90 protein-coding genes and 2 pseudogenes (2 of these 92 cut by a window edge) are annotated in these 115,343 nt (G+C 55.9%); 54 read left to right on the top strand and 38 right to left on the bottom strand.

Going from position 1 to position 115,343, the window contains the following annotated elements:
- The 4 genes from xylA to WFN87_RS14065 form a co-directional block, all read left to right on the top strand.
- On the top strand, positions 1 to 1,278 hold the 3' portion of the coding sequence (gene xylA / locus WFN87_RS14080; RefSeq protein WP_166994889.1) for a xylose isomerase. It extends 45 nt beyond the left edge of the window; 1,278 of the gene's 1,323 nt are visible here — the last part of the coding sequence; its start codon lies off the left edge, out of view; it ends in the stop codon at positions 1,276 to 1,278.
- Positions 1,279 to 1,323: 45 nt separating this feature from the next.
- Positions 1,324 to 2,778 (top strand): xylulokinase, encoded by a 1,455-nt coding sequence (gene xylB / locus WFN87_RS14075; protein ID WP_312745230.1) that lies wholly within the window; start codon positions 1,324 to 1,326, stop codon positions 2,776 to 2,778.
- 250 nt (positions 2,779 to 3,028) lie between these two features.
- Positions 3,029 to 3,571, top strand: coding sequence for an isochorismatase family protein (locus WFN87_RS14070; RefSeq protein ID WP_336983244.1), 543 nt, complete (start codon positions 3,029 to 3,031; stop codon positions 3,569 to 3,571).
- On the top strand, positions 3,568 to 4,491 hold the full coding sequence (locus WFN87_RS14065) for a GlxA family transcriptional regulator (RefSeq protein WP_336983243.1): 924 nt from the start codon (positions 3,568 to 3,570) through the stop codon (positions 4,489 to 4,491). Before WFN87_RS14070 ends, WFN87_RS14065 begins: the two co-directional genes overlap by 4 nt.
- On the opposite strand, the gene WFN87_RS14060 is transcribed toward WFN87_RS14065, so the two are convergent.
- Positions 4,488 to 5,483, bottom strand: a complete 996-nt coding sequence (locus tag WFN87_RS14060; protein ID WP_336983242.1) for an acyltransferase — start codon at positions 5,481 to 5,483, stop codon at positions 4,488 to 4,490. The two genes, WFN87_RS14065 and WFN87_RS14060, sit on opposite strands and share 4 nt — an antisense overlap.
- A 199-nt stretch (positions 5,484 to 5,682) precedes the next feature.
- On the opposite strand from WFN87_RS14060, the gene WFN87_RS14055 reads away from it, so the two are divergent.
- The 4 genes from WFN87_RS14055 (at position 5,683) to tcp (ending at position 10,903) form a co-directional block, all read left to right on the top strand.
- Complete coding sequence (locus tag WFN87_RS14055; protein WP_336983241.1) at positions 5,683 to 5,970, top strand: YsaB family lipoprotein; 288 nt, start codon at positions 5,683 to 5,685, stop codon at positions 5,968 to 5,970.
- A 108-nt stretch (positions 5,971 to 6,078) separates the two neighbouring features.
- Entirely contained in the window at positions 6,079 to 6,990 is a 912-nt protein-coding gene (gene glyQ / locus WFN87_RS14050; RefSeq protein ID WP_039298895.1) for a glycine--tRNA ligase subunit alpha, read from the top strand.
- A gap of 9 nt (positions 6,991 to 6,999) precedes the next feature.
- Positions 7,000 to 9,069 (top strand): glycine--tRNA ligase subunit beta, encoded by a 2,070-nt coding sequence (gene glyS, locus WFN87_RS14045; RefSeq protein WP_008457646.1) that lies wholly within the window; start codon positions 7,000 to 7,002, stop codon positions 9,067 to 9,069.
- Positions 9,070 to 9,241: 172 nt separating this feature from the next.
- Positions 9,242 to 10,903 carry a methyl-accepting chemotaxis citrate transducer gene (gene tcp / locus WFN87_RS14040; RefSeq protein WP_336983240.1) on the top strand — a complete coding sequence of 554 codons (1,662 nt, stop codon included), beginning with the start codon at positions 9,242 to 9,244 and terminating at the stop codon, positions 10,901 to 10,903.
- Between the two features lie 91 nt (positions 10,904 to 10,994).
- Here the strand turns inward: tcp and WFN87_RS14035 are convergent, their stop codons facing one another.
- Positions 10,995 to 11,741: an AraC family transcriptional regulator gene (locus WFN87_RS14035; RefSeq protein ID WP_336983239.1), complete on the bottom strand. Its 747-nt coding sequence runs from the start codon at positions 11,739 to 11,741 to the stop codon at positions 10,995 to 10,997.
- 92 nt (positions 11,742 to 11,833) lie between these two features.
- Here WFN87_RS14035 and WFN87_RS14030 point away from each other — a divergent pair, with 92 nt between their 5' ends.
- Positions 11,834 to 12,226 carry a nuclear transport factor 2 family protein gene (locus WFN87_RS14030; protein WP_336983238.1) on the top strand — a complete coding sequence of 131 codons (393 nt, stop codon included), beginning with the start codon at positions 11,834 to 11,836 and terminating at the stop codon, positions 12,224 to 12,226.
- 111 nt (positions 12,227 to 12,337) lie between these two features.
- On the opposite strand, the gene WFN87_RS14025 is transcribed toward WFN87_RS14030, so the two are convergent.
- Positions 12,338 to 12,625 carry an HTH-type transcriptional regulator gene (locus WFN87_RS14025; protein ID WP_008457638.1) on the bottom strand — a complete coding sequence of 96 codons (288 nt, stop codon included), beginning with the start codon at positions 12,623 to 12,625 and terminating at the stop codon, positions 12,338 to 12,340.
- Positions 12,626 to 13,172: 547 nt separating this feature from the next.
- Here WFN87_RS14025 and WFN87_RS14020 point away from each other — a divergent pair.
- The 3 genes from WFN87_RS14020 to WFN87_RS14010 all read left to right on the top strand — a co-directional run bounded on the left by WFN87_RS14020 (position 13,173) and on the right by WFN87_RS14010 (position 15,832).
- Positions 13,173 to 13,979 (top strand): MipA/OmpV family protein, encoded by an 807-nt coding sequence (locus WFN87_RS14020; protein WP_336983237.1) that lies wholly within the window; start codon positions 13,173 to 13,175, stop codon positions 13,977 to 13,979.
- A 271-nt stretch (positions 13,980 to 14,250) separates the two neighbouring features.
- On the top strand, positions 14,251 to 14,961 hold the full coding sequence (locus WFN87_RS14015; protein ID WP_336983255.1) for a DUF3053 domain-containing protein: 711 nt from the start codon (positions 14,251 to 14,253) through the stop codon (positions 14,959 to 14,961).
- 178 nt (positions 14,962 to 15,139) lie between these two features.
- Positions 15,140 to 15,832, top strand: coding sequence for a hypothetical protein (locus WFN87_RS14010; protein WP_008457632.1), 693 nt, complete (start codon positions 15,140 to 15,142; stop codon positions 15,830 to 15,832).
- 577 nt (positions 15,833 to 16,409) lie between these two features.
- On the opposite strand, the gene ghrB is transcribed toward WFN87_RS14010, so the two are convergent.
- From ghrB to dppA, 12 genes are all read right to left on the bottom strand, one after another.
- Positions 16,410 to 17,384 (bottom strand): glyoxylate/hydroxypyruvate reductase GhrB, encoded by a 975-nt coding sequence (ghrB, locus tag WFN87_RS14005; RefSeq protein ID WP_336983236.1) that lies wholly within the window; start codon positions 17,382 to 17,384, stop codon positions 16,410 to 16,412.
- Between the two features lie 56 nt (positions 17,385 to 17,440).
- Positions 17,441 to 18,724 (bottom strand): MFS transporter, encoded by a 1,284-nt coding sequence (locus WFN87_RS14000; RefSeq protein ID WP_008457627.1) that lies wholly within the window; start codon positions 18,722 to 18,724, stop codon positions 17,441 to 17,443.
- 68 nt (positions 18,725 to 18,792) lie between these two features.
- Positions 18,793 to 19,728, bottom strand: a complete 936-nt coding sequence (locus WFN87_RS13995) for a sugar kinase (protein WP_336983235.1) — start codon at positions 19,726 to 19,728, stop codon at positions 18,793 to 18,795.
- Positions 19,729 to 19,730: 2 nt separating this feature from the next.
- Positions 19,731 to 20,480, bottom strand: a complete 750-nt coding sequence (locus tag WFN87_RS13990; RefSeq protein WP_336819334.1) for a sugar phosphate isomerase/epimerase family protein — start codon at positions 20,478 to 20,480, stop codon at positions 19,731 to 19,733.
- Positions 20,481 to 20,593: 113 nt separating this feature from the next.
- On the bottom strand, positions 20,594 to 21,613 hold the full coding sequence (locus tag WFN87_RS13985; protein ID WP_336983234.1) for a LacI family DNA-binding transcriptional regulator: 1,020 nt from the start codon (positions 21,611 to 21,613) through the stop codon (positions 20,594 to 20,596).
- A 79-nt stretch (positions 21,614 to 21,692) separates the two neighbouring features.
- Positions 21,693 to 22,586, bottom strand: coding sequence for a LysR family transcriptional regulator (locus WFN87_RS13980; protein WP_336983233.1), 894 nt, complete (start codon positions 22,584 to 22,586; stop codon positions 21,693 to 21,695).
- 58 nt (positions 22,587 to 22,644) lie between these two features.
- Complete coding sequence (locus WFN87_RS13975) at positions 22,645 to 23,832, bottom strand: MFS transporter (protein ID WP_336983232.1); 1,188 nt, start codon at positions 23,830 to 23,832, stop codon at positions 22,645 to 22,647.
- Positions 23,833 to 24,035: 203 nt separating this feature from the next.
- Complete coding sequence (gene dppF, locus WFN87_RS13970; protein ID WP_008457615.1) at positions 24,036 to 25,043, bottom strand: dipeptide ABC transporter ATP-binding subunit DppF; 1,008 nt, start codon at positions 25,041 to 25,043, stop codon at positions 24,036 to 24,038.
- Positions 25,040 to 26,023 carry a dipeptide ABC transporter ATP-binding protein gene (dppD, locus tag WFN87_RS13965; RefSeq protein WP_008457613.1) on the bottom strand — a complete coding sequence of 328 codons (984 nt, stop codon included), beginning with the start codon at positions 26,021 to 26,023 and terminating at the stop codon, positions 25,040 to 25,042. Before dppD ends, dppF begins: the two co-directional genes overlap by 4 nt.
- Positions 26,024 to 26,033: 10 nt before the next feature.
- On the bottom strand, positions 26,034 to 26,936 hold the full coding sequence (gene dppC / locus WFN87_RS13960; protein ID WP_336983231.1) for a dipeptide ABC transporter permease DppC: 903 nt from the start codon (positions 26,934 to 26,936) through the stop codon (positions 26,034 to 26,036).
- 9 nt (positions 26,937 to 26,945) lie between these two features.
- A complete protein-coding gene (gene dppB, locus WFN87_RS13955) occupies positions 26,946 to 27,965 on the bottom strand; it encodes a dipeptide ABC transporter permease DppB (protein WP_336983230.1) in 1,020 nt (339 codons plus the stop codon).
- Positions 27,966 to 28,139: 174 nt separating this feature from the next.
- Entirely contained in the window at positions 28,140 to 29,747 is a 1,608-nt protein-coding gene (gene dppA, locus WFN87_RS13950; protein ID WP_008457607.1) for a dipeptide ABC transporter periplasmic-binding protein DppA, read from the bottom strand.
- 846 nt (positions 29,748 to 30,593) lie between these two features.
- Between dppA and WFN87_RS13945 the strand changes: the two genes are divergently transcribed.
- The 7 genes and pseudogenes from WFN87_RS13945 (at position 30,594) to WFN87_RS13915 (ending at position 44,232) form a co-directional block, all read left to right on the top strand.
- Complete coding sequence (locus WFN87_RS13945; RefSeq protein WP_336983229.1) at positions 30,594 to 32,270, top strand: ShlB/FhaC/HecB family hemolysin secretion/activation protein; 1,677 nt, start codon at positions 30,594 to 30,596, stop codon at positions 32,268 to 32,270.
- Between the two features lie 10 nt (positions 32,271 to 32,280).
- Positions 32,281 to 40,797, top strand: a complete 8,517-nt coding sequence (locus tag WFN87_RS13940) for a hemagglutinin repeat-containing protein (RefSeq protein ID WP_336983228.1) — start codon at positions 32,281 to 32,283, stop codon at positions 40,795 to 40,797.
- Positions 40,798 to 40,810: 13 nt separating this feature from the next.
- Positions 40,811 to 41,119: a hypothetical protein gene (locus WFN87_RS13935; RefSeq protein WP_336983227.1), complete on the top strand. Its 309-nt coding sequence runs from the start codon at positions 40,811 to 40,813 to the stop codon at positions 41,117 to 41,119.
- A gap of 121 nt (positions 41,120 to 41,240) precedes the next feature.
- A pseudogene (locus tag WFN87_RS13930) lies at positions 41,241 to 41,907 on the top strand (VENN motif pre-toxin domain-containing protein); the annotation flags it as partial.
- A 223-nt stretch (positions 41,908 to 42,130) separates the two neighbouring features.
- Positions 42,131 to 42,679 (top strand): adhesin, encoded by a 549-nt coding sequence (locus WFN87_RS13925; RefSeq protein ID WP_336983225.1) that lies wholly within the window; start codon positions 42,131 to 42,133, stop codon positions 42,677 to 42,679.
- A gap of 862 nt (positions 42,680 to 43,541) precedes the next feature.
- Entirely contained in the window at positions 43,542 to 43,787 is a 246-nt protein-coding gene (locus WFN87_RS13920; protein WP_336983224.1) for a hypothetical protein, read from the top strand.
- A gap of 214 nt (positions 43,788 to 44,001) precedes the next feature.
- Positions 44,002 to 44,232: a hypothetical protein gene (locus WFN87_RS13915; protein WP_336983223.1), complete on the top strand. Its 231-nt coding sequence runs from the start codon at positions 44,002 to 44,004 to the stop codon at positions 44,230 to 44,232.
- 78 nt (positions 44,233 to 44,310) lie between these two features.
- Here WFN87_RS13915 and eptB read toward each other — a convergent pair whose 3' ends face one another.
- The 3 genes from eptB to WFN87_RS13900 form a co-directional block, all read right to left on the bottom strand.
- Positions 44,311 to 45,993 (bottom strand): kdo(2)-lipid A phosphoethanolamine 7''-transferase, encoded by a 1,683-nt coding sequence (gene eptB / locus WFN87_RS13910; protein WP_336983222.1) that lies wholly within the window; start codon positions 45,991 to 45,993, stop codon positions 44,311 to 44,313.
- Between the two features lie 191 nt (positions 45,994 to 46,184).
- Positions 46,185 to 47,861 carry an LTA synthase family protein gene (locus tag WFN87_RS13905; RefSeq protein WP_336983221.1) on the bottom strand — a complete coding sequence of 559 codons (1,677 nt, stop codon included), beginning with the start codon at positions 47,859 to 47,861 and terminating at the stop codon, positions 46,185 to 46,187.
- Between the two features lie 272 nt (positions 47,862 to 48,133).
- Complete coding sequence (locus WFN87_RS13900) at positions 48,134 to 49,342, bottom strand: L-lactate MFS transporter (RefSeq protein WP_166878835.1); 1,209 nt, start codon at positions 49,340 to 49,342, stop codon at positions 48,134 to 48,136.
- 359 nt (positions 49,343 to 49,701) lie between these two features.
- On the opposite strand from WFN87_RS13900, the gene tag reads away from it, so the two are divergent.
- Together tag and WFN87_RS13890 are read left to right on the top strand one after the other, a co-directional pair.
- Positions 49,702 to 50,265 carry a DNA-3-methyladenine glycosylase I gene (gene tag / locus WFN87_RS13895; RefSeq protein WP_336819349.1) on the top strand — a complete coding sequence of 188 codons (564 nt, stop codon included), beginning with the start codon at positions 49,702 to 49,704 and terminating at the stop codon, positions 50,263 to 50,265.
- A complete protein-coding gene (locus WFN87_RS13890; protein WP_336983220.1) occupies positions 50,262 to 50,723 on the top strand; it encodes an N-acetyltransferase in 462 nt (153 codons plus the stop codon). The genes tag and WFN87_RS13890 overlap by 4 nt, the downstream gene beginning before the upstream one ends.
- Here WFN87_RS13890 and WFN87_RS13885 read toward each other — a convergent pair.
- Positions 50,671 to 53,001, bottom strand: coding sequence for a molybdopterin guanine dinucleotide-containing S/N-oxide reductase (locus WFN87_RS13885; RefSeq protein ID WP_336983219.1), 2,331 nt, complete (start codon positions 52,999 to 53,001; stop codon positions 50,671 to 50,673). The two genes, WFN87_RS13890 and WFN87_RS13885, sit on opposite strands and share 53 nt — an antisense overlap.
- Before the next feature lie 154 nt (positions 53,002 to 53,155).
- On the opposite strand from WFN87_RS13885, the gene WFN87_RS13880 reads away from it, so the two are divergent.
- Positions 53,156 to 53,818, top strand: a complete 663-nt coding sequence (locus tag WFN87_RS13880; RefSeq protein ID WP_336983218.1) for an OmpA family lipoprotein — start codon at positions 53,156 to 53,158, stop codon at positions 53,816 to 53,818.
- 171 nt (positions 53,819 to 53,989) lie between these two features.
- Here the strand turns inward: WFN87_RS13880 and bcsG are convergent, their stop codons facing one another.
- From bcsG to bcsE, 3 genes are read right to left on the bottom strand one after another with little or no spacing between them, the layout of a single operon-like run.
- Positions 53,990 to 55,672, bottom strand: coding sequence for a cellulose biosynthesis protein BcsG (gene bcsG, locus WFN87_RS13875; RefSeq protein WP_336983217.1), 1,683 nt, complete (start codon positions 55,670 to 55,672; stop codon positions 53,990 to 53,992).
- On the bottom strand, positions 55,665 to 55,859 hold the full coding sequence (gene bcsF / locus WFN87_RS13870; RefSeq protein ID WP_008460596.1) for a cellulose biosynthesis protein BcsF: 195 nt from the start codon (positions 55,857 to 55,859) through the stop codon (positions 55,665 to 55,667). Before bcsF ends, bcsG begins: the two co-directional genes overlap by 8 nt.
- On the bottom strand, positions 55,856 to 57,418 hold the full coding sequence (gene bcsE, locus WFN87_RS13865; protein WP_336983216.1) for a cellulose biosynthesis protein BcsE: 1,563 nt from the start codon (positions 57,416 to 57,418) through the stop codon (positions 55,856 to 55,858). The genes bcsF and bcsE overlap by 4 nt, the downstream gene beginning before the upstream one ends.
- Positions 57,419 to 57,591: 173 nt before the next feature.
- Between bcsE and bcsR the strand changes: the two genes are divergently transcribed.
- From bcsR to WFN87_RS13820, 9 genes are all read left to right on the top strand, one after another.
- Positions 57,592 to 57,777, top strand: coding sequence for a cellulose biosynthesis protein BcsR (gene bcsR / locus WFN87_RS13860; RefSeq protein ID WP_038483072.1), 186 nt, complete (start codon positions 57,592 to 57,594; stop codon positions 57,775 to 57,777).
- Positions 57,778 to 57,789: 12 nt separating this feature from the next.
- Positions 57,790 to 58,524, top strand: a complete 735-nt coding sequence (gene bcsQ / locus WFN87_RS13855) for a cellulose biosynthesis protein BcsQ (protein ID WP_336983215.1) — start codon at positions 57,790 to 57,792, stop codon at positions 58,522 to 58,524.
- Entirely contained in the window at positions 58,521 to 61,130 is a 2,610-nt protein-coding gene (gene bcsA / locus WFN87_RS13850) for a UDP-forming cellulose synthase catalytic subunit (protein ID WP_336983214.1), read from the top strand. The genes bcsQ and bcsA overlap by 4 nt, the downstream gene beginning before the upstream one ends.
- Before the next feature lie 139 nt (positions 61,131 to 61,269).
- On the top strand, positions 61,270 to 63,663 hold the full coding sequence (bcsB, locus tag WFN87_RS13845) for a cellulose biosynthesis cyclic di-GMP-binding regulatory protein BcsB (RefSeq protein WP_336983213.1): 2,394 nt from the start codon (positions 61,270 to 61,272) through the stop codon (positions 63,661 to 63,663).
- Between the two features lie 5 nt (positions 63,664 to 63,668).
- Positions 63,669 to 64,775: a cellulose synthase complex periplasmic endoglucanase BcsZ gene (gene bcsZ / locus WFN87_RS13840; RefSeq protein ID WP_008460608.1), complete on the top strand. Its 1,107-nt coding sequence runs from the start codon at positions 63,669 to 63,671 to the stop codon at positions 64,773 to 64,775.
- Positions 64,757 to 68,254: a cellulose synthase complex outer membrane protein BcsC gene (bcsC, locus tag WFN87_RS13835; protein WP_336983212.1), complete on the top strand. Its 3,498-nt coding sequence runs from the start codon at positions 64,757 to 64,759 to the stop codon at positions 68,252 to 68,254. Before bcsZ ends, bcsC begins: the two co-directional genes overlap by 19 nt.
- A 202-nt stretch (positions 68,255 to 68,456) precedes the next feature.
- The gene (hmsP, locus tag WFN87_RS13830) at positions 68,457 to 70,442 is read left to right on the top strand and encodes a biofilm formation regulator HmsP (protein ID WP_336983211.1); all 1,986 of its coding nucleotides are present in this window, start codon (positions 68,457 to 68,459) and stop codon (positions 70,440 to 70,442) included.
- A 181-nt stretch (positions 70,443 to 70,623) separates the two neighbouring features.
- Entirely contained in the window at positions 70,624 to 71,910 is a 1,287-nt protein-coding gene (locus tag WFN87_RS13825) for a dicarboxylate/amino acid:cation symporter (protein ID WP_008460613.1), read from the top strand.
- A gap of 217 nt (positions 71,911 to 72,127) precedes the next feature.
- The gene (locus tag WFN87_RS13820) at positions 72,128 to 73,612 is read left to right on the top strand and encodes an insulinase family protein (protein ID WP_166994841.1); all 1,485 of its coding nucleotides are present in this window, start codon (positions 72,128 to 72,130) and stop codon (positions 73,610 to 73,612) included.
- Positions 73,613 to 73,728: 116 nt separating this feature from the next.
- Here WFN87_RS13820 and WFN87_RS13815 read toward each other — a convergent pair whose 3' ends face one another.
- Positions 73,729 to 74,661, bottom strand: coding sequence for a sugar kinase (locus WFN87_RS13815; protein WP_336983210.1), 933 nt, complete (start codon positions 74,659 to 74,661; stop codon positions 73,729 to 73,731).
- A gap of 242 nt (positions 74,662 to 74,903) precedes the next feature.
- Here WFN87_RS13815 and pdeH point away from each other — a divergent pair, with 242 nt between their 5' ends.
- Together pdeH and WFN87_RS13805 are read left to right on the top strand one after the other, a co-directional pair.
- Positions 74,904 to 75,677 (top strand): cyclic-guanylate-specific phosphodiesterase, encoded by a 774-nt coding sequence (pdeH, locus tag WFN87_RS13810; RefSeq protein ID WP_213713567.1) that lies wholly within the window; start codon positions 74,904 to 74,906, stop codon positions 75,675 to 75,677.
- A gap of 65 nt (positions 75,678 to 75,742) precedes the next feature.
- On the top strand, positions 75,743 to 77,809 hold the full coding sequence (locus WFN87_RS13805) for an AsmA family protein (protein WP_336983209.1): 2,067 nt from the start codon (positions 75,743 to 75,745) through the stop codon (positions 77,807 to 77,809).
- Between the two features lie 88 nt (positions 77,810 to 77,897).
- Here WFN87_RS13805 and WFN87_RS13800 read toward each other — a convergent pair whose 3' ends face one another.
- The 4 genes from WFN87_RS13800 to WFN87_RS13785 all read right to left on the bottom strand — a co-directional run bounded on the left by WFN87_RS13800 (position 77,898) and on the right by WFN87_RS13785 (position 82,180).
- The gene (locus WFN87_RS13800) at positions 77,898 to 79,223 is read right to left on the bottom strand and encodes an MFS transporter (protein WP_039288941.1); all 1,326 of its coding nucleotides are present in this window, start codon (positions 79,221 to 79,223) and stop codon (positions 77,898 to 77,900) included.
- Between the two features lie 196 nt (positions 79,224 to 79,419).
- Complete coding sequence (locus tag WFN87_RS13795; protein ID WP_008460624.1) at positions 79,420 to 80,076, bottom strand: DapH/DapD/GlmU-related protein; 657 nt, start codon at positions 80,074 to 80,076, stop codon at positions 79,420 to 79,422.
- 90 nt (positions 80,077 to 80,166) lie between these two features.
- Complete coding sequence (gene yhjD, locus WFN87_RS13790; protein ID WP_008460626.1) at positions 80,167 to 81,225, bottom strand: inner membrane protein YhjD; 1,059 nt, start codon at positions 81,223 to 81,225, stop codon at positions 80,167 to 80,169.
- Between the two features lie 55 nt (positions 81,226 to 81,280).
- Positions 81,281 to 82,180 carry a LysR family transcriptional regulator gene (locus WFN87_RS13785; RefSeq protein ID WP_008460628.1) on the bottom strand — a complete coding sequence of 300 codons (900 nt, stop codon included), beginning with the start codon at positions 82,178 to 82,180 and terminating at the stop codon, positions 81,281 to 81,283.
- A gap of 119 nt (positions 82,181 to 82,299) precedes the next feature.
- Between WFN87_RS13785 and WFN87_RS13780 the strand changes: the two genes are divergently transcribed.
- Positions 82,300 to 83,058: an SDR family NAD(P)-dependent oxidoreductase gene (locus WFN87_RS13780; RefSeq protein ID WP_008460629.1), complete on the top strand. Its 759-nt coding sequence runs from the start codon at positions 82,300 to 82,302 to the stop codon at positions 83,056 to 83,058.
- 160 nt (positions 83,059 to 83,218) lie between these two features.
- On the opposite strand, the gene yieH is transcribed toward WFN87_RS13780, so the two are convergent.
- Positions 83,219 to 83,884: a 6-phosphogluconate phosphatase gene (gene yieH, locus WFN87_RS13775; protein ID WP_166994834.1), complete on the bottom strand. Its 666-nt coding sequence runs from the start codon at positions 83,882 to 83,884 to the stop codon at positions 83,219 to 83,221.
- Between the two features lie 168 nt (positions 83,885 to 84,052).
- On the opposite strand from yieH, the gene WFN87_RS13770 reads away from it, so the two are divergent.
- Positions 84,053 to 85,384, top strand: coding sequence for an NCS2 family permease (locus WFN87_RS13770; protein ID WP_336706628.1), 1,332 nt, complete (start codon positions 84,053 to 84,055; stop codon positions 85,382 to 85,384).
- Positions 85,385 to 85,443: 59 nt separating this feature from the next.
- On the opposite strand, the gene WFN87_RS13765 is transcribed toward WFN87_RS13770, so the two are convergent.
- The 7 genes from WFN87_RS13765 to rpmH all read right to left on the bottom strand — a co-directional run bounded on the left by WFN87_RS13765 (position 85,444) and on the right by rpmH (position 90,932).
- Entirely contained in the window at positions 85,444 to 86,010 is a 567-nt protein-coding gene (locus tag WFN87_RS13765; protein ID WP_008460636.1) for an NADPH-dependent FMN reductase, read from the bottom strand.
- 17 nt (positions 86,011 to 86,027) lie between these two features.
- On the bottom strand, positions 86,028 to 86,786 hold the full coding sequence (locus WFN87_RS13760; protein WP_008460638.1) for a 4'-phosphopantetheinyl transferase family protein: 759 nt from the start codon (positions 86,784 to 86,786) through the stop codon (positions 86,028 to 86,030).
- A gap of 319 nt (positions 86,787 to 87,105) precedes the next feature.
- Positions 87,106 to 88,470: a tRNA uridine-5-carboxymethylaminomethyl(34) synthesis GTPase MnmE gene (gene mnmE, locus WFN87_RS13755; RefSeq protein WP_008460641.1), complete on the bottom strand. Its 1,365-nt coding sequence runs from the start codon at positions 88,468 to 88,470 to the stop codon at positions 87,106 to 87,108.
- Between the two features lie 77 nt (positions 88,471 to 88,547).
- Positions 88,548 to 90,191 (bottom strand): membrane protein insertase YidC, encoded by a 1,644-nt coding sequence (yidC, locus tag WFN87_RS13750; RefSeq protein ID WP_336983208.1) that lies wholly within the window; start codon positions 90,189 to 90,191, stop codon positions 88,548 to 88,550.
- A 2-nt stretch (positions 90,192 to 90,193) separates the two neighbouring features.
- Positions 90,194 to 90,451: a membrane protein insertion efficiency factor YidD gene (yidD, locus tag WFN87_RS13745; RefSeq protein ID WP_071530513.1), complete on the bottom strand. Its 258-nt coding sequence runs from the start codon at positions 90,449 to 90,451 to the stop codon at positions 90,194 to 90,196.
- Positions 90,415 to 90,774 (bottom strand): ribonuclease P protein component, encoded by a 360-nt coding sequence (gene rnpA, locus WFN87_RS13740; protein ID WP_008460645.1) that lies wholly within the window; start codon positions 90,772 to 90,774, stop codon positions 90,415 to 90,417. Before rnpA ends, yidD begins: the two co-directional genes overlap by 37 nt.
- Positions 90,775 to 90,791: 17 nt before the next feature.
- Positions 90,792 to 90,932 (bottom strand): 50S ribosomal protein L34, encoded by a 141-nt coding sequence (rpmH, locus tag WFN87_RS13735; RefSeq protein ID WP_003849659.1) that lies wholly within the window; start codon positions 90,930 to 90,932, stop codon positions 90,792 to 90,794.
- Between the two features lie 593 nt (positions 90,933 to 91,525).
- Between rpmH and dnaA the strand changes: the two genes are divergently transcribed.
- From dnaA to WFN87_RS13680, 11 genes are all read left to right on the top strand, one after another.
- Positions 91,526 to 92,908 carry a chromosomal replication initiator protein DnaA gene (gene dnaA / locus WFN87_RS13730; protein ID WP_008460649.1) on the top strand — a complete coding sequence of 461 codons (1,383 nt, stop codon included), beginning with the start codon at positions 91,526 to 91,528 and terminating at the stop codon, positions 92,906 to 92,908.
- Between the two features lie 4 nt (positions 92,909 to 92,912).
- On the top strand, positions 92,913 to 94,013 hold the full coding sequence (gene dnaN / locus WFN87_RS13725) for a DNA polymerase III subunit beta (protein ID WP_008460651.1): 1,101 nt from the start codon (positions 92,913 to 92,915) through the stop codon (positions 94,011 to 94,013).
- Positions 94,014 to 95,087 carry a DNA replication/repair protein RecF gene (recF, locus tag WFN87_RS13720; RefSeq protein WP_039298758.1) on the top strand — a complete coding sequence of 358 codons (1,074 nt, stop codon included), beginning with the start codon at positions 94,014 to 94,016 and terminating at the stop codon, positions 95,085 to 95,087.
- 28 nt (positions 95,088 to 95,115) lie between these two features.
- Positions 95,116 to 97,530 carry a DNA topoisomerase (ATP-hydrolyzing) subunit B gene (gyrB, locus tag WFN87_RS13715; protein WP_008460653.1) on the top strand — a complete coding sequence of 805 codons (2,415 nt, stop codon included), beginning with the start codon at positions 95,116 to 95,118 and terminating at the stop codon, positions 97,528 to 97,530.
- Positions 97,531 to 97,761: 231 nt separating this feature from the next.
- Entirely contained in the window at positions 97,762 to 98,160 is a 399-nt protein-coding gene (locus WFN87_RS13710) for a YidB family protein (RefSeq protein WP_008460654.1), read from the top strand.
- A 148-nt stretch (positions 98,161 to 98,308) separates the two neighbouring features.
- The gene (yidA, locus tag WFN87_RS13705) at positions 98,309 to 99,121 is read left to right on the top strand and encodes a sugar-phosphatase (protein ID WP_008460655.1); all 813 of its coding nucleotides are present in this window, start codon (positions 98,309 to 98,311) and stop codon (positions 99,119 to 99,121) included.
- Positions 99,122 to 99,348: 227 nt separating this feature from the next.
- A complete protein-coding gene (gene dgoR / locus WFN87_RS13700) occupies positions 99,349 to 100,032 on the top strand; it encodes a D-galactonate utilization transcriptional regulator DgoR (protein WP_336983207.1) in 684 nt (227 codons plus the stop codon).
- A gap of 10 nt (positions 100,033 to 100,042) precedes the next feature.
- The gene (locus WFN87_RS13695) at positions 100,043 to 100,927 is read left to right on the top strand and encodes a 2-dehydro-3-deoxygalactonokinase (protein ID WP_336983206.1); all 885 of its coding nucleotides are present in this window, start codon (positions 100,043 to 100,045) and stop codon (positions 100,925 to 100,927) included.
- The gene (locus WFN87_RS13690) at positions 100,911 to 101,528 is read left to right on the top strand and encodes a 2-dehydro-3-deoxy-6-phosphogalactonate aldolase (protein WP_336983205.1); all 618 of its coding nucleotides are present in this window, start codon (positions 100,911 to 100,913) and stop codon (positions 101,526 to 101,528) included. Before WFN87_RS13695 ends, WFN87_RS13690 begins: the two co-directional genes overlap by 17 nt.
- Complete coding sequence (gene dgoD, locus WFN87_RS13685) at positions 101,525 to 102,673, top strand: galactonate dehydratase (RefSeq protein ID WP_336983204.1); 1,149 nt, start codon at positions 101,525 to 101,527, stop codon at positions 102,671 to 102,673. The genes WFN87_RS13690 and dgoD overlap by 4 nt, the downstream gene beginning before the upstream one ends.
- A 65-nt stretch (positions 102,674 to 102,738) precedes the next feature.
- Entirely contained in the window at positions 102,739 to 104,076 is a 1,338-nt protein-coding gene (locus WFN87_RS13680; protein WP_336983203.1) for an MFS transporter, read from the top strand.
- 36 nt (positions 104,077 to 104,112) lie between these two features.
- Here the strand turns inward: WFN87_RS13680 and WFN87_RS13675 are convergent, their stop codons facing one another.
- Entirely contained in the window at positions 104,113 to 105,234 is a 1,122-nt protein-coding gene (locus WFN87_RS13675) for an agmatine deiminase family protein (protein ID WP_336983202.1), read from the bottom strand.
- Between the two features lie 130 nt (positions 105,235 to 105,364).
- Between WFN87_RS13675 and WFN87_RS13670 the strand changes: the two genes are divergently transcribed.
- Both WFN87_RS13670 and WFN87_RS13665 read left to right on the top strand, forming a co-directional pair.
- The gene (locus WFN87_RS13670) at positions 105,365 to 106,240 is read left to right on the top strand and encodes a LysR family transcriptional regulator (protein WP_336983201.1); all 876 of its coding nucleotides are present in this window, start codon (positions 105,365 to 105,367) and stop codon (positions 106,238 to 106,240) included.
- Between the two features lie 45 nt (positions 106,241 to 106,285).
- Positions 106,286 to 107,551 (top strand): DUF3748 domain-containing protein, encoded by a 1,266-nt coding sequence (locus WFN87_RS13665; protein WP_336983254.1) that lies wholly within the window; start codon positions 106,286 to 106,288, stop codon positions 107,549 to 107,551.
- Between the two features lie 5 nt (positions 107,552 to 107,556).
- On the opposite strand, the gene WFN87_RS13660 is transcribed toward WFN87_RS13665, so the two are convergent.
- A complete protein-coding gene (locus WFN87_RS13660) occupies positions 107,557 to 107,889 on the bottom strand; it encodes a YceK/YidQ family lipoprotein (protein WP_008460661.1) in 333 nt (110 codons plus the stop codon).
- Between the two features lie 314 nt (positions 107,890 to 108,203).
- On the opposite strand from WFN87_RS13660, the gene ibpA reads away from it, so the two are divergent.
- The 3 genes and pseudogenes from ibpA to WFN87_RS13645 all read left to right on the top strand — a co-directional run bounded on the left by ibpA (position 108,204) and on the right by WFN87_RS13645 (position 110,946).
- Positions 108,204 to 108,617: a small heat shock chaperone IbpA gene (gene ibpA / locus WFN87_RS13655; protein ID WP_008460663.1), complete on the top strand. Its 414-nt coding sequence runs from the start codon at positions 108,204 to 108,206 to the stop codon at positions 108,615 to 108,617.
- Positions 108,618 to 108,730: 113 nt separating this feature from the next.
- Positions 108,731 to 109,159 carry a small heat shock chaperone IbpB gene (gene ibpB / locus WFN87_RS13650; protein ID WP_008460665.1) on the top strand — a complete coding sequence of 143 codons (429 nt, stop codon included), beginning with the start codon at positions 108,731 to 108,733 and terminating at the stop codon, positions 109,157 to 109,159.
- Between the two features lie 128 nt (positions 109,160 to 109,287).
- Positions 109,288 to 110,946: pseudogene (locus WFN87_RS13645) on the top strand (putative transporter).
- On the opposite strand, the gene WFN87_RS13640 reads toward WFN87_RS13645, so the two are convergent.
- On the bottom strand, positions 110,941 to 111,684 hold the full coding sequence (locus tag WFN87_RS13640) for a UTRA domain-containing protein (RefSeq protein ID WP_166994822.1): 744 nt from the start codon (positions 111,682 to 111,684) through the stop codon (positions 110,941 to 110,943). The pseudogene WFN87_RS13645 and the gene WFN87_RS13640 sit on opposite strands and share 6 nt — an antisense overlap.
- A gap of 224 nt (positions 111,685 to 111,908) precedes the next feature.
- Between WFN87_RS13640 and WFN87_RS13635 the strand changes: the two genes are divergently transcribed.
- The 3 genes from WFN87_RS13635 to WFN87_RS13625 all read left to right on the top strand — a co-directional run.
- Positions 111,909 to 113,531 (top strand): alpha-glucoside-specific PTS transporter subunit IIBC, encoded by a 1,623-nt coding sequence (locus tag WFN87_RS13635; protein WP_336983200.1) that lies wholly within the window; start codon positions 111,909 to 111,911, stop codon positions 113,529 to 113,531.
- A complete protein-coding gene (locus WFN87_RS13630; RefSeq protein WP_336983199.1) occupies positions 113,528 to 114,850 on the top strand; it encodes a 6-phospho-alpha-glucosidase in 1,323 nt (440 codons plus the stop codon). The genes WFN87_RS13635 and WFN87_RS13630 overlap by 4 nt, the downstream gene beginning before the upstream one ends.
- A gap of 162 nt (positions 114,851 to 115,012) precedes the next feature.
- Positions 115,013 to 115,343, top strand: partial view of a hypothetical protein gene (locus WFN87_RS13625; RefSeq protein ID WP_336983198.1) — the beginning only. It continues 479 nt past the right edge of the window; the window shows 331 of its 810 coding nt (coding positions 1-331); it begins with the start codon at positions 115,013 to 115,015; the stop codon falls past the right edge of the window.

Here is a 115,343-nt window from a genome sequence, read left to right as displayed (position 1 = left end):
CCTAAAACCACCAACCCACTGGCGTTTCGTCACTACAATCCGGATGCATTAATTCTTGGAAAACGCATGGAAGAGCACCTGCGTTTTGCGGCCTGCTACTGGCACACATTCTGCTGGACGGGCGCGGATATGTTCGGCGTGGGTGCTTTCGAACGCCCGTGGCAGCAGGCCGGAGACGCTATGGCGCTTGCGAAGCGCAAGGCCGACGTGGCGTTTGAGTTTTTCCAGAAACTGGGCGTGCCGTATTACTGTTTTCATGATGTTGACGTGTCGCCTGAAGGCTCGTCGCTTAAGGAATATCTGAACAATTTTGCACAGATGACGGAAGTCCTGGCGCAAAAACAACAGGACAGCGGCGTGAAGCTGCTGTGGGGCACGGCTAACTGCTTTACCCACCCCCGCTACGGCGCTGGGGCAGCAACGAATCCCGATCCCGAAGTGTTTACCTGGGCGGCGACGCAAGTCGTGACGGCAATGAACGCCACGCATCAACTGGGCGGGGAAAACTATGTGCTATGGGGCGGGCGTGAAGGGTATGAAACCCTGCTGAATACCGACCTGCGGCAGGAGCGCGAGCAAATCGGGCGCTTTATGCAAATGGTCGTTGAGCACAAGCATAAAATCGGCTTCCGTGGCGCGTTGCTTATCGAACCGAAGCCGCAGGAACCGACCAAGCATCAGTACGATTACGACGTGGCGACGGTCTACGGCTTCCTGAAGCAGTTTGGTCTCGAAAAAGAGATAAAGGTTAACATTGAGGCTAACCACGCGACGCTCGCCGGTCACTCATTCCACCACGAAATCGCCAGCGCGATTGCACTGGGTATTTTTGGCTCGGTGGATGCTAACCGGGGCGATCCGCAGCTGGGCTGGGATACCGATCAGTTCCCGAACAGCGTCGAGGAAAATGCGCTGGTGATGTATGAGATCCTGAAAGCTGGCGGGTTCACGACGGGTGGCCTGAACTTTGACGCCAAAGTGCGCCGCCAGAGTACCGACAAATATGACCTGTTTTATGGTCATATCGGCGCCATGGATACGATGGCGCTGGCGCTGAAAGTGGCTGCCCGCATGGTTGAAGACGGCGAGCTTGATAAACGTGTCGCCAAACGCTACGCCGGGTGGAATAGTGAGCTGGGCCAGCAAATTCTTAAAGGGCAGATATCGCTCACGCAGCTGGCGCAGTACGCTGAGCAGCACAAGCTGGCCCCGCAGCATCAAAGCGGGCATCAGGAGCGGCTGGAAAACCTGATTAACCACTATTTGTTCGATAACTAAACTTGTTTGCGCCGCTGAAAAGCGGCGCGATATTAAGGAGCTACCATGTATATCGGCATCGATCTTGGCACCTCAGGCGTGAAGGCGATCCTGCTCAGTGAAGCAGGTGAGGTGATGGCTACATGCAGCGAGCCGCTGACTGTATCCCGGCCTCATTCCCTGTGGTCCGAGCAAGATCCCGAACACTGGTGGCAGGCAACGGACCGTGCAATGCGGGCGTTGGGCGTGAAACATGCACTCAGCGGTGTAAAGGCGATTGGGCTTGCGGGTCAGATGCATGGGGCAACGTTGCTGGACAGCAAACAGCGCGTACTCCGCCCGGCTATCCTTTGGAACGATGGCCGCAGCGGCGAGGAATGTGCGCTGCTGGAGAGCAACGTAGAAGAGGCAAGAGCGATAACCGGCAACCTGATGATGCCCGGCTTTACCGCGCCTAAGCTTCTGTGGGTCGAGCGTCATGAGCCGGAGATCTTTGCGCAAATCAATAAAGTGCTTCTGCCGAAGGATTATCTGCGTCTTAGAATGACCGGAGAATTCGCCAGCGACATGTCCGATGCGGCAGGCACGATGTGGCTGGATGTGGCTAAGCGCGACTGGAGCGACACAATGCTCGATGCCTGTCGCCTCTCCCGGCGGCATATGCCTGAATTGTTTGAGGGCAGTGAAATAACCGGTGTACTAACGCGAGAAGTTGCAGAAGCCTGGAAAATGCCTGCTGTGCCCGTTGTGGCGGGAGGAGGAGACAATGCCGCTGGAGCTATCGGCGTCGGCATGGTTGATGCCGGACAGGCAATGCTTTCGCTCGGGACATCCGGGGTTTACTTTGCCGTCAGCGACGGCTTCCGCAGCAGGCCGGAAAGTGCAGTACACAGTTTTTGCCATGCGTTACCTAACCGCTGGCATTTGATGTCGGTGATGCTCAGCGCGGCCTCCTGCCTTGACTGGGCAGCTAAACTCACTGGCCTCGGCAGCGTACCGGCTCTACTGGCGGCGGCGGAACAGGCAAATCAGGACGCCGGTGTGGTTTGGTTCCTGCCTTATCTTTCCGGGGAGCGTACTCCGCATAATAACCCGCAGGCTAAAGGCACCTTTTTTGGTCTGACCCATCAGCACGGCCCCGCCGAGCTTGCCCGCGCGGTGCTGGAAGGCGTGGGCTACGCGTTGGCGGACGGCATGGACGTTGTGCACGAATGCGGTATTACGCCGGACAGCGTCACGCTGATTGGCGGCGGCGCACGTAGCCCGTACTGGCGGCAAATGCTGGCGGATATCAGCGGCCAGGTGCTGGATTACCGCACCGGCGGCGACGTTGGGCCCGCGCTTGGGGCGGCGCGCCTGGCGCAAATCGCGCTCTCACCGGGCCAGCCTTTACAGACTCTGTTACCTCAGCCGCCGCTGGAGCAAAGGCATCAGCCTGATTTGGCTCGCCATCAGCGCTATGCCGGGCGGCGCCAGGTCTTTAACCAGATTTATCAGCAGCTGCTGCCGCTGATGTCCTGAGTGTCGTGTTCACTTTCCCCTCACCTTATTCCTCCCCTCAAGGTGGCAAGGGGGATCACAAGCTAAGGTTGGCATGATTTATTCCCTCTCCCTTCCAGGGAGAGGGAATAAATTGCGGTTGAAGAAGATGCTGGACGTACAGCGAGGCGTTCATCGTCTCAAACCAACACTATCCTGTCCGTTTTTGGTATTAGCAACCGTGAAATCCCTTGTCAGAATGGTTTTAACCTCACTAACAAGGAGTCCGAAAATGTCACGTACAGCGCTGATCAATATTGATACCCAGCAGTCTTTCTTTCACCTGGATTATTGGCGGGAGGATGATGTCCCGGCGTTCCAACAGGCGATGCTGGCACTCATTGCAGGCTGCCAGCAGAAAGGTGTGCCGGTGGTGGATATCTTCCATGTGGATGAAGACGATGTCTTTTCGCTGGCCTCCGGGTTTGTTACGCCGATGCCATTTTTACGCCATCAGCCTGCGGTCAGTTTCCAGAAACACGTCCACAACGCGTTTACCGACACCGGGCTGGATCATTGGCTCCGTGCCCGAGACATCAACCACCTGATTATCTGTGGGATCCGTACCGAACAATGCTGCGAAACCACTGCGCGGGTGGCCTCCGACCTGGGCTACCGGATTTCTTTTGTTAGCGAGGCGATGCTGACCTTCCCGATGACCTGGAAAGGCGTTACGCTGGACGCCGCCACCCTGCGCCACCGCACCGAAACCGTGCTGGCAGGGCGGTTCGCCGAAATTCAAACCGTAGCCGAGTGCCTGGAGTCGCTGGAATGAGTGTGGGGGTCTGGTTTGTGGTGCTGCCGGGGGTTTTGTCCCTCGATCTGAGCGGCCCGGCGGAAACGCTGGTGCTGGCGAGGCACGCGTTTGATCTGCACTACATTGGCCCGGACCCTGAGGTCGAAACCTCTATCGGCCTGACGTTCAGCGGTATTCAGCCGTTACCTGAGACCCTTCCCGCCGGAAGTCTGCTGGTGCTGCCCGGCGTATGCGATTCAAACCGCTTTTTTGCCACGCCGCAGGCGGAAGAAGTCCGGCGGTGGTTAACCCGGCTGCAGCCGCAAATCCACAGCCAGCAGCTTAATCTGATGTGCGTTTGTTCCGGGGCGCTGCTGGCAGCCCGTGCGGGTTTGATGCACGGCATTCAGTGCACAACGCACCATGACGTGCTTGAAAGACTGAAAGCCGCTGCGCCGGGCGCGCAGGTGAAAGATAACCGCATTTTTGTGGAAGATCGCGGTATATGGACCAGCGCAGGGATCACATCGGGGATCGATCTCGCTTTGCATTTGATTAACCGACACTGCGGGCCACGGATGGCACTCGATGTTGCCAGAGAGATGGTGGTCTGGTTCCGCCGTTCGGGAGACGATCCGCAGCTTTCGCCCTGGCTTCGCTACCGGAACCACATTCACCCGGCGGTGCATCGCGCGCAGGATCTGCTTTCGGCTGCACCTGAGGCTGCCTGGCCGATCCCGGAAATTGCTAACCGGGTTCACGTCAGCCCCCGACATTTATCCCGCCTTTTTCAGCATCACCTGGGCATTTCCGTGCGCGACTACCTGGAACAGCTCCGGCTGGCGGTGGCGGAACAGCGGCTGCAGCAGGGGCAGCGTATGGAACAGGCCGCCAGCGCCGCCGGGTTTTCCTCTCCGCGCCAGCTTCATCGGGCCAGAGGCCGCAGCCGCGACGCTTAACTCACCAGCTTTTTGCGGTCAAGTTTTCCCAGCCCAACGGCCAGCAGCAGGCTGCCCGCCAGCGTCGCGCCGAAGATCCACAGAATATCCAGCACTGGCCAGTGGGTCAGCTCGATATTATGGGTACGCAGGTAATGGATAATCAGCGCATGAAACCCATAAATACCCAGCGAGTAGCGTGAGATAAACGTCAGGCCGGGCAGCGGGCGCTGGTTCAGGCAGTTTTTGGCGACGACCAGCAGGCTGATGGCGGCGATAAACACCAGCGGCCCGCAGTAGACGTAAAAGGTTTCGGCGAAGTTTTTGTTGATTTCCAACTGCCGATGCGTGCCCAGCGCAATGGAGATGACGCAAATCACAAACAGGCCGCCTGCCAGGCCGCTGACGCCTTTTCTTTGGGTTTCGAGCATCCCAATCGCCCGGCCAAGCAGCCCATAAAGCACGTAATAGAAGGTGTCGCCGTTGATGTAGAGGTTAACGGGCAGCCAGCGCATATTGCCCACCGTCTGCGGCACCGTGTTGGGGTTGGCCACCACGCCGAGCAGCACCATCAGCCCCAGAATTGTCACGGCACTGACTTTCTTGACCTGTATCAGCGGTGAAAGCAGGTAAATCACCATAATCGCGAAGAAAAACCACAGGTGGTAGAACACCGGCTTGACCAGGATATAGCGTAGCGCAAGGCCGGTGCTGATGGGGGTAAACAGCCAGATATACAGCAGCGCAATGGCGCTATAAAACAGCAGGCAGCTGGCTATCCGTAGAAAGTGCCGCTGCTGCGCGCTGCGTTCACCAAAAAACAGGTAGCCGGAAATCATGAAAAACAGCGGGACGCTGACGCGAGAAGCCGAGTTCAGAGCGTTTGAAAAGTCCCAGCTAAACGCGGTGACGGTGTGTGGATTCGTGATGTACCAGGTTGTGGTGTGGATCATGACCACCATCAGGCAGGCGATGCCCCGAAGGTTGTCTATCCAGTTTATTTTTTGCTGCATTCGTCCCTCTGAACCCGCTTGCTTACCCGTGTCCGGAAATGTCTGAGTTTGCCCGGCGCATCTTGCTATCCCCGTGGCGGCTTCGCAAAATGCCTGCTGCACGAGGAGTTGACATAAGAAACCGAGTTTAACGTACTGGTAGCGAATGATGATGGCAGAAAGAAAAAATAGGCTCCTCTTAACCGCTTTTCTGGCGTTAATGCTCAGCGCCTGCAGTTCTACGCCGCAGGAAGGCCAGGTCGCGCAGAAGTTGCGCCCGGTGGTTCACACCGAAGCAATGGAGCTTGCCTGTAAAAATCAGGCCGCTTATCGCTACAACACCCAGCCGCAGCGTATTAATCTGTCAGATTTTAAGCAGTATCAGGCCAGCTACGAAATGATGGGCAGCACCGCCCGCAAAGAGGGGTTTACCTGTTCGTTTGACGAAAGCGGTCAATTTTCACACCTTTCCAGCCGCGAAAACCTCAACCAACGCGCAACAACCTGACGCCTTTCTCCCTCACGGCCGTTCCGTTGCCGTGTTGATACAACTCGACCGCGTTTGCGTATATACTGGCCGCTTCTCTTAAATCCACCGAACGCGTGCGAATTCAACATGCAAAAGTTTGATACCAAGACCTTTCAAGGCCTGATCCTGACTTTACAGGACTACTGGGCTCGCCAGGGCTGCACCATTGTTCAACCTTTGGACATGGAAGTGGGCGCAGGCACCTCTCATCCGATGACCTGCCTGCGTGCCTTAGGGCCGGAGCCAATGGCCACCGCTTATGTGCAGCCGTCCCGCCGTCCTACCGATGGCCGCTACGGCGAAAACCCGAACCGTTTACAGCACTACTACCAGTTCCAGGTAGTGATTAAGCCTTCTCCGGACAACATTCAGGAGCTGTACCTCGGGTCGCTGAAAGAGCTGGGTATGGATCCGGAGATCCATGACATTCGTTTCGTGGAAGATAACTGGGAAAACCCAACGCTTGGCGCGTGGGGCCTGGGCTGGGAAGTCTGGCTCAACGGCATGGAAGTGACGCAGTTCACCTACTTCCAGCAGGTTGGCGGCCTCGAGTGCAAGCCGGTAACCGGCGAAATCACCTACGGTTTAGAGCGCCTGGCCATGTACATTCAGGGCGTAGACAGCGTTTACGACCTCGTGTGGAGCGACGGCCCGCTGGGGAAAACCACCTACGGCGACGTGTTCCACCAGAACGAAGTGGAGCAGTCCACCTATAACTTCGAATACGCCGACGTGGACTTCCTGTTCACCTGCTTCGAGCAGTACGAGAAAGAAGCGCAGCAGCTGCTGGCGCTGGAAACTCCGCTCCCGCTCCCGGCCTACGAACGTATTCTGAAAGCCGCCCACAGCTTTAACCTGCTGGATGCGCGCAAGGCCATTTCCGTGACCGAGCGCCAGCGCTACATTCTGCGCATTCGCACCCTGACCAAAGCCGTGGCCGAAGCCTACTACGCTTCTCGTGAAGCGCTTGGCTTCCCGATGTGCAATAAGAAAAACTAAGAGGCCGCCATGTCTGAAAAAACTTTTCTGGTGGAGATCGGCACTGAAGAGCTGCCACCAAAAGCCCTGCGCAGCCTGGCTGAATCCTTCGCTGCCAACGTTACCGCCGAGCTGGATGCGGCCAACATCGCCCACGGCGAAGTAAAATGGTTTGCTGCCCCGCGTCGCCTGGCGCTGAAAATTGCTAATCTGGCGGCTTCACAGCCGGATCGCGAAGTCGAAAAACGCGGCCCTGCGGTGTCTGCGGCATTCGATGCTGAAGGTAAACCAAGCAAAGCCGCCGAAGGCTGGGCTCGTGGCTGTGGGATCACCGTTGACCAGGCCGAGCGTCTGGCTACCGACAAAGGCGAGTGGCTGATGTATCGCGCCCACGTGAAGGGCGAAAGCGTGCAGGCTCTGCTGCCGAACATGATCGCTACTTCTCTGGCTAAGCTGCCGATTCCTAAGCTGATGCGCTGGGGCGCGTCCGATATCCAGTTCGTGCGTCCGATTCACACCGTGACGCTGCTGCTGGGTGACGAACTGATCCCTGCCACTATTCTGGGCATTCAGTCCGCCCGCGTCATTCGCGGCCATCGCTTTATGGGCGAGCCGGAGTTCACCATCGACAATGCCGACCAGTACCCGCAGATCCTGCTGGAGCGCGGGAAGGTCATTGCCGATTACGAAGCGCGTAAAGCCGTCATCAAACGTGATGCCGAAGAAGCCGCCCGTAAAATCGGCGGTCAGGCTGATCTGAGCGAAAGCCTGCTGGAAGAAGTCACCTCGCTGGTGGAATGGCCGGTGGTGCTGACCGCGAAGTTCGAAGAGAAATTCCTGGCCGTGCCTGCTGAAGCGCTGGTTTACACCATGAAGGGTGACCAGAAGTACTTCCCGGTCTACGCGGCCGACGGCAAACTGCTGCCGAACTTCATCTTCGTGGCGAACATCGAGTCCAAAGACCCGGTGCAGATCATCTCCGGTAACGAGAAGGTGGTTCGCCCGCGCCTGGCAGATGCCGAGTTCTTCTTCAATACCGACCGCAAAAAACGCCTGGAAGACAATCTGCCGCGTCTGGAAACCGTGCTGTTCCAGAAAGAGCTGGGCACCCTGCGCGACAAAACCAACCGTATCGAAGCCCTTTCCGGCTGGATTGCGGGCCAGATTGGTGCCGACGTGAACCACGCGACCCGTGCAGGCCTGCTGTCCAAGTGCGACCTGATGACCAACATGGTGTTCGAGTTTACCGACACCCAGGGCGTGATGGGCATGCACTACGCGCGCCACGACGGCGAAGCGGAAGACGTGGCTGTTGCGCTGAACGAGCAGTACCAGCCACGCTTTGCGGGCGATGCTCTGCCGTCTAACCTTGTAGCCTGTGCGGTAGCGATTGCCGACAAGATGGACACCCTTGCGGGCATCTTCGGCATCGGCCAGCATCCGAAAGGCGACAAAGATCCGTTTGCGCTGCGCCGTGCCGCGCTGGGCGTGCTGCGTATTATCGTCGAGAAAAACCTGCCGCTGGATCTGCAGACCCTGACCGAAGAAGCGGTTCGCCTCTACGGCAGCAAGCTGACCAACACCAACGTGGTGGATGAGGTTATCGACTTTATGCTGGGGCGCTTCCGTACCTGGTATCAGGAAGAAGGCCACGCGGTTGACACCATCCAGGCGGTACTGGCGCGTCGTCCTACCAAACCGGCTGATTTCGATGCTCGCATGAAGGCGGTTTCCCACTTCCGTACTCTGGAAGCGGCGGCGTCTCTGGCGGCGGCGAACAAGCGTGTTTCCAACATTCTTGCCAAGTCTGACGAAGTGCTGAACGACACCGTACAGGCCACCGTGCTGAAAGAAGCCGAAGAAATTCGCCTGGCGACCAACGTTGTCGTGCTGCGCGATAAGCTACAGCCGTACTTCGCTGAAGGCCGTTACCAGGAAGCCCTGGAAGAGCTGGCGAATCTGCGCGAGCCGGTGGATGAGTTCTTCGACAAAGTGATGGTAAACGCAGAAGATAAAGATCTGCGTATTAACCGCCTGACGCTGCTGACCAAGCTACGCGAGCTGTTCCTGCAGGTGGCGGACATCTCTCTGCTGCAGTAATTGCCTTGTGTTGTGACTAAATCCCAAAACCCGCTTCGGCGGGTTTTTTTATTAATTTTTTTACTTTCAAATATCAATGGATTAACAAAAAGTCGCGTCACAGGCGGTAAGGGAAATCTGCGCCGAACCGATATATCTCATATCGGCCATTACCTCAGGAACGTTGGGCGCTATGAAAAATATCAAAGTTATCACCGGAATTGTCACTACGCTGGGGATCTTCAGCGTGCTCTTGCTGGTGACCGGGGCTCTGTACTACTCCTCCGTCAGCAGCGATCGCCTTAACTTCCAGAATACCGGCCTGCTGAACTACCAGCAGCAGCAGCTGGGCGGCAGCTTCCAGACGCTGGTTGAAACTCGCGTCACCATCAACCGCGTGGCGATTCGTGTGCTGAAAAATCAGCGCGATCCTGCCTCGCTGGAGGCGATAAACAAGCTACTAACGAATGCCGGTGTGCTGCTGGCCGACGCGCAAAAGCAGTTCTCCAGCTACATGGATTCCGACGATGTGCCGGGTCAGGATAAAGCCCTCGACGACAAAGCGGCGGCCAGCTTCAAGCAAATGCACGACGTCATGGCCCAGTCTATTCAGTTCCTGAAGACCGATAACTACCAGGCTTATGGCAACCTCGACGCCCAGCAGGCTCAGGACGATTTCAAAGCCGTTTACGGCCAGTGGCTGACTCAGAACACCCGGCTGTTGAAGGCCGCCAGCGCGGAGAACCAAAGCAGCTATACCGGTATGCTCTGGACGCTGGGCACCATTTTACTGATTGTCATCGCGGCGCTGGTGGTTATCTGGCTGGGGCTGCAGCGCGTGCTGCTGCGCCCGCTGAAAAACGTAATGGGGCATATCCAGGCGATCTCTGAGGGGGATTTAACTCGTACGATCGACGCCGAAGGGCGCAGCGAAATGAGCCGCCTGTCTGCCGGACTTAAATCCATGCAGCAATCGCTGGCGAAGACCGTGAGCGTGGTGCGTGACAATGCGGATTCTATTTACACCGGTGCCAGCGAAATCTCTGCCGGCAGCAGCGATCTTTCCTCCCGCACCGAGCAGCAGGCGGCGGCGCTGGAGGAGACGGCGGCCAGCATGGAGCAACTGACCGCGACCGTGAAACAGAACACCGATAACGCTCGTCAGGCCACCGGTCTGGCGAAAAACGCCTCCGAAACCGCGCAAAAAGGCGGGCGCGTGGTGGATAGCGTGGTCAGCACCATGAACGAAATCGCCGAAAGCTCTGGCAAAATCGTGGATATCACCAGCGTTATCGACAGCATTGCTTTCCAAACCAACATTCTGGCGCTGAACGCCGCGGTAGAAGCTGCGCGTGCGGGTGAGCAAGGGCGTGGATTTGCCGTGGTTGCGGGAGAAGTCAGAACGCTGGCTAGCCGCAGCGCACAGGCGGCGAAAGAGATTAAAGTGCTGATTGAAAACTCGGTGTCGCGCATTGATACCGGCTCCAGCCAGGTGCGAGAGGCGGGCGCGACCATGAAAGAGATCGTCTCGGCGGTCACCCGCGTGACTGACATCATGGGCGAAATTGCGTCGGCCTCTGAAGAGCAAAGCAAAGGCATTGAACAGGTGGCGCAGGCGGTATCTGAGATGGATAGCGTGACCCAGCAGAACGCCTCGCTGGTGGAAGAGTCCGCTTCTGCCGCTGCGGCTTTGGAAGACCAGGCGAGCGAGCTACGCCTGGCGGTGGCGGTTTTCCAGCTCCAGCAATCCGGCGGACGCCGTGTGGAGGCGGTGCAGGAAAAACTTCGCCCGCAGCCAGCGACGTTGAAACCGCAAACGGCCTCAGCCTCTGATGCAAACTGGGAAACGTTCTGATTTTTTTCATTGCCAGTGCTGAGCGAAGAGACTCCGGGAGGGTTCCGAAGGTACAGGACTTCCGATTCCACCCTCCGCGAATAGGCATGATTCATCCTGCTGACGGCTGGCAGGATGACACTTTAAATTGTCCGGGCGTCTTGCCAAATCTCAACCGAAACGCCTCTATGTAAGCGCTGATATTGCTGTAGCCGCTTCGCTCGGCGACTTCACCGATGGGTAAACCCGAAGTTATCCACTGGAGTGAGGACACTATTTTCGCCTGTTGCCGCCACTGGCTGAAACTTAACCCGGTTTGCTGATTGAATAAACGGCTGAGATTTCTGACGCTTAGTCCCCATTGATGAGCAAGCTGCGCCTGATCGAGCCTGGTGGCGGGATGTCTCAATAATTCCTCTGCAACGTTACGCGCCCGGCGATCCGAAGGCAAAGTGAGCTCGAGAGGCCATTGTGGGAGCTGCTTTATTTCATGGCTCAAGAGCGTGAGAAGGCTACATAAATAATCAGATGACAGGGGTTGGTTAACATTAAGTTCTAAACGCGCCAGCAGCGCAAACACAAAATGGTCGACCCCATAAATCCCCGGTTCAGGTGGGAATAAGGTGCAGGAGGCTGCAGAGAGATAAAGGCTGCTTCCTTTGACGTTGCCCGGAAACCAGGCCCGGTGCTCTATTCCGGTGGGAAACCAACCCAGCGTGCCGGCGGTAACGTGCCACTGCGCCTGTAGCGTTTCAATCACCATCACGCCCTGCTCAAGCCAATAAAGCTGTCCCGAGGTATGTTTGTGCCAGGGCGTTGAGTGTTGACGCAAATAATCAATTTTTTGTGTTTTTATCATATGGCTGATTAACCGTAAAAGTTGTCTTGATACGGATATTATCCAGTTATTAATGCTTTGTAGACTGGGGGCTCCAACAAAAGGAGTTTTCTATGAAATCGCAAAGCCAGAGCGTCATTGACGCATTACAGGAAATTATTTGTAGCCCCGAGCATGATGAACAAAAAATTGCACAGTACTTTGCTGCGGATTACCGGCAAATCGTCGATGGCAAATCACTGAGCTATGATGACTTCATTAATCATATGAGCGCGCTAAAAGTGCAGACCCAAAAAATTCATCTGACAGTTAAGGCGGCCGTTGGGGAAGGAGACACCGTATTTACGCAGCACTATGTAAAGGTCGAGAAAAATGAGGCTGAATGGAGTGAATTCGAAGTGTTTGCCCGATTTACCTTACTGGCTGGAAAAATTCATCGTTGCGAAGAGGTAACCCGGATGATTCACGGGGTGAGCGAGGACAGTGATTTTGGCAGCAGGCGCTGATTTTCTTTAGTACCCACTACGATGTTGCCAGAGACTGGAGCTAAGACGGTGGCTTATTAATGACAAACCCCGCGTCATGGCGGGGTTGTTTTCTTGCGGTACAGCGGTTTTCTAACTGATTAACTGTTTACTAAGGCCTGGGTTGGCCTGAATCAGACGCATTAATTTCAGTTCGGTGATGGAGGGCTTGAGTCGTCTGGACTCCCATTCCTGCACCATCGTTACGCTGACCCCCATCACCTGAGCAAAATCATCGATTTTTAGTCCGGTACTTTTACGTAGCTGCTCAAACTCCGAGAAGGCGCTGGGTTTCTGACTCAGGCTAACGGCCTGATTATCTTTAAAAACAATCTGCTCAAGACTGCTAAGCAGCTCAATCATTGGATCTTTATATTCCATTGAGAACTCCTCATAAATCACACAGCGAGAACGTGAACGCAAAGAAGCCTATTAACTGTAGCTGGATTTAAAGCGTGCGTGGGATCACGCTAGTGGCTAAACGTGCTGCAAAAAATGCTTATGCGTTTCAGCTGAATACACAGTCGGGGTAAGCGCTTGAAAAGTCATAGATGCAGGCTTTTAGTATAAATATGTAAATAGTTATGCGGTTTATGACATCATGCCTGGAGCAGAGGTGTTGGCCGCAGCGGGCAAAGATAAAATTTTGCTGGACATGCCTAATGTAATCACATTAAAAAATAACTCATCCGCTGATGCGGTACAAAACTAAATAAAATTAGAACGGCCGTTATTAATTAGATGTCTAATGAATTAATTGTGTATTTTGTTTTGCTGTCGTTTATTTATCCTGCGTTTCACTGTCGGTGCTATACGTTGTATTTTGCGGTATCTGAATATAAAAAGATATGTTTTTAACATTTACCATTAATTCAATGATTTCAATTCCTTAATACCTAACCGTGGTTTTAAATAAAGGAACTTAATTTTGAAAAAATCTCTGGCAATCTCGGTATTTGCTTTATCCCTTTTATTTCCTGTATTAGCCCAGGCTGAAGATGGAAAAGCTTATTTAACCGTTGGCGGCGGCGTCGCGTTTGCGCCGGCTTATCAGGGGGCGGATAAATACCGGCCAACGGCGCTTTACGATTTGAGCATCGGCTACAGTCACGGAAGCTGGGGCAGCGTGAGTCTTGGGAATAATGGCCTTAGTTGGGCGCTGCCGCTGGATGAGCCTTTTGGCGTGGCGCTCTTGCTTGATTATGACTCAGGCCGGGATGAAGTTATTAATACGCTTGATGGCAAAGACAGAACGCTTAAGGGCATGGGCGACCTGGGGGGCGCTTTGCAGGCGGGCGTGGAGCTAAGCTATTTGTTGGATCCCTTCCGCAGCTATGTAAAGGTGCTGCAGGCGACGAAGAAAAGGCATTATGGCGGAGAGGATTTAGGCCGCACTTTACTGGCTGAACTGGGGGTTGGCACCGTAACGCCTCTTAACGATCGGTTCTCTCTGCAAACAAATCTCTCCACAACATGGGTAAACAGCGGCTATCAACGCGGCTATTTTGGCGTGACTCCCGAGCAGGCGCAGCGCACGGCCTTTTCTACCTGGCGACCAGGCAGTGGTTTTAAGGATGTCACGCTGACCGCAGCGCTAAATTATGAATGGACCCAAAATATTGCGCTACAGGCGGGGGCGGGAGTCACCGCCTTAGTGGGTGATGCCGCCGACAGCCCAATTGTTGCAAAGAAAGTGGCCACGCTGAGTTTTGTCAGCGCCAGCTACAGTTTCTGATATTGGTCCTGGACGAGGATGTGTTTGCATAAGCGGCCAGATTAGCGGCCGCTTTATTATTTACTCTGCATGACTAAACCTTGCTAAGTAGAAGGTCTTTGTTATTCCTCAGCCAGTGCCTTGCCAAAGTTCAGGCAGAGAGGCAAAGCTTGCTCAGAGCGGAAAGAGATTGTTGCGAAAGGGTATCTTGCGAAGGGCGGTTGGACTATTCTTAGCATCGTTATTGGGTGGCAATTTGCCAGGTAGTGCATTGGTGACAGGAGTAGAAATGATGGCGACAGGTAAGTCCTGGTCTCGCTGGTTTGCGCCGCTGGCGGCGTTATTAATGGTGGTGAGCCTGAGTGGTTGCTTCGATAAAGAAGGCGATCAGCGTAAGGCGTTCATCGATTTTCTGCAAAACACGGCTATGCGTAGCGGCGACCGCCTGCCGACGCTGACGTCCGATCAGAAAAAACAGTTTGGCCCGCTGGTCTCTGACTACGCCATTCTGTACGGCTTCTCCCAGCAGGTTAGCCAGGCCATGGACGAAGGCATGAAGCCGGTTGTGGATAGCGTGAACAGCATCCGCGCTCCGCAGGATTACATGACCCAGCGCGACGCGCTGCGCCAGGCTAACGGTTCGCTGAACGTTTTGGGTCAGCAGGTTCAGAATGCCAAGATGCAGGCCGACGGTGCGCTTGCAGCGCTGAAGCAGCCTGACGATCTGAAAACCGTTTACTATCAGGTTTATCAGAAAGTCGTCACCGGCCCGGCGAACGCCATGGCGCCGTTGATCCCAGCCGCGCAGACCCTGACCCAGCAGCTGGTGCAGGTGGGTGATTTTATCGCTCAGCAGGGAACGCAAGTTGGCTTTGCTAACGGCGGGATTCAGTTCCTGACTTCCCAGCAGGCAAGCCAGTACAACTCGCTGATTGGCCCGCTGTCCGCTCAGCACCAGGCATTTACTCAGGCCTGGGCCGCAGCGCAGGCTGCTACGCAGTAAGTTTTATGCTCTAAGAAAAAGCGGAGCGCTTCACGGCGACTCCGCTTTTTTTATGGCTGATATTCTCGATAAAAGGATGGCCGGCTGGGTTATTTAATAAACGCTTTTTATTTACTTGCCGGATTTTAAAATATACCCTTTTAAAACGGACTTAATAATTAGCACGGAGCGGCTATGTATGTTTTACAGAAATGACGTTATTAGTTATCTGCAGTCAAATAAAATTCTTGCTCAAAAGCTTGATCGTGCAGTCATTGGGGTTCGGAAAGCAGTCTCACATCAGATTGAAACCATTGGCGCGGGGGCAACGCGGGCTTTGTATTACACATCCTGCTTTACTGAAGAATACCAGGATGTGTGCCAGCAGCAAAAAACTGAAGATATCAGATTTACTAAGGGTGTTATTTATCTGTTAAAGAATGGTGGCGTCATTGGTGATATGTTGGAAATTTATTTTGTTAATCTTATTAAATTTAGGACATCTGAGCAATTACAATACATCCAGAAAAAACTGATGGCTGTAAATGCCCGTATTGCGTCCAACACACTTACCAGCCACGGACTCGCATTAATGGTTGCGAGCACAGTTGCTTTTGGAATGGGCGCAAGACAAGGTGTGAGTATATTTGCTGGGCATACAGCAAATAGAGTGGCGATGGGTGCGACTATGTATGGTGTCGTCCAGAGAGCAGCAGAAAGCGCCCATCGGCTTCGTGCCGCTTATCCAGGTTACTATTCAGCGCTATACGCGCAAGATCTGGAGATGATGTACTTTCTGATTGAGCCATTGTTTCAATATTCTCGTGCACGAGATGTAGTTTGGACATCAGATGACGAAATTATCGACATTATCACTAGCATGGTTCGATAACTATGATGAATATTATAAAAAGACTTCTTAAGCGATTTTTAAAATCTTTATTCTCTCCGTACATCCCAACAGCGGCAACATTCTTGTTTGCCGTGGTTCTTGTCTATTTTTTTCCTGATGGCCCCATCTGGCCTGTTGGTGTTTTCTTTATACTTATGGTTTATATAACTGTTCGTTACTTGAAATGGTAAATTATATTGTATTTTACCTTGCTATTCGATAACTATGATGAATGTGATTAAACGATTTTTTAAACGACTTTTTAGATCTTTATTTTTTCCCTGTATTCCAACAGCATCAACGGCCTTGTTCGCTATTCTCTGGGTCTATTTTTTCCCTGATGGCCCCATCTGGCCTGTTGGTGTTTTCGCCATATTTATGATTTATATCGTTGCCAGATACTTAAGATGGTGAGGTGCAGGGGAATCTGCCGTGGATTATTGATAAAATAATTATATTTATATGCGAGCAAACATAAATGCAGGAAATGATCATGCGGTATAAGACCGAGGCAGCCTCATACCGGCATAACGTCATTTATTCGACGGGCTAGCTTTTTTCTGGCCCGCCGGAAAAGCTATTTCAGTACCTGCGGATTCACGCAGTTCACTTCCACCCTGCCGGTTAACGCGGTAATCAGGTTTTCCACCGCGCATTCTGCCATGCCGTAGCGGGTTTCATGGGTGGCGGAACCGATGTGCGGCAAGGCCACCACATTCGGCATGCCGAGCAGCGGGGACTCCAGCGGCAGGGGTTCTTGTTCGAAGACATCCAGTCCGGCGGCGTGAATTTTTCCCTCTTCCAGCGCCTGAATCAGCGCTTTCTCGTCCACCACCGGGCCGCGGCCGACGTTGATTAAAATGGCGGAAGACTTCATTTTCGCCATTTGTTCTGCGCCAATCAGGTGGCGGGTTTCGTCGCTGAGCGGCAGCAGAATACAAACGAAGTCAGACTCTGCCAGTAGGGTGTCCAGGTCGCAGTAGCGGGCGTTAAAGCGCTCTTCCGCTTCCTTATGATGGCGGCGGGCGTTGTACAGAATTGGCATACTGAAGCCGAAGTGCGCGCGCTGTGCCAGCGCCAGGCCGATGCGCCCCATGCCCAGAATACCGAGCGTTTTATGATGCACGTCGATACCAAACCAGTCAGCCCCAATACTGCTTTGCCATTCGCCGACCTTCACGCGCTCGGCGACTTCCACCACGCGGCGTGCGCTGGACAGGATCAGCGCCATGGCGGTATCGGCGACGGTTTCGGTCAGCACCGTCGGGGTGTGCATCAGCACAACGCCGCGTTCGTTCAGGGCGTCCACATTGAAGTTATCGTAGCCGACAGAAACGGTAGAAGCTGCCCGCAGCTTTGGCGTATGCGCGAGAAACGCTGCGTCGACCTTGCCGCCAGAGCCGAGGATACCTTCCGCATTGGCAAACAGCGCTGCGTTCGCTTGCACGGTTTCCGGGCTGATATCGTCAAGCTGGGTAACGGTAAAGTGGCTTTCAAGACGGGACAGCAGATTGTCAGGCAGTGCCTTGTAGAGGATGACGGACGGCTTCATGAGATTCTCCGTTTTCGGTTAAACGCGAACCGGGCGACAGAGCGCCCGGCGCGGAGTCAGGCGTGATGTGCGCCGGACGGGATTTGTTGATGATTAGCGGGCTTCACAATCAGAGTAAGCCATACCGAGGCGAGCAGCGCCAGCCCCATAAAGACATAGGACGCTGCCGGGCTGCCGGTGGCACCGTTCAGGTAGCCCACAAACCAGGAGCCGACGAAGGAGCCCAGCGCGCCCATGCTGTTGATTAAGGCCATCGCGCCGCCGGCAACGTTCTTCGGCAGCATCTCCGGGATAATGGCGAAGAAGGGGCCATAAGGGGCGTACATCGCGGCCCCGGCAATCACCAGCAGCGTATAGGACACCCAGAAATGGTTGGCACCGACCAGCCATGAGCCGAGGAACGCCAGGGCACCAATCAGCAGCAGTGGCCAGACGAACAGCTTCCGATTTTGCATTTTGTCCGACGCCCATGAGACGGCGATCATCGCGATGGTCGCGGCCAGATAAGGCACGGAAGAGAGCCAGCCGACTTCTACCATTCCCATGCCTGACGCGCCCGCGCTGCGGATAATCGATGGCAGCCACAGCACGAAACCGTACACCCCGATGCTCCAGGCAAAATACTGCATACACAGAATAACCACGTTACGTGACCGGAAGGCTTCACTGTAGTTACGCACGGCTTTGATGCCTTCCTGCTCTTTCTGTAACTGCGCCTGCAGGGCCGATTTTTCACTGTCGGACAGCCAGCCCACCTGGGCAGGTTTATCTTTTACCAGCATCCACCAGGCAAACGCCCAGATAACCGCCGGGATCCCTTCGATGATAAACATCTCACGCCAGCCGAAGGCCTGAATCAGGTAGCCGGAAACGACCGACATCCACAGCACGGTGACCGGGTTGCCGAGGATCAGAAAGGTATTGGCGCGGGAGCGTTCGGATTTGGTAAACCAGTTGCTGATGTAAATCAGCATCGCTGGCATCACCGCCGCTTCCACCACGCCGAGGACAAAGCGGATGGCGGCCAGCATTGGAATGTTGCTCACCACGCCGGTCAGCGAGGCGCAGCCGCCCCACAGAATCAGGCAGACGAAGATAAGCTTACGCACGCTGCGGCGCTCGGCGTACATCGCCCCGGGGATCTGGAAGAAGAAGTAGCCGAGGAAAAACAGCGCCCCCAGCAGCGATGAAATGCCTTTGGTGATGCCGAGGTCGTCGTTGATGCCTGCGGCGGAAGCGAAGCTGAAATTGGCGCGGTCGAGGTAAGCCAGGCTATACGTGATAAACACGATAGGCATGATGTACCACCAGCGCTTTGGCGCGATTGTCTGGTTTTTCATGAGAGTGCCTCTATCTTGAGGTTAACCGTATCGCTTTGTTTGTAGGGGACAGAGCGATGGATTTGGCGTTATTCGCCCAGTGCGCTTCGGGTCGGTAGCCCTTCGCTGTCACCGATGACCTGTATCGCCAGTGAGCCGATTTTGTTGCCCCGGCTGACTGCCTGATGCAAAGATTTCCCTTCCAGCAGGGCGCTGATCACCCCGACCGCAAAGCCGTCTCCGGCCCCCACGGTGTCCACTACGTTTTCCACTTTTACCGCCGCCACGGCGCCTTTCTCGCCGTCTGCGGTTTTATACCAGGCGCCGTCTGCGCCGGTTTTTAGCACCACGACCTTCACGCCCTGATGCAGATAAAAATCGGCGATCCCTTCAGGCGTGTTTTGACCTGTTAGCACAATGCCTTCTTTTACGCCGGGCAGCACCCAGTCGGCCTGGAATGCCAGCTGATTAAGCTGTTTCACCATTGCGGCTTCGCTGCGCCACAGCACCGGGCGCAGATTCGGATCGAAGGAAAGCGTTTTGCCCAGCTGTTTCATGGTTTTGGCCGCGTGGTTCAGCAGCGCCAGAGACGTGTCAGAGAGTGCCGCCGCCACGCCGCTTAGGTGCAGATGGCGCGCTGAGAGGAAGTACTCCTCGTTGAAATCGGCCACAGATAAGTGGCTTGCGGCGGAGTCTTTACGGAAATACTCCACGATGGGATCGGTTCCATCTTCGACTTTGGATTTGAGCTGAAAACCGGTGCGGTACTGCTCATCGACCGTCACTCCGCGGCTGTCGATGTTTTCTTTCGCCAGCTGTTGCAGCACGTAGCGGCCAAAAGAGTCGTTGCCTACGCGGCTTACCCAGCCCACCTTCAGGCCCAGGCGAGCCAGCCCCGTGGCGACATTTAACTCCGCGCCAGCCGCGCGTTTCACAAAATGTTCGGCGGCGGCAAGGTCGCCGGTTTCGCTGGCGACAAACATCGCCATCGCTTCACCTATCGTGATGACATCCAGCTGATGCATGGTTATTCCTCGCGTAAAAGATTGACGTAATGCCGGGTAACCGCGACCAGGTCTCGCCCTTCCAGCGGAAACTCAATGCCGCGTGGGGCATCTGGCGGCAGCATATTCAGCAGCCCTTTCCAGTCTGAACTGGCATCATCCAGCGCCACAGCGCGGTAGCGGTTATGCTGGGCGACCGCTGTTTTGACGTGGATATAGCTCACGGAAGGTGCCAGCGTGCGGGCGGCCTGCTGTGGAGAGTCGTCCACCCACAGCCAGTTGGCCATATCGAAGGTGAGCGTCACCGGCAGGTTGTGAACGCCACAGGCGGCCTGGAAGCGCTGCATTGGCGCAAGTTTGCCGCTGTCGGTTTGGTCGTTTTCCACCACCAGTGCCACGGGGCTTTCGCTGAGCCACTGTTTTAGCGTGTCGAATGCCTGGGCGGTGTTGAACTGCCCGAGAGAGAGCTTCAGCCAGCGGGCATTTAGCTGGTGGGCCTCCTGCAGAAGTGAAGGGATCAGCGAGTTTAGCTTGCCGTCGCCCGTGAACAGCGGCTCCGGCGCGGAATAGCAGGCCTCAAGCCCGTGCTGGGTAATTTCTCCGGCCACGGTCGACAGAAAATCCAGCTGTGTGGCGGTGAACAGTTCGCGGCGGATTTCTACGCCGTCGGCCCCCGCTTCAGCAATGATCGGCAGCACCGCCTGCTGGCCACCGAGGGCGGCTAGGCGGTCGTGGCCGTAGGCGGCGGTGACGACAATAATTTTTCGCGGCATGGTGGTCTCCCGGCGATAACAACGAACGACTGATGTTATTTACGCTAGATGGAACCGGTTCCAAAGAAAAGACCCTGCTTGCCAATTTTTGAGCGCCATCACGAACAAAAGATTTAGCGGGAGGTGGAGCCGCGCACGATAAGCTCGCCGGAGAATAGCTGTTCACGTACGGTTTCAGCGGTGCCTTCAATGCGCCTCACAACTTGCTCCAGCGCGGCGTAGCCTATCTGCCAGGTAGGTTGCTTCAGGGTGGTGATGCCGACGCCGGCAAGTTCCGCCCACTCCAGCTCATCAAACCCCAGCAGGCCGATATCGCTGCCCCAGCTCAGGCCGAGGCGGCGCATTGCGCGGGCAACCTGCAGCGTTAGCGCGCCGTTGGCGGAGATCACCGCTTTACGCATACCGCGGTGGCGGGAGTGGAACTCGCGAAGCGTGTTGTCGATCAGTTCGGCTTCATGCAGCGGTGTTTCTGCATTTTCGGCAATTATGCCGGAATGGCGGCCTAATGTGCTGCGAAATGCTCGCAACCGCTCATGGCGGGTGTTCACCATGCCAAGCGGTTCGCTCAGGAAAAGGAGAGCTTCGAAGCCCTGCTCGATGAGGTGTTCGGTGGCGGTTGTCGCGGCCTGAATGTTATCCAGCCCGACCATGTCACAGGCAAAGTCCGGGATTTTGCGGTCGATAAGCACCATCGGCAGGGCGGACTGTTGCAGGCGGTTGAGCCCCTCTTCACGCATCCCAACCGCATTGACTACAATCCCCTCAACCTGATAGCTGCGCAGCAGGTCGAGGTAGTGCAGTTCCTGATCGACTTCGTTGTTGGTGTTACACACCAGCGGCGTAAAGCCTTTCTCGCGGCAAGCGGCTTCTATACCGCTCAGCACGTCAACGGAATAAGGATTGGTGATGTCGGCAATGATCAGCCCGATAAGGCGGGTGCGGCCTCTTTTCAGGCCTCGCGCCATCTGGCTTGGGCGGTAGTCGAGTTCTGCAATGGCGCGCTCAATGCGCCCACGAAGGTCATCAGACAGCGCGTTCTGCTCACCGTTAAGGTAGCGGGAAACGCTGGTCTTCCCGGTCTTCGCCGCTTTCGCGACATCGCTTATCGTAGGGCGCGCTGCCTTGCCGTTCATAGCCGTCTCCAGAGGGTTAACCCTGCGGAGAGTAACATATTTTTATGCGGGGAAAAGTGAGGTGGCGTCTTTACACCGGTCAGGCAAACCGCGCCACGGCCCATTCAATAAATACCCGCAGCCTGGCGCTAAGGTGGCGGTTGGAAGGATAAACCAGGTACATCTGTTCCGGCGGCGGTGGGTAAGCCTCAAGCACGCTGACCAGCCTCCCGCTGTCGAGATACGGCTGGGCGGCAAAGCGAACGACCTGGGTTAAGGCCGCCCCGGAAAGCGCGATGGCGAGATGGGCGTTACTTTCGTTGACGCTAATCTGATAGCGGTGCTGCATCTCGATGGTTTTTCCCCGATCGACAAAACGCAGCGGAGAGATGCGGTCATTGCGCGCGTGGCGGTAATGCGCCAGCGGGTATCCCTGTTCAAGTTCTTTGGGCCGGGAAGGCGTGCCGTAGCGCTGAAAGTAGTCCGGCGTGGCGCAGGTAACCCAGTCCATAGTAAACAGGCGGCGGGCAATGAGCGTAGAATCAACCAGTGGGCCGCTGCGTATCACGCAGTCCGCATTGTCGTTGATTAAATCGACCAGTCGGTCGCTGACGCCAAGATCTATGGAGATACCCGGGTAGCGTTCAAGAAATTCCGGCAGCGCGGGAATCAGTATCTCGCGAGAGAAAGATCCGCCGACATCCACGCGCAGCACGCCCTGAGGCTCGGTTTGTGATTCGGTCATGCTGCCTTCCATCTGCTCCAGGTCGGCCAGCCATTTTACGGTGCGGCGGTAGTAGCATTCGCCCTCTTTGGTGACCGATACGCTGCGGGTTGTGCGCTGAAACAGCTTGGTCTGCAGGTGGTTTTCAAGATTTTGAATCAGTTTAGTGACGGTCGCTTTCGGCATACTCAGAGAGTCGGCGGCACGGGTAAACCCGCCGGTTTCCACCACGCGATTAAACACCCGAATAGCCAGTAAGTGATGATCCATAGCCGTCCTCAACGAAAAACCCTGCCTCCGGCAGGGTTTTGTTTATCCACGTAAACAATCATCCACATTGTTTAGCGCTAATCATCCGGCTGCGCAAGGAGAGGCCGAAAACCAGCGTGGCCGAGAGCAGCAGCGCCCCGCCAAACAGCATGGCGCTGCTGACGCCGTGCCAGTCTACGACTTCACCGCCGATCAGGGCACCTGATGCCAGGGCAACCTGAATCACCGTGACCATCAGCGCCTGGCCTGCTTCCGGCGCGTCCGGCACCGCTTCAAACATCCAGTTTGTCGCGCAGACCGGCACGGCCCCAAAGGCCAGGCCCCACACCAGCACCATTACCGTGGCGCCCGCAAGGCCGCTAAGCAGTGGGGAGACGAGCAGGATAATGGCCAGCATTGCCGTCGCCAGAATGAAGGTCCCGCGCAGGCTGCGCTCCGCCAGGCGTTCCCCGATAAAGGTACCCAGCAGGCCAACTGCGCCGTAGGCCAGCAGCTGGAAAGTGATCGCCGACGGGCTGAGCACAAAGACCTGCTGCAGCAGCGGACGCAGGTAGGTGTAAGCCGAGAAATGGCCCACAAACAGCAGCACAATGGCGATAAGCCCAATGCGGGCCATAGGCAGGCGCAGCGGAGACAGCAAATCCTGAACGGTGAGCGCCCGGCCAGGCGGCACGGAAGTCAGCAGGCGAAACTGGGCAAGCAGCGTGATGGCGGCTAAACAGGCGCTGGCAAAGAATGCCGTACGCCAGCCGAACAGGTCGCCGATGAATGCCCCGGCGGGGACGCCGCACACCGCGCCGACGGACACGCCGCTAATGATCAGTGCCACGGCGCGTCCCTGGCTCGCTTCCGGCACAAGGTGACGGCCATAGTTTATCGAGAAGGACCAGAACCCGCCGACGGAGATCCCCAGCAGTACGCGGCCCAGCAGCATCATCGGGAAGTTAACGGCCAGGGCGGACACCAGATTTGAGACGACCAACAGCAGCGACAGGCCAAGCATTAGCAGGCGGCGGTCGAGGCTGCCCGAAGCCAGGCTCAGGACCGGGGCCGCGACGGCGGCAACAATGCCTGGCATGGTGACCATCAGCCCGGCGGTGCCGGTGGAAACATTCAGGGAAGGTGCGATGTTGGTCAGCAAACCGATGGGTAGAAACTCGGTGGTAACCATGACAAAGCAGGCCACGGTCAGGGAAAAGACCGCGATCCACGGGGATGTGGCAGGTTTATCTTTATTATTCGACATAGTATTGCGCTTCCGCAGAGACATGCATGAGTGACAGGGATCACAATTTACTCAGTCAGCGGCGGGGGATAAATGCAGGATTTATGATTTCACTGTTTCTGTGGGGGAATAATACGGGAGTCTGCCAGGATTTCTTGGAAAAAATAAATTAATCAATGAGTTGTGAAAAAAACCCTCTCCTTTTAAGGAGAGGGTGAAAACGATTAACGCAATTCCCCGTTCACATCCTGGTCAACCGCGAAACACGCCACCAGCTGGCCATTGCCGTAGTCTTTCAGCTGCGGCTGGAGCTGGGTGCATGGCCCGAAGCGACGGCTGCAGCGGGCGTTAAAGGCGCAGCCCGGCGGCGGGTTCAGCGGGCTTGGCAGCTCGCCGGTCAGCTTGATGCGTTCGCGACGTTCGTCCGGGTTCAGGCGCGGCGTGGCGGACAGCAGCGCCTGGGTGTACGGGTGGCGCGGGTTGGAGAAGATTTGCTCTTTGCTGCCCTTCTCCACGCAGCGGCCGAGGTACATCACCATCACTTCATCGGCGATGTGCTCTACCACCGACAGGTCGTGGGAGATGAACACGTAGGACAGCCCCAGATCCTGCTGCAGATCCATCATCAGGTTCAGTACCTGAGCACGCACCGACACGTCGAGTGCGGAGACCGGCTCATCGGCAATCACCACGTCCGGGTCAAGCATCAGGCCCCGAGCGATAGCGATACGCTGGCGCTGGCCGCCGGAGAACATGTGCGGATAGCGGTCGTAGTGCTCGGTTTTCAGACCCACTTTCGCCATCATCTCCAGCGCTTTTTCGCGGCGCTCGGCTTTGCTCAGGCTGGTGTTGATTTGCAGCGGCTCTTCCAGGATCTGCCCCACTTTTTTACGCGGGTTCAGCGAGCCATAGGGGTTCTGGAAGACGATCTGGATTTTCTGCCGGCGCAGCTTTTCCGCCGAGGCGTCCGGGATCAGCAGATCCTGGCCCTGGTAGTAAAGCTCCCCGCCGGTCGGCACTTCGATCATGGTCAGCAGGCGGCCGAGGGTGGATTTCCCGCAGCCGGATTCACCGACGACCGCCAGCGTTTTGCCGCGTTCGAGGGTAAAGCTTACGCCGTCCAGCGCTTTTACCAGGCGTTCAGGAGCGAAAAAGCCCTTCTTCACCGGGTAATGTTTTTTCAGGTCGATGGCCTGCAACAGCGGTTGCGCGGCGGCCTGTTGGGTACTCATAGGGTTGGCCTCCCGGCATCATCGAGTGGGTAGTGGCATTTGGACTGACGCCCGTCTGCCAGCAGGGTTAACGCTGGCTCTTCGCTGCGGCATTTGTCGGTCGCATACGGGCAGCGCGGGTTCAGCAGGCAGCCGTTCGGGCGGTCGTATTTGCCCGGTACTACGCCCGGCAGCGAGGCCAGACGCGCTTTATCCTGAGCAAATTCCGGCAGCGCACGGAGCAGAGCCTGGGTGTACGGGTGGCGCGGCGCGCGGAAGATATCGTGGGACGAACCCGCTTCCACAACCTGCCCTGCGTACATCACGATGATTTTATGGGCGGCTTCGGCAACCAGCGCGAGATCATGGGTGATCAGGATCAGCGCCATGTTCTCTTTTTGCTGCAGCTCCAGCAGCAGTTCGATGATCTGCGCCTGAATAGTTACGTCGAGCGCGGTGGTTGGCTCATCGGCGATCAGCAGCTTAGGACGACAGGCGATCGCCATGGCGATCATCACGCGCTGGCTCATCCCGCCGGAAAGCTGGTGCGGGTAAACGTCGAGACGTGAAGCCGGGTCAGGAATACCCACCTGGGTCAGCAGGTCGATTGCGCGCTGGCGGCGGGTTTTCTTGTTACCCCCCTGGTGCACCTTAATGGCTTCCATAATCTGGAAACCGACGGTGTAGCACGGGTTCAGGCTGGTCATCGGGTCCTGGAAGATCATCGCCACTTCGGCGCCCACCAGGTTGCGGCGCTCTTTCTCAGAAATGCGCTTCAGATCCCGGCCGTTGAATTCCAGTTTTTCCGGCATCACCCTGCCAGGGAAGTCAATAAGCCCCATAATCGCCAGCGAGCTGACGGATTTACCGGAGCCGGACTCGCCCACGATGCCGACAACCTGCCCCTGATCCACGCTATAGCTGATGCGGTCCACGGCACGGAACGGTGCGTCTTCGTCGCCGAAATGCACCGATAATTTATCTACATTTAATAACGCCATCTCGAACCTCTTACTGCTTCAGTTTGGGATCGAGCGCGTCACGCAGACCGTCACCCATCAGGTTAAATGCCAGCACCGTTAGCAGAATCGCAACCCCTGGGAAGGTCACAACCCACCAGGCACTCTGCGCGAACTGCAACACGTCGGCGAGCATGGTGCCCCACTCCGGTGTTGGCGGCTGCGCACCCATGCCGAGGAAGCCAAGGGCGGCCATATCGAGAATGGCGTTCGAGAAGCCGAGCGACGCCTGAACGATCAGCGGCGCAAGGGTATTCGGGAAGATATTCACAAACATCTGGCGAACCGGGCCAGCGCCCGCCACTCGGGAGGCGGTCACGTAGTCGCGGTTAACTTCCACCAGCACCGCAGCACGCGTTAAACGCACATAGTGCGGCAGCGCGACGAAGGTTAGCGCCAGCGCGGCGTTGCCGATGGACGGGCCGAAGATAGCCACCAGCACCAGCGCCAGCAGCAGGCTTGGCAGTGCCAGCATGATATCGACCACGCGCATGATGATGTTGTCGACCACGCCGCCGAAGTAACCGGCGATCAGGCCCAGCACAATCCCCATCACCAGCGACAGGACAACCACCAGGCAGCCGACCAGCAGCGACAGGCGAGCGCCGTACATCAGGCGGGACAGCACATCGCGACCGACGTCGTCGGTGCCGAGGATGTAGCTCCAGCTCCCGCCTTCCTGCCACACCGGCGGGTGTAACAGCGCGTCGCGGAATTGCTCCGCTGGCGCGTGGGGCGCGAGGAAGTTAGCGAAGACGGCGATGAAGATCATGATGGCGACGTACACCAGGCCGATCACCGCCCCTTTATTGCGTTTGAAGTAGTGCCAGAACTCCTGGAAAGGCGTCATCGGCTTGGGTGCTGCCACCACTTTGTTTTCTGTCAGTTGCGTCATGATGGCCCCTTATTTCTTATGGCGTATACGCGGGTTCACCACGCCGTACAGCAGGTCTACCAGCAGGTTGACGAGGATAATCATCGTCGCCACCAGCAGCACGCCGCCCTGGACTACCGGGTAGTCACGACGCTGCAGAGCGTCAATGAGCCAGCGGCCAAGACCCGGCCAGGAGAAGATCGTTTCCGTCAGGATGGCGCCCGCCAGCAGAGTACCGACCTGCAGGCCGATAACCGTGACGACCGGCAGCATCGCGTTGCGCAGGGCATGAACCACGATCACGCGCATGCTGGTCAGACCCTTGGCGCGAGCGGTACGGATGTAGTCTTCGCCCAGCACTTCCAGCATGGAAGAGCGGGTCATACGCACGATAACCGCCAGCGGAATAGTGCCCAGCACAATGGCAGGCAAAATCATGTGGGCGACGGCGTCAATAAAATCACCCGGCTGGCCCCAGATAGCGGTATCTATCAGCGCAAATCCGGTGAGCGGCAGGGAGTCATCAAGGAACACGGTGTCGCTGATGCGCCCGGACACCGGCGTCAGGTTCCAGTGCACCGATACCAGCATGATGAGCATCATACCCCACCAGAAAATTGGCATGGAATAGCCGGTCAGCGCGAGGCCCACGGCGGTGTGGTCAAAGATTGAACCACGCTTCACGGCGGCCAGAACGCCCACCGGAATGCCGACGGCAACGGCGAAAATCATCGCGCAGATGCCGAGTTCCAGCGTCGCTTTAAAGCGCGGCACGAACTCGTCCCAAACCGGGAGGCGGCTCTTTAATGAAATGCCCAGATCGCCATGCATTACGCCCCAGATGTAATGGAGGTACTGCTGCCACATTGGCTTGTCGAGACCCATCTCGGCCAGCAGTTGGGCATGACGCTCAGGAGAAATACCGCGCTCTCCGGCCATAATCATCACCGGGTCTCCGGGGATCATATGCACGAAAGCGAAGGTGAGTAGGGTAATACCTATAAACGTGGGGATGACTAACCCCAGTCGTCGGAGGATGAACTGCAGCATATCCCGGATTCTCTGTAGTGACGGAAAGCCTGGTAACTGTTCCGTCTGTATTGCTCACAAATGTTTCCCCCTCTCCCTTTGAGGGAGAGGGTCGGGGTGAGGATGGACAACGCCAATACCCCTCACCCTAACCCTCTCCCCATGGGGGAGAGGGAATAAAGCACGTTACTTTTATTATTCGACGGACACGTTTTCGAAGTGGTGTTTGCCCAGTGGATCAACCACGTAGCCTTTAACTTCTTTACGCACTGGCTCGAACACGGTGGAGTGAGCGATGATCAGCGCTGGCGCCTGATCGTGCATCACAACCTGAGCCTGTTTGTACAGTTCAACACGCTTGTTGTGGTCGTCGGTGGCGCGAGCCGGCTGAATCAGATCTTCAAACGGCTTGTAGCACCAGCGAGAGTAGTTGGAACCGTCTTTCGCCGCGGCGCAGCTGAACAGGGTGGCGAAGAAGTTATCCGGATCCCCATTGTCGCCGGTCCAGCCCATCATGACGGCCTGGTGTTCACCGGCTTTAGCACGCTTCAGGTACTCGCCCCACTCGTAGGTCACGATTTTGGCGGTCACGCCAACTTTCGCCCAGTCAGCCTGAATCATCTCAGCCATGCGGCGAGCGTTCGGGTTGTATGGACGCTGAACTGGCATCGCCCACAGGTCAACGGTGAAGCCTTTGTCCTGACCCGCTTCTTTCAGCAGCGCTTTCGCTTTTTCAGGATCGTAGGTGTAGTCCTTCACGTCATTGTTGTAGCCCCACATGGTTGGTGGGATCAGGTTTTTAGCCGCGGTGCCCGCGCCCTGATAAACGGCTTTAATGATCGCTTCTTTGTTCACCGCGTAGGTCAGCGCCTGACGCACTTTCACGTCGTCAAACGGCTTCTTCTCGGTGTTGAAGGAGAGATAGCCCACGTTCAGGCCAGCCTGTTCCATCAGATTGATGTTCTTGTCTTCTTTCATACGGGCAATGTCGGCCGGGTTCGGGAACGGCATCACCTGACATTCGTTTTTCTGCAGTTTGGCATAACGCACGGAAGCGTCAGGCGTGATGGAGAAGACCAGGCGATCGATCTGCGGCTTGGTACCCCAGTAGCCCGGGAAGGCTTTATACAGAATACGGGAGTCTTTCTGGTACTGCAGCAGCTGGAATGGACCGGTACCGATTGGGTTCAGGTCTGTTTTTTCCGGGGTGCCGGCTTTCATCATGTTGTCCGCATATTCTTTAGAAAGAATAGAGGCGAAGTCCATGGCCATGTCCGCGAGGAACGGCGCTTCTGGACGCGCCAGCACGAACTGCACGGTGTTATCGTCGACTTTCTTGATCTCGGTGATCAGGTCAGGCAGGCCCATGCCTTCGAAGTATTCGTAGCTGCCGCCAGAGACTTTGTGATACGGGTTATCTTTGTTTTTCTGACGGTCAAAGGAGAATACAACGTCGTCGGCGTTGAAATCGCGAGTCGGTTTGAAGTCTTTATTGTCCTGCCACTTCACGCCTTTACGCAGGTGGAAGGTGTAGGTTTTACCGTCCGGGCTAACGTCCCATTTTTCAGCCAGGCCTGGGATGATTTCGGTGGTGCCAGTTTTAAATTCCACCAGACGGTTATAAATCGGTACGGAGCTGGCATCGTAAGTCGTGCCGGAAGTGAACAGCTGTGGGTTAAAGCCCTCTGGGGAACCTTCTGAACAGTAAACCAGGGTTTTGGCTTGTACGCTTGCTGCAACGGTCATGGCAACCAGGCTCAGACCAAATTTCAGCATCCCTGACTTCTTCAAGGAAATACTCATTATTCTGCTCCAATTATGTGTCGTGTTGTGTTTTGTAACCGTCTGACCATTGTTATTGGTGGGTGGTCGGTACGGTGTGCCCGGAGGCGGTGGTGAGGCTAGCAGTTCCTTTCGCGAGTCATGCATGGAGGTAGCACAGACGGTCCGTAAATAGCCCCTCTCGTCCTACAATCTGTCAACAGATTAAGGAAACGTCAATACAGGTCACGGGGATTTACAAGCAAGGTGGGATTCGGCGGGCAAAGATTAAAAAAACCTTCCGGGGACATTTCCAGCAGGGAAATTTATGCTACAGGCTTGTTACCAGAATATTGCACTGCTTAATTTGCAACCTATAGCGCGAACCGATTGTCCGGAATAGGTAAAATTTTGTGTTAAACGATGAATTGTTGCACGATTTATTTTGTGATCTGCATCGCTCACAGCGGAAAATGCTGTCTGCCATCATAAGCGGCGGCGCAAAAAACCATGCTTTTCCATAACCAAATACGATGAATTATATCCCGTATAAAAGCATAACCAAGGCAGTAAGTGAGGGGCGGAGGCGGTTCAACCCTTCCTGGCTGGTAATCCCCCCTTATAATTAATAGGGAGTCTGGCGAGGTAAATTTAAAGTATTCATCCAAGTAATTAATTCGTTATATAAATACGTACGATAATTGGAAGATTCCTAAAAATAACAAATTGACATTAATTTAATATCTTAATAACCTGAAACAATTATTGGCTTCCTACAATTGTTAACGCTCTCATCAATACGCTGCTGTAAATGGAATGCCTGCAATTTTCACCTGTTGATTTATGGACCTCGCGCCAATAATGGCGTGAAAATTAAAGGGAATTTCTGTGCGCGTTCTAAAGTTCTTTGTTTATGGCGGTATTGTTTTACTCTCACTGCTTCATTCTGGATATTCCGCCCCACTGGCTGACGAGCAGCTTATTCGACAACAGGAAAGCCAGCGTGCTCGTGAGGCGCTACTCGCACCGCCGGTGCCGGACGTCAGGCTGTCACCGCAGGCTACGCCTTCTTTCAGCCTTGATTTTCCAAAGGAAACGCCTTGTTTTCCCATTCGGCAGGTTGAATTACAGCAGCGCGAAAAAATACCTCACTGGCTGCCGCTGCAAAAATTAGCCAATCGCGGGGTCGGGCATTGTCTGGGTGGTAAAGGCATTAATAAGTTAATGAGCGTATTACAAAATCGTCTTATTGATAGCGGCTACGTCACGACCCGTGTACTTGCCCCTCAGCAAAATCTTAATTCAGGTAAGTTAATTCTTACTATTTTGCCGGGCACTATCCGGCAGGTGAGATTTACCCCGCAAAGCGGGCATTATGTTTCGTTATTAAATAGTTTCCCGGCAAAACCAGGTGCGCTACTGGATTTACGCGATATCGAGCAAGGCCTGGAGAATTTCCAGCGCGTACCCACCGTTCAGGCCAATATGGAAATTATTCCCGGGGAACAGCCGGGCGAGAGCGATATATTACTGGACTGGAAACAGTCGCGTATGTGGCGGCTTGGCCTGTCGCTGGATGATTCCGGGAGCCGAAGTACAGGGCGCTATCAGGGCGGCGTAACGCTTTATGTTGATAACCCGTTAAGCCTCAGCGACACGCTTTACCTTAACGCCGGCAGTGCGCTGCAGCCTCACGGTGAAAAGGGGACGCATAACTACACCGGGCAATACGCGGTGCCTTTCGGTTACTGGATGACGAGCCTGACGGCCAGCAGCAACGACTACTACCAGACTATCGCCGGGCTGAACGGGGATTACCGCTACCGGGGAAAAAGCAATAACCTCGCCTTTCAGCTAAGCCGCGTCCTGCACCGCAGCGGCAGCCAGAAGACCATTTTTATCTACGACATTATTACCCGTGAGTCGAAAAACTTTCTCGATGATACCCAGATAGACGCCCAGCGCCGTAAAACCGCTGCCTGGAAAGTGGGGTTACAGCATCGCCACTATATCTACGCCGCTACGCTGGATGCCGGTATCAGCTACCAGCGAGGCACCCGCTGGTTTGGTTCGATCCCTGCTACCGAAGAGTATTTTGGAGAGGCAACGGCGCTGAGCAAAATCCTGCTGATGAACGCCCAGCTTGAGTTGCCTTTCGCGCTGGCAGGGCAAAACTTCCGCTACAACGTGCAGTATATGCGGCAGAAGACCAACACGCCTTTAACACCGCAGGAGCAGTTTTCTATCGGCAGCCGCTGGACGGTGAGAGGCTTCGACGGCGAGCGTACCTTGAGCGCGGATAACGGCTGGACGGTTCGCAATGAATTTGGCTGGTTTACGCCGCTGCCGAGTCAGCAGCTCTATCTCGGCGTGGATTACGGGGAAGTGAGCGGTCACAGTAGCCCTTATCTTGTAGGCAATCACCTGGCGGGCGGTGCGCTCGGGCTACGCGGGCTGTTACTGGGTGCAAGCTACGATATTTTCGCCGGTATTCCACTGTCAAAGCCGCAGGGTTTTACCACCGACCCGGTGACGTTCGGTTTCAATCTGAACTGGCAATATTGAGGACTCAAGGATGAATAAGAATCTCTATCGCATCGTGTTTAACAAAGCGCGTGGCGTGCTGATGGTAGTGCCGGATATTGCCGCCTCGGGTCGAGCTGCCTCCTCTCCATCCGAGGGCGTGGGCCATACTCAGCGCCGTTGCATGAGCCGCCTCGGGCGTATTAGCTTCAGTCTTTTACTGGCGATGGGCTGTGTCAGTACGCCGGCCTGGGCAGACATCGTGGCCGACGGCAGCGCGCCAGGCCAGCAGCAGCCGACCATCATAAACAGCGCGAACGGCACACCGCAGATCAACATCCAGACGCCGAGCGCGGCCGGGGTTTCCCAGAATAAGTACAGCCAGTTCGACATCGACCAGAAAGGGGCGATTTTAAACAACTCCCATCAGATGACCCAAACCCAGCTGGGCGGCATGGTGGCGGCTAACCCGTGGCTGGCGAAAGGCGAGGCGAAGGTCATTCTGAACGAAGTGAACTCGCGCGATCCAAGCCAGCTCAATGGGATGCTGGAAGTGGCGGGGCGGCAGGCGCAAATCGTCATTGCTAACCCGGCCGGGATCACCTGTAACGGCTGCGGTTTTATCAACGCCAACCGCACAACGTTGACCACCGGGCAGGTGCAGCTGTCGAACGGCCAGATAACCGGTTACGACGTGAGCCGGGGCACTATTACCGTACAGGGGCGAGGGATGGACAGTTCGCGCCAGGACACGACCGAACTGATTGCCCGGGCGGTAAAAGTGAACGCCACTATTCAGGCGAGAGAGCTTGAGATAACCACCGGGCGGAATAACGTCCGCGCCAGCGATCGTTCTGCGACGGCGAAATCCGATGATGGCAGCGTGCGCCCACAGTTTGCGGTGGATGTGGCGCAGCTTGGCGGCATGTACGCCAATAAAATCCAGCTGAGAGGGACGGAATCCGGCGTCGGCGTACACAATGCCGGAACAATAGGAGCCTCGGCAGGCGACGTCGTGGTCAATGCCGATGGTTCAATCACCAACAGCGGCCTGATCCAGGCCAGCAACAACGTGCAGCTTGCCTCACGCAATGATATTTCAAGTCACGGCGTGCTTGCTGCAGGGATGAAAGCGGACGGTACCGCCAGCGCGGCGGGCGACCTGGCGATGCAAAGTGAGGGCAAGCTCACCGTTAGCGGGCAGAATAGCGCGGTAAACAAGCTGACGGCGAAGGGCACAAGCATTGATTTTAGCGCCAGCCAGAACCGGGCGGGTTCTGTGGAGCTAGCGGCAGCGCAGGGCGATGTTCATACCCAAAAAGCGAATGTCGCGGCGCAGCAGATAACGGTCAGCACCAACGGGATGCTGAACAATGACGGCGGCAGCCTGAGCGCCGATAAACTTAACCTTACCGCCAGCCAGCTTTCCAATCGCCAGGGTTTGTTACAGCAAAGCGGAGATAGCGAACTGACGCTGGCTCATGCGGGCGGCATTGATAACCGCGGTGGAAACATTGTCGCAAACAGTAAAAAGCTGACGCTTAGCGGGGCGAAACTTGATAACCAGCAGGGAAGAATTCAGGCAGATGCGGTCGAGGTCAACACCGCGAAGCAAAGCCTGAACAACCAGCAGGGCGTAATCGCCGCCAGCAAAAGCGTGAAGCTGCAAAGCGGCGGGCTGAACAATGACGAGGGGCTGGTTCAGGCTGGGACTGATTTAGCGCTGGACCTGCAGGGCGGCGCGCTCAGCAACCGCAACAGCGGCAAGAAAGGCATTTTCAGCAATGGCGCGCTGACGGTAAACGGTGGTGCGTTAGACAACCAACATGGCGTTATCGCCAGCGCCGGGGGACTCCAGCTCAACGGCAGCCAGCTGAATAACGACGCGGGCTCGCTCCAGTCCGGCTCAACGCTGGACGTTAACGTGCAGGGCGGCAGCCTGACAAACCGCAGCGGCGGTAACTTGTCGGGCAAAGGGGCGCTGAGCCTCAAAGGCGGAGCGCTGGATAATAGCAGCGGCGTGATAGCCAGCACGCAGAGCCTCCGCCTGAACGGCAGCCAGCTAAACAATGACGCCGGCCTGCTCCAGGCGGGAGGGGATCTCTCTCTGGATTTAGCGGGCGGTACATTCACCAACCGCAACAGCGGGAAAAACGGCGGCGTTCTGAGCCAGGGCCAGCTTACCGTGCAGAGCGGCGCGCTGGATAACAGCGGCGGGTTTATTGCCTCCGGCAAAGACGCCAGCCTGACCACGCTGGCGCTGAATAACACCTCAGGCACGCTGGCAAGCGACGGCACGCTTTCGCTTATCAATGAGGGCATCAACAACCAGCAGGGCCTGATTCAGGCGGGCAAATCGCTTTCGCTGGATACTCGCGGCGGAGCGCTGGTAAACAGCCATGGCGAGCTGACCTCAGGCAAGCATCTGACCCTGCTGAGTGGCGTATTGCTGAACGACGCCGGGCGGATCGTTGCCTCGGAAGATGCGCGGCTGGACACCCTCGGTAACCCGTTCAACAACCAGGCCGGGACGATTGCTGTCGGAGGTGAAGCGAGCATTACCGCTCACGCGCTCAACAACACCGGCGGGCAGGTTCAGGTGGCGGGTAACCTGCAGCTCACGACGCAGAATGCGCTGGAAAACGGCAGCGGGCTTATCCGTAGCGGGAAAACTGCGACGCTTAACGCCGCCAGCATAGTCAACCGTACCACTCATTCAGACCAGCAAGGCATCGAAGGTCAGTCGGTAACGCTGAATACCGGCTCACTCAACAATATCGATGGCGCCGTTCGCAGCAGCGATACCCTGACGCTTAACTCGGGTGGCGTCCTGGACAATACGCGCGGCCTGCTTTCGTCCGGCAATCAGTTAACGGTGAACGGCGGCCAGAGCCTGGCGCTGACCAACAGCGCGGGCACGCTCATTGCCGGGAAGATGCTTACGCTGGATGCCGGGTCAGCGACCGGCGACGGCAAACTTCTCTCGCAGGATGTAATGGCGCTGAACCTGCAAAAAGCGCTGCTTAACGTCGGTCAGATTATTGCCAACGGCAACGTCAGCTTCTCTTTTGCCGGGGGACTGATTAACGAAGGTCTGGTGAAAGCCGGCGGCATAATGACCATGGACGTTCCAGCGCTGCTCAACCGCGTGAACGGGGAAATAAGCGCCGGGGAAACGCATCTGCTGGTGGGTGGAGCGTTAACAAACTGGGGGCTGCTGGACGGCGGCTTGACCCATATCAGCGCCGACACGCTTAACAACTACGGCTCCGGGCGTATTTATGGCGACCACGTTGCCCTGCAGGCGGGGACGCTGAATAACGAAGCGAAAGACGGTGTGGCCCCGGTTATCGCCGCCCGGCAGCGTCTGGATTTAGGTGTTGGCACGCTGAATAACGTTGGCCACGCGATGATTTACAGCGCGGGTGATGTGGTCTTCGGCGGCAGCCTCAATGACCAGTGGCAGGCCCAGGGGCAGGCGCTGACGTTCAATAACCACAGCTCGACGCTGGAATCCGCCGGTAATATGACCCTCAATATTGGCGAGATTAATAACCTCAATGACAACCTGAAAACGCAGGTACTGGAGACGGAAAACTCTGCGCATCACGAAGCGGCGCTGAAAGGTTCTCCGACGCACTACGACTGGAGTAAGGTCGATACCAGTAAAAAGAATAAGTACGGCGTGCATACGGCTAAGATGCCGGACGGTTCACAGAGCGAAGAGTTTTATGAGTACAACTACCAGCGGACGGTGAAAGAGACGCAGGTCGTGGAGACCGATCCGGGCAAAATCATCGCCGGCGGCAACCTGACCATCAACAGCAATCAGCTGAATAACCGCGACAGCACGGTTGTTGCCGGTGGGCTGCTGGGCGGCACGATAGTTCAACTGAATAACCTGGCAACCCTGGGCGAGCGTGTGATTACCGACGTGGGTAGCCAGACGCGCTGGTATGCCAAGAAGAAGAAAAAGAAACTGGGCGGCACCAAAACCAGCCAGGGGAAAGACACCAGCAGTTACAAACCGGCCGTGATTATCCAAAAAATCGATCTGAAGCAGATGGCCTGGCAGGGCAATGCCCTGATTAACGGCAGCGGCACGGCGATCTCAAGCCGTGATACCGGCGGTGTTACAACCCATATTATCGATCCGGGCAAGCTGGATGCGGCGCTGGCGCAGCATCCTGTTACCGTCCCACCGGGGCAAATCGTTGAGATTGCCAGCGGCCCGGACAGTGCAATTCGCCTCACGCCGCCAGACCTCCGCCTGCCCGATAACAGTCTTTATCAGCTGCACCCGTCGAACGACGTCCCGTTCCTGATTGAGACCGACCCGCGTTTTACCAATCAGAAGCAGTGGCTCAGCAGCGACTATATGCAAAGCCAGTTCGCGCTGGACGGCGGGAACATCCTCAAGCGGCTGGGCGATGGCTTCTATGAGCAAAACCTGATCCGCCAGCAGATAACTGAACTGACCGGGAACCGCTTCCTGAAAGGGTTTGATAACGATGAGAATCAGTATCAGGCGCTGATGGATGCAGGCGTGGCGTTTGGTAAACAATACAACCTCACGCCGGGCGTGGCGCTGACGCCTCAGCAAATGGCGCTGCTGACCAGCGATATGGTCTGGCTGGTGAAACAGGACGTGACGCTGCCTGACGGGTCGGTACAAAGCGTACTGGTGCCGCAGGTCTACGCCCGCGTGCGGCCGGGCGACCTCGACGGCAGCGGGGCGTTGATGTCCGGCGGCAACATTGCGCTGAACGTGAAAAACGATCTCACTAACAGCGGACATATCAGCGGACGCGAAATTACGCAAATCACTGCCGAAAACATCACCAACAGCGGCTATCTTGGTGGAAATCGCGTCAGTCTTCAGGCGCGGACCGATATCAATAACATAGGCGGAACGCTGCAGGCCAGCGATGGCCTGATTGCCGTGGCTGGCCGCGACATCAATAGCACCACCACCACGCGTGGAGATGGCACCAACAGCTGGATCGACCGCCCTGCCGGTATCTTCGTGCAGAACGATGGCGGCGAGCTGGGGCTGCAGGCGCTGAACAACATCAGCCTGACCGGCAGCCTGGTCAGCAACAGCGGCGCAAACAGCAAAACGCGGCTGCTGGCTGGCAATGACCTGAGCCTGAACACCGTGACCACCACCCACACGGAATCCGGCGACTGGGGCGGCGGCAACGACCGGCACGTCGTTCAGACAACGGATGTCGGCAGCCAGATAAACGGCAACGGCACCGTGGCGTTGAGCGCCGGGCACGACGTGAACGCCCGCGCGGCAAGCGTTACTGCGGCAGATAAGCTTGCGGTGGCGGCAGGCAACGATATCAATATCACCAGCGGCGAGTCGTCGTATCAGGTCACCGAAAATAGCCGGCAAAGCTCCGGCGGCTGGCTGTCGAAAAAGACCATCACCACCCATGACGACGTGAAGGTAACGGACGCGCTGGGCAGTACGCTTGATGGCGACAGTATCACCCTGCAGGCCGGAAATAATCTGACCGTGAAGGGCAGCAGCGTGGCGGCAACCCATGACGTTAATCTGTCTGCCGGCAACGACCTGACCTTAACCACGGCTGAAAACACCCGCCAGGAAAATCATCAGTATCAGGAGAAAACCTCCGGCCTGTCCGGCACCGGCGGGATTGGGGTGAGCTATGGCAAGAGTGAGCTGAAAACCACCGACGGCGGCAAATCACTGAGCAGCACCGGCAGCACGGTAGGCAGCACCGCCGGGAACGTGAACCTGAGCGCCGGTAACGCGCTGACGGTGAAAGGCTCAGAGGTGCTGGCGAAGCAGGATCTGCTGCTGACCGGGAAGGACGTGAGCATTCTTGCGGCGGAAAATCAGAGTACGCAAACCCACATCACCGAGCAAAAAACCAGCGGCCTGACGCTGGCGCTGTCCGGCGTGGTGGGGAGCGCGGTGAATCAGGCGGTGAGCCAGGCAAACTCCGCCAGAAAAGAGAGCAACGGCCGCCTGGCCACGCTACAGGGCGTGCAGTCGGCGCTAAGTGGTGTGGAGGCTTACCAGGGGAATCAGCTGAATAACGCCGAAGGCGGCTCGCCGGGTAGCGTGGTGGGCGTGAATCTCTCCTGGGGCAGCCAGTCGTCGACATCGACCCAGACGCAGACGTCGAACCAGAGCCAGGGCAGCCAGCTTACCGCCGGGAATAACCTGACGATTAAGGCAAGCGAGGGCGATATTCGCGTACAGGGCAGCGAGCTACAGGCGGGCAAAGACATGCTGCTGAACGCGAAGCGTGACGTGGTGCTGGAGTCCGCGCTGAACAGCCAGAAGCTGGACGGCAAAAACGAAAGCCACGGCAGCGCCTACGGCGTGGGGATCAACTTCGGCAGCGGGGCGAACGGCATTTCGGTTAACGCCAGCGTCAACAAAGGCAAAGGCAACGAGAAAGGCACCGGTACCTCGCATACCGAAACGACGCTGAATGCCGGGAATAACCTCAATATCGTCAGCGGGCGCGACACGACGCTGAGCGGGGCGCAGGCGAGCGGTAACAGCGTGAAGATGGACGTGGGCCGCAACCTTCAGCTTACCAGCGAGCAGGACACGGACAATTACGACTCTAAGCAGACCAATATGAGCGCCGGAGGGAGCGCAAGTCTGGGCGGTGGTTCGCTGTCGCTCAACGCCTCGCGGGATAAAATGCACAGTACGTACGCGTCGGTGCAGGAGCAGACGGGCATCTTCGCCGGTAAAGGCGGGTTTGATATTACGGTGGGCGAGCATACGCAGCTGAACGGGGCGGTCATCGGCTCGACGGCGGATGCCGGAAAAAATAAACTGGATACGGGGACGCTGGGCTTTAAGGATATTGAGAACAGCGCGGAGTACAAGGTAGAGCACCAGAGCGTGGGCATCAGCTCGGGCGGTAGCGTGGGCAGCCAGTTCCTGGGGAACGTGGCGAGTGGGCTACTGGTGGGGGCGAACGGCTCCGGCAGTGCCAGCTCCACGACGAAGTCGGCGGTGAGCGAAGGCACCATCGTTATCCGCGATAAAGAGAAACAGCAGCAGGATGTGGCTAACCTGAGTCGTGACGCGGAGCACGCCAACCAGACGCTAAGCCCGATCTTCGACAAAGAGAAAGAGCAGAACCGGCTGCGTGAGGCGCAGCTTATCGGTGAGATTGGGGTGCAGGCGGGGAATATTGCGGCGACGCAGGGCAAAATTGAAGCCACCCGGGTGGCGAACGAGAAGATGAAGAGCGTCACCCCGGAGCAGCTTCAGGCGGCGAAAGAGGCGTTGATTAAAGCTAACCCGGATAAAACGCCGACTGACGCAGAGGTTGCCAGCCATGCTTATCAGTCGTTCTATGACAGGGCGTTTGCCGACTCTGACTTTGGCACGGGCGGGAAAGTGCAGCGTGCCATTCAGGCGGCAACGGCAGCGGTGCAGGGCCTGGCAGGTGGCGACCTGGCCAAAGCGGTGGCGGGCGGTTCGGCTCCGTTTATCGCGAATATCATCGGCAGCAGCGGGCTGGACGCGGGCGGGAAGGTACTTGCTCACGCGGCGGTGAATGCGGCGCTGGCGGCGGCACAGGGAAATAATGCACTGGTCGGCGCGTCGGGAGCGGCCACGGCAGAGCTGGTCGGGATGGTGGCGACGAATGCCTACGGTAAGCCGGTCAGCGAACTGACTGAAACAGAGAAGCAGACGGTAAGCGCGCTGGCAACGCTGGCGGCAGGGCTGGCGGGTGGTTTAACCGGTAACAGTACAGCAGATGCGGTCGCAGGGGCACAGACCGGGAAAACGACGGTTGAGAATAATGCGCTGAGTTCAACTCAGGCGCTGACTTTTGATAAAGAACTCTCGGACTGTCGCAAATCCGGTGGTGACTGCCAGGCAGTTATTGATAAGTGGAAACAGATCAGTGACAAGCAGAGTGCAGAAACCGACCAGAAGCTGAAAGACGATCCGCTGGGAGCTCAGGTTATAGATAAGGAGATTGCTCAGGGCGGGTATGATATGGCAGAGCGTCCGGGCTGGTTGAGCAACATCGGTGCAGATGTGATGACCAGTGAGGAAGCGAAAGCTTACGTTCAGCAGTGGAACGGTCAGGATCTGTTGAAGATAGATCAGAACAGCCCTGGCTGGACGAAGTTCGCCGCCTTTGTATCCGACCCGGAGAATCAGGCAGCGGTAGGATCGCTGGGGATGCTGGGTAAAGACTTGGTACAAGCAGCTAAAAATTTCGCTAAAGGGGGTACAATTCCCAAAGGCTTACCTGTACCAGACAGCCTATCTAAAGAAATCCATCCAGGTCAGCAAGGCAAACATATTCCGGGACATAATAATTATACGCCAGGCCGTTCTCCATTAATGGAAGGAGTTGATCCTCAGAAATTGTTGAATGGGGTTCATTCTGGCCAATATAAAATAATACGAATGACGCCTAGAAATCAGCCAGTTGTTAATTTTGGAAAACCGATAGGCACTTATGAAGGTCAACCAACGAGTTACGGAATAATCCATTATGGGAAAAATGGTGCACATGTTGTTCCTGCCAACCCGATTCAACATTAAGGATTCTAACTAAATGAAAAATATACCAGAATGGTTATATTTATGGACAACAAAAGCCTTGCTTGGTGAAATATATCCATCCATAAGAGCTATCGCTGTCGGATTTAATGAAGAACGCTGTCTGGTCTTACGATATTACCTTGATCGGGAGCCTAAAGAGGATGACTACGAAAATATAGACGAGGTAATAACCAATATATTAGCGAATACATCATCTAACAATGACATTAGAGACGTAAAAGATGAAATACACTTCAACCTAAAACCGTTTAAAGACCTGGAACCATTGAACGGCTTTATTTATATGAGAAAAGAAAGATAAATAATCCCGGCCCTCAGTGGCCGGGATATCCCTTCTAACTCACGGAAAGGAAAGGGAAAAACCGTGTTCGCAGGCAGACTGTGCACAGGAAAGCGTTGTTGTTGAGAATAACTGGCTGAGCGCGGAGCATGCCAACCAGACGCTGAGCCCGATCTTCGACAAAGAGAAAGAGCAGAACCGGCTGCGCGAGGCGCAGCTTATCGGCGAAACTGGGGTTCAGGCGGGGAATATTGCCCGGACTCAGGGTGACCTCAGCGGGCTTAAAGCGGCGAAAGACAAATATCCGGGTCTGAGCGCGGATGAGCTGAGAAAAACCGATATTTACCAGGCGGAGATGAAGCGGTTTGGCACCGGGTCCTCGCTGCAGCAGGGAATTCAGGCGGCAACGGCAACGGCAGCGGTGCAGGGCCTGGCAGGTGGCGACCTGGCTAAAGCGGTGGCGGGTGGTTCGGCCCCGTATATCGCGAATATCATCGGCAGCAGCGGGCTGGACGCGGGCGGGAAGGTACTTGCTCACGCGGCGGTGAATGCGGCGCTGGCGGCGGCACAGGGAAATAATGCACAGGTCGGCGCGTCGGGAGCGGCCACGGCAGAGCTGGTCGGGATGGTGGCGACGAATGCCTACGGTAAGCCGGTCAGCGAACTGAGTGAAACAGAGAAGCAGACAGTAAGCGCGCTGGCAACGCTGGCGGCAGGGCTGGCGGGTGGATTAACCGGTAACGGTACAGCAGATGCGGTCGCAGGGGCACAGACCGGGAAAACGACGGTTGAGAATAACTGGCTGAGTGAGAAAGAGGCTCGTCAGCTTGATAAAGAAATGCAGGAATGCAAAAAATCTGGTGGTGACTGTAAAAAGGTGGTCGAAATCTGGATGCGAATAAGCATCAGGTAAGGTTAAGCGAGAAGCTGAAAGATCCGGATGCAGCGGCAATAGTAAAATATCTTAACGGCTCGGATCTGAAATTCCTGAACGATAATATCACAACCAGTGATAGAGTTATGGATGTGATTATGACACCAACGTCCTGGCCGGTAGCGGTAATGGGGGGCAAAGCGATTATTACTAATGCGGTGAATAACTCCAAAGAGTTGCTTGTTGCTGTGGGTATTACGGGGGCAGCCAGTGCAGGTATTCAATATGGAACAACAGGTGAAGTAAAACTGTCTGACGTAATTGGTTCAGTAATTGTTGGCGGGATTACAGTCGGTAAGGAATATAATCCTACGGTGACATGGAACGCAGCCAGTGGTTATTACCAGGCTGAAATTAGTGGTGATGATCCGTTTATAGGCGCTCTGATGAGTAAGGCAGGCGCTTCAGCGGGTTATGTTGCAGGAAATATAATTAAATTACCGATGGACAAAGTTCTTAACCCAGTATCAAAGCAGTACGAATGTGTATCGACAGGAGTATGGACAATTACTAAACCAGTGCCACAACATCCTTTACCATCTATAGTCGGTAATATGGGTGATTCTGCTGCATCAGAACTATTACCGAAATATTTAGAAAAAAATCTGAGGCAAATAAATGATGAAAAGCCTCGTCGTGTTAGCTAAGGTTTTCTTACTAATTGAGCTTGCTATTTGCTCCATTGTCACGGCTTTTTTCCTTTTTTTTGAAGGATTAACTTATCTATCTGAAGGTACTTCTTATTTTTATAACTTATGGAAAGGATTGAGAGGCGCTACTTTTGGATCTATCCCAGCAAGTATTATCCTATGGTTTTTTTACTATGTAGTGCCTGCGCTAAAAAGTAAGTAAGATCTTATCTAGCAATAAATCCCAACCCTCCACGGTTGGGTTCTTTACTTTATACACCAGTCAGTTAGCTCTTTACCGCTTCGGTTTGCCGATCACCTCGATAAGCTTAGTGACCTGCTTTTGCTTGCGGGCGGAGGACTTACAGACCTTCTTCAGCGTCTGCATGTTCTCCGGCTCAGGCTGGGGCAGCTCTCTCCGGTTCAGGCGGCGGAGCCGGAAATGGCTCCCAGGCAGTCAGTATCAGGCAACCGGGCACCACCCGCGCCTTGAGCAGCGCCCCTGTCTCAAACTTCGCCTAATCCCTGAACAGCCAGAAACTGGACGGCAAAAACGAAAGCCCCGGCATTTCGGTTAACGCCAGCGCCAACAAGGGCAAAGGCAACGAGAAAGGCACCGATATTGGGAGGGGATCAGGAGGTATTTTGAGTACAGTAAGTGCCGGGACAGGTTATATCGTTGGTAACATAATCAAAGTTCCTTTTGAGAAAGTGCTAAATCCAATGTCAAAGCAGTACGAATGGATACCTAAGGTGTATGGACAATTTCCAAATCTGTACCTCAAAGCTCAGTGCCATCAGTAGCAGCTAATGTTGCAGACTCTGCAGCTTCTGGTCTTTCCAATTATGCTACGAGTGATAAAAATGTGGAGGCAAAAAAATGATGAAAGTACCAACATGGAAATTGGTATTGTTATTTTTTTATTCCTGCGCAGCCGTTCCGGCTACTATGTTCATATTGAGCTTAGTATTTCAGTGGATCCTTGCCCCCGGAGTTGATGTTGATTTTTTTAGCCATGAAAAAGTGCATGTTGCCGTCAAAATGGCAGTTGTAGGTTTCTTTTTGGGGATATGTCTATGGCTTTCCTATTACTTGTCCTATAGAAAGCGAATGTTAAATAAATAAGTTATTGTTGAGAATAATGCGCTTAGTTCAACTCAGGCGCTGGCCTTCGATAAAGAGCTGTAGGACTGCCGGAAATCTGGCGGTGGCTCGCTGTCGCTGAACATCTCGCGGGATAAAAGGCAAAGCACGTATCTCAGGCGTTTTCTTCGCCGCGTTAAGTGCATGCTCTTTTCAGGCCGCAGCGGAAGATTATAGCCGCGTCGATTGCAATCAGGTGGAAGTCAGAAAGGCGCTGATTGAAGCTTATAACGACATGCTGGACTCCAATAACGCTGGGGTAAAAGTGATTGATGCTTACGACCAGGTTACGGTCAAAGCCTGTAAGGATAAGCTCGAGTGCACCGGGACCTACGATTTCTCTGACGGCGATTCTGGTAAAGTAAAATACAGAACCTACCTGAACCGCATGGGCGAGCCGATTGAGGAGTTTGTGCCTGTAGAATAATAACCATGAATGCACCCGCAGGTGCTTTCAGGCAGAAAATAAAGCTCATAACCTTCAGAGGTTTTGAGCTTTTTTTATTCAGTTCGCCGCTTTAGCCGGCACGTGGCACCAGTTGTTATTCTGATTAATCCCGCCGTTAGGCGAGGTGTAGCCCAGGCAACCGAGGATGGTGTCGAACAACTCAACGTGGCGATGCGGCACCTTCATGGCCGCCTGCTCTTTCAGATGTTTAAAGGCATCGGCAGCCGTTGGATTGGCCAGGTATTTATCCGAGGCCCAAACCAGCAGCGGGACGCGGAATTGTTCCGGCGGTGCCATTTTACGCGGCGTGCCGTGCAGGTGCATGGAGTCGCTGATGGATTCGCCGTGGTCGGCGGCGTAGAAGACTATCGCTTTCTTATCGCGAAGCTGGTCGAGCACGCTGTCTATCATCGTATCGACATACAGGACCGAATTATCAAAGGCGTTAATCAGCATCTCCTTTGAACAGCCTTTGCCAATATCAATGCATTCTGGCGTCCATTTCGCAAAGCTGCGTGGGTAGCGCTGGGCATAGGAGAAGTGGGAGCCTTTGGTATGCAGAATGATCAGATGTTTGCCGTCAGGATTCTGCTCGAGGGATTGCTTCATCTCATCAACCAGCAGCATGTCGTCCACGGTTTTACCGCGATTGCGGGGCTCGGCGGCGATTTGTTCGCGGAAGGCAAGGGTGTCCGGCATGGCGTTTTTGTAGAACCAAATTTCGCTCTGCATGGCATAAAGGTCGGCGCTAAACCCCAGCTGTTTTAAGACCGCGAAGATGTTTTGCTCTTTCAGCGTACGCTGAGGGTTATCTTCTGCCCCACCTTCGCGGACGAACATGCAGCGCAGCGAGAGTTTGGTGGCGGTATCGCAGGACTCCCCGCGGAATGCGACCAGGTTTTTCTCTTTGGCGAGGTTTGGCGTGGTGTCACGGCCATAGCCCAATATTCCCATATGATCCCAGCGCGTGGTTTCGCCAATAATAAACACCACGTAAGCGTCGTCCAGCCCGGGCGGCGTGACGTAGGTGAACTTTTTCGTCGGATTCATCAGCGAACCGTTGCCGGTGGATTCGTCGGCATTCGCCCAGGCAAAAAGCCCCAGGGAAGAGACCCAGTTGACCGGCACATAGGAGCTGGCCACCACGCCGCCGTAGCTGGCCATATCCGTCGTTGACCCATGCTCATCGTCGGACTGCATTTCACCCAGCATACGCAACGGGGCCCAGACCAGCAGGCCCGCACAAAGCAGGATAGCGATGTTTTTGATGCGCTGGCCGGGGATTTTCAACTGCTGAAGCAGCGTGTCCTGGGCGCTGTTGAACCAGATAAGGAACAGCGGGATAGCGCTGACCAGCGTCATCCAGATGGCAAAGTGGTAGCCGACAACTTCTTTAGAAAGATCGATATCGGTGGTCATCACCGAGGCAATAATGCCGTAGCCAATCACCACGTTGAAGAAGGTCATGTAGTAGCTGGCGGCCACGGAACACAGCACCACGAAGGAGGCCAGAACCCGCCAGAGATTGCGGCCAAAGAGCGACAGCAGGCGTAACAGGAAAAACGTCACCAGCAGGCAGGCGAAAAACTCTGCCGCGGCGGCCAGGCCCTTCCAGGCGATGAAGAGCTGGGCACGGCTATCAAAACGTTGGTAGAAAACAGAGATATTCAAAAACCAGCCAATGTATACCCCCAGCAAGAGACACAGTTTTTGCTGGGATAATGTTTTTATGTAATTCATGCAGGGCATCCAGGCGATATAAAATATAAGCGCTATTCAGACCGTGGAGTCGCCAGCTAGTTCTGAAAAGCTTGTGAAACGAAGAGGATTCCTGGTGAGAGGGCAAAATTCGAAGGAAATGGCCGGTTTTTAACAAAAAAAGACCCCAGTTTTAGGCCGGGGTCTTTTTGCCGTCTGCTTAGCAAAGAGAATCAGGGCTTCGAGGCCGCATGCAGTTCATCGTAGACATAATGCCTGTAGCTATTAAACAGCGTTGTGTCCGGGCAATCATTCAGCCTGCCCTGGCACAAATGGCGCATGTCTATATTGGCCTGATAGAACGGCGACACTTTTAGCTGGGCCTGTTCGAGCAACATCCCCCCAAGGAAAGCGATGTCGGTGATGGCGCCCAGGTCAGCCACCGGCGGGGCATTATAATTATCCCGCAGGCTGAATTGTGAAAGATGGACCGGATCATCCTGTTCCGTGGTGTAGCCATTGGCCCAGTCTATGGCTGGCTGGTGGTCGCCAAAGTACATAAACATGGTCGGACGCGGGCGTTGGTCAACAAACTGGAAGAAGTCAGCCAGCGCGGTTTCTGCGTTTTTAATCTTCTCAACGTAATGGCTGAATTTCCCGGCGGCATCCTTGTTCTTCATCGCCGACGTGAGCTGGTAATCATCGGCATGCCCTGCGTCATAAGGGCCGTGTTCATACATCGTTAAGGCATAAACAAACACGGGTTTATCGGTGTGGCTGGCAAGGAGCTTTTTAACATAGCTCAGGACATCTGCAGTGGGAATGTGCCACAGGTTATCTGCCAAATCACCCGGGTAGCCCAACTCCTGCGGCTGGATAATTTTATCCACGCCCATGATGGTGTAGGCGTGGCCGGCGTTATAGGCCGATTTGTTGAATGGCGTCAGAACCACGGTGTAATAACCGTTGTCTTTCATCTGCTTAAACAGGCTGTCGTTGACGTGATCGACCGCGGAATAAAACACCGAATTTTTCAACGCCCCGAAATCATCGCTGCGCATTCCGGTTAAGGCTGCGAACTCAGACAGCCAGGTGCCGCCCCCGAAGGTTTGCACGCGCATCAGCGTGTGGGCTTTCACCTTACTGTCCTGCTCAAACATAGAGAAGTGCGGCAGTAATTGAGGATCAGGCACTTTATACAGGCGCGGATCCACCGTTGATTCCTGCAGCAGCAGAACGATATCAGGCTTCACGCTGGCTGAGGCGGTTGTCTTGTTATTCAGCGCCGCCGCGCGGGAAATAAATTCCTGAGACGTCGCCTGAGGGAACGTTGGCGCGTCATAGCTGGCCTGGATGCCTGACAGCGCCAGGTTTGACAGCACGCCGGTTCCGCCAGGCAGTTTGGTGGCCCAGTCGTGCTGATTCTTCATTACGCTGTGGCTAAGCGTTGACGCCGAGCCCAGCATCACGCCGAGGGCAATCAGCGGGGCGAGCATCCCTTTCCGCCGCGGTACGGCGCGCCAGCAGATAATAATCGTCAGGATAAGCAGCGCTATCATTGCCGCAACGGCGATACCGGCGGAAGGATAATGCAGCAGCGTGCCCGCATTGGCCGGATCGGCCATCAGGTAAAAATCGCTAAACAGCAGCTGGTCTTTGTAATAGTGGACCTTAAGCTGGTTACAAAATTGCAGCAGGATCACCAGCAGGCTGCTGGTCCCGACGGCAAAAATGACTCTGGCGGAGAGTAAATAAAACAGTCCGCAGGTAAAAATGAAGGCACTTGCCGCGATAACAAGAGGGTAGATATCGCGCGGAGAGTTACCCGCAATGATGATCAGGGCTGCAATTAGAAGCAATGTGACATAAAGATATGTCCAGAGCGATTTTCGGCTGGTTTTTTGTACCATAATGCTCGTTTCTCTGTGGGACTGTTCTGGATAGCAAATGTTGTCTTAGGAGAGACATCCCTCTGCTGGCCTGACGTGTGAAAAGAGGATAAGGCGGTTAGAAGGGGATTTATCCTGGCCGGGATAATACAGCTTGTGGTGAAAAAGTCTCCCCAAAGACGGTTATTTCATTGCTGTGGTTGTGTTTTTGTTTGAAGAGGGCAAGCGAGGCGGGGATGAATTGCGTTAAGGCCGCCCTATTCGGCGGCCTTAATATGGGTGTGACGAGGCTATCAGGCGTGGGCGTGCTTGTGATTGAGTACGGCGCGTACCGGCTGGCGAATCGTGGTGGAAATTGCCAGCGACAGAATCAACAGCGCGAAGATAACGCAGAAGGTCACGTAGAAGCCGCCGAACAGCGAGGCGATGATGGAGCCGCAGATACTGCCGATGCCGAAGCCCAGGTAAATCACGCCGTAGTTTTTGGTCAGATTGTTCAGGCCAAAGAATTCGCTGACCAGCGAAGGGTAAACGGTGATGGTGCCGCCAAAGTTAAAGGCAACGCAGGCGATGGCCGCAAAGAAGGTGGCTTCGTTGAGTGGGGCAAACAGCAGGGCCGCCATACCGACCAGAGAAATCACCTGACCAATAGTTATCACGCGGATACGGGCAATTTTATCGGACAGGATACCGAGCACCAGGCGGCCGCTAAGGTTAGCAATGGAGATAACGGTGACCGCGTTGGCGGCGGACATTGCATCCAGGTGAACCATGCCCTGAGCGATATCTTTTGCAACGCCGATAACGTACAGGCCGCTCATGCAGGCGGTGAGGAACATCAGAGCCAGCATCCAGTATTGCGGCTGGCGCATAGATTCAGCGAGAGTGAAATCGGTTTTTGCCGCGCCGTTTGCGGATTTAGTTTCCTGCAGCGGAGCATCTTTCATCATGGTGGCGCCGAACAGCACCATCACCATCGCCAGGCCACCCCAAATCATAAAGGTGTTTTCCAGGCCGTAGGCCGCCAGCAGGTGGGTATCAATGTATTTAAAACCGAGGCTGCCGAGGCCATAGGCGCCGATGGAGAAGGCAGAAATCAGGCCTTTACGTTCCGGGAACCACTTCACGCAGTTCGACAGCGTCAGCAGGTAGCCAGCGCCGTCCGCCAGGCCAACCAGCACGCCCGCCGTGAGCCAGAGCATCATCAGGTTGTTGGCATGTGCGGTGAAGAACAATCCGGCTCCGAGCAGCACACCCGCCGCCATGGTGACTTTACGCACACCAAAGCGGTCCTGCAGTTTGCCCGCCACGGAAGAAGAGATGGCGAGGCCAAGGCTCAGCAGGCCGAAGGAGAAGGCGACCTGGCTGATTGGCGCGTCCAGTTTCTGGGACAGCGCGCTGTTGAACAGGCTCCAGGTATAAACGGAACCCAGCGCGAACTGAGTAATGATGGTTCCGATGAGGGTTAACCAGCGAGTACGGTTGTAGGTGGCAGTGTTCATGGCAGATGTCCTGCGAATCTAAGGGAAGTTATCTGCCGCCTACGATAGCGAAGCGCCGTTTATTCCAGGAAAAAACGGCATGAAATGCATGAAGAACGGAATGAAGTGCCTCTGAAACGGTATGAACGGCCTTCCTGTTGCACTTTATGTTTTGTTGGTTAGTGCTCGCTATCGTTGTGTTGTGCGTACTTGCTGTATATCAAATGTTAAATCATAAATGAGATATAGTTAACATTTTGCAAAATTACCGGTGTTAAGTGCCCTTTCTTTGATCTCATTCAGGGTTGCGAAATATCCCGGATTCACTATTGTCAGAAAGTAAAATTTACCCGCGCTCGGCAGGTTACAGGGAGAGCTAAATGGAACGTTGTGGCTGGGTCACTCAGGATCCGCTGTATCTGGAGTATCACGACACAGAGTGGGGCGTGCCGGTTACCGACGGGCAGAAGCTCTTTGAGATGATTTGCCTGGAAGGCCAGCAGGCCGGACTGTCGTGGATCACCGTGTTGAAAAAACGCGAAAATTACCGACAGCGTTTCAGGCATTTTGACCCCTATGCCGTGGCGTTGATTCAGCCGGAAGAGGTGGATGTGCTGATGCAGGATGCCGGCATTATTCGCCACCGAGGGAAAATCGAGGCGATCATCACCAACGCCAAAGCTTTCCTCGCGATGGAAGCTAACGGCGAGAGCTTCCCGGATTTTGTCTGGGGATTTGTCGACCATACACCTCAGGTGTCGCATGCCGCTTCACTCCGCGAGGTCCCGGCCTTTACACCGACGTCAGATGCGCTGTCTAAAGCGCTAAAAAAACGTGGGTTTAAGTTTGTGGGGTCGACAATTTGCTATTCGTTTATGCAAGCCTGCGGCCTGGTCAATGACCATGTGACGGGCTGCTTCTGCCACCCTGATGTTCGCCAATGATCCAGCTGTTTAACATTGGGGAAATGGATGCGCTCATGGCGCTCTGGCTGGAAAGTACTATCGACGGCCATCCGTTTATCCCGGAAAGCTACTGGTACGAAAGCCTCAACCTGGTACGCAATGTCTATATTCCTCAGTCAAAAACGTGGGTTTATCTGCACCAGCAGCAGACGGTGGGGTTTATCAGCGTGATGGATCGGCAGTTTATCGGCGCGCTGTTCGTGGCACCTTCTTTTGCCGGGCAGGGGATCGGCGGCGAATTGCTGGCGAAGGTGAAGGCGGAATACCCGGCCTTAAGTCTCGAGGTGTATCAAAAAAATCGCCGGGCGGTGCATTTCTACCACCGCCACGGCTTTCATATCGAAGAGAGCGCCTGGCAGGAAGAAACGCAGCACCCGACGTGGATTATGAACTGGCAGGTGGATCAAACGCCGTCACAACAGGAGCAGGACCAGTAAATTTCTCCGCCCAGACGAGGGAGTTATTTGCCGCGCAGCCGTTGGCCAGCCGCGAAGACGGAATATCCATGGTGAGGACGTTAACCGCGCCGTTTTTACACAGCCGGTCTTTATCCAGGTCGGGCCATGCGCCCTGGTGGATACACACCACGCCGGGCCTGATGCCATCGGTTACCTGAGCGCCAACCAGCACTTGCCCGCGAGCGTTCCATACCCGCACTAAATCTCCGTGAGCGATGCCGCGCGCTTTAGCGTCAATCGGGTGCAGCGTAATAGGCTCTCGCCCGGCGATGGCGTACTGGTCGCGCAGTCCGGCATAGTTCAGCTGGCTGTGCAGGCGGTGAGCCGGATGGGATGAAAGTAGCTGTAGCTGGCCGGAGGCAGCATTGCCCTGCCATTCGTCTGGTGGCAGCCAGCTTGGGTGCGGCGGGCAGTCGGCATAGCCAAAGCTGGCGATGCGCTCTGAGTAGATCTCAATTTTACCGCTCGGCGTTTTGAGTGGGTTTGCCTCAGGATCGTCCCGAAAAGCGGCAAAGCGAATAAATTCGGCATTTTTCGCATTTTCTGGCATTTCTATCAGTTGGTTAGCTGCCCAGAACTCACTGAAGTCCGGGAGATCGATCTGCTGCGTAGCGCCACGCTGACGGGCGATATCATAGAAAGACGCCAGCCATTCAAGCTCATTTTTCCCTTCGCTGAACCGTGCTTCACCGCCGGATTCCCATCGTTCGCTTAGCTCTGCAAAAATATCAAAGTCATTTCTCGCTTCTCCCTGCGGGGCGACGACCTGTTTCATGGGGACCAGATGCTGATTGCTGTAATCACCGGTCATCGTCATGTCGTTCCGCTCGAACGAAGTGGTCACCGGCAGAACGATATCGGCGTGTTTTGCCGCTGCGGTCCAGAAGCATTCGGAGATAACGATCAGCTCAGGCTTTTGCCAGGCTGCGGCCAGGCGGTTAGTGTCCTGATGATGGGTGAAGTTACTGCCGCCGGCCCACCACAGCATACGAATGTCCGGGAAGGTGTGCCGTTGCCCGTTGTGCTGGTAATCCCTGCCGGGGTTTTCCAGCGCCTCGACGATGCGCGCCACGGGGATTTTCTCCACGGCATCGGTGCCGCCTTTAAGAGAGCCCTGCAGGGAACCGAGAACCGCTGCGCTGCGGGTCGGGTTGCCGCCGTTGGCGAAGTGGTAGGAAAGGCCAAAGCCGCCGCCTGGAGTGCCAATCTGGCCCAGCATGGCGGCCAGCGTGACCAGCATCCAGTGTTTCTGTTCGCCGTATTGCTGGCGCTGCATACCCCAGCCCGCCATCAGCATGGTGCGCTTGCGGCTGAAAAGATCGGCCAGATTTTCGATGGTTACCGCGGGGATACCGCAGATCTCAGCCGCCCAGGCCGCACTTTTGGGCGTCCCGTCAGCGTTGCCGAGCAGATAAGCTTCAAATTTGTCGTAGCCATAGGTGCAGCGGGCGAGGAAAGCGGTATCGTGCCTGCCGCGAATGACCAGCGTGTGGGCAATGCCGAGCATCAGCGCTACGTCGGTGCCCATATGCGGGGCGATCCATTCGGCTCGTTCCCCGAAGAAATCCACCGTTTCAGAGCGCATCGGGTCGATGGCGACGATCGTTTTGCCGCTGTTTTTTAGCTGTTCGAAGAACTTCACGCCCTGTTCGTCGCTGGCATTCCAGGCAATCTTCAGCGTGTTGAGCGGATTCGCGCTCCAGAGCACCACGACTTCGCTGTTCTCAAGCAGCAGCGGCCAGCTGGTCTGTTGCTGGTAAACCTCGTTAGAGCCCACCACGTAGGGCATGATCACCTGCGCAGCACCGGTGGAGTAGTCGCCGGAATGCCCGGTATAGCCGCCCGCGAGGCTCATGTAGCGCTGAAGCAGCGTGGAGGCTTTGTGCAGCACGCCGTTGGATCGCCAGCCGTAGGAACCTGAGAAAATGGCCGCCGGGCCGTGGCTCTCGCGAATGCGCTTGTGCTGCTGGTGAATCAACGTCAGGGCATCATCCCAACTGATGCGGACATAGTCATCTTTACCGCGAACTCCCTGAGGCTTATCCGGGGAGGCCAGAAACCCTTTCCGGGCCATAGGAAACGCCACGCGAGCTTTGCTGTGAACCTGGTCGGGCACGGCACTTTGTAGCGAGTTTTGATGACCGGTTTCAAGCGCGCCGCGAGAGTGGTAAACCCGTTGCCCGTCGGTTTCGACCAGCATGGGGCCCCAATGTGCGGCGGTGAGGATCTGTTTACGTGCAGGCGATGTATAGGCCAATTTGGGCTCCGCGATGGCAGGTGCTGGGCTGTACGCCCGCGTATTTATGTTAACTATTCAGAATTCTTACCGGAATTTTCTACACGATTTGCCGTCATAATCAATCGCCGGGCGCATATCCGGCAAAGGATGAATAAGGATAGAAGGAAATAAGATGAAAAAACGCGTCATGATTATTGCCGCCGTCGTGTGTGGCACCTTAGCGGTTTCCGGCTGCACCACCAATCCGTACACCGGCGAAAGCCAGGCCGGAAAATCTGGCATAGGTGCCGGGATTGGCTCGCTGGTTGGGGCGGGCGTGGGGGCACTTTCGTCATCGAAGAAAGATCGCGGCAAGGGCGCGCTGATTGGTGCCGCGGCTGGTGCAGCGCTCGGTGGCGGGGTAGGCTATTACATGGATGTGCAGGAAGCTAAGCTGCGTGACAAAATGCGTGGAACCGGCGTGAGCGTGACCCGTAGCGGCGACAACATCGTGCTGAATATGCCGAACAATGTCACCTTCGACAGCAGCAGCGCCACCCTGAAACCGGCGGGTGCCAATACCCTGACCGGCGTGGCGATGGTGTTGAAAGAGTACCCCAAAACGGCGGTTAACGTGGTCGGTTATACCGACAGCACCGGCAGTAACGAGCTGAATATGCGCCTGTCACAGCAGCGTGCAGACGGCGTAGGAAGCGCGTTGATTACCCAGGGCGTTGAGGCCAGCCGTATTCGCACCACCGGCGCAGGCCCTGTGAACCCGATCGCCAGCAACAGCACCGCGGATGGTAAAGCTCAGAATCGCCGCGTAGAAATTACCCTGAGTCCTTTGGGCTAACGTAATGTCCGGCAGTGGGCTTAGCAGCCTCTCGATATGACGTCTTTTTCTTTCAGGAATCCATCTCGCTGAAGAGTTAGACTTATTGCAGTTGTTGCACTGTATTTTCGATTTTCGCCATAAAAAAACCGGCGCATAAGGCACCGGTTTTTGGTCGTCTAAACACAAACGTTATTGCGGATACGGTACCCAGTCACCCCCGCTCAGGCGGACATAAGGCTTATCCTGATACTTCAGTACCACTGCCGTTGAGTTTTCCGAAACCGGGGCGGTTTGCGGCAGATTGCTGGTGAGCGCGCTCCAGTCCACCTGGTCGGCAACAAAGTTTTTGCCGTCCACCGAGCGGGAAACCAGTTCTGAAATCGCCAGATAGCTGCTTGGCTGGTTGATTTCAATGGCGTCGCCGCTGTGTGGCGTTTTCATTCCGATGAATTTCACGCCTGCCGGCACGTGGGTGATGTCAGGACTCGGGATGTCACGCAGTCCGGAAACCTGCATTTTATCTCCTTTCAACGCCGCGCCGTGCTCCGGCACAATCACCACCATGACTTTGCGGTTCGACTTCTCAAGCTCGGTCAGGAAAGAATCCAGCTGATCGAACAGCTTCTGCGCCCGCGCCTTATAGTCGGCTGTTTTGCTGTTGCCAGGGTAATGGTTACCGTCGTGCAGCGGCACCAGGTTGTAGAAGGTGGCCGTGCGCGGGTTCGCGCCGTCATTTTGCTCACCCTGCAGCCAGCGCTGCAGTACGGCGGTGTCGTCGTAGATTGGCGAATTATCAAATGCCAGCAGATTGCTCGGCAGCCCGCTTTGATCCATCAGTGGGACCTGAATCCCGCCGTTTTCCCGCACTTCTTTCAGGAAGTTACCGAATACCCCGTTGTGGTCCATCATCAGTTGCTGCTTGAAGCCGAGACGGGCCAGGTCATCAAACAGATAGCATTGATTGCCGGCGGGTTCATAAAGCCCTTTGTGAGACGACTGCCCGCAGCTCGCGCGGAGCAGGCGGATAGCCGCCGGGCCGCTGTAGGAGGTCGCCGAGTTGAAGTTCTTGAACAGAATATCGAAGTGTTTCCACAGCGGGTGCGAGCTGAGGCCTACCGCCTCGATGTCGGACCATGAGAGGGAACAAATATTGATGATCAGCAGCTCAAAGGGCTGTGCGTCAGCGGGCAGTGCGTCCGGGAATTTGGTCTGCCGTTTGGCTTCGCTGGCGTAGAAGTTGTTCAGCCAGGCGGTAATATTGTCGCTTGTCGGCGGGGCCGTTTGTGCCGGAATATCACCGGAAACCGGTGCTGCCGTACTGGCGGCGGCCGTTGATCCGGCGGTACCGCTGGCGCTGGTGGAGGCCGTTGTTTGTGAGGCGGAGGGCAGTAAAGAGATAGCCGGGCCGGCCACCGTCAACACGTTGAGCCAGACCAGGATAGCCACGACAAACACCGTGACGCGCAGCCACTGGGAAACAAAAAGCCAGGCAACCAGCAGCACAAACGCCGCGCCGATCATTTGCCAGTTAATAAAGCGGGTTACCAGGTCGAGAAGATAGTCCGCACTGAAGCCAACGACCTGGCTCCCCTGGCTCATCATGCTGTCGAGGCCGGGCAGCCAGGTATCGTGCCAGAAAAGGCCGATCCCCACGGGAAGAGCTATCCAGTTACGCAGTTTGTGCAGCTTCAGCGGCGGCAGCGGGAATAACAAAAAGGCAAGAAAGACCAGGTTCGCCAGCGGGTGAAAATTCAGGTAACCGGTCCATAGCAAACCGAACTTCAACAGGAAGTAGTAGTTCCAGCCACCCAGACCACGCCAGTACTGCAGAAAATGAGCCGGCGATTTTGCCGTTTGAGAGTGATTAGTCATGTTGATGGTCTGCCCTGGCGGAAGGTCGGCGTAGCGTCCCGGCCGGTTTAACGTAGCGTGGTTTTAAAAACATCAGCCGCACCGCGGCGGTAAAGCGGGGAAGCCAGCGGTGAGCGGTATAGCCCAGCGGAAAAAAAACTATCGCGCAAAGCACGACGAGCTGAATGATGTCGGTGATGTTCATCATTGTGTCTGTTCCCTCGGGGTGTCATCCAGCAGCGTCACAGGCGTGGGCTGCCTGCGCCAGCTATGCCCTTCGTGGCTGGCATGGCGAACGCTGTTCAGGTCGAGCGTGGCGGCCAGCGGTTTTACCCATTTTTCCGGGCGCATGGCCTGCATTTGGAGTATTTCGGCGGCGATTTGGCTGTCTTCAAACCACACCATGCGGTTGGTGAAAAGGTCGTTCACCGGCAGCGGGAAAATATGGTTCAACGCGGTATCGAGATCGTTAATACGGCAGAAGGAGAGGAACAGCATCAGCCGGTTTTCTCCGATGGTCACGATATCGCCCATGCGGTTTGGACGGCATAACGTCAGCGCCTGCTCAACGCGCAGGCCCGGCACCGGGCGCAGTGCGACCATCACGCCTTTGCCATCCTCCGGCAGCAGGGCGTTGTTCATCAGCGTCCCGATACCGTTGCAGAAAACGTCCCATTTCTGATATCCGCGCAGTTTTAGCGGCTGCATCTGGTCGATGAGCACGGTAATGTCTTCGGGGACATGGCGAGTGAATTTCACACCCTGCACGCTTTCGATCATCGTCAGGCAGCGTGAAAGCGGGGCGTTCCACGGAATAATTAGCGTTGCCCCGCAGCCCAGCAGAAGTCGTTCATCGGTGGCTCGCAGGCTGGCCTGGTTTTCCCGCACGATCAGTTTCAGCGCGCTGCCGCGCTGGCGGCGGAGGGCGTGAATTTGGCGGGCGATACTGTTGATTTGGCTATTCTGGGTGAGCGAGAAAATAATTGTGGCGGCCTGTGCAGTTCGCGCGGCGTCAAACAGTTGCTCATTGTTTTCGAAGAGCTGCCAGTTTTCCGACAGGGCAGGAGCACCTTCCAGAACAGCAATGTGGCTGAGGACGCTTTTTTCATCGCTGCGCGGCTGAGGCGCGCTTTCGGCATCCTCTACAACCTGCCATGCCCCGTTTTGCCAGTGGACGTTGAGCTGCTGATCGGCAGTAACGCCTTTTTCATTACACCAAAAGGCGATGTCATAGCGATGGATATCGCTTTGCGCCCGCAGGCTGGCAAGCCCGGAAAGACTGCGATGCTCGCTGACTAATAATGAGAATTGTTTATCATTGTTATTTCCAACATTAACAAAAAGCAGACTGCACTTATTGCGTTTAGTCCATTTTCCCATTACGGCGAGCCAATGACGTAAATCCTCTGGGGAAATATTTTCCCAGACGTTATCTGAGCTTAAAAGTATAAAAAAGTAGTGCTCAGGATTAATACTGCACATGAGATCGCGGCGCAACGCGTTGAGCCCATTGATGGATGAGGGCATGGTAAAAAGGCGTACTTTTTCTGGCCCTTTAGTCGGATCGAGCTTTATGGCTTGCCCAGACTTTGCTGACATCGAAATGACGGCAACCTTTGCCGTCGATTGTTGGGAAACAACTGTTTGATTAACAATACTTATTGCATCATCCTGACTTTCTACGTTCAGCCACCAGACGCCGCCTGTGGGCATGTGGTTCAATTCGTTCCACAACGAACGGAAGCCAAGCGAAAATATGGGTTCCATGGCGTCCCCTGGAGATAAATTAGTATGTATGTCAGTTTACTAGCGTAAGCTGAGAAAGAAACCTACCATTGAAAATAAACAGCATCAGTTTTAGCATTGTAAAACATTTTTCGTTTTCCTGGCATTTGCCGTTATCACTGCTGACGAAACCTGACCAAGAGATGACAACTAAAATGCAAGATGAAGAGACTGGCAATGCTCAGGAAAACAAGCTTGTTTATGCCTTCCAAAATGATTTTCTGGCGCTGAGTAAAGCATTTTCACTGCCCGAAATAGATTACACCGATATATCGCAGCAGGAACAACTGGCGGCGGCAATTAAACGTTGGCCGCTGCTGGCTGAATTAACGCAACAATAGGGAGTAGGCCTGATGGCTGTCATTGGGTTGCAAGGGCTGCGTGGTGGCGTAGGGACGACGTCTATTACCGCGGCGCTTGGTTGGTCGTTGCAGCAACTTGGGGAATCGGTGCTGGTGGTGGATATCTCGCCAGATAACCTGCTGCGTCTGTTTTATAATATTGATTTCGCAGAGCCAAAGGGCTGGGCGCGGGCCATGCTGGATAACGAAGACTGGCGCAAATGTGCATGGCGCTATACCAGCCATCTCGACGTGCTGCCGTTTGGCCAGCTCAGCCCGGCTGAGCATGAAACGTTCGACACGGTGGAAAAAGCCCTTGGCAACTTCAGCCATTTTCTTGCCGACCTGAAAGCGAGTCAGCGATACCAGTGGATATTACTGGACTTGCCCCACGGCTTTAACGCCCTGACCCGCCAGATTTTAGCGCAAACTGACAGCGTGGTGACGGTGGTTAAACCGGACACCAACTGCCATATTCGTTTGCACCAGCAGGCTTTGCCTCAAGGGGCGCATATTCTGGTGAACTATCTGCAGGTGGCCAGTCAGCTGCAGGATGATATCTACCAAATTTGGCTGCAAAGCCAGCGCACGATGATCCCCATTATTCTTCACCGGGATGAGGCGATGGCCGAAAGTGCGGCGGTAAAACAGCCTCTGGGCGAATACCGTCCGGATTCATTGATTGCCGAGGAAATCATGACGCTCGCCAACTGGTGCATGTTGAACCTCGCAGGGAAGAAGGCATGAGTCATCTGGCCTCCTGGCTGTTACTCCCCGCTGCCAGCCAGCGGCTGGGTGAGCGTTATCGTACTTTTCGCCGCAACGGTGCCCCGATGTTCAGTGCGACGCTGGGCTGCATCGTCTTGATTCTTGCCTGGGTTTTTCTGCCGCTTGAAGCCCCCCGCTGGCAGCGCATACGCGCCGGGCATGACCAGTTCTACCCGCATATCAATCCAGACAGGCCGCGCCCGCTGGACGTGGTGCGTTATGGTATCCAAAGCCTCTGGTTGTTGCTCCGCGCCAGTAAGCAAGCCGGGCGCCCGCGGGTACGCTCTTTTGGCCGGATGCAGGCCTGGCGTGAAAGCTGGCACGGCTGGCTTGATAAACTGCCGGAAAACATTAGCAACCGGACGCAGCATCTCGATGAAAAGAAAGAATTAAGCCATATCAACCACACAGCCCGGCGGATCATTCTGGGCGTGATTGTTGTGTTTTCGGCCATTCTTGCCCTGCTTTGTATTACCCAGCCGTTTAACCCGCTGTCACAGTTTATTTTCCTGATGCTGTTGTGGGGCGTGGCCCTGATCGTTCGGCGTTTACCGGGGCGTTTCTCTGCCTTGATGCTGATTGTGCTGTCGCTCACCGTATCCTGTCGCTACATCTGGTGGCGCTACACTTCGACCCTGAACTGGAACGATCCGCTCAGCCTCGTCTTCGGTCTGGGGCTGCTGTTTGCCGAGACCTACGCCTGGCTGGTGCTGGTGATGGGGTATTTCCAGGTGGTGTGGCCGCTTAACCGCCAGCCGGTGCCGATGCCAAAAGACATAAGCACCTGGCCGGTGGTGGATATTTTTGTGCCGACCTACAACGAAGAGTTGCACGTCGTGAAGGGGACAATTTATGCCTCACTGGGCATTGACTGGCCGAAGGACAAGCTGAATATCTGGATTCTGGATGACGGCGGGCGAGACGAGTTTAAGCAGTTTGCCGATATGGTCGGGGTCAATTATATCGCCCGTCCGACGCACGAGCACGCAAAGGCGGGGAACATCAACAACGCGCTGAAGCACGCGAAGGGCGATTTTGTCGCTATCTTCGACTGCGACCACGTGCCCACACGCTCCTTCCTGCAGCTAACCATGGGCTGGTTCTTCAAAGAACAATCGCTGGCGATGATGCAGACTCCGCACCATTTCTTCTCGCCCGATCCGTTCGAGCGCAACCTGGGGCGTTTCCGTAAAACGCCTAACGAAGGGACGCTGTTCTACGGCCTGGTGCAGGACGGGAACGATATGTGGGATGCCACGTTCTTCTGCGGCTCTTGTGCGGTGATTCGCCGTGGCCCGTTGGATGAAATTGGCGGTATTGCCGTTGAAACCGTGACCGAAGATGCCCACACATCGCTGCGTTTGCACCGCAGGGGCTATACCTCGGCTTACCTGCGTATTCCGCAGGCTGCGGGGCTGGCAACGGAAAGTCTTTCCGCGCACATTGGGCAGCGTATTCGCTGGGCGCGAGGGATGACGCAGATATTCCGTCTCGATAACCCGTTCTTCGGCAAGGGGCTGAAGTTTGCCCAGCGGCTCTGTTATGCCAACGCCATGTTCCATTTCCTGTCGGGGATCCCGCGGCTTATCTTCCTGACGGCACCGCTGGCGTTCCTGTTGTTACACGCCTATATCATTTACGCCCCGGCCATCATGATTGCGCTGTTTGTTTTGCCGCACATGATCCACGCCAGCCTGACCAACTCCAAAATCCAGGGTAAATATCGCCACTCTTTCTGGAGTGAAATTTACGAAACTGTGCTGGCCTGGTACATCGCTCAGCCTACGCTGGTGGCCTTGTTTAATCCGCACAAAGGGAAGTTCAACGTGACCGCAAAGGGCGGGCTGGTTGAAAACGAATATGTGGATTGGGTCATCACGCGTCCGTACCTGATTTTAGTCCTGATTAACCTGCTGGGCGTTGCCTTTGGGGCATGGCGCTTCTTCTACGGCCCGGAAAACGAAGCGCTAACGGTGGTGGTGAGTCTGCTGTGGGTGTTCTACAACTTGATAATACTGGGCGGCGCGGTGGCCGTTTCCGTGGAAAGTAAGCAGGTCCGGCGAGCGCACCGTGTTGAAATCGCCATGCCGGCCGCGCTGGCGCGTGAAGATGGTCACCTCTTCCCGTGTACCGTGCATGACTACTCAGACGGCGGGGTAGGGATCAAGATTCATGGCCCGACTCAGGTGCTGGAAGGGCAGAAAGTGAACCTGCTGTTAAAGCGTGGGGCACAGGAGTTCTTCTTCCCGGCTCAGGTGATGCGTGTCTTTGGCGATGAAGTCGGCCTGCAGCTGGCGCAGATGACCACCAAACAGCATATCGATTTTATTCAGTGTACTTTTGCCCGCGCCGATACCTGGGCGCTGTGGCAGGACAGTTTCCCTGAGGATAAGCCGCTGGAAAGTCTGGTGGATATTCTCAAGCTTGGATTCCGGGGTTACCGGCACCTTGCGGAGTTCGCTCCACCGTCATTGAAGTTTGTTTTCCACGCGATCACCACGCTGGTGGACTGGATTGTGTCGTTTATTCCGCACAGCCCGACGGCCAAACCAGCAAAACGGCGGACTTTGTCTGCCCTGGCTTAACGAAATTGCTCACCAAAAGGGAAAAAGCGTGATTTTTCCCTCTTTGTAGCCGGCAACTGAAATCACGAATTGATGTTCTCTGGTGTTTCTTCTTTCGCCTGAGGTTTGTCAACAGCTTGATTAATTTGATGATAACGCGATGAAAAGAAAAATATCCTGGTTTTATGCAGCGGCGGTAGGCATCAGCGCCCTGCCTGTTACAGTGGCAAATTCGGCTGATTCGACGCCGGCTCCGACGGTTCCTGCCGTGGCGACGGCAAATCAGGCAGTGGTTACGCCTGCGCCGGTTTCAACCGAGGCGATCGTTCCCGCGACGCCCGCTGGCAGCGCCCCGACGGTTGGGCAAGTCTTACCGGGCGTACCTGGCGCAAATGCGCCCATCGTCGCCGAAAATGTGCCCTCCCGCGATGTGAAGCTGAATTTTGCGCAAATTGCGCCGCCGCCGGGCAGCATGGTGTTGACCGGCGTGAACCCGAATGGCGGGGTAGAGTTTGGGATGCGTCGGGATGAAATCGTCTCGAAAGCGCTGCTGAACCTGGAATATACCCCTTCACCTTCGCTGCTGCCGGTGCAGTCGCAGCTTAAAGTCTATCTTAACGACGAGCTGATGGGCGTCCTGCCGGTGACCAAAGAGCAACTGGGCAAAAAGACCTTTGCACAGGTGCCGGTTGACCCGCTGTATATCACCGACTTTAACCGCGTGAGGCTGGAGTTTGTCGGCCACTACCGCGACATCTGCGAGAATCCGGCCAGCACCACGCTGTGGATGGATGTCGGTCGCAGCAGCTCGCTGGCGCTGACCTACCAGCGCCTGCCGGTTCAAAACGATCTGTCGCATTTCCCGGTGCCTTTCTTTGACTCGCGAGACGATCGCCCGCTGACGCTGCCTGTCGTTTTTGCTGCCAGCCCGGATATTGAACAGCAGCGTGCCGCCGGGATTGTCGCCTCGTGGTTTGGTTCCCGTACCGCATGGCGTGGGCAGAGCTTCCCGGTGCTCTTCAATCAGTTGCCGGCCAGCAACGGGATCGTTTTTGCGACCAACGATAAGCGCCCGGACTTCCTGCGCGACCATCCTGCCGTGCAGGCGCCAACCGTTGAGATGATGACCCACCCGGATAATCCGTACGTCAAACTGCTGGTGGTGATGGGCCGTGATGATAAAGACCTCGTGCAGGCGGCAAAAGGCATTGCCCAGGGGAATATCCTGTTCCGCGGCAGCAGCGTCACCGTGGATGACGTGAAGCCCTTGCAGCCACGCGAACCTTACGATGCACCAAACTGGGTGAGAACTGACCGGCCGGTAACGCTGGGCGAGATGAAAACTTACCAGGAGCAGTTGCAGTCCAGTGGCCAGGAGCCGAGCGCCATTAGCGTGACGATGAATCTGCCGCCCGATCTCTATCTGCTGCGCAGTAACGGCATCGATCTCAACCTGAAGTATCGCTACACCGCACCGGCGATGAAAGACAGCTCGCGCATGGACATTAGCCTGAACAACCAGTTCCTGCAGTCGTTCAACCTGACGCCGAGCGAAGAGAACAATAAGCTGCTGCTGCGCCTGCCGGTGCTGCAGGGCCTGCTGGACGGCAAAACGGATGTGTCGATTCCCGCGCTGCGTCTGGGCGCCGCCAACCAGCTGCGCTTTGACTTCTCGTATATGAACCCGATGCCTGGCGGCTCGATAGAGAACTGTATTACGTTCCAGCCGGTCCAAAACCACGTCGTGGTGGAAGATGAGTCAACCATCGACTTCTCTAACTATCACCACTTTATTGCCATGCCGGATCTGCGCACCTTTGCGAATGCGGGCTTCCCGTTCAGCCGCATGGCCGATCTCTCGCAAACTATCGTGGTGGTCAGCAAAGAACCTAACCCAGCTCAGGTGACTGCGCTGCTGGACGCGCTTGGCACCATTGGTTCACAAACCGGCTTCCCTGCCGTAAACGTGGGCCTGACGGATGATGGCAGCACCATCCAGGGCAAAGATGCGGATATCATGATCATCGGCACTATTCCGCCAACGATGAAAGATGACAAACGTATCGATCTGCTGGTTGAAGCCACGCAAAGCTGGGTGAAAACCCCGGTTCGCCAGACTCCGCTGCTGAACGGCGTTTCCGATCCCAAAGATCGCGCGGCGGATACGCAAACGGAGGTCACCTCCAAAGGCGCCATGGCCGCGATCGTCGGCTTCCAGTCGCCGTATAACGACCAGCGCAGCGTCCTTGCTTTACTGGCTGACAGCCCGCGAGGTTACGAGCTGCTGAACAATGCGCTCAACGACAGCGGCAAACGGGCGGCGATTTCCGGCTCGGTAGCGGTGATTCGTGAATCCGGTGTGGATAGCCTGCGCGTCGGCGATATTTACTATGTGGGCCACCTGCCGTGGTTCGAGCGCATCTGGTACGCGCTGTCGAACCATCCGGTGCTGCTGGCTATCTTCGCCGCGATAAGCGTCGTGCTGTTGGCCTGGGTGCTGTGGCGTATCCTGCGCATCCTTAGCCGCCGCCGTATCGATCCAGAAGACGAGTAATTACGATGAAAATCAGCGCCGCACTGCTGATGGTCGGGCTGATGCTGACAACCGTTTCCGGGCAGGCCGCCTGTAGCTGGCCTGCCTGGGAGCAGTTTAAAGCCAGCTATGTCAGCGACCAGGGCCGGGTGATCGATCCCAGCGATGAGCGCAAAATCACCACTTCTGAAGGGCAGAGCTACGCGCTTTTCTTTGCGCTGGTGGCCAACGATCGGGCGATGTTCGACAAGCTGCTGCTCTGGACGGAAAACAACCTCGCTCAGGGGGCGCTGAAAGACCATCTTCCCGCCTGGCTGTGGGGCAAAAACGACAAAGATGCGTGGACGGTTTTAGACAGCAACTCCGCCTCCGATGCCGATATGTGGATTGTCTGGAGCCTGCTTGAAGCGGGGCGTCTGTGGCATGAGCCTGCCTATAGTCGCCTCGGTGAAAAGCTGCTGAAGCGCGTGGCGAAAGAGGAAGTGATTAAAATCCCGGGGCTGGGATTTTCACTGTTGCCGGGGAGAGTGGGGTTTAATCATTCTCCTGACTGGCGGCTGAATCCAAGCTACCTCCCGCCGCAGGTACTGCAGCGAATGGTGCGTTACCGCGGCCCGTGGTCGGCCATGCAGGTGGCAAACCAAAGATTACTGCTTGAAACCGCACCCAAAGGATTTTCACCCAACTGGGCCGACTGGCGTGAAGGCAAAGGCTGGCAGTTCCAGACCGACGACGCCCGCAGCGGCAGCTATGACTCAATCCGCGTCTACATGTGGATTGGCATGATGGCCGACGACGCACCGCACAAAGCCGCGCTGCTGAAGGCCTTCCAGCCCATGGCAGATATCACCATCAAACAAGGTTTGCCGCCGGAAAAAGTCGATGTGCAAACCGGCAGCGTTCAGGGCAATGGCCCAGTGGGATTCTCCGCCGCCATGCTGCCTTTTTTACAGGATAGCGAAGCGCGGGACGTGCAGCGTCAGCGGGTGAAAGATAATTTCCCCCAGGCTGATGCCTATTACAGCTATGTTTTAACGCTCTTTGGTCAGGGATGGGATCAAAATCGTTTTCGCTTCAATTCTCGGGGTGAATTAATCCCTCGCTGGGGTCAGGTATGCGCAAGTTCTCATTAAGTTTCGTCACTCTCTCATTGGGCATGGCGCTGATGCCGATGGCTCAGGCCGCGTTGACGCCCCAGCAGCAGTTGCTGGAGCAGGTGAGGATGGGTGAGGCCAGCAAACGCGAAGATATTGTGCGTCAGTCGCTGTCCAGGCTGGAGCTGATGGCACCGGACGATCCGGACGTGATTGCGGCCCGCATGCGCTACCTGCTGCGCCAGGGGGATAACGCCGGGGCGAAAGCACAGCTTGAGCGTCTGGCAAAACTGGCCCCCGGTTCTGCCGAATATAAACAGTCGCAGGTTACGATGATGCTGACCGGCGCGGATGGCCGCCAGCAGCTGCAGCAGGCCCGTTTATTAGCGACCAGCGGGCATACCGAACAGGCTATTGCCGCCTATGAAAAGCTGTTTGACGGCAATCCTCCCGAAGGGGATTTAGCGATTGAATACTGGATGCTGATGGCGAAGCGCCCGGCAACCACCAACCAGGCGATCGATAAACTGAAAGCGCTGGATGCCGCTGCGCCGGGGAACGGCGAACTGCGTGGCAATCTGGCGCGGCTGATGTTTGCCAACGGCCGCAGCGCCGAGGCTTATCAGGTGCTTGAGCAAATGGCGAAATCCAACGGCAGCCGGGAAGACGCGGCGGCTTTATGGTATGGCCAAATCAGCAACTTACCGACAGGGCCACAAAGCGTCGCGGCCCTGCAGCGTTTTCTTAATGTCTTTACCGAAGGCGATACGGTGGCCACCGCGCGTGACAGGCTGGCGCAGCAGCAAAAACAGTTGTCTGACCCGGCTTTCCTCGCCCGGGCAAAAGGGCTGGAAGACGTGGGCGGTGGTCGCGGGAACCAGGCCATTCCGCAGCTGAAAGAGGCGTTAAGCTCGAAGCAAAACGATAGCGAAGTGGTTGGCGCCCTGGGGCAGGCTTATTCTCAGCAGGGAAAACGCGCCCTCGCGGTACAGCAGTTTAAGAAAGCCATTCAGATGGACCCGCAAAGCGACAACCGGGGCAAGTGGGACAGCTTGTTAAAAACCAACCGCTACTGGCTGTTGATTGAACAAGGTGATGCTCAGCTCAAAGCCAATAACCCGGACGCCGCGCTGCAGAAGTACCAGCAGGCGCAGAGGGTGGATAACACTGACAGCTACGCGGTGCTGGGCTTTGGCGATGTGGCCGTTGCCAAAAAAGATGATGCCAGCGCGGAGCGTTATTATCAGCAGGCGCTACGCATGGATCGCGGGAACAGCAACGCGATTCGTGGCCTGGCGAACGTGTACCGCCGCCAGTCGCCGGCGCGTGCAACGGCGTATATTCAGAGCCTTTCGGCCAGCCAACGCAAAAGTATTGATGATATTGAACGTAGCCTGGCCGGCGAGCGGCTGGAGCAGCAGGCCACTGCGCTGGAAAGCCAGGGCCAGTGGGCAAAAGCGGCAGAGATCCAGCGCCAGCGGCTCAAACTCGACCCGGACAGCGTGTGGATCACCTACCGCCTGTCGAACGACCTCTATGCCGCCGGAAAACACAGCGAGGCAGACAGCCTGATGCGCGGCCTGGCCCAGCGTAAACCCGGCGACCCGGAGCAGGTCTTCGCTTACGGCCTTTATCTCTCAGGTAATAACCACGATGCGGCGGCGCTAAGCCACCTTAATACGCTGCCCAAAGCGCAGTGGACCGACAATATTCATGAGCTTGCAGACCGGCTGCAGTTTTACGAAGTGATGCAAACGGCTAACCGGCTGCGGGACAGCGGCAAAGAAAAAGACGCCATTGCGCTGCTTCAGCAGCAGACGCCGTCCGATCGCGTCGACTTAACGCTCGCCGACTGGGCCGCCGAACGTGGCGATCGCCCCACGGCGAAAGCGCAGTATCAGAAAGTCCTGCAGCGTTCACCCGGCAACGAAGATGCGCTGTTGGGGTTAACCGAGGTGCTGATTGCCGAGGGGGATAAACCTCAGGCCCGCGATCTGCTAGCGAAGCTGCAGAAAGCACCTGCAGGTGAAACACCGTCCATCAATACGCAACGCCGCGTGGCGAACGCCTGGGCTGCCCTGGGCGACAACGAAAAAGCCGCGCAAACCTACGCGCCAATTCTGGTTGCGGCGAAAAGCCAGCCGCCGTCGATGGAAAGCGCGCTGGTGATGCGTGATGCCGCGCGTTTCCAGGCCGCCAGCGGCCAGCCGCAGCAGGCGCTGGAGACTTACAAAGACGCTATGGTCTCCTCGGGGGTTGCCCAACAGCGCCCGCAGGATAACGACACCTTCACTCGCCTGACCCGCAACGATGAGAAAGACGACTGGCTGAAGCGGGGCGTGCGCAGCGATGCCGCCGATCTTTACCGCCAGCAGGATGTAAACGTGACGCTTGACCACGAATACTGGGGCTCAAGCGGCACGCCAGGTTATTCCGATCTGAAAGCACATACCACGATGCTGCAGGTGGACGCTCCGCTTAGCGACGGGCGGATGTGGTTCCGTACCGATATGGTGAATATGAATGCTGGCTCGTTCAAAGATAACGGCGGGGGTTACAACGAGCGCTGGGGCACCTGTGCGGAGCACAACTGTTTCGGCAACACAAATCAGAGTGGCAACGGCGCAAGCGTGGCCGTTGGCTGGAAAAACAATACCTGGCAAACGGACATTGGCACCACGCCGATGGGCTTTGACGTCGTGGATGTCGTGGGTGGCGTGAGCTACAGCAACGACCTCGGGCCTATTGGCTATACCGTCAATGCGCATCGTCGGCCTATCTCCAGCTCGCTGCTCTCCTTCGGCGGGCAGCGGGATCCGAATACCAATAAAGTGTGGGGTGGCGTTCGCGCTAACGGCGGCGGTATCAGCCTGAGCTACGACAAGGGCGAAGCTAACGGCGTCTGGTCCAGCCTGAGCGCGGACACGCTGACCGGTAAAAATGTGGCCGATAACTGGCGCGTGCGCTGGATGACGGGCTACTACTACAAGCTGATTAACGAGAATAATCAGCGGCTAACCGTGGGCCTGACCAATATGGTCTGGCACTACGAAAAAGACCTCAGCGACTACTTCCTCGGCCAGGGCGGCTATTACAGCCCGCAAAAATACGTGTCGTTTGCCGTACCGGTCATCTGGCGTAAACGCACTGAAAACTGGTCCTGGGAACTGGGCGCTTCCGGCTCCTGGTCTTACTCCCACAGCAATGCTGGCCAGCGCTATCCGCTGCGTAATCTCGTGCCAAATAACACGAACCCCTACCCGGACGATCCAGAGGGCTACCCGGACCGCAATGACACCTTCTCGGGCAGCAGCAGCAATGGTTTCGGTTATACGGCCAGAGCGCTGGTTGAACGGCGGATCAACTCGCACTGGTCAATCGGTGCCGGGATTGATATTCAGCAGGCCAAGGACTACACCCCAAGCCACGCGTTGATTTTCGTGCGCTACTCCATGGCGGGCTGGCAGGGCGATATGGATATGCCGCCGCAGCCGCTGGTGCCTTACGCGGACTTCTGATTAGCGGTGACGCAGAGCGGCGGGTTAGCCCGCCGTTTGTGTTTTTTTACTCAGAATTCGGCGCAAAGTTGCCCATAAATGCAGAATTACCCGATTCTCCTGAGGTCAGGATTACAAAGAGCGGCAATGCAGTATACTCTGCGGGCATAAGAATATCCTGATGCCGGGCGTGGCGCAGGTTAAGCAAAAGCGGAGAGTCAGCTTGCGAGTCAGTCGTTCCCTAACGATAAAACAGATGGCGATGGTGTCAGCCGTGGCCCTGGCGTTTATTTTCATTTTTATCGTCATTCAGCTGTTCCATTTTGTGCAGCAAAACCGCTACGACACCGCCACGCAAATGGAGAAAATCGCCCACTCCGTGCGTCTTCCGCTGTCTGAGGCCATTTTGCGGGCGGATATTCCGCAGGCCGAGGCTATTCTTCAGCAGATCCAACCTTCGGGCATCATCAGCCGAGCCGACGTCGTGCTGCCCAATCAGTTCCAGGCGCTTCGCATTAGCTTTATGCCGGAGCACCAAATCCCGATGCTCATCACCCGCGTGTTTGAGCTGCCGGTGCAGATTTCCCTGCCGCTTTATTCCCTCGAACGCCCGGCAAACCCGCAGCCGCTGGCTTACCTGGTGCTACAGGCTGATTCCTGGCGCATGTACCGCATTATCATCAGCACGATTTCCACTCTGCTGACCACCTATTTGCTGCTGGCGCTGATTTTGACCGTGGCGATCAGCTGGTGCATTAACCGGCTGGTAGTGCATCCGATCCGCAAGATTAGTCGCGAGCTGAGTAACCTGAATCCTCAGCAAGCGGGTGAGCACCAGCTCACGCTGCCGCCGCTGCACCATGACGATGAGATTGGCATGCTGGTACGCAGCTATAACCGCAATCAGCAGGTTGCCCAGCGTCTTCAGCAGCAAATGAGCGCGTTGAGTACCCATCATCCGGTCACGGAGCTGCCAAATAAGGCGCTGCTGATGGCGCTGATTGAGCAGATGGTGGCGAACGAGAAACGCGGCGCGTTGATGTTAATCGGGAGCGAAACGCTCCAGGATGCGGCCGGCGTGCTGAACGAAGAGCAGCGCGAGATGCTGCTGTTGACGCTGGTCGAGAAAATTAAACCCGTGTTGCCGACCAACGCGGTGCTGACCCAGCTCAGTCAGAATGATTTTGGGCTGCTGCTCTATGGCGTCAGCGACCCGTGGAATGCCATGACGCTGGCACAGAAAATCATGGAAACGCTCAACGCCCGTTTGCCCGTTCAGGCATTGCAACTGAAACCGACCGCCAGCATTGGCATTGCGATGTTCAGAGGGGGCCTCGATGCAGAACAGCTTTATCGCCGGGCGGCTTCGGCAACGCTTGCGGCTCGCCGCTTCGGGAAAAACCAAATTCAGTTCTTCGATCCCGATCAGATGGAGATAGCCCAGCAGCGCCTGACCGAAGAGCACGATATTTTGAATGCGCTTGAGAAGCATCAGTTTGCCATCTGGCTACAGCCGCAGGTGGATATGCGTGACGGGAGCGTGGTCAGTGCCGAAGTCCTGCTGCGCCAGCGCCAGGCTGACGGTAGCTGGAGCCTGCCGGAAGGGCTGATTGAGCGTATTGAAGCCTGCGGGCTGATGATTACCGTCGGTAGCTGGATCCTCGAGGAGTCCTGTCGCACGCTGTCTGCCTGGCAAAGCCGGGGCGTTACGCTGCCGCTGTGCGTCAATCTCTCCGCGCTCCAGCTGCTGCATGAAGCCATGGTGCCTTCGCTCCTGGAGCTGCTCAGACGTTACCGAATCCAGCCCGGCACGCTGATTCTTGAAGTTACCGAGAGCCGCCGCATTGATGATCCACAGGCGGCGGTCAATATCCTGCGGCCGCTCCGCCAGGCCGGGGTGCGTATTGCGCTGGATGATTTTGGTATGGGTTACGCCAGCCTGCACCATCTGCACCACATGAAAGCGCTGCCGATTGACGTGCTGAAGATAGACAAAAGCTTCATCGAAGGGCTGCCGGAAGATAACGCGATGGTGGGTGTGATTATCGCGATGGCCAAAGCCCTGGATCTGAAAGTGGTGGCTGAAGGTGTGGAACAAGAAGCACAGCGCGAGTGGCTGGTGCAGCAGGGGGTTATCTATGCCCAGGGGTTCCTGTATGCCAAAGCGCGCACCCTCGAGCAGTTTGAACGTGAATTTCTTACTGCGTAAATGAAAAACAATAGTTACAAATGTTAAGAGCTGGATCGGTTCAGTTCAAGTTTTTAACAGTTACGTTAACAAAATCGATCCAGGCCACTTCTGCGTTTTTTTTAGGGTGATATGTTGAGTGCCGCAGTCATACCGGTTCCTGAGCCGGGGCTGCGGTTACTCTCCGTTCAAGGATACTCTAATGAAAACCTCACTCTTCAAAAGTCTGTATTTTCAGGTGCTGACCGCAATTGCCATCGGCATTTTGCTGGGTCACTTTTACCCGGAATTGGGTGCCCAAATGAAACCGTTTGGCGACGCGTTCGTTAAACTGATTAAAATGATTATTGCGCCCGTCATCTTCTGCACCGTGGTGACCGGGATCGCTGGCATGGAAAGCATGAAAGCCGTAGGCCGTACCGGCGCGGTAGCGTTACTTTATTTTGAAATTGTCAGCACGATTGCGCTGATTATCGGGCTGGTTGTGGTTAACGTGCTGCAGCCAGGCGCCGGCATGAACGTGGACCCGGCGACGCTGGATGCCAAAGCGGTTGCGGTTTACGCTGAACAAGCTCAGCAGCAGGGCGTTATTGCCTTCTTGCTGGACGTGATCCCAGGTAGCGTGATTGGTGCGTTTGCCAGCGGGAATATCCTGCAGGTGCTGCTGTTTGCCGTTCTGTTTGGCTTTGCCCTGCATCGCCTGGGCCACAAGGGGCAGATGATCTTTAACGTCATCGAAAGCTTCTCTCAGGTTATCTTCGGCATCATCAACATGATCATGCGCCTGGCGCCTATCGGGGCGTTTGGGGCCATGGCGTTCACCATCGGTAAGTACGGCGTAGGTTCTCTGGTGCAGCTGGGCCAGTTGATCGTCTGCTTCTACATCACCTGCCTGCTGTTTGTGATTCTGGTCCTGGGCTCCATCGCCCGCGCGACGGGCTTTAGCATCTTCAAGTTCATTCGCTATATCAAAGAAGAGCTGCTGATTGTACTGGGGACATCGTCTTCCGAGTCCGTTCTGCCGCGTATGCTCGATAAGATGGAGAAGCTGGGCTGCCGTAAATCCGTTGTGGGCCTGGTCATTCCAACCGGCTACTCCTTCAACCTGGACGGCACCTCGATTTACCTGACAATGGCGGCGGTGTTTATCGCTCAGGCGACCAACAGCCACATGGATATCTTCCATCAGATCACGCTGTTGGTTGTGCTGCTGCTCTCTTCTAAAGGGGCTGCAGGCGTGACGGGAAGCGGCTTTATCGTGCTGGCGGCAACCATTTCTGCGGTAGGCCATCTGCCGGTTGCGGGTCTGGCGCTGATTTTGGGTATCGACCGCTTCATGTCCGAAGCGCGCGCGCTGACCAACCTGGTCGGTAACGGCGTGGCGACCGTCGTTGTCGCGAAATGGGTAAAACAGCTGGATGAAAAGCAACTTCATCAGCAGCTGGATAATCCAAAATCTGACAAAAAAGTGACCGAAGTCTCCCACTAATCCGACCAATTGCCCGCAGCGACTTGCCCTCGCTGCGGGCGACTCTGCATAATTACCTTCCTAAACATTCAACATTCTCTATTTTTCACTTTCTTACGTGACGTTTTCGCAGAAATGCGGTCAAACGGATTGGTGAAACGTCACCTATGTCGGTCTGCGGACGTCGAATGCCGGGCCGATGTGCTACTTTTAACCAGGATTGTTTTTAGGGGTTCACATGCAGGGCACCAAGATTCGACTTTTAGCTGGCGGGTTGCTATTAGCCGCAACGGCCAGCAACGTGCAGGCAGAAGCGCTCCAGCCGGACCCGGCCTGGCAACAGGGAACGCTTTCTAACGGCTTCCAGTGGCAGGTTTTGGCCACCCCCCAGCGCCCAAGTGACCGCGTTGAAATTCGCCTGATGGTGAATAGCGGTTCACTCACAGAGACCGCCCAACAAAGCGGTTACAGCCACTTTTTACCGCGCATGCTGTTGACGCAGACCGGCGGTCTGCCGACGAGCCAGGCGCGTTCGTTATGGCACCAAAGCAGCGACCCGGAGCGTCCACTTCCTCCGGCTATCGTCTCCTATGACTTCACGCTGTTTAACTTAAGCTTGCCTAATAACCGCAATGATTTGCTGAAAGAAGCGCTGACGTTTATGTCGACCAATATCGGGTCACTGGCGGTGACGCCGGCAACCGTCACCGCGGCACTGCATGTGCCGGATATGATCGCAACCTGGCCGATGAACACCAAAGACAGCTGGTGGCGCTACCGCCTGAAAGGCTCCACGCTGCTTGGCCACGATCCGGCTGATAATCTCAAGCGCCCGGTTGATGCCGCGCAGCTGAAAGCGTTTTACGACAAGTGGTACACCCCGGATGCCATGACCCTCATCGTGGTGGGTAACGTGGATAGCCGCAGCGTGGCGGAGCAAATCAACAAAACCTTTGGTGAGCTAAAAGGCAAGCGCGACACGCCTGCGCCTGTGCCAACGCTTTCCCCGCTTAACCCTGAGCCGGTGAGCCTGATGACCGACAGCGTGCGTCAGGACAGGTTGTCCCTGATGTGGGACAACAGCTGGCAGCCGATTCGTGAGTCTGCTGCGCTGCTGCGCTACTGGCGTGCCGACCTGGCCCGTGAAGCGCTGTTCTGGAATGTGCAGCAAAGCCTGAGCAAAAATGGCGTTAAAGACCTCAATCTGAGCTTTGATTGCCGCGTGCTTTATCTGCGCGCCCAGTGCGGGATCAACATTGAATCCCCGAACGATAAGCTGAACGCCAGCCTTACCAGCGTCGGGCGTGAACTGTTGAGAGTGCGCGATAAGGGGTTGTCTCAGGAAGAATTCGACGCGCTGATAGCGCAGAAAAAGAATGAGCTGACGAAGCTGTTTGCTACCTACGCGCGTACCGACACCGACGTGCTGATAAGCCAGCGTTTGCGTTCGCTGCAGAATCAGGTGGTTGATATTGCACCGGAGCAGTACCAGAAGCTCCGGCAGGACTTCCTCGACAGCCTGACCGTGTCGATGCTCAATCAGGATCTGCGTCAGCAGCTGTCTCAGGAGATGTCTATGGTGCTGCTGCAGCCTAAAGGCGAACCTGAGTACAACATGAAGGAGCTGAAAGAGACGTGGGATAAGGTGATGGTGCCGGCTGCGCCGCCGCCGGTGACGGACGATCCTAAGCCGGAAGTTTCGGATATTCCACCGGCTTCTTAGCGGTGGGATTGCCCCTCACCCCGCCCCTCTCCCCACAGGGGAGAGGGGGAGCTTGCGCAGACATTTTCTTTTCGTTCCCTCTCCCTTCCAGGGAGAGGGTTAGTGTGAGGGTCATCTTATTGGGGCATTGCATCCAGCGGGATAATCGCCCCGCGATATTGAATCACCGTGCCCGCCGTCAAATGACCACGCTTCGCGGCTTCTTCTGCTGTACCCCCGGTTAAACGCACCGCCAGATAACCCGCGCTAAAGGAATCTCCTGCCGCGGTGGTGTCCACGATTTTTTCTTTTGCCAGACGAAGCGCCGGGACGTCGAGTAGATCCTCGCCGCTGACCGAGACCAGGCAAGACTCAGCGCCTCGTTTGATAACCACTTCTTCTACGCCAGCAGCATGCGTCCGGCGAATCACTTCCTCTGCCGGGACTACGCCCCATAGCGCGTCTTCGTCGTCCAGCGTCAGAAACGCAATATCCGTGCAGGCCAGCATTTGCCGGTAAACACGCTGTGTCTCTTCCGGGCTGGTCCATAAGCGTGGCCGATAGTTATTGTCGAAAATGACTTTGCAGCCGTTCGCTCTGGCCTGCTCCAGCATCGCGAAAAGCTTCTCCCGGCTGGCGTTATTGAGGATGGCCAGGCTAATGCCGCTCAGGTAGAGATAATCAAACCGGGCCAGTTCCGCACATATTTCGCCTGAACGCTCGCTTTCCAGCCAGAACCGCGCCGCTGCTTCGTTACGCCAGTAGTAGAACGTCCGCTCACCGTGGCTATCGGTCTCGATGTAATACAGGCCCGGAAGGCGGTGCTCCAGGCGCTGAATCAATGCCGTGTGCAGGTGTTCCCGTTGCCAGGTGTCCAGCATTTGCTGGCTAAAACTGTCCTCGCCGAGCGCGGTGACATAATGCACTTCCAGCGCGCCTTCGCTGACCTGGCGGGCGAGGTAAACCGAGGTATTTAAGGTATCGCCTCCGAAGCCGCGATGCAGCTGGGCCCCACTTTGAGACAGTTCGATCATGCATTCGCCGATCACGGCAATTTTCTGAGTGAGCATAAGAAACCTGGCGGTTAAATGAACAAAAACGCTGTTTTTCGCATTCTCCGCCGTGGCGAAAAGTGAGTCAAACATTTTAAAACAGCGTTTTGAAAATATTTGATGTACGCCAGGTTATTGTGATTGTGACAAAAATCGCTCCGGCGCATTTTGCTGCGAAAGCGAGCATAAAGTTCTCTATTCCGACGCCGATAACCTTTCGACGAGCCATGTAGCGTTATCAGGGCAAACAGGATGTACAGATGAAGTTGAAGCAGATCACTCACCGGCTGCATACGCTTGAGGCGAGCGTTGAAAGTTTGCAGGAGCGACGATTCTGGCTGCAATGCCAGCGCCGCTACACCTTTCAGCCGATTTACAAAACAGACGGAAAATTGATGGCAGTTGAACTGCTGACGGTGGTCACGCATCCGGCTGAGGCTGACGTACGTATCCCGCCTGACCGCTATTTCTCTGCGATCCCCAGCCGCCAGCGTCTTGCGGTGGTGGAAGAGCAACTGCGTCTGCTGGAAGACTGGGCGCAGACCTTCATCGGTCACGGCATACTGGCCTCGGTGAACGTCGATGGCCCCACTTTAATTGCCATGAAGCAGCATCAGCCGATTCTTGATCTGATCGCCAAACTGCCGTGGGTACGTTTTGAACTTGTGGAGCACATTAACCTGCCGCAGGCGGCAACGCTGGCCGGCATGCACGAGTTTGGCCCGCTCTGGCTTGATGATTTTGGTACTGGCCTGGCTAACTTCTCCGCGCTGAGCGAAGTCCGCTACGACTATATCAAAGTGGCGCGCGAGCTTTTCATCATGCTACGAAAAAGCGATGAAGGGCGGAATTTATTTACCATGCTGCTGCAATTAATGAACCGCTACTGCAAGGGTGTGATTGTAGAAGGCATTGAAACGGTTGAAGAATGGCGAGATGTTCAATCTTCGCCTGCTTATGCGGCACAAGGTTATTTCCTGTCGCGCCCTGTCCCCTTCGAAAACCTGGAAAACGTTCTGATTCGCCTCCCCTGATGTCGTTTCGGTCACGCTGAACTATCTTTTAGTCAGGTAGACCAACATCAGGAGAGGTAAGAAGGATGACGAAAACGGGTAAAATTAGCAGCACAGTCGCCGGGATTTTCTTGTTGTTGGTTGTCGTAGCGATCGTGGCGATCGCCACGTTTGACTGGAACCGGCTGAAACCAACCATCAACCAAAAAGTCTCGACAGAGCTGAACCGCCCCTTTGCCATTCGCGGCTATTTAGGGGTGGTTTGGGCACGAAATAAAGACGAGCCCGGCTGGCGCAGCTGGGTGCCGTGGCCACACGTTCATGCCGAAGATATCCTGCTTGGTAACCCACCTGACATCCCCGAAGTCACCATGGTTCATCTGCCCAGCGTCGAGGCAACGCTCGCCCCGCTTTCGCTGTTAACCAAAACGGTTTATATCCCCTGGCTTCGCCTGGTTGAGCCGGATGTCCGTATTATCCGGCTGTCGGACAAAAACAATAACTGGACCTTTAACCTTGCCAGTGCTGGCGGCAGCGATCCCAATCAAAAACCCTCCGGCTGGTCCTTCCGGCTCGACAATATCCTGTTTGATAAAGGCCGGATCGCCGTGGACGATAAAGTGACCAAGGCGGCGCTAACGATCCTGGTTGATCCTTTGGGTAAACCGCTGCCGTTTAGCGAAGTGTCCGGCCAAAAGCCACAGGGCAAAGATGCGGCGAAAGCGGCAGATTACGTTTTCGGCCTGAAAGTGAATGGCCGCTACAACGGCCAGCCGGTGGAGGGCAGCGGTAAAATTGGCGGTATGCTGGCGCTGCGTAGCGAGGGCGATAGCGCATTCCCGGTGCAGGCAGATGTGCGTTCGGGGACATCGCGAGTGGCCTTCGTTGGCACAGTTAACGACCCGATGAAAATGGGAGGCGTCGATCTCAGACTCAAGTTCTCCGGCGATTCCCTCGGGAATCTTTACGCGCTGACCGGCGTGCTGCTGCCGGATACGCCTCCGTTTGAAACGGACGGCCATCTGCTGGCAAAAATCGACACGGATAAAGGCTCGGTCTTCCGCTATCAGGATTTTAACGGGCGCATTGGCGACAGCGATATCCACGGTTCACTGACCTACAGCCAGGGTAAACCGCGGCCTAAACTTGAGGGCGATTTAGTCTCTAAACAGCTGCGGCTGGCCGATTTAGGGCCGCTGATTGGCGTTGATTCCGGGAAGGATGCCGAAAAGACGAAAAAAGCCAGACAGCAGCGGGGTGACAGGACGGTGCAGCCAGCCGATAAAGTGCTGCCTTACGATCGCTTTGAAACGGACAAATGGAACGTGATGGATGCCGATGTGCGCTTTAAAGGGCAGCGCATTGAACACAGCGGCACGCTGCCGCTGAGCGACCTCACCACCCACGTGATCCTGAATAACGCTGACCTGCGCCTGCAGCCGCTGAAATTCGGCATGGCGGGCGGCTCCATCAATGCCAACATCCACCTTGAGGGCGATAAAAAGCCGATGCAGGGGAAAGCGGATATTCAGGCGCGTCGTCTGCAGCTGAAGCAGCTTATGCCGAAGGTTGAGTCTATGCAGAAAACGCTGGGCGAGCTGAACGGCGATGCCAATCTGAGCGGACGCGGTAACTCAGTCGCGGCGCTGATGGGCACCAGTAACGGCAGCCTGAAGCTGTTGATGAACGACGGGCTTATCAGCCGTAACCTGATGGAAATCGTTGGCCTTAACGTGGGCAACTACATTGTCGGCAAGATTTTTGGCGATGATGAGGTGCGGATCAACTGCGCCGCTGCGAACCTGGATTTACGCAACGGAATTGCGACGCCGAGAATTTTTGCCTTTGATACTGAAAACGCGCTTATTAACGTCACCGGCAGCACAAACTTTGCCAGCGAACGTCTGGATCTGACCATCGATCCGGAGAGCAAAGGGATTCGTATTATCACCCTGCGTTCTCCGCTCTATGTGCGCGGCACGTTCAAGAGCCCGGATGCGGGCGTGAAGCCGGGGCCATTGATTATTCGTGGCGCAGTGGCTGCGGCGCTTGCCACGCTGGTCACTCCGGCGGCGGCGCTGGCCGCGCTGATCTCGCCTTCTGAAGGAAGTGATAATCAGTGCCGGACGATTTTGGGGCAGATGAAGAAGTAAGGCTGCCCCTCATCTCGGCCCTCTCCCCAGAGGGGCGAGGGTGCATCGTAATCCCCTCTCCCTTTTAGGGAGAGGGTGAGGGTAAAAATTACAGCGACTGATGGCGGGTCTCTTTACTCAGCAGCAGCGCAATCAGCGTCAGCGCAGACATCGCCGCCAGATACACGCCGACATAGAACAGGCCATAATTAGCCTGCAGCCAGGTGGCGATATACGGTGCGACAGAGGCTCCAAGAATGGACGCGACGTTGTAAGAGAATGACGCGCCGGTGTAGCGGACTTCCGTCGGGAACATCTCCGGCAGCAGCGCACCCATCGGGCCAAAGGTCAGCCCCATCAGGCTCAGGCCAATCAGCAGGTAGGCCATCACCAGCGCCTGGTTCCCGGAACCCAGCAGCGGCGGGAAGACGAACAGCGCAAACAGAATCATCAGGCTGGTGATCACAATCATGCTCTTGCGGCGGCCAAAAGCATCCGCCAGATAGCCCGCAATCGGCACCATCACGCCAAAGCCAATCACCGCCATCATCAGCATCCACAGCACCTCATTGCGCGAGAAGCCCAGTCCCGCCGGAACGGGCGCGGTGCTGAAGGTCATGGAATAGACCGTCATGATATAGAACAGCGTATAGGTCGCCAGCATGATGAAGGTGCCGAGGATCGTCGCCTTCAAATGTTTGGTCAGCAGCGTGCCCAGCGGGACTTTAACCTGCTTCCCGGCTTTGGCAATCTTCGCGAAAACGGGTGTTTCATGCAGCGAAACGCGGACATAAAGCCCGATAATGACCAGCACCGCAGAGAGAATGAACGGCACGCGCCAGCCCCAGGACATGAACTGTTCGTCGGTCAGCAGCCATGAAAGCAGCAGGAAGGTGCCGTTGGCGAAGAAGAAGCCTATCGGCGCACCCAACTGCGGGAAAGAACCGTACAGCGCGCGTTTGCGCGGCGGGGCGTTTTCCGTGGCCAGCAATGCCGCGCCACCCCATTCACCGCCCAGGCCAAGACCCTGGCCAAAACGGGCCAGCGCCAGCAGAAGCGGGGCGAAGATACCGATGCTGGCATAGCCCGGCAGCAGGCCGATGACAACGGTCGAGATCCCCATCGTGAGCAGGGAAGCGACCAGCGTGACTTTGCGACCGACGCGGTCACCGAAATGGCCGAATAGCGCTGAACCAATCGGACGAGCCACAAAGGCGATGGCAAAAGTGGCGAGAGACTGTAGCGTGGCAGCCGTCGGGTCACCCTGCGGGAAGAAGATGTGCGGGAAGACAATCACCGCCGCGGTGGCATAGATATAGAAGTCGAAGAATTCGATGGCCGTGCCGACCAGCGAAGCAACAACGACTTTTCCGCGTGAGTTTACGGGCGTAGCGTCAGCCCCGGTATCGAGAGTTGTGGCAACGGATGCTTGCATAGATTTTTCTTATTTATGGCGAACGAAAGTCCATTTACGCATAGCAAAAGAAGCATTTCAACGCGCCGCACCGGGCGAAATGGCTCAAAAAACGCGCATTAAGTGGATAATTTTTAAGCCTGCCCGTAACCATCTATGAAATGCTTCACAAAATTTTCAAAATAGAGAATAAAACTGGTTTTAGGTTAAATAAAAGTTACCAGTTAGATTTATCTGCTGAGTTGGTCGGCTTGTCCCAGCGAGCGCAAAAACTGGCTATCTCACCGGATTGAAATTCCGGCAGGTGCGCCATTAATTTCTCCAGCGGCCAGTCCCACCAGGCGATGCGCCCCAGGCTTTCAGCCACCTCCTGCGGGAAACGGCTGCGAATAGGTTTCGCTGGCACGCCGCCAACGATGGTGTACGGCGGCACATCTTTGCTGACCACCGCGCCCGCGGCCAGTACAGCGCCGTCACCTACTGTCACGCCGGGCAGGACGATAACACCGTGGCCAATCCACACGTCGTTACCAATTATCACCCGGTCCTCCCGGCGATGCGCAAAGAATGAGGTATCCCGGCCAACATCAGTGGCGTAGTACTCGGGGCAGTAGGTAAAGCGGTGCTGTGACGGGCGATCCATCGGGTGATTGGGGGCGCCAAGTCGAACGTGGTTGGCAATGGCGGTGAATTTACCGATCTCGCTGTCGGCTACGCAGCAGTGTTCCCCGAGGTAGGAGAAGTCGCCGAGGGTGCTGTATTCCAGCACACTGTTGGCGAGTACTTCACACTGTTCGCCGATGTGTGTTTCGCGCAGGCGAACGCTGGGGTCAATAACAGTTTTTTGGAGTTTGGGTACGGAGGCAGTTGTCATGGCATGTTCTCTGGTCGGAGGTTTAGACAAGTGGACCTGCTAACCTGAAGGTCGGCAGGCCACCTATCCTGACCGGAAATCATGACAGGATTATTTATGCGTTTTTCCCGGCATCCTCGGGTCGTCTTTGTATTCTGCGGTGGCAATCCAGGCCGCGCAGAACAGCGTCAGGCGGGCGAAGAAGTAGAAGAAGGCCATCAGCCCCAGCACCGAGCCAAAAGCGGCCCCGGAAGGGGAACTGACGAGCTTCGGCAGGCTGTAGGTCATGATGATTTTGATCACCTCAAAGCCGATGGCCGCAATCAGCGTGCCGCGAATCAGTGCCTTGCGGCGCGGGCGATGGCGCGGCAGACGCCAGAAGATCCAGAAGAACAGCAGATAGTTGGCAAAAATAGAAATCGCCAGGCCGACCAGATGCCAGACCGGTTTCAGCCATTCGATATCGCCCAGGTGCAGCAGGCCGATCAGCAGCGTCTGGGCCGAGCCGGAAATCGAGGTAATAGACAGGGTAACGATCAGCGCAATCAGCAGTCCAATCAATGAGATAAAATCACGCAGGTATTTTACCCAGAATTTTTCCTGATCCTGCGGGCTACGTTCCCACTTATCCCGCGACTGAGCGCGCACCGCTTCACGCAGGTTGCCCATCCAGTTAATGCCGGAGTAAAGCGCAATCAGCAGCCCGACTAGGCCAACGGTGGTGCGCTGCTGAACCGCGGTATTGATGGTGTTTTTCAGGGTGGCGGCAAGCGTCGGGTCACTGACGTTCTCAAGGATTTTGGCAAAAATGTCTTCGAGCAGCGTCGGGTGAGAGGCAAGCACATAACCGCCTGCCGCGAAGGCCACCATCATGATGGGGATCAGCGACAGAAACGAGAAGTAGGTAATGGCGGCGCCAAACTGATTCCCCAGCCGGTCGTTAAAGCGTTCTGCGGCGCGGAGCAGGTGGGCAACCATCGGCTGCCTGACCGTTTTGTTGACCGCGGATATGGTGCTGTTCACCGCGGCGTTACTGGTTTTAAGCTTCACCAGCGGTTCATTCTCTGCGGGCTCGCCTGGGGCTTCATCCTGCTGGGTTTCGATAGGTATAACAGGCTCATACTCGAGCTCGTGGGTTGGGCGTTTTTCGCGGTTATCCGGCGTCGTCATCGGGTCAATTTTCCTTTTGCTGTGGCAGGATCTTAAGGAAATTATAGTCATAACGCTAATCGACATAGGCTTTCAGTACGTCAGTGAGCCATTCCATAAACAAATGCACTCGTCGGGAGAGGTTGCGGCGATGCGGATAAAGCAGCGAAATCGGCATCGGCTCGGCGCGGTACTGAGGCAAAATTTCCACCAGAGTGCCCTCTTTGAGCTGGGTTTTCACGCCTACGCGAGGTACCTGAATGATCCCCAGCCCGGCGACACAGGCGGCCTGGTAGGTTTCCGTGCTGTTGACGGTGATCAGGCCACCGGTTTTCACCCACTGCGTTGTTTTATCCAGCCAGACTTCAAAGCCTTGTGGGCGGGTGCCGAGATTTTGAGCGTAATGCACCAGGGCATGCGAAGCCAGGTCGTCCAGGCTTTCGGGATAGCCAAAGCGGCTGAGGTAGTCGGGGCTGGCGCAGTTGATCATGGTGAATTTCCCCAGCGGCCTGGCTACCAGACCTGAGTCTTTGAGGTGGCCCACGCGCACCACGCAGTCAAACCCTTCCCGGACGACATCCACCATTCTGTCGCTGCTGCTAAGCTCTAGCTCTATGCCTGGATATTGCTGCAGAAATCCCGGCAGTTTCGGGATGATCAAGCCGCGCGCCAGCGTAACGGGCATATCGATCCTGATGCGCCCGCTGACGCTGGCGGGATCGGTCTGGAACAGGCCGTCGAGTTCATCGAGGTTAGTTAACAGGTCGCGGCAGCGTTCGTAATAGACCATGCCGTCCTGGGTGAGCTGAACCCGGCGAGTGGTGCGGTGCAGCAGGCGCGTGCCGAGTGAGGTTTCCAGCGCCTGGACCTGACGAGAAACGCTGCCCTTCGGCAGCCCAAGCGTGTCCGCGGCGCGGGTAAAGCTCTCCAGCTCCGCAACCCGCACGAAAAGCTGCATTGCGTGTATTTTATCCATCTTATCACCACGTTGTTGCTGAAGATGAAACAGTGATGCGCATTTGGCCATATTTATTGATTTTGTATCAGCTAATAAGCTGCATCTCAATGTCCTGACAGCCAAATAAGGGGTTTATCATGAGTCAACGTATCGCTTTAGTGACCGGCGGCAGCCGTGGTTTAGGCAAAAACGCAGCGCTGAAGCTGGCTGCACGCGGAATCGGTATTCTGCTGACCTATAATAGCCAGCGCCAGGAAGCCGAAGATGTTGTGCGCGAAATTGAGCAAAAAGGCGTGAAAGCGGCCGCAATCCAGCTCAACGTCGGTGATTCTTCTACCTTCGCTGGGTTTGTTGAGCAGGTGAAAGAAACGTTGCGCGAGGTCTGGCAGCGAGACACGTTTGATTATTTATTGAACAACGCCGGGATAGGTCTTGAAGCATCGTTTGCCGAGACCACCGAAGCACAGTTCGATGAAATAATGAACATCCATCTTAAAGGGCCTTTTTTCCTGACTCAGGGCCTGCTGCCACTGATTAAAGACGGCGGCCGCATTCTGAATGTTTCCACCGGCCTGACCCGCTTCTCGCTGCCGGGTAAAGCCGCCTACGCCACGATGAAAGGGGCGATGGAAGTGCTGACCAAGTACCAGGCCAAAGAGCTGGGATCGCGTGGGATTGCGGTGAATATTATTGCGCCAGGCGCTATTGCCACCGATTTCAGCGGCGGTATTGTGCGCGACAACGAACACGTTTCGAAGGCGATTGCAGCACAAACCGCATTAGGGCGTGTAGGTCAGCCGGACGATATCGGCGATGCGATTGCGGCGATTCTTAGTGATGAGACGGGCTGGATGAACGCGCAGCGGATTGAGGTTTCCGGCGGGATGTTCCTTTAGTTTTTTGACCGCTCCCGGCAGGTGACCCTCACTCTAACCCTCTCTCTAAAAGGGAGAGGGGATCGACCGCCGTCTGCTTCCGTGCAATCGAGCAGCCAGAAGGAAGGGGGGTATTTCCCTCTCGCTCCTTTGGGGAGAGAGCCGGGATGAGGGGCAACTTCTACGCCGTAATTTCCCAGCCGCGCGCTTTCCACAAGCCCGGTAACTCAGCCAAATCGGTAAACGTCGTCACCTTCGGATGGTCGATCGGCTTGTTATGCGGATCGGCACAGAAGTAAAACACCTCCATGCCTGCCGCAATGCCCGACTGCGCACCTGCCATAGAATCATCCACCAGAATGCAGCGCTCTACGTCCATGTTCATCTGTTCCGCCGCGTGGAACATCAGGGCCGGGTCCGGCTTCCAGCGCTGAATGTCGTAGCCGCTGTACAGGGCATCCGGGAAGTAGCCGAGCATTCCGGTCTTGCCGAGAGAGTGCTGCATTTTGCTGACCGGGCCGTTGGATACCACGCACATCGGCTTATTGATTTGCGCCAGCAGCGTGTTCGCCCCGGCGATTGCCTGAAGTTCGCTGTCAAACAGGCGGGCAACTTCGGCGCGGTAGATCACTTCCAGCTCGAGCTTAGGCAGGCTGGTGCCGTACTCAGCGTTGATGGTGTCGATAATTTCGTAGAGTTTGACGCCTTTGAAGGTCTTGAAGACATCTTCGAGCGCAAGTTGAATGCCATATTGCGCAAACATATGTACGTAGGCTTTGGAGCAGATGACCTCGCTGTCGACCAGCGTTCCATCGCAGTCAAAAAACACCGCTTCTATCCGGGACATGCCATTTCCTTTCTCTTTGGTTTAACGTTTACTCTATGCTTTTTGCGCAACGCAATCGATCCCGTTGCGGTAATTTCAGCGAAAAAAGTGGATGATTTGCGTTATCCCCCGCCAATTTTGGTATAGGATAGCGGCGTATTTTTTCCTCTTTTAGTTCGGAAACCGATAATGAGCCAACCACAGTCCACTCCGGAAACAACCCCGGGGCTGCTCGAACGCGCGTTCAAATTACGCGAACACGGTACTAACGCCCGCACCGAGGTGATCGCCGGGTTCACCACCTTCCTGACGATGGTGTACATTGTTTTTGTTAACCCGCAGATCCTTGGCGCGGCCGGGATGGATACCCAGGCGGTCTTCGTCACCACCTGCCTGATAGCCGCCTTTGGCAGCATCCTGATGGGGCTTTTTGCCAACCTGCCGGTGGCACTGGCACCGGCGATGGGCCTGAATGCCTTTTTCGCCTTCGTGGTCGTCGGCGCGATGGGTCTGTCCTGGCAAGTCGGCATGGGCGCGATTTTCTGGGGCGCCGTAGGCCTGCTGCTGCTGACCATCTTCCGCGTTCGCTACTGGATGATTGCGAATATCCCGCTTGGCCTGCGCGTTGGCATTACCAGCGGTATTGGCCTGTTTATCGGCATGATGGGGCTGAAAAATGCCGGGATCATCGTGGCCAACAAAGAGACGCTGGTCAGCATCGGGAACCTGACTTCCCACAGCGTGCTGCTGGGGGCGTTGGGCTTCTTTATCATTGCGATTCTCGCTTCCCGTAATATTCACGCGGCGGTGCTGGTTTCTATCGTGGTAACCACGCTGCTGGGCTGGCTGCTGGGCGACGTGCAGTACCACGGCATCGTGTCTGCGCCGCCGAGCGTGAGCAGCGTTGTCGGGCAGGTGGATTTAGCCGGGTCGCTGAATCTGGGCCTTGCAGGCGTGATCTTCTCCTTCATGCTGGTGAACCTGTTTGACTCCTCCGGCACCCTGATTGGCGTCACGGACAAAGCCGGGTTAACCGACGAGAAGGGCAAGTTCCCGCGCATGAAGCAGGCGCTGTTCGTGGACAGTATCTCTTCCGTGACCGGCTCGTTCTTCGGAACTTCTTCCGTTACTGCCTACATCGAAAGCTCATCCGGCGTTTCCGTCGGGGGCCGCACCGGCCTGACCGCGATTGTGGTTGGCCTGCTGTTCCTGCTGGTTATCTTCCTGTCACCGCTGGCGGGCATGGTGCCTGCGTATGCGGCCGCCGGGGCGCTGATTTACGTTGGCGTGCTGATGACCTCCAGCCTGGCCCGCGTGAAGTGGGATGACCTGACCGAAGCGGTACCGGCGTTTGTTACCGCGGTGATGATGCCGTTCAGCTTCTCGATTACTGAAGGTATTGCGCTGGGCTTTATTTCCTACTGTGTCATGAAGCTGGGCACCGGCCGCTGGCGCGAGCTGAGCCCGTGCGTGATCATCGTGGCGCTGCTGTTTGTGCTGAAAATTGTGTTTGTTGATTAAAGCCAGACGCTAAAAACAACAACGCCAGTCATGCGACTGGCGTTTTTTTTGGCCTGGAATCAGGCTTTAACGCGCTTGATATAATCGCCAAAGGCGGTGAGCTGCCCGGTCAGATGGTCGAGCGTGCTTTGATCCACCACTTCGCCGCTCTGCGGGTCGACTTTGTTCTGAATCACGCCGCCCATAAACTCAGGCTTGTTCATCACCATCGCGTCCAGGAAAACGAGGATCTGGCGCAGGTGATACTGGCAGCGCGCGCCGCCGATAGCGCCCATGGAGCTGGTTTGAATCAGCACTGGCTTGCCGGCGAGCGGCTGTTCAGGCAGACGAGAAAGCCAGTCGATGGCGTTTTTCAGGCCACCCGGCACGGAATAGTTGTATTCCGGCGTCACAATCACCACGCCATCAGCCTGGCGGATTTGTGCGGCAATGGCTTCCACGCTCTGCGGGAAACCGTCTTCTTGCTGGATATCGGCATCGTACAGCGGGATATCGCCGATGGAAGGCAGGGCATCTATCTGCATGCCTGCCGGGGCGATGTTCGGCAGCGTACGGGCGACCATCGCGTTAAATGAACCCTTACGCAGGCTCCCCAGTAAAGTCACTATCTTCAACGAATCAGACATTGGTACTCCTTTATGTGTCAGGACGTTCGGGAAAATGTGTTATGCGGCGTTGCTGCCTCTGATGATATACCCGTCAGGCGAATGATGCGCGCCTGAGCGCTTCGGCTGCGAGCTTCAGCATCCGGCAGGGCGTTCCAGCCCTGTTGGCCGTCGAATTCCCACAGCTTCAGGCGCTCCACGCCTGGCGCCACGGCACAGCCCCAGATGAGGATATCTTCCGCATCGCTGATAGCTTCAATATGCGGCTCGTTTATGACGCGCAGACGACCAGAGCCTGGCAATAATTGTAGTGTGCTGAGGCTGGTCTGGGGATTGTCCGTTAGTTTCAGGACGCTGCGCCGCAGCGTATGCAGCTGGGTTCTGGCTTCGTTGGGATCGTTTTGGTTATTGATCCAGGTCATTTCGCTGCTGCTGGACTGAGACGGTGGCACAACCGGGGACGGGGCCTGGAAACTGCGGCGAAGCTCCATGTCCAGCCCGCAGCGCCCTTCGGTTGCCAGCAGCACGCCCACCATGTTACCGGCGTAGGCGATGCTGAAATCCGGCAGTTCGGCGTCGGCAAAGCGCGGGCGACCTGCGGTAGACGTAATGATTTGCGGCAGGCGCTGGGTACCGTACAGCATAAACATCATCTCTGCGACCAGCGTACGCGACGCGAGATAGCGCGTGCGGCGATGTTCTGGCATCAGGCTGGCGGCGTTAAGAATTTCGTCGTTCAGTCGGGGTGAAGTGAGGTTGGGAGGGTTCAGAGCCCATCTTGCAAAATGCGTCGCCATTTGTCGCTCCTTGATAATGGTCAGTCGATGTCATGCTGTTTCGGGTGGCTGAAACAGCGCTCCGCGTCCGATCCTGAATCTTGTCAGGGATCGAAGAGTAGTCTCTGGCTCAATGCGCTGTCATTGATGCTCTTCAATAGCATGAACTATTTTTTGAGCAATATATTATATATTCAATCCTGGGAAAATTCTTAGTGGTTTGCGTAAGTGGAGCACTTAAAAATGTCGTTCTGAAGACATCGTCTTGAAATGATGAAGTATTTTAAATATGAGGAAAATGCCCCGCATTCTGAAGTGTGACGCGGGGCGGCGGTAAGGGTTATTTCCCGATACAGAAGCTAGAGAAGATGCGCCCTAACAGGTCGTCAGAGCTAAATTCGCCGGTGATTTCACTTAAGTTCTGCTGCGCCAGGCGCAGCTCTTCTGCCAGCAATTCTCCGGCCCAGGCACCCAGCAGCTGGGCTTTGCCCTGTTGCAGGTGTTCAGCGGCTTGCTCAAGCGCCTGCAGGTGACGGCGGCGGGCGAGGAAGCCGCCTTCCATGTTGGTTTCGAAGCCCATGCTCTCTTTCAGATGCGCGCGCAGCACGTCAACACCTTCCCCGGTACGGGCGGAAAGACGAACAAGTGAGTGACCATTTACTTCGCTCAGGCCAAGCGTTTCGCCGGTGACGTCCGCTTTATTGCGCACCACGGTAATCGGCAAACGCTCCGGCAGACGGGCGATGAAATCAGGCCAAATCGCCGCCGGGTCAACGGCGTCGGTGGTGGTGCCGTCCACCATGAACAACACGCGATCCGCCTGCTCAATCTCTTTCCAGGCACGTTCAATCCCGATGCGTTCAACTTCATCGCTGGCTTCGCGCAGGCCCGCGGTATCGATGATATGCAGCGGCATTCCGTCGATGTGGATATGTTCGCGCAGGACGTCACGCGTGGTGCCGGCGATATCGGTGACGATAGCCGCTTCACGCCCGGCCAGCGCATTCAACAGGCTGGATTTACCGGCGTTTGGACGGCCGGCAATAACGACTTTCATGCCTTCACGCAGCAGGCTGCCCTGGCGGGCTTCGGCGCGTACCGCGTCAAGATCGCCAATGACCCGATGCAGCTGGGCTTCGATTTTACCGTCGGAGAGGAAGTCGATCTCTTCATCCGGGAAATCGATAGCCGCTTCCACGTAAATACGCAGGTGAGTCAGCGCTTCCACCAGGTGGTTAATACGCGCGGAGAAAGCCCCCTGCAGCGAATTAAGCGCTGAACGAGCGGCCTGCTCGGAACTGGCATCGATCAGGTCGGCAATCGCCTCTGCCTGCGCCAGGTCGAGCTTATCGTTCAGGAAAGCGCGTTCTGAAAACTCACCGGGGTTGGCGATGCGTAAACCCGGCAGCGCCAGAATGCGTTTTAGCAGCAGGTCGAGGATGACCGGGCCGCCGTGCCCTTGCAGTTCGAGAACATCTTCACCGGTAAAGGAATTCGGGCCAGGAAACCACAGTGCAATGCCCTGATCCAGCGCGCTACCGTCGGCATCGCGAAAGGGAAGGTAATCCGCGTAGCGCGGCTTCGGCAGCTTACCGAGCACCGCCTCTGCGACCTCGCGCGCCTGGCGGCCGGAAATACGCAGGATGCCTACGCCGCCACGCCCCGGCGGAGTAGCCTGGGCAATGATAGTGTCATGATTGCTCATCGTTTATCTCAGACCTTGAATCAAAAAGAAAAAGGCGGTCAATCGACCGCCTTTCGTAAGCTTAACGCCAAATATTATCAGGTCTTTTTCTTGTCGCGGCTATGCAGGCCACGCTTTTCCAGACCGCGATAAATCAGCTGCTGCTGAAGGATGGTCACCAGGTTGCTGACGATATAGTACAGCACCAGACCTGACGGGAACCACAGGAAGAACACGGTGAAGATGACCGGCATAAAGGTCATGATCTTCTGCTGCATCGGGTCGGTTACGGTGGTCGGCGACATCTTCTGGATGAAGAACATCGTGGCGCCCATCAGAATCGGCAGGATGTAGTACGGGTCCTGTGCAGACAGGTCGTGGATCCACAGTGCAAACGGCGCGTGGCGCAGTTCAACGGAGCCCATCAGCATGTAGTACAGCGCCAGGAAGATTGGCATCTGGATGATCAGCGGGAAGCAGCCGCCCAGCGGGTTAACCTTCTCAGCTTTGTACAGCGCCATCATTTCCTGGCTCATACGCTGCTTGTCGTCACCGATACGCTCACGCATGGCCGCCAGTTTTGGCTGCAGCATACGCATTTTGGCCATCGAGGTGTACTGCGCTTTGGTCAGCGGGTACATGATGCCACGAACGATAAAGGTGATAACGATAATGGAGAAGCCCCAGTTACCGATGAAGCTGTGGATAAATTTCAACAGCTTAAACAGCGGCTGAGAGATGAACCACAGCCAGCCGTAATCTACGGTCAGGTCAAGGTGTGGCGCAACGGCTGCCATTTTGTCCTGAATTTCCGGACCTACCCATAGGGTGCTGCCCATCTGAGCGGTCTGGCCTGGCTGGACTACCTGAGAAGAAGATTTGTAGCCAATCGCCGCAACGTCGTTGCTCAGCTTGGTGGTGTAGAAGTTGTTCGCGCCCTGAGTATGCGGCACCCATGCGGTAGCAAAGTACTGCTGCAGCATCGCCACCCAACCGCTGTTGGCGTTGACGTTCAGGTTTTCACCGTCAGCGATGTTGTCGAACTTAACTTTTTCGTATTTCGCGTCCGGGGTGGAGTACGCGGCACCACGGAAGGTGTGCAGCGCAAAGTTGCTGCTGCCGGTGTCGCGATGAGAAGGCAGGTTGATGGACTGCTTCAGCTGACCAAAGGTCGCCAGCTCCAGCGGTTTCTCGCCCACGTTCTTCACGTTGTAGTCCACACCGACAGAGAACTCACCGCGTTTCAGGGTGAAGGTCTTGGTGAAGGTGTTGCCAGCGGCGTCGGTATACGTCATCGGGACAACCAGTTCGTTCTGGCCATCCGCCAGTGCGAAGGTATCGGCAGTGACGTTATACAGCGGACGATCGCCGTTCGCCGGGTTATCCGGGCCATCACGACCGGTCAGGCCGCTCTGCGCCTGGTAGATAAATTCAGGCGTGGTTTCCAGCAGTTGGAACGGCTCTGAGGATTTCAGCTCTTTCGGGTAGGTTGGCAACAGCGCTTGTTCTACATCACCACCGCGGGTGTTGATGGTCAGTTCAAGAACGTCAGTTTTAACCGTAATGAGTTTTCCCTGGCCACTGGCCGGCACACCCTGGTTAGCGGCGTTACCCTGGCTGTTCGTGGTCTGCGTGGTCTGCTGCACCTGAGGTTGAGGAGCGTGGTCCTGCTCCCAGGCTTGCCAGATCATGAAAGACACGAACAACAAAGCGATGAGAAAAAGATTGCGTTGCGAATCCATCGTTAGTGTTCTCTGGTATCAAAAGGTCCGGGCGGAACGGGATCGTCTCCACCAGGGTTCAAAGGGTGGCATTTTAGTACGCGTTTCATCGTTAACCAACTGCCTTTTAACACTCCAAACCTGCGCAAGGCCTCAATTCCGTAGTGAGAACAGGTTGGGGTGAAACGGCAATGCGGCCCGAGAAGCGGACTAATCAGGCGTTGATAGACCCTGATAAGGGCTATCAGGACCCGCGAGCCTGGCGACAATGGCGGCGCCATAACTTTTCCAATGCTTCCGATAAAGCCTGGTTATCCAGATCGGCAACCCCTTTCTTCGCTACTACCACGAAATCCATTGCTGGCAGTTCGTGCTGACGCAGACGGAAGCTTTCACGCGTCAGACGTTTAATCCGATTGCGTTCGTGGGCGCGTTTTACGTTTTTTTTAGCGACGGTGAGACCGATGCGGGGATGCCCCAGCGAATTAAGGCGGCCGAGAATGGTGATTTGCGGCGTGCCAGCCCGTTGTGGCTGCTGGAAGACGAATGTGAAATGATGGGGAGTTAACAAGCGTAACTCCCTGGGAAAAGCTAGCTTAACCACGCAGGGGTTAGCTTTTATTACTTAGAAACGGTCAGACGAGAACGGCCTTTAGCACGACGACGTGCCAGAACCTGACGACCATTTTTAGTAGCCATACGAGCACGGAAGCCGTGAGAACGGTTGCGCTTCAGTACAGACGGTTGAAAAGTGCGTTTCATGGCGATTTCTACCTAAACTATTAAATTTCACTGGATTTGCGTAATGCCCAACAGGGTCTGCGAACGACTTACGCTTCAGTGTGGCTGATTAAAGAGGCCGGATTGTAATAATTGTACACTCCGGAGTCAATTCAATTCCCTTACTGCTGCGCCCTTTTTGACCCCGAAAAGAGGCCCGGATCTCCGCTGAATGACAGCGGCATTACGCGACGGGTTGAGAATTATACGGGCTTACCGTGAAAGCGCAAGGATCCACGAGGATCTTCATCAGATCTCTTTAGCGATATTTGTGCGCTAGTCATTAAATTTTCCAATATGAGACGGTTATACGCTGCACGTGTGGCAGGATCGATTACACTTAACCCGCTCAAAACTTCCCTGTGGATAATTCGTGAAGAATCTGTGAGAAACAGAAGATCTCTGCCGCGCTTTAGGCTATGATCCGCGGTCCCGATCGTGATACAGCCTTCACCGGGGAAACCGCAAATAGCGGTTCGCGCGCCTCCCACAGCCTGAGAGCGCGTGTCAACAATCATGAATGTATAACTTTCAGTCTTCGTCTTTTTATCGACTTTGTTCGAGTGGAGTCCGCCGTGTCACTTTCGCTTTGGCAGCAGTGTCTTGCCCGATTGCAGGATGAGTTACCAGCCACAGAATTCAGTATGTGGATACGCCCCCTACAGGCGGAACTGAGCGATAACACGCTGGCTTTGTACGCGCCTAATCGTTTCGTGCTCGACTGGGTGCGGGATAAATATTTAAATAATATCAATGGGTTGCTTAACGATTTTTGCGGCAGCGATGCACCTTTATTACGCTTCGAAGTTGGCAGCAAACCCGTGACTCAGCCCGTTGCCGCTATGGCAACCGCGGCGGCCCCTGCCCAGGTTGCACGCGCTGCAGCGCCGATGCGCCCAAGCTGGGATAACATGCCTGCGCCTGCTGAGCCGTCCTACCGTTCTAACGTTAACCTGAAACACACCTTTGATAACTTCGTTGAAGGTAAATCGAACCAGCTGGCTCGCGCGGCAGCACGCCAGGTGGCCGATAACCCAGGTGGCGCGTATAACCCGCTCTTCCTTTATGGCGGCACCGGTTTAGGTAAAACGCACCTTTTACATGCGGTGGGTAACGGCATCATGGCCCGCAAGCCGAATGCCAAAGTGGTGTACATGCACTCTGAGCGTTTTGTTCAGGACATGGTTAAAGCACTGCAGAATAACGCCATCGAAGAGTTCAAACGCTACTACCGTTCGGTGGATGCGCTGCTTATCGATGACATCCAGTTTTTTGCCAATAAAGAACGTTCACAGGAAGAGTTTTTCCACACCTTTAATGCCCTGCTGGAAGGGAATCAACAGATCATTCTGACGTCGGATCGCTATCCAAAAGAGATCAACGGCGTGGAGGATCGTTTGAAATCCCGTTTCGGCTGGGGGCTGACGGTGGCGATCGAGCCGCCGGAGCTTGAAACCCGTGTGGCGATCCTGATGAAAAAGGCCGACGAGAACGATATCCGTCTGCCGGGCGAAGTGGCCTTCTTTATTGCCAAGCGACTGCGCTCCAACGTCCGCGAGCTGGAAGGGGCGCTGAACCGCGTAATCGCCAACGCCAACTTTACCGGCCGGGCGATTACCATCGACTTCGTGCGTGAAGCGCTGCGCGATCTGCTTGCGCTTCAGGAGAAGCTGGTCACCATCGATAATATTCAGAAAACGGTGGCCGAGTATTATAAAATTAAGGTCGCTGACTTGCTGTCCAAGCGTCGCTCCCGTTCCGTTGCCCGTCCGCGCCAGATGGCGATGGCGCTGGCAAAAGAGCTGACCAACCATAGCCTGCCGGAAATTGGCGATGCTTTTGGTGGACGCGACCACACCACGGTTTTACATGCCTGCCGCAAGATTGAGCAGCTGCGTGAAGAAAGCCACGATATTAAAGAAGATTTCTCCAATTTAATCAGAACATTATCTTCGTGACGCTATGAAATTTACCGTTGAACGTGAACATTTATTAAAACCGCTGCAGCAGGTAAGTGGCCCCCTCGGAGGCCGCCCGACTCTGCCTATCCTGGGCAACCTGCTGCTGCAGGTGGCTGAAGGTGCACTCTCTTTAACCGGTACCGATCTGGAAATGGAGATGGTGGCGCGCGTGGCGCTGGTACAGCCTCATGAACCTGGGGCTACGACCGTACCGGCACGTAAATTCTTCGATATCTGCCGTGGCCTGCCGGAAGGGGCTGAAATTGCGGTACAGCTGGAGGGCGACCGCATGCTGGTTCGCTCCGGGCGTAGCCGCTTTTCGCTTTCCACGCTGCCGGCGGCAGACTTCCCGAACCTGGACGACTGGCAGAGCGAGGTAGAATTTACCCTGCCGCAGGCGACCATGAAGCGCCTGATCGAAGCCACCCAGTTCTCTATGGCGCATCAGGACGTTCGTTATTACCTGAACGGCATGCTGTTCGAAACCGAAGGCGAAGACCTGCGTACCGTTGCAACGGACGGCCACCGCCTGGCGGTTTGTTCGATGCCGGTTGGTCAACCTTTGCCTAATCATTCGGTTATCGTGCCCCGTAAAGGTGTGATTGAGCTGATGCGTATGCTCGACGGCGGTGAAACCCCGCTGCACGTACAAATCGGCAGCAATAACATTCGCGCTCACGTCGGCGACTTCATCTTTACCTCCAAGCTGGTGGATGGCCGCTTCCCGGACTACCGTCGCGTGCTGCCGAAGAACCCGGATAAACACCTCGATGCAGGCTGCGACCTGTTGAAGCAGGCGTTTGCCCGTGCGGCGATTTTGTCGAACGAGAAATTCCGCGGCGTGCGCCTGTTCGTCAGCGAGAACCAGCTGAAAATCACGGCAAACAACCCCGAGCAGGAAGAAGCAGAAGAGATTCTGGACGTTTCCTACGACGGTACCGAGATGGAAATCGGCTTCAACGTCAGCTATGTGCTGGACGTGCTGAACGCCCTGAAGTGTGAGAACGTCCGCATTCTGCTGACCGACTCCGTTTCCAGCGTGCAGATTGAAGACGCGGCCAGCCAGGCGGCGGCCTATGTTGTTATGCCAATGAGACTGTAGATGTCACTTACGCGTTTGCTGATTAAAGACTTTCGCAACATCGAAAACGCGGATCTCGCTCTTTCTCCTGGCTTTAATTTTCTGGTCGGTGCTAACGGCAGCGGCAAAACCAGCGTGCTTGAGGCGATTTATACCCTCGGGCACGGTCGTGCTTTTCGCAGCCTGAAAATTGAACGCGTGATCCGCCATGAGCAGGACGCTTTTGTTTTGCACGGGCGGCTTCAGGACGGTGAAAGGGAAACCTCAATCGGCCTGACCAAAGACCGCACCGGCGACAGCAAAGTACGTATTGACGGCAGCGACGGCCACAAAATCGCCGAACTGGCGATGATGATGCCGATGCAGCTGATTACCCCCGAGGGGTTTACTTTGCTGGGCGGCGGCCCCAAATACCGTAGAGCTTTCCTTGATTGGGGCTGCTTTCACAATGAACCTGGCTTTTTTGTGGCCTGGAGTAACCTCAAACGCCTGCTGAAGCAACGTAACGCCGCGTTGCGCCAGGTGACACGCTACGCGCAGCTGCGCCCGTGGGATCAGGAGCTGATTCCGCTGGCCGAGCAAATCAGCCGCTGGCGCGCCGACTACAGCGCCGCCATTGCGGAAGATATGGCCGATACCTGCGCACAGTTTTTACCGGAATTTGCCCTGAGCTTCTCTTTCCAGCGCGGCTGGGAGAAAGAGAGCGACTATAGCGAAGTGCTGGAGCGCAATTTCGAACGCGACCGGATGCTGACCTATACCGCGCACGGCCCACATAAAGCGGATTTTCGTATTCGTGCCGACGGGGCGCCGGTGGAAGACACGCTCTCGCGCGGGCAGCTTAAATTACTGATGTGCGCCTTACGACTGGCGCAGGGTGAGTTTCTCACCCGGCAGAACGGGCGGCGTTGCCTGTATCTGATAGATGATTTTGCCTCTGAACTGGATGACGCCAGGCGCGGCCTGTTGGCCAGCCGGTTAAAGGCCACGGAGTCACAAGTTTTTGTTAGCGCGATCAGCGCCGAACATGTGATGGATATGGCGGACAAAAATTCAAAGATGTTCGCCGTGGATCAGGGTAAAATAGCGGATTAACCCAAGATTAAATGAGCGAGAAACGTTGATGTCGAATTCTTATGACTCCTCCAGTATCAAAGTCCTTAAGGGGCTGGATGCGGTACGTAAGCGCCCGGGCATGTATATCGGCGATACGGATGACGGCACCGGTCTGCACCACATGGTATTTGAGGTCGTGGATAACGCTATCGACGAAGCGCTCGCGGGCCACTGTAAAGACATCGTGGTCACTATCCACGCGGATAACTCCGTCTCGGTAACCGATGATGGCCGTGGTATTCCTACCGGTATTCACCCGGAAGAGGGTGTTTCTGCCGCGCAGGTTATCATGACCGTACTGCACGCTGGCGGTAAGTTTGATGACAACTCCTATAAGGTGTCCGGCGGCCTGCACGGCGTAGGCGTCTCGGTGGTTAACGCCCTGTCCCAGAAGCTTGAGCTGGTCATTCGCCGCGAAGGTAAAGTGCATCAGCAAACCTACATCCACGGTGAGCCTCAGGCTCCGCTGGCAGTGACCGGTGACGCCGATGTGACCGGGACTCAGGTGCGTTTCTGGCCGAGCCATGAAACCTTCACCAACGTAACCGAATTCGAATACGAAATCCTGGCTAAGCGCCTGCGCGAGCTGTCGTTCCTGAACTCTGGCGTGTCTATCCGCCTGATCGACAAGCGCGACGGTAAGCAGGATCACTTCCACTACGAAGGCGGCATCAAGGCGTTTGTTGAGTACCTCAACAAGAACAAAACCCCGATTCACCCGAACGTGTTCTATTTCAGTACTGAAAAAGACGGTATCGGCGTGGAAGTGGCGCTGCAGTGGAACGACGGTTTCCAGGAAAACATCTACTGCTTTACCAACAACATTCCTCAGCGCGACGGCGGGACTCACCTTGCGGGCTTCCGCGCGGCGATGACCCGTACCCTGAACGCCTACATGGACAAAGAAGGCTACAGCAAAAAAGCCAAAGTCAGCGCCACCGGTGACGATGCGCGTGAAGGCCTGATTGCCGTCGTTTCCGTGAAAGTGCCGGATCCTAAATTCTCTTCCCAGACCAAAGACAAGCTGGTTTCTTCGGAAGTGAAATCCGCAGTTGAGCAGCAGATGAACGAACTGCTGGCCGAATACCTGCTGGAAAACCCGTCTGACGCGAAAATCGTTGTCGGCAAAATTATTGATGCGGCGCGCGCTCGTGAAGCTGCACGTCGCGCACGTGAAATGACCCGCCGTAAAGGCGCGCTCGACCTGGCTGGCCTGCCTGGTAAGCTGGCGGACTGCCAGGAACGCGACCCGGCGCTGTCTGAACTGTACCTTGTGGAAGGGGACTCTGCGGGCGGCTCTGCAAAACAGGGGCGTAACCGTAAGAACCAGGCGATCCTGCCGCTGAAAGGTAAAATCCTTAACGTTGAGAAGGCGCGCTTCGACAAGATGCTCTCTTCTCAGGAAGTGGCGACGCTTATCACCGCGCTGGGCTGCGGCATTGGCCGTGACGAATACAACCCGGACAAGCTGCGCTACCACAGCATTATCATCATGACCGATGCGGACGTCGACGGTTCCCACATTCGTACGCTGCTGCTGACCTTCTTCTACCGTCAGATGCCTGAAATTGTTGAGCGCGGCCACGTCTATATTGCACAGCCGCCGCTGTACAAAGTGAAGAAAGGCAAGCAAGAACAGTACATCAAAGACGATGAAGCGATGGACCAGTACCAAATCGCTATCGCCCTTGACGGTGCGACTCTGCACACCAACGCAAGTGCACCTGCGCTGGCCGGTGAACCACTCGAGAAGCTGGTGGCGGAATACAACACCGCGCAGAAAATGATTGGCCGCATGGAGCGCCGTTATCCACGCAACCTGCTGAACAACCTGGTTTATCACCCAACGCTGCAGGTGGCCGACCTGGCCGACGAAGCGAAAGTGACGCAGTGGATTTCTGCGCTGACCGTGACGCTGAACGAAAAAGAGCAGCACGGCAGCACCTGGAAATACGATATTCACCATAACAGCGAGCTGAACGTGTTTGAGCCGATTGTACGCGTGCGTACTCACGGCGTGGACACTGACTACGTGCTGGAAAAAGAGTTTGTGGAAGGGGGCGAATATGGCCGTCTTTGCGCTCTCGGTGAGAAGCTGCGTGGCCTGATTGAGGAAGATGCGTTTATCGAACGCGGCGAACGCCGTCAGCCGGTAACCAGCTTCGAGCAGGCGCTGGAGTGGCTGCAGAAAGAGTCCCGTCGTGGTCTGGCAATCCAGCGCTATAAAGGCCTGGGCGAGATGAACCCGGATCAGCTGTGGGAAACCACCATGGATCCTGACAGCCGTCGCATGCTGCGCGTGACCGTTAAAGACGCGATTGCTGCGGACCAGCTGTTCACCACCCTGATGGGCGATGCGGTTGAACCACGTCGTGCATTTATCGAAGAGAACGCCCTGAAAGCGGCGAACATCGATATCTAAGGCCTGCCCAGCCAGACTAAAAAGCCGTGCTTTTAGCGCGGCTTTTTCCTTTTTTGTGGCTAGCAGCCGAAAATCAATGAATTGATTTTCCTGGTTTATTTTTTGGTGTCCTCTGGTATTTCATCTATACCTTTGCCTCACCATCGTGATGGAGCCGTGCTTTTAGCACGGCTTTTTTTATGGGCGCTATACTTTCCGGTGTCGATTTTCTACATCACAGAGGGAAACCCCATGGGACTTTTTGATCAGGTTGCGGGCTCGCTGCTGAACGGTGACGCCGGTAAATATCAGGCCATTCTAAGCTGGGTAGAACAGCAGGGCGGTATTCAGGCGCTGCTGGACAAGCTGCGCCAGGGCGGCTTAAGCGAAATCGTCTCCTCGTGGCTCAGCAGCAACAGTACAAATCAGCCGCTGAGCGGCGACCAGATAACTCAGGCCCTGGGTTCGCCGTCCGTAGCCGCGCTGGGGGAAAAACTGGGCGTGGATACCGGCTCGGCTTCCGCTTTACTGGCGGAATACCTGCCGAAGGTGATCGACGCGCTGTCGCCAAACGGTGAAGTGACGCCGGAAGCCCATAACGACTTGCTGAGTGCTGGCGTTAACCTGTTGAAAGGTAAGTTGTTCAGCTGACCTTTTTGTTGGCTCCGGCTGTATGTCCGGGGCTTTTAAAAGAGGAGTTTGCCTGCCGCCTCTCATCCCCCTTTTCCCCGGAGTTTGCTGCTGTTTTTTGAGCGGAATCGCGTTAGCATGAGGTAAATCCATTACCTCTGAAGATCTCATGACCATAAAACTGATTGCAATTGATATGGATGGCACGCTGCTGCTGCCAGACCACACTATCTCTCCGGCGGTAAAACAGGCCGTTGCGGCGGCGCGCGAGCGCGGCGTGAACGTCGTGATCTGTACCGGTCGTCCGTTTGCTGGCGTTGAAAGCTACCTGCGTGAGCTGCAGATGGATAAGCCCGGCGACTACTGCATCACTTACAACGGCGCGCTGGTGCAGAAGGCAAGCGACGGCAGCACCGTCGCCCAGACGGCGCTGAACTATGACGATTATCGTTTCCTGGAAAACCTGTCCCGCGAAGTGGGCTCACACTTCCATGCGCTGGATCGTCATACCCTTTACACCGCGAACCGCGATATCAGCTACTACACGGTGCATGAGTCCTTTATCGCCAGTATTCCTTTGGTGTTCTGCGAAGCGGAAAACATGGATAAAAACGGCGAGTTCCTGAAAGTCATGATGATTGACGAGCCGGCTATTCTCGATGAGGCCATCACCCGAATCCCGGCCGACGTCTTTGAGCGGTATACGCTGCTGAAAAGCTCGCCTTACTTCCTGGAAATCCTCGACAAGCGCGTCAACAAAGGCACCGGCGTGAAGTCACTGGCGGAGAAACTGGGCATTAAGCCGGAAGAAGTGATGACCATTGGCGACCAGGAAAACGACATCGCAATGCTGGAATACGCCGGTATGGGCGTGGCGATGGACAACGCGACCGACAAAGTGAAAGCCGTCAGCAACTTCGTCACCAAATCCAACCTGGAAGACGGCGTGGCCTACGCTATCGAGAAGTTTGTGCTGAATTAACGACCGTTTCTCGCGCTTGCTGCCCTGGCTCTGCCGGGGCTTTTTTTTACCCTTTCGATCGTCATTTGCCTATTATGTGATCCATATTGTAGTACAACATTAATATATTGTACTACATTGAGCGCAATGAAACGGTAGTTGGTCTCACATTTGTACTTCAAAAATGCGGTGAAATTCGTCGGGAGCGGTAAAGTAGCGGGTAAGACTTTGTGAACAAGGAACCCGTCATGACCCTCAATAAAACCGACCGCATCATCGTCACGCTGGGCCAGCAAATCGTGAGTGGCAAATACGCGCCGGGCGCGGCATTACCGGCAGAAGCCGAGTTGTGCGAAGAATTTGAAACTTCGCGGAACATCATTCGGGAAGTGTTTCGCTCGCTAATGGCAAAGCGGCTGATTGAAATGAAGCGTTATCGCGGCGCGTTCGTTCAGCCCCGTAACCAGTGGAACTATCTCGATACCGAGGTGCTGCAGTGGGTGCTGGCGAACGACTACGACCCGCGCCTCATCGCCGCGATGAGTGAAGTGCGAAATCTGGTTGAACCCGCCATTGCTCGCTGGGCGGCGGAGCGCGCGACATCGAATGATCTGGCCCGAATAGAAGGTGCGCTGAACGATATGGTAGCGAACAACCAGAATCGCGATGCGTTTAACGAGGCGGATATCCGCTATCACGAAGCGGTGTTGGAGTCAGTGCATAACCCTGTTTTGCAGCAGTTGAGTATTGCTATCAGCTCCCTGCAGCGGGCCGTTTTTGAGCGAACCTGGATGGGCGATGAGGCCAACATGCCGAGAACCCTTCAGGAACATAAAGCGCTGTATGACGCGATCCGTCATCAGGACAGCGCAGCAGCGGAGCAGGCGGCGCTCACCATGATCGCCAGCTCCACTAAACGACTAAACGACTAAAGGACATTACATGACATCTCGCTACATCGCTATTGACTGGGGGTCGACCAACCTTCGCGCCTGGCTCTACCAGGACGGGGAATGCATCGACAGCCGCAAAAGTCCTTCAGGCGTGACTCGCCTGGGCGGCAGATCCCCGGAGGCGGTGTTTAGTGAGATTGTTGTAGGCTGGCGAGATACGCTCACGCCTGTGTTGATGGCCGGTATGGTTGGCAGCAATGCGGGCTGGAAAATTGCCCCATATTTGACCTGCCCCGCGCGTTTTGCCAATTTCAGCGAGCAGATGACCGCCGTGGCTGAGCAGGTGTGGATAGTCCCTGGCCTGTGTGTGCAGCGTGAAGATAACCAAAACGTGATGCGCGGCGAAGAGACCCAGCTGCTGGGTGCCCGCTCGTTGCAGCCTGCTCCGCTTTATATTATGCCCGGTACCCACTGCAAATGGGTGCAAACGGATGATGAGTCGGTAGCCGATTTCCGCACAGTATTGACCGGTGAACTGCATCATCTGCTGCTTCAGCACTCCCTGATTGGTGCCGGTCTGCCGGAACAACAGGCCAGCCCGAAGGCGTTTAGTGCAGGGCTGGAACGCGGAATCAATGATGGCGACCTGCTGCCGCAGCTCTTTGAGGTACGCGCCGCGCACGTGCTGGGGCAGCTACCCCGAGAGCAGGTAAGCGATTTCCTTTCCGGGCTGTTGATTGGCAGCGAAGTGGCGACGATGACGTGCCGTTTCGCCTGTCCGGTCGGGCAGCCTGTCACCATTGTGGCCAATCCCGCGCTTAGCGCTCGCTATCAGGCAGCTTTATCCCTGCTCGGTTTTAGCAGCCAGGTGGTGGATGGCGACAATGCTTTCCAGGCAGGAATAAGGAGTATTGCAAATGCAGTGGCAAACTAAGCTTCCGCTGATCGCGATTTTACGCGGCATCACCCCGCAGGAGGTTCAGGCGCACGTGAGCGCGCTGCTGGACGCCGGGTTTGATGCGGTTGAAATACCCCTCAACTCCCCGCAGTGGCAGCAAAGCATCGCCTCTATGGTCGCGGAGTTCGGCGATAAAGCGCTGATCGGGGCGGGCACGGTGCTCAAGGCGGATCAGGTGGACGAGCTGGCGGCGATGGGTAGCAAGCTGATGGTCACACCCAACACGCAGCCGGATGTGATTCGCCGCGCCGTGGCAAGCGGTATGACGGTCTGTGCGGGCTGTGCGACGGCCTCTGAAGCCTTTTCCGCGCTGGATGCGGGCGCGCAGACGCTGAAAATTTTCCCTTCATCTGCCTTCGGGCCGGACTACATCAAGGCGCTGAAAGCCGTGCTTCCGTCGGAGGTGCCGGTGTTTGCCGTCGGCGGCGTGACGCCGGAAAACCTGCACATTTGGCTGCAGGCTGGCTGCGCCGGGGCGGGGCTGGGCAGTGATTTATACCGCGCCGGACAGCCGGTGAGCCGCACCAGCGAAAGGGCAAAAGCATTTGTTAAAGCGTATCAAGAGGCCGTGCAATGAAAATTACCAAACTGACGACGTACCGTTTACCGCCCCGCTGGATGTTCCTGAAAATTGAGACTGACGAGGGCGTAGTGGGCTGGGGGGAACCGGTTATCGAGGGGCGCGCCCGCAGCGTTGAGGCGGCGGTGCATGAACTAAGCGAGTACCTGATTGGCCAGGATCCGGCCCGCATTAACGACCTGTGGCAGGTGATGTATCGCGGCGGGTTCTATCGCGGTGGCCCGATTCTGATGAGCGCCATTGCCGGGATCGATCAGGCTCTCTGGGATATTAAAGGTAAGGTGCTCAATGCGCCGGTATGGCAGCTAATGGGCGGCCTTGTGCGCGATAAAATTAAAGCCTACAGCTGGGTAGGCGGCGACCGTCCGGCGGAAGTGATCGACGGGATTAAGTCTTTACGCAAAATTGGCTTTGATACTTTTAAGTTAAATGGCTGCGAGGAAATGGGCATTATTGATAATTCCCGCGCCGTTGACGCCGCCGTCAATACCGTGGCTCAAATTCGTGAAGCCTTCGGCAATGAAATTGAATTTGGCCTCGATTTTCATGGGCGGGTTAGCGCCCCGATGGCGAAAGTATTAATTAAAGAGTTGGAGCCGTATCGCCCTCTGTTTATTGAAGAGCCCGTTCTGGCGGAACAGGCGGAATATTACCCACGTCTTTCGGCACAAACGCATATTCCTATTGCGGCTGGGGAACGTATGTTCTCTCGCTTTGAATTTAAGCGCGTGCTGGAAGCTGGCGGGATCGCCATTCTACAGCCGGATCTCTCTCACGCGGGCGGTATCACGGAATGCTACAAAATTGCCGGTATGGCAGAGGCTTATGATGTTTCTCTGGCACCGCATTGCCCGCTGGGGCCGATTGCACTGGCAGCCTGTTTGCACATCGACTTTGTTTCTCGTAACGCGGTATTCCAGGAGCAAAGTATGGGCATTCACTATAACAAAGGTGCCGAGCTACTCGATTTCGTGAAAAATAAAGATGACTTTAAAATGGATGGGGGTTATTTCCTGCCGCTGATGAAACCGGGTCTTGGGGTTGAAATTGACGAAGAACAGGTGATTGCCCGCAGTAAAAACGTTACCGACTGGCGAAACCCTTTATGGCGTCACGCCGACGGTTCCGTGGCTGAATGGTAAAGAAATAACGCCAGAAGTCAGCAGTAAAAAATAAAAAATCATAAACACCCTCTGTATAACAGGGCATGGTGATCAGCTTCACTATGCCATTTTTTTGGAGACGAAATATCATGGATATTTCTGCAACTGCGGCGAAACCTACGCGCCGCCGTTATTTAACGCTGGTGATGATCTTTATTACGGTGGTGATTTGCTACGTTGACCGTGCCAACCTCGCGGTTGCCTCGGCCCATATCCAGGAAGAGTTTGGCATCACCAAAACGGAAATGGGCTATATCTTCTCGGCCTTTGCCTGGCTTTATACCCTGTGCCAGATCCCGGGCGGCTGGTTTCTCGACCGCGTAGGCTCTCGTCTGACCTACTTCATTGCGATTTTCGGCTGGTCCGTCGCGACGCTTTTTCAGGGATTCGCCACCGGGCTGATGTCGCTGATTGGTCTGCGTGCGATTACCGGCATTTTTGAGGCTCCGGCATTCCCGACCAATAACCGCATGGTGACAAGCTGGTTCCCGGAGCACGAGCGTGCTTCTGCAGTAGGCTTTTACACCTCCGGGCAGTTTGTTGGCCTGGCGTTTTTAACGCCGCTGTTGATCTGGATTCAGGAGCTTTTAAGCTGGCACTGGGTGTTTATCGTGACCGGTGGCATCGGCATCATCTGGTCGATTATCTGGCTGAAGGTTTATCAGCCGCCGCGTAAGAGTAAAGGCATAAACTCCGCCGAGCTGGACTACATTCGCGAAGGCGGTGGCCTGGTGGACGGCGATGCTCCTGTAGAAAAGAAAGCGCGTAAGCCGCTGAGCGCTGCCGACTGGAAACTTGTGTTCCACCGTAAGCTGGTGGGCGTGTACCTCGGGCAGTTTGCCGTTACGTCTACCCTGTGGTTCTTCCTGACCTGGTTCCCGAACTACCTGACGCAGGAAAAAGGCATTACCGCGCTGAAGGCGGGATTTATGACCACGGTGCCGTTCCTGGCGGCCTTCTTCGGCGTGTTACTTTCAGGCTGGGTTGCGGACCGCCTGGTGCGGAAAGGGTATTCCCTGGGGATCGCTCGTAAAGCGCCCATCATCTGCGGGCTGCTGATCTCTACCTGTATTATGGGGGCCAACTACACCAACGATCCGGTATGGATCATGACGCTGATGGCGATCGCCTTCTTCGGCAACGGCTTTGCGTCCATCACCTGGTCGCTGGTGTCCTCCCTGGCACCAATGCGCCTGATTGGCCTGACGGGCGGGGTGTTTAACTTCGTCGGCGGCCTGGGCGGGATCACCGTGCCGCTGGTGATTGGCTATCTCGCCCAAAGCTACGGCTTCGCCCCGGCGCTGGTTTATATCTCTGTGGTAGCGCTGTTAGGTGCGCTTTCTTACATCCTGCTGGTAGGGAAAGTAGAAAGGGTCGGTTGATTAGAGAAAAAGGAGCGCCAGGTGCGCTCCCTTTTGTTATTTCACTGCGGGTAACTGATTTGTTACACAGTGAATCCCTCCGCCTCCGGCGGCAATTGCGTCGATGTTTAGCTGCACAACCCCACGTTCAGGGTAGAGCGTCGACAGCAAACTAAACGCCGCCTCGTCCGTCTCTTCATCGCCAAACTCCGGGGCGATAATCGCGCCGTTAATCACGAAGTAATTGATGTACCCGGCGGCAAAGTCCGGGTTTCCTTCGCTGAAGCGGCTTGCGCGTGGGACCTGCGGCGGCGTGACGGTGTGAACCTGTAGCCTGCGGCCCTCGGCGTCAGTGGCCTGCCTGAGGATGTCCAGGTGCGTCTGCGTCACTTTGTGGTCCCAGGAATCCGGGTCGGGATCGAGGTTGGCGATCACTATGCCGGGCTCAACAAAACGGGCGTAAAAATCGACATGGGCATCGGTAATATCTTTGCCTTTGATGCCCGGCAGCCAGATGATCTTTTTCAGGCCAAGCTGTGTTTTCAGCTCCTGCTCTACCCGGTCGCGGCTCCAGCCCGGATTGCGGTTGGCGTTTACCCAACTGCTTTCGGTCATGATGCCGGTGCCGTGCCCGTCCACTTCAATCCCGCCACCTTCGCCCGTCAGCGCGCTGCGGATGAACGGCGCTGCACCGTATTTTTCGGCCATAAATGCCGCCAGCTTCGTGTCTTTGCTGTGCCGCTGCTTATTGCCCCAGCCGTTGAAGTTAAAGCCCACGGCGGCGAGTTTGCCTGCCGATGAAGTGACAAAGCACGCGCCGGTGTCCCGCATCCAGATGTCGTCCAGCTCGGTCACCACGTAAGTGACGTTGTGGCTGCCGCATTTTTCCTCCGCCAGCGCGCGTTCGTGCTCCCGGCAAAATACCGTCAGCGGCTGGTAACCGGCGATGGCGTGCGCGATGCGCCCCAGGGCATCCTGCACGTCAGGGGTAAAATCTTTCCAGATGGCGCGCTGAGCGCCAAACGCGATAAATGCACGCTGCTGCGGTTCTCCTTCGTCAGGCATACGCCAGCCCGGGCTAACGGCCGCGAAGGCAGAAACAGGCAGCCCGAGAGAACCCGCCATACCCATCCCGGCCAGCACCGAGGCACATTTAATAAATTCACGACGCGTTGACATACCGGACTCCCGTATAGCTGTTTTAACGTAAGAAATTCTGCTCAGTATTACAGATGGATATTTCATCACTGGCTGAATTCGGCTTCCAACGATATATTTAGCGGACATCTGATTAGCCTGGCTTATCGACATGTTAAAACACTGGCCACCGTTAAATGCCCTGCGTGGGTTTGAAGCCGCCGCGCGTCTGGGAAGCTTTCACCAGGCTGCGTCTGAACTGCACCTGACCCAGTCGGCCATCAGCCAGCAAATCCGCAGCCTGGAGGATTACCTGGAGCAGCCGCTGTTCTTTCGCAGCGGGCGCAGCGTCAGCCTGACGGACGCCGGCCAGGATCTCTACAGCACCGCGCAGGTCATGCTGCAACAGCTGGCGGTGGGTATTCGTCGGCTCGATCAGTACCGCAAGCCGAATCAGCTTATCGTGAACACCACGCCCGCTTTCGCCAGGCACTGGCTGTTGCCTAATCTGGCGGACTTTAATCGCCGGTATCCGCAGACCGATCTTTGGCTGTTCACCAGCTTCGACCCGCCGGATATGGCCAGCGAAACCGTCGATGTGGCTATCCGGGATGACCTCAGCCAGCAGGCAGAATGTCTTTTCGAGGTGTTGTACAAGGATAGACTTTATCCGGCCAGCCATCCCGCCGTGCAGGATTTGCCGGTAGAGCAGCGACTAACGCTGCACGGCGAACGCGAGATGAGCTGGGAGCACTGGAGCGTGGCTGGCGGGGTGGACGTCGGCCAGCAAAGCCAGGGGATGAATTTCTCCGATCCTGGATTGTTGCTTGACGCCGCCGCAGACGGGCTGGGTATTGCGCTTGTCAGCCAGCTGCTGGCAGAAAGAAAAAGGGAAATTGAGCAACTTCGCCCGCTGGTGGAGCAAACCGTGCGCGGCGCTGACTGGGCGTGGCTTATCCATCGTGAAAGCGAAAATGACCCGTTAACCCGCCAGTTTTGCGCGTGGCTCCGGGGCAGGTTGCCTGGCAAAGTGGAAAGGCCTGGCTAATTCTTTTACCCTGAGGCGTACTCAGCGCTTCAGGGCAAAATCGTGATCAAACAACTCACCTTCGCACCGCGTCATCATCAGCTTACCAACGTTAACACCTGGACGCCGGACAGCCAGTGGCTGGCCTTCGACGTTCGGCCTTCGGGAGCCTCTTTTACCGGCACAACCATCGAGCGAGTTAATATCCAGAACGGTGACGTCGAGGTGGTTTATCGCGCCCCTGAAGGCGCCCACGTTGGCGTGGTGACCGTGAATCCACGGCAGCCGGAGCGCTACGTTTTTATCCATGGCCCGGAAAACCCGGACGTCGACTGGCACTATGACTTCCACCACCGCCGTGGCGTGGTTGTGGCGCAGGGTGAGGCCAGCAATCTTGATGCAATGGACATTACCTCGCCCTATACCCCAGGGGCGCTGCGCGGCGGCAGCCATGTTCACGTCTGGAGCCCGGACGGCAGCCGCTTGAGCTTCACCTACAACGACCACGTTATGCACGAGCTTGATGCGCGCCTCGACCTGCGTAACGTCGGCGTCGCGCTGCCGTTTGGCCCCGTGATGCCGGCTAAACAGCATCCACGAGAATACGGCGGGAGCCATTATTGCGTGCTGGTGAGCCGCACGACGGCAGAGCCAGAGCCCGGCAGCGATGAGATTAACCGTGCCTACGAAGAAGGCTGGGTCGGGGAACATGGCTACCGGAAGCCAGACGGCAGCGTTCAACGCTGGGCGCTGGCGTTTATCGGCGATACCCGGTTAGCAAACGGCGAGAAGGTGCCCGAGCTGTTTATCGTGGACCTTCCCAATGAGCCGCAGGCTTACCAGCAGGCCGGAAGTGAACCGCTGTGTGGCACCGCCACGACGTTGCCAGCGCCGCCAAAAAGCGTGATGCAACGTCGGCTGACCTTTACCCATCAGCGCCGTTATCCGGGTCTGGTGAATCAGCCCCGGCACTGGATCCGCAGCAGCCCGGACGGCAGCCAGCTTGCCTTCCTGATGCGCGACGACAGCGGCGTGGTGCAGCTTTGGGTGATATCCCCGAACGGCGGCGAGCCCCGGCAGGTTACCCACGGTGAGCACGACATTCAGTCGGCCTTTAACTGGCATCCTTCAGGTAAAGCTCTTGGGTTTGTGCAGCAGGGACGTGTGGTGCTGTGTGACGCGCAAAGCGGGGTCATTACGCCATTAAGTTCGGCAGAGGGCGAAGCACCTTCTGGCGATGCCATCGTCTTCTCCCCGAACGGCAGGCAGGTTGCCTGGATGCAGGACGTCGACGGTTTCCGTCAGTTATGGAGCGCGGAAACCGGCCTGTAAATGATTCAGTGAGGCAGTTCTGCCGGTGGGATAACGGCGTTAGTGGCCAGATTCTGTTGCTCGCTGGCTTCCACACGCGATCTCACCGAATTGTCCTTGCGGAACATATCCCACGGCAGCAGCACCGTGTCGAGCACGGCGGTAAACGGCAGGTCCAGCGCAACCAGCGGCTTGATTGCCCAACTGGTGTCGTCGTCGCCAAGCGTTGCCGCACTGGCTCGGGTACCAGGATACAAGCCTTCTTTGCCGCCGCTGTGTGACATCATACTTGAGCAGCCGGTCAGTAATAACAGCCCGCTGCTAATCACCAGAGTTGGAAACCAGTTTCTCATTATCATTTTGCTGTCATCTTCAATGGTTGGCGGAGTACCAGCCCCAGCGGAGTTATAACACCCGCCCGTGATTTAAAAATGTTCCTCGTTCCGCTCTGCGGCGGCTATCGCATATTTTTAACCTTTTATGCTGTTTGCCAGTCTAAGTAAGGAAAGCCATTCACGCAAAAAATTTGCGTTCAGGCGCCTTGAAAAATTTTAAGCAAGCCACATTTTAGTAGGGTAACCAGAGAGAGTACGCCGATTGGGTACTCAGGTTCATGGCCTGTCCAAAGGGAAGGCTTTTACATCTTACTCGCTGATTTCAGGAGCTTTTTATTATGCGTAACTTCGATCTTTCTCCGCTGTACCGTTCCGCCATTGGTTTTGACCGTCTGTTTAATCTGCTGGAAAGCAACCAGAGCCAAAGTAACGGCGGCTACCCTCCGTACAACGTTGAATTAGTGGACGAAAACCACTATCGCATTGCTATCGCCGTCGCCGGTTTCGCAGAAAGCGAACTTGAGATCACTGCCCAGGATAACTTGCTTATCGTCAAAGGGGCGCACGCGGGCGAGCAGCAAGAGCGGACTTACCTCTACCAGGGCATTGCCGAACGCAACTTCGAGCGCAAATTCCAGCTGGCGGAAAACATCCACGTTCGTGGCGCGAACCTGGTCAACGGCCTGCTGTACATCAGCCTGGAACGTGAAATTCCTGAATCGATGAAGCCTCGCCGCATCGAAATCAACTAATTCATGGGGTCGCGCCGTGCGCGGCCCGTCATCAAGCTGGCTTGCCGTCAGGGAGCCAATGCCCGTTCGCATGCGGGCAGGTTATTTCTTGCTTCAAAGAAGGAGAAAACACTATGCGTAACTACGATTTATCCCCACTTCTGCGTCAATGGATCGGCTTCGATAAACTGGCCAACGCGCTGCAGTCCAGCGGTGAAAGCCAGGGCTTCCCGCCGTACAACATCGAAAAAAGCGACGATAACCATTACCGCATCACGCTGGCTTTGGCCGGTTTCCGCCAGGAAGATCTTGATATCGAGCTGGAAGGCACCCGCCTGAGCGTGAAGGGCACCCCGGTTAAACCGGAAAAAGAGACCAACTGGCTGCATCAGGGGCTGGTGACTCAGCCGTTCAGCCTGAGCTTTACCCTGGCCGAGCATATGCAGGTCTCAGGGGCAACGTTCACCAACGGCTTGCTGCACATTGACCTGGTGAGGGACATCCCGGAAGCGGTTGCTCCGCAGCGGATCGCCATTAGCGAACGCCCGGCGCTGAATAGCTAAATAATTTTCCCATATGAAGTATTAAGGCCCCTGAAAATGGGGCCTTTTTTGTGCTCCGCACCCCATTATCCTCCCCATAGCTCTGCCAGAATCCTTAGTAACAATAATGTTATTCACAGGGATTATATATGAGTGGAATAGCGTTAACCGTCAGCATGCTGGCGCTGGTTGCCGTCGTGGGATTGTGGATCGGTAATATCAAGATCCGCGGGGTAGGCTTCGGGATCGGAGGCGTGCTGTTTGGCGGCATTATTGTCGGCCACTTTGTCAATCAGGCCGGGATTGGCCTGAACGGCGACATGCTGCACTTTATCCAGGAATTTGGGCTGATCCTGTTTGTTTACACGATAGGCATCTAGGTCGGACCCGGCTTCTTCTCATCCCTGCGCGTTTCCGGCTTGCGGCTAAATTTGTTCGCTATTCTTATCGTTGTGCTCGGTGCGTTGGTCACTGCCGTGGTCTACAAGCTGTTTGATGTGCCGCTGCCGGTGGTATTGGGGATCTTCTCCGGTGCCGTTACGAACACGCCAGCGCTGGGGGCCGGGCAGCAGATCCTGACCGATCTCGGCACGCCGGGGCAATTGGTTGACCAAATGGGGATGAGCTACGCGATGGCCTATCCGTTTGGGATTTGCGGCATCCTGCTGACCATGTGGCTGTTACGCATGGCCTTTCGCGTCAGCGTTGACAAAGAAGCTCAGAAGTTTGAAGCCAACAGCGGCCAAAATCACGCCCAGCTGCACACCATGAATATCTGCGTCGCCAACCCAAACCTGAACGGTCTGATGATTCAGGACATCCCTATTCTTAACAGCGACGAGATAATTTGCTCCCGCCTCAAGCGCGGAGAGCTGCTGATGGTGCCTTCTCCAGGCACCCTCGTTCAGACTGGCGACCTGCTGCACCTCGTTGGGGCAGAAAAAGATCTGCACAAAGCGCTGCTGGTGATCGGCAACGAAGTGGATACTTCGCTTTCCACGCGAGGCACGGATCTGCGGGTTGAGCGCGTCGTGGTGACCAACGAAAAGGTTCTGGGCAAGAAGATCCGCGATCTGCATCTGAAGCAGAAATATGACGTGGTGATATCTCGCCTTAACCGCGCCGGGGTCGAGCTGGTGGCCAGCAGCAACGCCAGCCTGCAATTCGGCGACATCCTCAACCTGGTCGGACGCCCTCAATCGATCGACGCGGTGGCCGCAGAGGTCGGTAACGCGCAGCATAAGCTGCAGCAGGTGCAAATGCTGCCGGTGTTTATCGGCATCGGGCTTGGCGTGCTGCTGGGCTCCATTCCGCTGTTTATCCCCGGTTTCCCGGCGGCGCTGCGCCTTGGCCTGGCTGGTGGGCCGCTGATTATGGCGCTGATCCTCGGGCGCATCGGCAGCATCGGCAAGCTTTACTGGTTTATGCCGCCGAGCGCGAACCTGGCGCTGCGTGAGCTGGGTATCGTCCTGTTTCTGGCGGTGGTCGGGCTCAAGTCCGGCGGAGATTTTATCGACACGCTGCTGGTGGGCGACGGCGTAAGCTGGATTGGCTACGGCATTCTGATCACCGCGGTGCCGCTGATTACCGTCGGCCTGCTTGCTCGCCTGCTGGTGAAGATGAACTACCTGACGCTGTGCGGCATGCTGGCGGGCTCGATGACAGACCCACCTGCGCTGGCCTTTGCCAACGGGCTGCATGCGACCAGTGGAGCCGCCGCGCTTTCTTACGCTACGGTTTACCCGCTGGTGATGTTCCTGCGCATTATTACTCCCCAACTGCTGGCGCTGCTGTTCTGGGGACTATAGCTCTCCGCCGCCCGACTGGCCGGGCGGCACCCTCGAATGATCCCGGCGTAAGTGGTAATCCACCTGATATTCGCTGGCATTTCTGAACATCACCGAATAGTTAAGAAACTCGCCTTTATCGCTGTAGGAGAGCGAGGTGATGCGCAAAATCGGTGTCGCCTCCGCGATGTTCAGCAGTTTTGCCGTTTTTGCGTCGGCGAGTACCGGCGTCAGCGTTTCATAGTTGCCGCTGATGACTATCTGGCATTCATCTTCGATATAGCTGAATTTTGACCCCTCAAGGTGGGCCAGGGACAGGTTGCGAAAGAGTTTGACCGGCATATAGCTGTCTTCCACCATCAGCGGCTTGCCGCTCACGGCGCGCACGCGGCGGGAGTAATAGATTTTTTCGTCGATCTTAATGCGCAGCAGGCTGGCTATCGCCGGGGGCGCGGGCATCACGTTAAATTCCAGCACCTCGCTCAGCACCTCTTTGCCCTGGCTGCGCATCACTTCCACAAAACCCGTCAGGTTAGTGGTTTCGTGGTGAACGTCTTTTTTTGTCACCCAGGTGCCGCTGCCCTGGCGGCGATTAACCAGACCCCAGCCCACAAGCAAATCCACCGCTTTACGAATCGTCATGCGCGACACGCCAAATTCTTCAGCCAGCTTCTTTTCCCCAGGCAGGGGGCTGCCTAGGGTGTAGTCGGCAGAATTAAGCCGCAGCCGTAGCCTGTCGGCAATTGATTTGTAGATCATAGCTGGACATCTCCAGGCTTTATCACGCCGTTATATGTCGGTTAATTGTCTAGTTTTAACTCTAAAAGTAGACAACTTTGGCCAAATAAAAACCATGAATACGATCACGAATCGCTGCGCCTGACGCGGCGAGCCACCGCCCGCGCTCATATCCTCAGCCTCAGGCCAACTAAAAAAATAAGGCCGCCTCTTACTCTACGAAGTTGTTACATGAGGATTTAAAAATGCTCAGTCAAATACAACGTTTTGGTGGTGCAATGTTTACCCCGGTTCTGCTGTTCCCCTTTGCCGGGATCGTGGTCGGGCTTGCCATCATGCTGCGCAACCCGCTGTTTGTTGGCGAAGCGCTCACCGCACCAGACACTCTGTTTGCACAAATTGTTCATATCATCGAGGAAGGCGGCTGGACGGTGTTCCGCAATATGCCGCTGATTTTTGCCGTGGGTTTGCCCATCGGCCTGGCAAAACAGGCCCAGGGGCGAGCTTGCCTGGCGGTGCTGGTGAGCTTCTTAACCTGGAACTACTTCATCAATGCGATGGGGATGACGTGGGGGCACTACTTCGGCGTCGACTTTAGCCTCGACCCTACGGCAGGCAGCGGCCTGACGATAATGGCCGGGATTAAAACGCTCGACACCAGCATCATCGGAGCGATTGTTATCTCCGGCATCGTCACCGCGATTCACAACCGTTATTTCGATAAGCCGCTGCCGGTGTTCCTCGGTATTTTCCAGGGCAGCTCTTTTGTGGTGATTGTGGCCTTCCTGGTGATGATCCCCTGCGCCTGGCTGACGCTGCTCGGCTGGCCAAAAGTGCAGCTCGGCATCGAATCGCTGCAGGCGTTTTTACGCAGTGCCGGGGCGCTGGGGGTCTGGGTATACACCTTCCTTGAACGTATTCTGATCCCTACCGGGCTGCACCACTTCGTCTATGGCCCGTTCATCTTCGGCCCGGCGGCGGTTGAAGGCGGCATTCAGGTGTACTGGGCGCAGCATTTGCAGGAGTTCAGCCAGAGCACTGCCTCGCTGAAATCTCTGTTCCCGGAAGGCGGCTTCGCCCTGCACGGCAACTCGAAGGTGTTCGGTTCGGTGGGTATCGCGCTGGCGCTCTACTACACTGCCTCGCCGCAGAACCGCGTGAAGGTTGCCGGGCTGCTGATACCCGCGACGCTGACAGCCATGCTGGTCGGCATCACTGAACCGCTGGAATTTACCTTCCTGTTTATCTCTCCGCTGCTGTTCGCTGTTCACGCCTTCCTGGCCGCCTCAATGGCAACGGTGATGTACATGGCGGGCGTGGTGGGCAACATGGGCGGCGGCCTGCTGGACCAGTTCCTGCCGCAAAACTGGATCCCCATGTTCCATAACCACGCCTCGATGGTCTTTACCCAGATAGGCATCGGCATCGCCTTTACCGGCGTCTACTTCGTGGTTTTCCGTGCCCTGATTCTGCGTTTCAACCTGAAAACGCCGGGCCGGGAAGACAGCGAGATCAAACTTTACAGCAAGGCCGACTACCAGGCGGCACGGCAGCAAACCAGTGCGGCAGTCAGTCAGGATGCAAAGCACGGGCAGGCGCATGGCTTCCTGCAGGCGCTCGGCGGCGCGGCGAATATCGCCAGCCTGAATAACTGCGCGACTCGTCTGCGTATCACACTCGGTGACATGGCTCTGACCGAAGCCGACGAAGTGTTCAAAGCCCTTGGCGCCCACGGCGTGGTGCGCAGCGGCAATGGCATTCAGGTGATTGTCGGGCTGCATGTCCCGCAAATTCGCGACCAGATTGAAACCCTTATCAAAGAGCAAACTTCAGACGAACACCCATCCATGACGGAGGCAGTATCATGAAAAAATTCTCGGTAGTTGTAGCAGGTGGCGGCAGTACTTTTACCCCTGGCATCGTGCTGATGCTGTTGGCTAACCAGACCCGTTTCCCGCTGCGGGCGCTGAAGTTCTACGATAACGACGGCGCACGCCAGGAAACTATCGCCGAAGCCTGCAAAATCATCCTGAAAGAGCAGGCCCCGGATATCGACTTCAGCTATACCACCGACCCGCAGGAAGCGTTCAGTGACGTGGATTTTGTGATGGCGCACATTCGTGTGGGCAAATATCCGATGCGTGAAAAAGACGAGAAAATCCCGCTTCGCCACGGCGTACTCGGCCAGGAAACCTGCGGCCCGGGCGGGATAGCCTACGGCATGCGCTCCATCGGCGGCGTGCTGGAGCTGGTGGATTATATGGAAAAATATTCGCCGAACGCCTGGATGTTGAACTACTCCAATCCGGCAGCCATTGTGGCGGAAGCGACCCGCCGCCTGCGTCCAGACTCAAAAATCCTGAATATCTGCGATATGCCTATCGGCATCGAAAGCCGCATGGCGCAGATTGTGGGCCTGAAGGATCGCAAAGAGATGAAGGTGCGTTACTACGGCCTGAACCACTTTGGCTGGTGGACTCACGTAGAAGATAAAGACGGCAATGACTTGACGCCGAAAATTCGCGAACATGTGGCTAAATATGGCTATGTGCCGCCAAAAGATGAGCATGGCACCGAAGCAAGCTGGAACGATACGTTTGCCAAAGCAAAAGATGTCTGGGCGCTTGATCCGGACACGCTGCCGAACACCTACCTGAAATACTATTTGTATCCGGATTACGTGGTGCAGCACTCCAACCCGGAGCGCACCAGGGCGAATGAGGTAATGGATCACCGCGAGAAGCACGTGTTTGGTTCCTGCAACGCCATTATTAGCGCCGGGAAATCCTCTGCAGGTGAGCTGGAAATTGACGAACATGCCTCTTACATCGTCGATCTTGCAACGGCCATTGCCTTTAACACCCAGGAGCGGATGCTGCTGATTGTGCCAAATAACGGGGCAATCAATAACTTCGACCCGGAAGCCATGGTGGAAATCCCTTGTCTGGTGGGCAAAGACGGGCCGGAGCCGCTGGTCGTGGGGAACATCCCTCAGTTCCAGAAAGGATTGATGAGCCAGCAGGTCGCCGTTGAAAAACTGGTCGTGGATGCTTGGGAGCACCGCTCTTATCAGAAACTGTGGCAGGCGATCACCCTGTCGAAAACCGTGCCGAGCGCCTCCGTTGCCAAAGCGATTCTTGATGATTTGATTGAAGCGAACAAAGACTACTGGCCTGAATTGAAATAAGTTTTCTCAGGCTTTTACGAAGCGCGGCGGAGACGTCGCGCTTTTTTTATGGCGATGCTTCCCAGATTGCCTTCTCCAGTCTGGACATTTTTTGTACCCGGCGATAAAGTTGTTAGGGTTATTAAGGTTAGGTTGGTTAGTTGGGTTATTTTGGAGGGCGCAATGGTATCAAGGCAAACCGGACGTATTGAGAAGAAAAAAGACCGGGTGCTGTTTGACAGCGAGAGCGTGAAGCTCACGCTTGCAAGAGGCGTTCGCGAGCCAAACAGCAAGCGCGAAGCCGGGCTGACCCTGCAGCTTGCGCTTCGCGGTGGCGTTTCCGGGCTGGAAGCGCTGCATACCCAACTCACTCATCTGCTAGAGGCAACCGAAGAGCTACAAACGCAGCAGCAGGCGCTGGAGCTTAATGACGGTTATGAAAAGCTGGTGGAACTCTATGGCGAGAAGCTTATCGGTGAGAGCGTGCTTGTCGCCCATGTACCCGCGGCCAGCT

Source organism: Cedecea sp. AS113, assembly GCF_037152415.1.
Classification (GTDB): domain Bacteria; phylum Pseudomonadota; class Gammaproteobacteria; order Enterobacterales; family Enterobacteriaceae; genus Cedecea.
The sequence above is the reverse complement of the archived record's forward strand: the minus strand, read 5'-3'. Positions and strand labels throughout refer to the sequence as shown.

Coding starts and splice junctions, on each gene's coding strand:
- xylB (WP_312745230.1), top strand. CDS start 1,324: ATGTATATCGGCATCGATCTTGGCACCTCAGGCGTGAAGGCGATCCTG.
- WFN87_RS14070 (WP_336983244.1), top strand. CDS start 3,029: ATGTCACGTACAGCGCTGATCAATATTGATACCCAGCAGTCTTTCTTT.
- WFN87_RS14065 (WP_336983243.1), top strand. CDS start 3,568: ATGAGTGTGGGGGTCTGGTTTGTGGTGCTGCCGGGGGTTTTGTCCCTC.
- WFN87_RS14060 (WP_336983242.1), bottom strand. CDS start 5,483: ATGCAGCAAAAAATAAACTGGATAGACAACCTTCGGGGCATCGCCTGC.
- WFN87_RS14055 (WP_336983241.1), top strand. CDS start 5,683: ATGCTCAGCGCCTGCAGTTCTACGCCGCAGGAAGGCCAGGTCGCGCAG.
- glyQ (WP_039298895.1), top strand. CDS start 6,079: ATGCAAAAGTTTGATACCAAGACCTTTCAAGGCCTGATCCTGACTTTA.
- glyS (WP_008457646.1), top strand. CDS start 7,000: ATGTCTGAAAAAACTTTTCTGGTGGAGATCGGCACTGAAGAGCTGCCA.
- tcp (WP_336983240.1), top strand. CDS start 9,242: ATGAAAAATATCAAAGTTATCACCGGAATTGTCACTACGCTGGGGATC.
- WFN87_RS14035 (WP_336983239.1), bottom strand. CDS start 11,741: ATGATAAAAACACAAAAAATTGATTATTTGCGTCAACACTCAACGCCC.
- WFN87_RS14030 (WP_336983238.1), top strand. CDS start 11,834: ATGAAATCGCAAAGCCAGAGCGTCATTGACGCATTACAGGAAATTATT.
- WFN87_RS14025 (WP_008457638.1), bottom strand. CDS start 12,625: ATGGAATATAAAGATCCAATGATTGAGCTGCTTAGCAGTCTTGAGCAG.
- WFN87_RS14015 (WP_336983255.1), top strand. CDS start 14,251: ATGGCGACAGGTAAGTCCTGGTCTCGCTGGTTTGCGCCGCTGGCGGCG.
- WFN87_RS14010 (WP_008457632.1), top strand. CDS start 15,140: ATGTTTTACAGAAATGACGTTATTAGTTATCTGCAGTCAAATAAAATT.
- ghrB (WP_336983236.1), bottom strand. CDS start 17,384: ATGAAGCCGTCCGTCATCCTCTACAAGGCACTGCCTGACAATCTGCTG.
- WFN87_RS14000 (WP_008457627.1), bottom strand. CDS start 18,724: ATGAAAAACCAGACAATCGCGCCAAAGCGCTGGTGGTACATCATGCCT.
- WFN87_RS13995 (WP_336983235.1), bottom strand. CDS start 19,728: ATGCATCAGCTGGATGTCATCACGATAGGTGAAGCGATGGCGATGTTT.
- WFN87_RS13990 (WP_336819334.1), bottom strand. CDS start 20,480: ATGCCGCGAAAAATTATTGTCGTCACCGCCGCCTACGGCCACGACCGC.
- WFN87_RS13985 (WP_336983234.1), bottom strand. CDS start 21,613: ATGAACGGCAAGGCAGCGCGCCCTACGATAAGCGATGTCGCGAAAGCG.
- WFN87_RS13980 (WP_336983233.1), bottom strand. CDS start 22,586: ATGGATCATCACTTACTGGCTATTCGGGTGTTTAATCGCGTGGTGGAA.
- WFN87_RS13975 (WP_336983232.1), bottom strand. CDS start 23,832: ATGTCGAATAATAAAGATAAACCTGCCACATCCCCGTGGATCGCGGTC.
- dppF (WP_008457615.1), bottom strand. CDS start 25,043: ATGAGTACCCAACAGGCCGCCGCGCAACCGCTGTTGCAGGCCATCGAC.
- dppD (WP_008457613.1), bottom strand. CDS start 26,023: ATGGCGTTATTAAATGTAGATAAATTATCGGTGCATTTCGGCGACGAA.
- dppC (WP_336983231.1), bottom strand. CDS start 26,936: ATGACGCAACTGACAGAAAACAAAGTGGTGGCAGCACCCAAGCCGATG.
- dppB (WP_336983230.1), bottom strand. CDS start 27,965: ATGCTGCAGTTCATCCTCCGACGACTGGGGTTAGTCATCCCCACGTTT.
- dppA (WP_008457607.1), bottom strand. CDS start 29,747: ATGAGTATTTCCTTGAAGAAGTCAGGGATGCTGAAATTTGGTCTGAGC.
- WFN87_RS13940 (WP_336983228.1), top strand. CDS start 32,281: ATGAATAAGAATCTCTATCGCATCGTGTTTAACAAAGCGCGTGGCGTG.
- WFN87_RS13935 (WP_336983227.1), top strand. CDS start 40,811: ATGAAAAATATACCAGAATGGTTATATTTATGGACAACAAAAGCCTTG.
- WFN87_RS13925 (WP_336983225.1), top strand. CDS start 42,131: ATGACACCAACGTCCTGGCCGGTAGCGGTAATGGGGGGCAAAGCGATT.
- WFN87_RS13920 (WP_336983224.1), top strand. CDS start 43,542: ATGATGAAAGTACCAACATGGAAATTGGTATTGTTATTTTTTTATTCC.
- eptB (WP_336983222.1), bottom strand. CDS start 45,993: ATGAATTACATAAAAACATTATCCCAGCAAAAACTGTGTCTCTTGCTG.
- WFN87_RS13905 (WP_336983221.1), bottom strand. CDS start 47,861: ATGGTACAAAAAACCAGCCGAAAATCGCTCTGGACATATCTTTATGTC.
- WFN87_RS13900 (WP_166878835.1), bottom strand. CDS start 49,342: ATGAACACTGCCACCTACAACCGTACTCGCTGGTTAACCCTCATCGGA.
- tag (WP_336819349.1), top strand. CDS start 49,702: ATGGAACGTTGTGGCTGGGTCACTCAGGATCCGCTGTATCTGGAGTAT.
- WFN87_RS13890 (WP_336983220.1), top strand. CDS start 50,262: ATGATCCAGCTGTTTAACATTGGGGAAATGGATGCGCTCATGGCGCTC.
- WFN87_RS13880 (WP_336983218.1), top strand. CDS start 53,156: ATGAAAAAACGCGTCATGATTATTGCCGCCGTCGTGTGTGGCACCTTA.
- bcsG (WP_336983217.1), bottom strand. CDS start 55,672: ATGACTAATCACTCTCAAACGGCAAAATCGCCGGCTCATTTTCTGCAG.
- bcsF (WP_008460596.1), bottom strand. CDS start 55,859: ATGATGAACATCACCGACATCATTCAGCTCGTCGTGCTTTGCGCGATA.
- bcsE (WP_336983216.1), bottom strand. CDS start 57,418: ATGGAACCCATATTTTCGCTTGGCTTCCGTTCGTTGTGGAACGAATTG.
- bcsR (WP_038483072.1), top strand. CDS start 57,592: ATGCAAGATGAAGAGACTGGCAATGCTCAGGAAAACAAGCTTGTTTAT.
- bcsQ (WP_336983215.1), top strand. CDS start 57,790: ATGGCTGTCATTGGGTTGCAAGGGCTGCGTGGTGGCGTAGGGACGACG.
- bcsA (WP_336983214.1), top strand. CDS start 58,521: ATGAGTCATCTGGCCTCCTGGCTGTTACTCCCCGCTGCCAGCCAGCGG.
- bcsB (WP_336983213.1), top strand. CDS start 61,270: ATGAAAAGAAAAATATCCTGGTTTTATGCAGCGGCGGTAGGCATCAGC.
- bcsZ (WP_008460608.1), top strand. CDS start 63,669: ATGAAAATCAGCGCCGCACTGCTGATGGTCGGGCTGATGCTGACAACC.
- bcsC (WP_336983212.1), top strand. CDS start 64,757: ATGCGCAAGTTCTCATTAAGTTTCGTCACTCTCTCATTGGGCATGGCG.
- WFN87_RS13825 (WP_008460613.1), top strand. CDS start 70,624: ATGAAAACCTCACTCTTCAAAAGTCTGTATTTTCAGGTGCTGACCGCA.
- WFN87_RS13820 (WP_166994841.1), top strand. CDS start 72,128: ATGCAGGGCACCAAGATTCGACTTTTAGCTGGCGGGTTGCTATTAGCC.
- WFN87_RS13815 (WP_336983210.1), bottom strand. CDS start 74,661: ATGCTCACTCAGAAAATTGCCGTGATCGGCGAATGCATGATCGAACTG.
- pdeH (WP_213713567.1), top strand. CDS start 74,904: ATGAAGTTGAAGCAGATCACTCACCGGCTGCATACGCTTGAGGCGAGC.
- WFN87_RS13805 (WP_336983209.1), top strand. CDS start 75,743: ATGACGAAAACGGGTAAAATTAGCAGCACAGTCGCCGGGATTTTCTTG.
- WFN87_RS13800 (WP_039288941.1), bottom strand. CDS start 79,223: ATGCAAGCATCCGTTGCCACAACTCTCGATACCGGGGCTGACGCTACG.
- WFN87_RS13795 (WP_008460624.1), bottom strand. CDS start 80,076: ATGACAACTGCCTCCGTACCCAAACTCCAAAAAACTGTTATTGACCCC.
- yhjD (WP_008460626.1), bottom strand. CDS start 81,225: ATGACGACGCCGGATAACCGCGAAAAACGCCCAACCCACGAGCTCGAG.
- WFN87_RS13785 (WP_008460628.1), bottom strand. CDS start 82,180: ATGGATAAAATACACGCAATGCAGCTTTTCGTGCGGGTTGCGGAGCTG.
- WFN87_RS13780 (WP_008460629.1), top strand. CDS start 82,300: ATGAGTCAACGTATCGCTTTAGTGACCGGCGGCAGCCGTGGTTTAGGC.
- yieH (WP_166994834.1), bottom strand. CDS start 83,884: ATGTCCCGGATAGAAGCGGTGTTTTTTGACTGCGATGGAACGCTGGTC.
- WFN87_RS13770 (WP_336706628.1), top strand. CDS start 84,053: ATGAGCCAACCACAGTCCACTCCGGAAACAACCCCGGGGCTGCTCGAA.
- WFN87_RS13765 (WP_008460636.1), bottom strand. CDS start 86,010: ATGTCTGATTCGTTGAAGATAGTGACTTTACTGGGGAGCCTGCGTAAG.
- WFN87_RS13760 (WP_008460638.1), bottom strand. CDS start 86,786: ATGGCGACGCATTTTGCAAGATGGGCTCTGAACCCTCCCAACCTCACT.
- mnmE (WP_008460641.1), bottom strand. CDS start 88,470: ATGAGCAATCATGACACTATCATTGCCCAGGCTACTCCGCCGGGGCGT.
- yidC (WP_336983208.1), bottom strand. CDS start 90,191: ATGGATTCGCAACGCAATCTTTTTCTCATCGCTTTGTTGTTCGTGTCT.
- yidD (WP_071530513.1), bottom strand. CDS start 90,451: ATGGCGCCGCCATTGTCGCCAGGCTCGCGGGTCCTGATAGCCCTTATC.
- rpmH (WP_003849659.1), bottom strand. CDS start 90,932: ATGAAACGCACTTTTCAACCGTCTGTACTGAAGCGCAACCGTTCTCAC.
- dnaN (WP_008460651.1), top strand. CDS start 92,913: ATGAAATTTACCGTTGAACGTGAACATTTATTAAAACCGCTGCAGCAG.
- recF (WP_039298758.1), top strand. CDS start 94,014: ATGTCACTTACGCGTTTGCTGATTAAAGACTTTCGCAACATCGAAAAC.
- gyrB (WP_008460653.1), top strand. CDS start 95,116: ATGTCGAATTCTTATGACTCCTCCAGTATCAAAGTCCTTAAGGGGCTG.
- WFN87_RS13710 (WP_008460654.1), top strand. CDS start 97,762: ATGGGACTTTTTGATCAGGTTGCGGGCTCGCTGCTGAACGGTGACGCC.
- yidA (WP_008460655.1), top strand. CDS start 98,309: ATGACCATAAAACTGATTGCAATTGATATGGATGGCACGCTGCTGCTG.
- dgoR (WP_336983207.1), top strand. CDS start 99,349: ATGACCCTCAATAAAACCGACCGCATCATCGTCACGCTGGGCCAGCAA.
- WFN87_RS13695 (WP_336983206.1), top strand. CDS start 100,043: ATGACATCTCGCTACATCGCTATTGACTGGGGGTCGACCAACCTTCGC.
- WFN87_RS13690 (WP_336983205.1), top strand. CDS start 100,911: ATGCAGTGGCAAACTAAGCTTCCGCTGATCGCGATTTTACGCGGCATC.
- dgoD (WP_336983204.1), top strand. CDS start 101,525: ATGAAAATTACCAAACTGACGACGTACCGTTTACCGCCCCGCTGGATG.
- WFN87_RS13680 (WP_336983203.1), top strand. CDS start 102,739: ATGGTGATCAGCTTCACTATGCCATTTTTTTGGAGACGAAATATCATG.
- WFN87_RS13675 (WP_336983202.1), bottom strand. CDS start 105,234: ATGTCAACGCGTCGTGAATTTATTAAATGTGCCTCGGTGCTGGCCGGG.
- WFN87_RS13670 (WP_336983201.1), top strand. CDS start 105,365: ATGTTAAAACACTGGCCACCGTTAAATGCCCTGCGTGGGTTTGAAGCC.
- WFN87_RS13660 (WP_008460661.1), bottom strand. CDS start 107,889: ATGATAATGAGAAACTGGTTTCCAACTCTGGTGATTAGCAGCGGGCTG.
- ibpA (WP_008460663.1), top strand. CDS start 108,204: ATGCGTAACTTCGATCTTTCTCCGCTGTACCGTTCCGCCATTGGTTTT.
- ibpB (WP_008460665.1), top strand. CDS start 108,731: ATGCGTAACTACGATTTATCCCCACTTCTGCGTCAATGGATCGGCTTC.
- WFN87_RS13640 (WP_166994822.1), bottom strand. CDS start 111,684: ATGATCTACAAATCAATTGCCGACAGGCTACGGCTGCGGCTTAATTCT.
- WFN87_RS13635 (WP_336983200.1), top strand. CDS start 111,909: ATGCTCAGTCAAATACAACGTTTTGGTGGTGCAATGTTTACCCCGGTT.
- WFN87_RS13630 (WP_336983199.1), top strand. CDS start 113,528: ATGAAAAAATTCTCGGTAGTTGTAGCAGGTGGCGGCAGTACTTTTACC.